The organism is Escherichia sp. MOD1-EC5990, assembly GCF_002965285.1.
Lineage (GTDB): Bacteria > Pseudomonadota > Gammaproteobacteria > Enterobacterales > Enterobacteriaceae > Escherichia > Escherichia coli_F.
The window spans coordinates 1-90174 of record NZ_PTRV01000020.1 but is presented as its reverse complement, the minus strand read 5'-3'; the positions used below and the strand labels follow the sequence as shown (position 1 = coordinate 90174).

At 52.0% G+C, this 90174-nt stretch carries 84 protein-coding genes and 1 pseudogene; 31 read left to right on the top strand and 54 right to left on the bottom strand.

Annotated elements, in window-relative coordinates:
- From BEB42_RS19910 to fkpA, 9 genes are all read right to left on the bottom strand, one after another.
- The coding region (locus tag BEB42_RS19910) for a GTP-binding protein (RefSeq protein ID WP_002444880.1) at positions 1 to 368 on the bottom strand (368 nt) is incomplete at its 3' end.
- 70 nt (positions 369 to 438) lie between these two features.
- Positions 439 to 2553: an elongation factor G gene (gene fusA / locus BEB42_RS19905; RefSeq protein WP_000124703.1), complete on the bottom strand. Its 2115-nt coding sequence runs from the start codon at positions 2551 to 2553 to the stop codon at positions 439 to 441.
- Positions 2554 to 2649: 96 nt separating this feature from the next.
- The gene (gene rpsG, locus BEB42_RS19900; RefSeq protein ID WP_001138043.1) at positions 2650 to 3120 is read right to left on the bottom strand and encodes a 30S ribosomal protein S7; all 471 of its coding nucleotides are present in this window, start codon (positions 3118 to 3120) and stop codon (positions 2650 to 2652) included.
- Positions 3121 to 3216: 96 nt separating this feature from the next.
- Entirely contained in the window at positions 3217 to 3591 is a 375-nt protein-coding gene (gene rpsL, locus BEB42_RS19895; RefSeq protein WP_000246815.1) for a 30S ribosomal protein S12, read from the bottom strand.
- 125 nt (positions 3592 to 3716) lie between these two features.
- Positions 3717 to 4004 carry a sulfurtransferase complex subunit TusB gene (gene tusB / locus BEB42_RS19890; RefSeq protein ID WP_000903377.1) on the bottom strand — a complete coding sequence of 96 codons (288 nt, stop codon included), beginning with the start codon at positions 4002 to 4004 and terminating at the stop codon, positions 3717 to 3719.
- A 7-nt stretch (positions 4005 to 4011) separates the two neighbouring features.
- Positions 4012 to 4371, bottom strand: coding sequence for a sulfurtransferase complex subunit TusC (tusC, locus tag BEB42_RS19885; RefSeq protein WP_000820714.1), 360 nt, complete (start codon positions 4369 to 4371; stop codon positions 4012 to 4014).
- A complete protein-coding gene (gene tusD, locus BEB42_RS19880) occupies positions 4371 to 4757 on the bottom strand; it encodes a sulfurtransferase complex subunit TusD (RefSeq protein ID WP_001209697.1) in 387 nt (128 codons plus the stop codon). Before tusD ends, tusC begins: the two co-directional genes overlap by 1 nt.
- On the bottom strand, positions 4757 to 5479 hold the full coding sequence (locus BEB42_RS19875; RefSeq protein ID WP_000091466.1) for a helix-turn-helix transcriptional regulator: 723 nt from the start codon (positions 5477 to 5479) through the stop codon (positions 4757 to 4759). The genes tusD and BEB42_RS19875 overlap by 1 nt, the downstream gene beginning before the upstream one ends.
- A 166-nt stretch (positions 5480 to 5645) precedes the next feature.
- Entirely contained in the window at positions 5646 to 6458 is an 813-nt protein-coding gene (gene fkpA / locus BEB42_RS19870) for an FKBP-type peptidyl-prolyl cis-trans isomerase (protein WP_000838261.1), read from the bottom strand.
- Positions 6459 to 6678: 220 nt separating this feature from the next.
- Between fkpA and BEB42_RS19865 the strand changes: the two genes are divergently transcribed.
- Complete coding sequence (locus BEB42_RS19865; RefSeq protein WP_001153617.1) at positions 6679 to 6897, top strand: protein SlyX; 219 nt, start codon at positions 6679 to 6681, stop codon at positions 6895 to 6897.
- Between the two features lie 48 nt (positions 6898 to 6945).
- Here the strand turns inward: BEB42_RS19865 and slyD are convergent, their stop codons facing one another.
- The 4 genes from slyD to kefG all read right to left on the bottom strand — a co-directional run bounded on the left by slyD (position 6946) and on the right by kefG (position 10197).
- The gene (gene slyD, locus BEB42_RS19860; protein ID WP_000861334.1) at positions 6946 to 7536 is read right to left on the bottom strand and encodes a peptidylprolyl isomerase; all 591 of its coding nucleotides are present in this window, start codon (positions 7534 to 7536) and stop codon (positions 6946 to 6948) included.
- Positions 7537 to 7630: 94 nt separating this feature from the next.
- Positions 7631 to 7831, bottom strand: a complete 201-nt coding sequence (locus tag BEB42_RS19855) for a YheV family putative zinc ribbon protein (protein ID WP_001007730.1) — start codon at positions 7829 to 7831, stop codon at positions 7631 to 7633.
- 9 nt (positions 7832 to 7840) lie between these two features.
- A complete protein-coding gene (gene kefB / locus BEB42_RS19850; RefSeq protein ID WP_000399122.1) occupies positions 7841 to 9646 on the bottom strand; it encodes a glutathione-regulated potassium-efflux system protein KefB in 1806 nt (601 codons plus the stop codon).
- Entirely contained in the window at positions 9646 to 10197 is a 552-nt protein-coding gene (gene kefG / locus BEB42_RS19845; RefSeq protein WP_123058314.1) for a glutathione-regulated potassium-efflux system ancillary protein KefG, read from the bottom strand. Before kefG ends, kefB begins: the two co-directional genes overlap by 1 nt.
- Positions 10198 to 10327: 130 nt before the next feature.
- On the opposite strand from kefG, the gene BEB42_RS19835 reads away from it, so the two are divergent.
- From BEB42_RS19835 to BEB42_RS19820, 4 genes are read left to right on the top strand one after another with little or no spacing between them, the layout of a single operon-like run.
- On the top strand, positions 10328 to 12241 hold the full coding sequence (locus tag BEB42_RS19835) for an ABC transporter ATP-binding protein (protein WP_000634783.1): 1914 nt from the start codon (positions 10328 to 10330) through the stop codon (positions 12239 to 12241).
- Positions 12241 to 13263: a hydrolase gene (locus tag BEB42_RS19830; protein WP_000057368.1), complete on the top strand. Its 1023-nt coding sequence runs from the start codon at positions 12241 to 12243 to the stop codon at positions 13261 to 13263. Before BEB42_RS19835 ends, BEB42_RS19830 begins: the two co-directional genes overlap by 1 nt.
- On the top strand, positions 13257 to 13475 hold the full coding sequence (locus BEB42_RS19825; protein WP_000907089.1) for a YheU family protein: 219 nt from the start codon (positions 13257 to 13259) through the stop codon (positions 13473 to 13475). Before BEB42_RS19830 ends, BEB42_RS19825 begins: the two co-directional genes overlap by 7 nt.
- Positions 13476 to 13528: 53 nt before the next feature.
- On the top strand, positions 13529 to 14398 hold the full coding sequence (locus BEB42_RS19820; RefSeq protein ID WP_001274672.1) for a phosphoribulokinase: 870 nt from the start codon (positions 13529 to 13531) through the stop codon (positions 14396 to 14398).
- A gap of 54 nt (positions 14399 to 14452) precedes the next feature.
- Here BEB42_RS19820 and BEB42_RS19815 read toward each other — a convergent pair whose 3' ends face one another.
- The gene (locus BEB42_RS19815) at positions 14453 to 14857 is read right to left on the bottom strand and encodes an OsmC family protein (protein ID WP_001148908.1); all 405 of its coding nucleotides are present in this window, start codon (positions 14855 to 14857) and stop codon (positions 14453 to 14455) included.
- Between the two features lie 302 nt (positions 14858 to 15159).
- Between BEB42_RS19815 and crp the strand changes: the two genes are divergently transcribed.
- The gene (gene crp, locus BEB42_RS19805) at positions 15160 to 15792 is read left to right on the top strand and encodes a cAMP-activated global transcriptional regulator CRP (protein WP_000242755.1); all 633 of its coding nucleotides are present in this window, start codon (positions 15160 to 15162) and stop codon (positions 15790 to 15792) included.
- A gap of 50 nt (positions 15793 to 15842) precedes the next feature.
- Positions 15843 to 17933 (top strand): YccS/YhfK family putative transporter, encoded by a 2091-nt coding sequence (locus tag BEB42_RS19800; RefSeq protein WP_001353634.1) that lies wholly within the window; start codon positions 15843 to 15845, stop codon positions 17931 to 17933.
- 77 nt (positions 17934 to 18010) lie between these two features.
- Here BEB42_RS19800 and argD read toward each other — a convergent pair whose 3' ends face one another.
- From argD to ppiA, 5 genes are all read right to left on the bottom strand, one after another.
- Positions 18011 to 19231 carry a bifunctional acetylornithine/succinyldiaminopimelate transaminase gene (gene argD, locus BEB42_RS19795; RefSeq protein WP_000963760.1) on the bottom strand — a complete coding sequence of 407 codons (1221 nt, stop codon included), beginning with the start codon at positions 19229 to 19231 and terminating at the stop codon, positions 18011 to 18013.
- 85 nt (positions 19232 to 19316) lie between these two features.
- Positions 19317 to 19880 carry an aminodeoxychorismate synthase component 2 gene (gene pabA, locus BEB42_RS19790; protein WP_000601871.1) on the bottom strand — a complete coding sequence of 188 codons (564 nt, stop codon included), beginning with the start codon at positions 19878 to 19880 and terminating at the stop codon, positions 19317 to 19319.
- 31 nt (positions 19881 to 19911) lie between these two features.
- Complete coding sequence (locus BEB42_RS19785) at positions 19912 to 20514, bottom strand: putative adenosine monophosphate-protein transferase Fic (protein WP_001280655.1); 603 nt, start codon at positions 20512 to 20514, stop codon at positions 19912 to 19914.
- The gene (locus BEB42_RS19780; protein WP_000736860.1) at positions 20504 to 20671 is read right to left on the bottom strand and encodes a YhfG family protein; all 168 of its coding nucleotides are present in this window, start codon (positions 20669 to 20671) and stop codon (positions 20504 to 20506) included. Before BEB42_RS19780 ends, BEB42_RS19785 begins: the two co-directional genes overlap by 11 nt.
- A 104-nt stretch (positions 20672 to 20775) precedes the next feature.
- The gene (gene ppiA / locus BEB42_RS19775) at positions 20776 to 21348 is read right to left on the bottom strand and encodes a peptidylprolyl isomerase A (RefSeq protein WP_000477225.1); all 573 of its coding nucleotides are present in this window, start codon (positions 21346 to 21348) and stop codon (positions 20776 to 20778) included.
- A 269-nt stretch (positions 21349 to 21617) separates the two neighbouring features.
- Between ppiA and tsgA the strand changes: the two genes are divergently transcribed.
- The 6 genes from tsgA (at position 21618) to BEB42_RS19740 (ending at position 28666) form a co-directional block, all read left to right on the top strand.
- On the top strand, positions 21618 to 22799 hold the full coding sequence (gene tsgA, locus BEB42_RS19765) for an MFS transporter TsgA (protein ID WP_000185225.1): 1182 nt from the start codon (positions 21618 to 21620) through the stop codon (positions 22797 to 22799).
- A gap of 261 nt (positions 22800 to 23060) precedes the next feature.
- Entirely contained in the window at positions 23061 to 25604 is a 2544-nt protein-coding gene (nirB, locus tag BEB42_RS19760; RefSeq protein ID WP_000049213.1) for an NADPH-nitrite reductase large subunit, read from the top strand.
- A complete protein-coding gene (gene nirD / locus BEB42_RS19755) occupies positions 25601 to 25927 on the top strand; it encodes a nitrite reductase small subunit NirD (protein WP_000084764.1) in 327 nt (108 codons plus the stop codon). Before nirB ends, nirD begins: the two co-directional genes overlap by 4 nt.
- A 126-nt stretch (positions 25928 to 26053) precedes the next feature.
- Positions 26054 to 26860 carry a nitrite transporter NirC gene (gene nirC, locus BEB42_RS19750; RefSeq protein ID WP_000493563.1) on the top strand — a complete coding sequence of 269 codons (807 nt, stop codon included), beginning with the start codon at positions 26054 to 26056 and terminating at the stop codon, positions 26858 to 26860.
- An 18-nt stretch (positions 26861 to 26878) separates the two neighbouring features.
- Entirely contained in the window at positions 26879 to 28252 is a 1374-nt protein-coding gene (gene cysG / locus BEB42_RS19745) for a siroheme synthase CysG (RefSeq protein WP_000349878.1), read from the top strand.
- A 246-nt stretch (positions 28253 to 28498) separates the two neighbouring features.
- Entirely contained in the window at positions 28499 to 28666 is a 168-nt protein-coding gene (locus tag BEB42_RS19740) for a YhfL family protein (protein ID WP_001031834.1), read from the top strand.
- 104 nt (positions 28667 to 28770) lie between these two features.
- Here BEB42_RS19740 and BEB42_RS19735 read toward each other — a convergent pair whose 3' ends face one another.
- The 20 genes from BEB42_RS19735 to hofM all read right to left on the bottom strand — a co-directional run bounded on the left by BEB42_RS19735 (position 28771) and on the right by hofM (position 46567).
- Positions 28771 to 29856 carry an aminotransferase class I/II-fold pyridoxal phosphate-dependent enzyme gene (locus BEB42_RS19735; RefSeq protein WP_000847171.1) on the bottom strand — a complete coding sequence of 362 codons (1086 nt, stop codon included), beginning with the start codon at positions 29854 to 29856 and terminating at the stop codon, positions 28771 to 28773.
- Positions 29857 to 29867: 11 nt separating this feature from the next.
- Positions 29868 to 31172 carry a YhfT family protein gene (locus tag BEB42_RS19730; protein ID WP_000366882.1) on the bottom strand — a complete coding sequence of 435 codons (1305 nt, stop codon included), beginning with the start codon at positions 31170 to 31172 and terminating at the stop codon, positions 29868 to 29870.
- Between the two features lie 11 nt (positions 31173 to 31183).
- The gene (locus tag BEB42_RS19725; protein WP_000719728.1) at positions 31184 to 31537 is read right to left on the bottom strand and encodes a DUF2620 domain-containing protein; all 354 of its coding nucleotides are present in this window, start codon (positions 31535 to 31537) and stop codon (positions 31184 to 31186) included.
- A gap of 10 nt (positions 31538 to 31547) precedes the next feature.
- Complete coding sequence (locus tag BEB42_RS19720) at positions 31548 to 32426, bottom strand: phosphotriesterase-related protein (protein WP_000006968.1); 879 nt, start codon at positions 32424 to 32426, stop codon at positions 31548 to 31550.
- Positions 32423 to 33649 carry a phosphopentomutase gene (locus BEB42_RS19715; RefSeq protein WP_000090572.1) on the bottom strand — a complete coding sequence of 409 codons (1227 nt, stop codon included), beginning with the start codon at positions 33647 to 33649 and terminating at the stop codon, positions 32423 to 32425. The genes BEB42_RS19720 and BEB42_RS19715 overlap by 4 nt, the downstream gene beginning before the upstream one ends.
- The gene (locus BEB42_RS19710; RefSeq protein ID WP_000497387.1) at positions 33649 to 34812 is read right to left on the bottom strand and encodes a YhfX family PLP-dependent enzyme; all 1164 of its coding nucleotides are present in this window, start codon (positions 34810 to 34812) and stop codon (positions 33649 to 33651) included. The genes BEB42_RS19715 and BEB42_RS19710 overlap by 1 nt, the downstream gene beginning before the upstream one ends.
- An 83-nt stretch (positions 34813 to 34895) precedes the next feature.
- Positions 34896 to 35258 (bottom strand): hypothetical protein, encoded by a 363-nt coding sequence (locus BEB42_RS19705; RefSeq protein WP_001353633.1) that lies wholly within the window; start codon positions 35256 to 35258, stop codon positions 34896 to 34898.
- Positions 35259 to 35274: 16 nt separating this feature from the next.
- The gene (yhfZ, locus tag BEB42_RS19700; RefSeq protein WP_001254795.1) at positions 35275 to 36180 is read right to left on the bottom strand and encodes a GntR family transcriptional regulator YhfZ; all 906 of its coding nucleotides are present in this window, start codon (positions 36178 to 36180) and stop codon (positions 35275 to 35277) included.
- A 269-nt stretch (positions 36181 to 36449) separates the two neighbouring features.
- Positions 36450 to 37454, bottom strand: a complete 1005-nt coding sequence (gene trpS, locus BEB42_RS19695; RefSeq protein WP_000165543.1) for a tryptophan--tRNA ligase — start codon at positions 37452 to 37454, stop codon at positions 36450 to 36452.
- Positions 37447 to 38205 carry a phosphoglycolate phosphatase gene (gene gph / locus BEB42_RS19690; RefSeq protein ID WP_001031719.1) on the bottom strand — a complete coding sequence of 253 codons (759 nt, stop codon included), beginning with the start codon at positions 38203 to 38205 and terminating at the stop codon, positions 37447 to 37449. The genes trpS and gph overlap by 8 nt, the downstream gene beginning before the upstream one ends.
- Positions 38198 to 38875, bottom strand: coding sequence for a ribulose-phosphate 3-epimerase (gene rpe, locus BEB42_RS19685; protein ID WP_000816280.1), 678 nt, complete (start codon positions 38873 to 38875; stop codon positions 38198 to 38200). Before rpe ends, gph begins: the two co-directional genes overlap by 8 nt.
- A 17-nt stretch (positions 38876 to 38892) precedes the next feature.
- Positions 38893 to 39729: an adenine-specific DNA-methyltransferase gene (gene dam, locus BEB42_RS19680; RefSeq protein ID WP_000742150.1), complete on the bottom strand. Its 837-nt coding sequence runs from the start codon at positions 39727 to 39729 to the stop codon at positions 38893 to 38895.
- 106 nt (positions 39730 to 39835) lie between these two features.
- On the bottom strand, positions 39836 to 41122 hold the full coding sequence (damX, locus tag BEB42_RS19675) for a cell division protein DamX (RefSeq protein ID WP_000343195.1): 1287 nt from the start codon (positions 41120 to 41122) through the stop codon (positions 39836 to 39838).
- A 91-nt stretch (positions 41123 to 41213) separates the two neighbouring features.
- Complete coding sequence (aroB, locus tag BEB42_RS19670) at positions 41214 to 42302, bottom strand: 3-dehydroquinate synthase (protein ID WP_000439850.1); 1089 nt, start codon at positions 42300 to 42302, stop codon at positions 41214 to 41216.
- 56 nt (positions 42303 to 42358) lie between these two features.
- The gene (gene aroK / locus BEB42_RS19665) at positions 42359 to 42880 is read right to left on the bottom strand and encodes a shikimate kinase AroK (RefSeq protein WP_000818618.1); all 522 of its coding nucleotides are present in this window, start codon (positions 42878 to 42880) and stop codon (positions 42359 to 42361) included.
- A 400-nt stretch (positions 42881 to 43280) separates the two neighbouring features.
- Positions 43281 to 44519: a DNA uptake porin HofQ gene (gene hofQ / locus BEB42_RS19660; protein ID WP_000816018.1), complete on the bottom strand. Its 1239-nt coding sequence runs from the start codon at positions 44517 to 44519 to the stop codon at positions 43281 to 43283.
- The gene (hofP, locus tag BEB42_RS19655; RefSeq protein WP_001353632.1) at positions 44431 to 44835 is read right to left on the bottom strand and encodes a DNA utilization protein HofP; all 405 of its coding nucleotides are present in this window, start codon (positions 44833 to 44835) and stop codon (positions 44431 to 44433) included. Before hofP ends, hofQ begins: the two co-directional genes overlap by 89 nt.
- A complete protein-coding gene (hofO, locus tag BEB42_RS19650; RefSeq protein WP_000367369.1) occupies positions 44825 to 45265 on the bottom strand; it encodes a DNA utilization protein HofO in 441 nt (146 codons plus the stop codon). Before hofO ends, hofP begins: the two co-directional genes overlap by 11 nt.
- Positions 45249 to 45788: a PilN domain-containing protein gene (locus BEB42_RS19645; protein WP_001069345.1), complete on the bottom strand. Its 540-nt coding sequence runs from the start codon at positions 45786 to 45788 to the stop codon at positions 45249 to 45251. Before BEB42_RS19645 ends, hofO begins: the two co-directional genes overlap by 17 nt.
- The gene (gene hofM, locus BEB42_RS19640) at positions 45788 to 46567 is read right to left on the bottom strand and encodes a DNA utilization protein HofM (RefSeq protein WP_001353630.1); all 780 of its coding nucleotides are present in this window, start codon (positions 46565 to 46567) and stop codon (positions 45788 to 45790) included. Before hofM ends, BEB42_RS19645 begins: the two co-directional genes overlap by 1 nt.
- 119 nt (positions 46568 to 46686) lie before the next feature.
- On the opposite strand from hofM, the gene mrcA reads away from it, so the two are divergent.
- Positions 46687 to 49239 (top strand): peptidoglycan glycosyltransferase/peptidoglycan DD-transpeptidase MrcA, encoded by a 2553-nt coding sequence (gene mrcA, locus BEB42_RS19635; RefSeq protein ID WP_001562196.1) that lies wholly within the window; start codon positions 46687 to 46689, stop codon positions 49237 to 49239.
- Between the two features lie 168 nt (positions 49240 to 49407).
- Here mrcA and nudE read toward each other — a convergent pair whose 3' ends face one another.
- Positions 49408 to 49968: an ADP compounds hydrolase NudE gene (nudE, locus tag BEB42_RS19630; RefSeq protein ID WP_000045742.1), complete on the bottom strand. Its 561-nt coding sequence runs from the start codon at positions 49966 to 49968 to the stop codon at positions 49408 to 49410.
- A gap of 319 nt (positions 49969 to 50287) precedes the next feature.
- On the opposite strand from nudE, the gene igaA reads away from it, so the two are divergent.
- The 4 genes from igaA (at position 50288) to hslO (ending at position 54471) form a co-directional block, all read left to right on the top strand.
- Positions 50288 to 52423, top strand: a complete 2136-nt coding sequence (igaA, locus tag BEB42_RS19625; RefSeq protein WP_000104515.1) for an intracellular growth attenuator protein IgaA — start codon at positions 50288 to 50290, stop codon at positions 52421 to 52423.
- A 64-nt stretch (positions 52424 to 52487) separates the two neighbouring features.
- Positions 52488 to 53156 (top strand): GMP/IMP nucleotidase, encoded by a 669-nt coding sequence (gene yrfG, locus BEB42_RS19620; RefSeq protein ID WP_001353628.1) that lies wholly within the window; start codon positions 52488 to 52490, stop codon positions 53154 to 53156.
- A gap of 10 nt (positions 53157 to 53166) precedes the next feature.
- Entirely contained in the window at positions 53167 to 53568 is a 402-nt protein-coding gene (hslR, locus tag BEB42_RS19615; RefSeq protein WP_000660487.1) for a ribosome-associated heat shock protein Hsp15, read from the top strand.
- A gap of 24 nt (positions 53569 to 53592) precedes the next feature.
- Positions 53593 to 54471 carry an Hsp33 family molecular chaperone HslO gene (gene hslO, locus BEB42_RS19610; protein ID WP_024218688.1) on the top strand — a complete coding sequence of 293 codons (879 nt, stop codon included), beginning with the start codon at positions 53593 to 53595 and terminating at the stop codon, positions 54469 to 54471.
- A 144-nt stretch (positions 54472 to 54615) separates the two neighbouring features.
- On the opposite strand, the gene BEB42_RS19605 is transcribed toward hslO, so the two are convergent.
- Positions 54616 to 56340, bottom strand: a complete 1725-nt coding sequence (locus BEB42_RS19605; RefSeq protein ID WP_000370890.1) for a DUF4153 domain-containing protein — start codon at positions 56338 to 56340, stop codon at positions 54616 to 54618.
- A gap of 378 nt (positions 56341 to 56718) precedes the next feature.
- Here BEB42_RS19605 and pckA point away from each other — a divergent pair, with 378 nt between their 5' ends.
- A complete protein-coding gene (gene pckA, locus BEB42_RS19595) occupies positions 56719 to 58341 on the top strand; it encodes a phosphoenolpyruvate carboxykinase (ATP) (protein WP_001298201.1) in 1623 nt (540 codons plus the stop codon).
- A 52-nt stretch (positions 58342 to 58393) separates the two neighbouring features.
- On the opposite strand, the gene BEB42_RS19590 is transcribed toward pckA, so the two are convergent.
- The 5 genes from BEB42_RS19590 to ompR all read right to left on the bottom strand — a co-directional run bounded on the left by BEB42_RS19590 (position 58394) and on the right by ompR (position 63100).
- Positions 58394 to 59032: a hypothetical protein gene (locus BEB42_RS19590; RefSeq protein ID WP_236942409.1), complete on the bottom strand. Its 639-nt coding sequence runs from the start codon at positions 59030 to 59032 to the stop codon at positions 58394 to 58396.
- Positions 59017 to 59547 carry a hypothetical protein gene (locus BEB42_RS19585; protein WP_000617565.1) on the bottom strand — a complete coding sequence of 177 codons (531 nt, stop codon included), beginning with the start codon at positions 59545 to 59547 and terminating at the stop codon, positions 59017 to 59019. Before BEB42_RS19585 ends, BEB42_RS19590 begins: the two co-directional genes overlap by 16 nt.
- A 37-nt stretch (positions 59548 to 59584) precedes the next feature.
- Complete coding sequence (locus BEB42_RS19580) at positions 59585 to 60868, bottom strand: SMI1/KNR4 family protein (RefSeq protein WP_001177605.1); 1284 nt, start codon at positions 60866 to 60868, stop codon at positions 59585 to 59587.
- Between the two features lie 163 nt (positions 60869 to 61031).
- Positions 61032 to 62384 (bottom strand): two-component system sensor histidine kinase EnvZ, encoded by a 1353-nt coding sequence (gene envZ, locus BEB42_RS19575; protein WP_001253705.1) that lies wholly within the window; start codon positions 62382 to 62384, stop codon positions 61032 to 61034.
- Entirely contained in the window at positions 62381 to 63100 is a 720-nt protein-coding gene (gene ompR, locus BEB42_RS19570) for an osmolarity response regulator transcription factor OmpR (RefSeq protein WP_001157751.1), read from the bottom strand. Before ompR ends, envZ begins: the two co-directional genes overlap by 4 nt.
- A 227-nt stretch (positions 63101 to 63327) precedes the next feature.
- On the opposite strand from ompR, the gene greB reads away from it, so the two are divergent.
- The 6 genes from greB to rpnA all read left to right on the top strand — a co-directional run bounded on the left by greB (position 63328) and on the right by rpnA (position 70568).
- Positions 63328 to 63804: a transcription elongation factor GreB gene (greB, locus tag BEB42_RS19560; RefSeq protein WP_000856744.1), complete on the top strand. Its 477-nt coding sequence runs from the start codon at positions 63328 to 63330 to the stop codon at positions 63802 to 63804.
- 96 nt (positions 63805 to 63900) lie between these two features.
- Entirely contained in the window at positions 63901 to 66222 is a 2322-nt protein-coding gene (locus tag BEB42_RS19555) for a Tex family protein (RefSeq protein WP_000980750.1), read from the top strand.
- A 456-nt stretch (positions 66223 to 66678) separates the two neighbouring features.
- Positions 66679 to 66906, top strand: coding sequence for a ferrous iron transporter A (feoA, locus tag BEB42_RS19545; RefSeq protein WP_001200455.1), 228 nt, complete (start codon positions 66679 to 66681; stop codon positions 66904 to 66906).
- Positions 66907 to 66922: 16 nt separating this feature from the next.
- Positions 66923 to 69244: a Fe(2+) transporter permease subunit FeoB gene (feoB, locus tag BEB42_RS19540; protein ID WP_000737014.1), complete on the top strand. Its 2322-nt coding sequence runs from the start codon at positions 66923 to 66925 to the stop codon at positions 69242 to 69244.
- 10 nt (positions 69245 to 69254) lie between these two features.
- Positions 69255 to 69491, top strand: a complete 237-nt coding sequence (gene feoC / locus BEB42_RS19535; RefSeq protein ID WP_000157586.1) for a [Fe-S]-dependent transcriptional repressor FeoC — start codon at positions 69255 to 69257, stop codon at positions 69489 to 69491.
- Between the two features lie 201 nt (positions 69492 to 69692).
- Entirely contained in the window at positions 69693 to 70568 is an 876-nt protein-coding gene (rpnA, locus tag BEB42_RS19525; RefSeq protein WP_000039088.1) for a recombination-promoting nuclease RpnA, read from the top strand.
- 31 nt (positions 70569 to 70599) lie between these two features.
- Here the strand turns inward: rpnA and bioH are convergent, their stop codons facing one another.
- Positions 70600 to 71370, bottom strand: coding sequence for a pimeloyl-ACP methyl ester esterase BioH (bioH, locus tag BEB42_RS19520; RefSeq protein ID WP_001060064.1), 771 nt, complete (start codon positions 71368 to 71370; stop codon positions 70600 to 70602).
- 37 nt (positions 71371 to 71407) lie between these two features.
- Between bioH and gntX the strand changes: the two genes are divergently transcribed.
- The 3 genes from gntX to gntT all read left to right on the top strand — a co-directional run bounded on the left by gntX (position 71408) and on the right by gntT (position 74393).
- Positions 71408 to 72091: a DNA utilization protein GntX gene (gene gntX, locus BEB42_RS19515; protein WP_001355000.1), complete on the top strand. Its 684-nt coding sequence runs from the start codon at positions 71408 to 71410 to the stop codon at positions 72089 to 72091.
- A 58-nt stretch (positions 72092 to 72149) separates the two neighbouring features.
- The gene (nfuA, locus tag BEB42_RS19510; protein WP_000619389.1) at positions 72150 to 72725 is read left to right on the top strand and encodes a Fe-S biogenesis protein NfuA; all 576 of its coding nucleotides are present in this window, start codon (positions 72150 to 72152) and stop codon (positions 72723 to 72725) included.
- A 351-nt stretch (positions 72726 to 73076) separates the two neighbouring features.
- Positions 73077 to 74393, top strand: coding sequence for a gluconate transporter (gntT, locus tag BEB42_RS19505; RefSeq protein WP_001131758.1), 1317 nt, complete (start codon positions 73077 to 73079; stop codon positions 74391 to 74393).
- Positions 74394 to 74437: 44 nt separating this feature from the next.
- Here the strand turns inward: gntT and malQ are convergent, their stop codons facing one another.
- Both malQ and malP read right to left on the bottom strand, forming a co-directional pair.
- Entirely contained in the window at positions 74438 to 76522 is a 2085-nt protein-coding gene (malQ, locus tag BEB42_RS19500; RefSeq protein WP_000444312.1) for a 4-alpha-glucanotransferase, read from the bottom strand.
- Between the two features lie 9 nt (positions 76523 to 76531).
- Positions 76532 to 78925 carry a maltodextrin phosphorylase gene (gene malP, locus BEB42_RS19495; RefSeq protein ID WP_000081879.1) on the bottom strand — a complete coding sequence of 798 codons (2394 nt, stop codon included), beginning with the start codon at positions 78923 to 78925 and terminating at the stop codon, positions 76532 to 76534.
- A 623-nt stretch (positions 78926 to 79548) separates the two neighbouring features.
- Here malP and malT point away from each other — a divergent pair.
- Positions 79549 to 82254, top strand: a complete 2706-nt coding sequence (gene malT, locus BEB42_RS19490) for an HTH-type transcriptional regulator MalT (protein WP_000907017.1) — start codon at positions 79549 to 79551, stop codon at positions 82252 to 82254.
- A gap of 42 nt (positions 82255 to 82296) precedes the next feature.
- Here the strand turns inward: malT and rtcA are convergent, their stop codons facing one another.
- Both rtcA and rtcB read right to left on the bottom strand, forming a co-directional pair.
- Positions 82297 to 83313 (bottom strand): RNA 3'-terminal phosphate cyclase, encoded by a 1017-nt coding sequence (rtcA, locus tag BEB42_RS19485; RefSeq protein ID WP_001353626.1) that lies wholly within the window; start codon positions 83311 to 83313, stop codon positions 82297 to 82299.
- A 3-nt stretch (positions 83314 to 83316) separates the two neighbouring features.
- Positions 83317 to 84543 (bottom strand): RNA-splicing ligase RtcB, encoded by a 1227-nt coding sequence (gene rtcB, locus BEB42_RS19480; protein ID WP_001105449.1) that lies wholly within the window; start codon positions 84541 to 84543, stop codon positions 83317 to 83319.
- Positions 84544 to 84730: 187 nt separating this feature from the next.
- Between rtcB and rtcR the strand changes: the two are divergent.
- Positions 84731 to 86330: pseudogene (rtcR, locus tag BEB42_RS19475) on the top strand (DNA-binding transcriptional regulator RtcR).
- On the opposite strand, the gene BEB42_RS19470 reads toward rtcR, so the two are convergent.
- From BEB42_RS19470 to glpE, 3 genes are read right to left on the bottom strand one after another with little or no spacing between them, the layout of a single operon-like run.
- A complete protein-coding gene (locus tag BEB42_RS19470) occupies positions 86312 to 87070 on the bottom strand; it encodes a DeoR/GlpR family transcriptional regulator (protein WP_000815094.1) in 759 nt (252 codons plus the stop codon). The pseudogene rtcR and the gene BEB42_RS19470 overlap by 19 nt on opposite strands.
- A gap of 16 nt (positions 87071 to 87086) precedes the next feature.
- Complete coding sequence (gene glpG / locus BEB42_RS19465; RefSeq protein ID WP_000928735.1) at positions 87087 to 87917, bottom strand: rhomboid family intramembrane serine protease GlpG; 831 nt, start codon at positions 87915 to 87917, stop codon at positions 87087 to 87089.
- A 44-nt stretch (positions 87918 to 87961) separates the two neighbouring features.
- A complete protein-coding gene (gene glpE, locus BEB42_RS19460; protein ID WP_000371928.1) occupies positions 87962 to 88288 on the bottom strand; it encodes a thiosulfate sulfurtransferase GlpE in 327 nt (108 codons plus the stop codon).
- Between the two features lie 189 nt (positions 88289 to 88477).
- On the opposite strand from glpE, the gene glpD reads away from it, so the two are divergent.
- Positions 88478 to 89983: a glycerol-3-phosphate dehydrogenase gene (glpD, locus tag BEB42_RS19455; RefSeq protein ID WP_000448118.1), complete on the top strand. Its 1506-nt coding sequence runs from the start codon at positions 88478 to 88480 to the stop codon at positions 89981 to 89983.
- The last annotated feature ends 191 nt before the right edge of the window (positions 89984 to 90174 follow it).

The following is a 90174-nucleotide window of genomic DNA, read 5'->3' as shown; positions in this document are numbered from 1 at the left end:
CCCAGCAGGATGTGCTCACGAGTCTGCGGCATCGGGCCGTCAGTCGCAGCAACTACCAGGATCGCGCCGTCCATCTGAGCAGCACCGGTGATCATGTTTTTAACATAGTCGGCGTGCCCCGGGCAGTCTACGTGTGCGTAGTGACGGGTCGGGGTGTCATATTCAACGTGAGAAGTGTTGATGGTGATACCACGAGCTTTTTCTTCCGGCGCGTTATCGATCTGGTCGAATGCACGAGCAGCACCGCCGTAGGTTTTAGCCAGTACGGTGGTGATTGCAGCGGTCAGAGTAGTTTTACCGTGGTCAACGTGGCCGATAGTACCAACGTTAACGTGCGGTTTTGTACGTTCAAATTTTTCTTTAGACACGGCTATATTCCTTACTATAGTGCTCTCCCCTTCAGGAGAGAGCACGGGACTTTGGTATTAACCCTTAGGCTTATTTACCACGGGCTTCAATTACGGCCTGAGCAACGTTACTCGGCGCTTCATCATACTTCAGGAATTCCATGGTGTATGATGCACGACCTTTGGTCAAAGAACGCAGCTGAGTTGCATATCCGAACATTTCAGACAGCGGTACTTCAGCGTGGATCTTAACGCCAGTAACTTCAGATTCCTGACCTTTGAGCATACCACGACGACGGCTCAAGTCACCGATAACGTCACCGGTGTTCTCTTCCGGAGTTTCTACTTCAACCTTCATGATCGGCTCAAGCAGAACTGGTTTCGCTTTCTTAAAGCCTTCTTTAAAGGCGATAGAAGCAGCCAGTTTAAACGCCAGTTCAGAGGAGTCAACGTCATGGTAAGAACCGAAGTGCAGACGAATACCCATGTCTACTACCGGGTAGCCTGCCAGCGGACCTGCTTTCAGCTGTTCCTGGATACCTTTATCAACGGCCGGGATGTATTCGCCAGGGATTACACCACCTTTAATGTCGTTGATGAACTCGTAGCCTTTCGGGTTTGAACCCGGCTCCAGCGGGTACATGTCGATAACAACATGACCATACTGACCACGACCACCAGACTGTTTCGCGTGTTTACCTTCAACATCGGTAACTTTCTGGCGGATAGTTTCACGGTAAGCAACCTGCGGTTTACCTACGTTCGCTTCAACGTTGAATTCACGCTTCATACGGTCAACGATGATGTCGAGGTGCAGTTCGCCCATACCCGCGATGATGGTCTGGTTAGATTCTTCGTCAGTCCATACACGGAAAGACGGGTCTTCTTTAGCCAGACGGCCCAGAGCCAGACCCATTTTTTCCTGGTCAGCTTTGGTTTTCGGTTCAACTGCGATGGAGATTACCGGCTCAGGGAATTCCATACGTTCCAGAATGATCGGCGCATCCGGGTCACACAGGGTGTCACCCGTGGTTACGTCTTTCAGACCGATAGCAGCAGCGATGTCGCCCGCGCGAACTTCTTTGATCTCTTCACGTTTGTTAGCGTGCATCTGAACGATACGACCGAAACGCTCACGTGCAGCTTTCACGGAGTTCAGTACGGTATCACCAGAGTTAACCACACCGGAGTAAACACGGAAGAAGGTCAGGTTACCAACAAACGGGTCGGTAGCGATTTTGAACGCCAGAGCAGAGAACGGCTCGTCATCACTTGCGTGACGTTCAGCCGGAGTATCTTTACCGTCGTCCAGGATACCGTTGATCGCAGGTACGTCAACCGGGGATGGCAGGTAATCAATTACCGCATCCAGCATCGCCTGAACACCTTTGTTCTTGAACGCAGAACCACAGGTTACCAGGATGATTTCGTTGTTCAGAACGCGCTGACGCAGAGCACCTTTAATCTCTTCTTCAGTCAGTTCTTCACCACCCAGGTATTTTTCCATCAGCTCTTCAGAAGCTTCAGCTGCGGATTCGATCAGGTTCTGGTGCCATTCGTTAGCCAGTTCAACCATGTCTGCCGGGATATCTTCGTATTCGAAGGTTACGCCCTGGTCAGCATCGTTCCAGTTGATAGCTTTCATTTTCACCAGGTCAACAACACCGGTGAAATGTTCTTCAGCACCAATCGCCAGCTGCAGCGGAACCGGGTTCGCGCCCAGACGGGTTTTGATCTGGTTAACAACTTTCAGGAAGTTCGCACCCATGCGGTCCATTTTGTTAACGAACGCAATGCGCGGAACTTTATATTTGTTTGCCTGACGCCATACGGTTTCAGACTGCGGCTGAACACCACCAACTGCGCAGTAAACCATTACCGCACCATCGAGAACACGCATGGAACGTTCTACTTCGATTGTGAAGTCAACGTGCCCCGGGGTGTCGATGATGTTGATGCGATGCGGCTCATACTGCTTAGCCATACCAGACCAGAATGCAGTAGTCGCAGCGGAAGTGATGGTAATACCACGTTCCTGCTCCTGCTCCATCCAGTCCATGGTTGCAGCGCCGTCATGAACTTCACCGATTTTATGGTTTACACCGGTGTAGAACAGAATACGTTCGGTAGTAGTGGTTTTACCGGCGTCGATGTGCGCACTGATACCGATGTTACGGTAGCGTGCGATGGGTGTTGTACGAGCCATTTGTTTCCTCGTTTATCTTTTAGGCGTTCAATTTAAGTAACCCAAAGCGGGCTGCTTACTGGAAGCGCCCGCCTGGTGACTAAAACTCCGAAGGGATTACCAACGGTAGTGTGCGAACGCCTTGTTGGCTTCGGCCATACGGTGAACGTCTTCACGTTTCTTAACTGCAGTACCTTTGTTTTCTGCAGCATCAGAAAGTTCGTTCGCCAGGCGCAGAGCCATGGATTTATCACCGCGTTTACGAGCAGCTTCAACGATCCAACGCATTGCCAGAGCATTACGACGAACCGGACGGACTTCAACTGGTACCTGATAAGTAGAACCACCAACGCGGCGAGACTTAACTTCTACAGTCGGGCGCACGTTTTCGAGAGCTACTTCGAATGCTTCCAGTTCAGATTTACCAGAACGCTGAGCCAGGGTCTCCAGCGCGCTGTATACGATAGATTCGGCAGTAGATTTTTTACCATCTACCATCAGGATATTTACAAATTTAGCCAGCAGTTCTGATCCGAACTTCGGATCCGGCAGAATTTTACGCTGACCAATGACGCGACGACGTGGCATGGAAATACTCCGTTGTTAATTCAGGATTGTCCAAAACTCTACGAGTTTAGTTTGACATTTAAGTTAAAACGTTTGGCCTTACTTAACGGAGAACCATTAAGCCTTAGGACGCTTCACGCCATACTTGGAACGAGCCTGCTTACGGTCTTTAACGCCGGAGCAGTCAAGCGCACCACGTACGGTGTGGTAACGAACACCCGGGAGGTCTTTAACACGACCACCACGGATCAGGATCACGGAGTGCTCCTGCAGGTTGTGACCTTCACCACCGATGTAGGAAGTCACTTCGAAACCGTTAGTCAGACGAACACGGCATACTTTACGCAGCGCGGAGTTCGGTTTTTTAGGAGTGGTAGTATATACACGAGTACATACGCCACGTTTTTGCGGGCATGCTTCCAGCGCAGGCACGTTGCTTTTCGCAACTTTGCGAGCACGTGGTTTGCGTACCAGCTGGTTAACTGTTGCCATTAAATAGCTCCTGGTTTTAGCTTTTGCTTCGTAAACACGTAATAAAACGTCCTCACACAATATGAGGACGCCGAATTTTAGGGCGATGCCGAAAAGGTGTCAAGAAATATACAACGATCCCGCCATCACCAGGCCATCTGGCTGGAGTGCTTAACCGTAAGTCTGACGAAATCAGTATAGTCAATGGGAATGATGTCGTTCGAAATTTGACCAGTCAAACCGCGGGCAATAAGGTCTTCGTTCAGGGCATAGACCTTAATGGGGGCATTACGCAGACTTTCAAGGTAGCGGTTACCGTCAACTGCGGCAGTTACACCATCTTGCAATAATAGCAGTTCGTCGCCTTCACTGAGTAGACGCAACAGCGCAGCAAAATCCGTCAGCCAGGGTGAACGATGTAATGTGTGCAGCATAAACGCCTCAAAACCTCAAAATAACATCGTAGTTGGCGAGTTCGCGGCGTAAGGCATCTGCTTCGAGCGGCGTGGCTTCGACAACAAAGGGGGTCTGCGGATCTAACCCGCGTTCGCGCAGTGAAGCCGCACAAACCCAGCACTGTTCAATGTCGTACAGACCCAACAATTTAAAAGTGGCAATGTAATCACGCGCCAGCACTGCATCGGGCTTTTGTCCTGGCAGCAGCTGAAAAACGCCATCAGCAATAAAGAAGACAGCCAGATCGTCAGTTAATGCGGAAGTTGCCAGTAAAGCATCTAAACCTTCCCGACCTGCAGCGGTACCATGAGGTGCAGTAGAAAAAACAAACGCAATTCGTTTCATCAGAACTGTACCACCCTGTCACAGGTCAGCGAGGCTTCTGCCAGCGCGCCAAGTCCACTTAAGGTAAATCCCGGCTGAAGGTTTGACGAAGCCAGCCCCAGTCTTCCGGCCTCCGTTTCATCAACAACACCACGGCGTAATGCTGCCGCTACGCAGATATTCAGCGCCACACCATGTTGCGTATTCAACTGTTGCCAGCCACGCACAAGGTCAAATTCGTCGCTTGCCGGTGAGGTCAATTGGTTAGCGTTATAGACCCCTTCCCGATAGAAAAAGACGCTGCTTAACTCATGGCCTTCAGCTATCAGCGCCTGCGCAAACTGAAAAGCACTACTCGCCTGTTGCGTACCGTATGCTGGTCCGGTCACCACGATGGCAAAACGCATTACTTATCTTGCCCCTGGAAATCACCGCTCTTGAACTGGCGGATGTAGAGATAGACAGTATGTTTGGAGATGTTCAGACGGTCAGCAACCTGGTTGATCGCATCTTTAATATCGAAGATCCCTTTCTCGTAGAGATTCAGCACGATCTGACGATTTTTGGCGTTATTAGAAACATTGCGATCGGCATTCACTTCTTCGATGGTGAACTCCAGCGTTTGGGTAACCAGATCTTCAACAGAAGAGGCAAAGTTGACGCTTGAACCGACATCCGGGGTTTCTGGCGGCACAAAAGTGCTCATAATCTGCGAGAAGGGAACATCAAGATTCATATTGATGCACAGCAGACCAATTACACGCTGTTCGCGGTTACGAATCGCGATAGTCAGGGACTTCATTAATACGCCGCTTTTGGCGCGAGTAAAGTAGCATTTAGAAACGCTGCTATCCGCTCCCGTCATATCGTGCAGCATACGTAGCGCCAGGTCGGTAATTGGCGAACCAATCTTCCGGCCTGTATGTTCACCGTTAGCAATGCGTATGGCTGAACATTTTAGATCCTGCAAAGAGTGCAAAACGATTTCACAGTGGGAGCCAATAAGCATCGCTAACCCGTCCACCACCGCTTCGTAGGATTTCAGAATATCAAAATCGGTCTGGTCGAAAGGACGTTGATCCAGTAAATCCAACTCACTGGTTTCGTTGGTTAAAAGCGACCTGGACATGAAAAAAAACACTCCTTTTCAGGAGCCTGTCGTTAACTTTTCAGGGCAGGCTCATTAATGATGCGGGTAACTAAATTAATACAGCGGAGGTTCCGCTTTCCAGCACTAATTATATCCGGCCTGTAATAAAAAAACCGCCGCCTGGTCAGGCGGCGGTTCTTAATGCTTATTTTTTAGCAGAATCTGCGGCTTTCGCATCAGCTTCCGGCTTTGCATCAGCCTTCGGCGCTGGTTTCACATCCAGCAGCTCTACGTCAAACACCAGGGTAGAATTCGGTGGGATCCCCGGAACACCCGCTTTGCCGTAAGCCAGTTCTGGTGGAATAACCAGTTTGATCTTACCGCCTTTCTTGATGTTCTTCAGACCTTCTGTCCAACCCGGAATAACACCGTCCAGACGGAAAGAGAGCGGTTCACCACGGGTGTAAGAGTTGTCGAACTCTTTACCGTCGATCAGCGTACCCTTGTAGTTCACGACAACAGTATCGCTGTCTTTCGGTGCTTCGCCTTTACCGGCTTCTACTACCTGATAAACCAGACCAGTTGAAGAGGTTTTCACACCTTTCTCTTTGGCAAATTTCTCGCGGTACTCTTTACCTTTCGCTTCGTTATCTGCCGCGTCTTTTTCCATCTTCGCCTGAGCAGAAGACTTCACGCGTGCTTCGAACGCTTGCAGAGTCTGTTCGATCTCTTGATCGGAGAGTTTGCTCTTATCAGCAAATGCATCCTGAACACCCGCGATCAGCTGATCTTTATCCAGTTTGATGCCCAGTTTTTCTTGTTCTTTTAGAGAGTTTTCCATGTAACGACCCAGCGAAGCACCCAGCGCATAAGCTGATTTCTGATCGTCATTTTTGAACGCTGCTTTGCTGTCAGCAGTTGTCGCAGGTTTTGCAGCTTCAGCAGCAAAAGTGATTGGTGCATGCAGGGCAACGGCCATTGTGGTCGCCAGCAGCGTTACTTTAAACAGTGATTTCATCCATATCTCCAGGATCGGGGCATCTCACCCCAGGGTTAACTATTATCAGAAGGGTACTATAAAGCGTTGTCGAACAAATCTACATACAGACACGCCCTATTATCATCTATTTTCAGACTCTTTTTGTTTAAATTAGTTTCGATGACCGCGAAATGAGTGCTGTCTCGGGCAGCAAAGTTAAGTAGAATCCGCGGCGACCATTCGACAAAAGAGGTGAATCATGCAGGATTTATCATTGGAAGCACGCCTGACAGAGCTGGAGAGCCGACTGGCTTTTCAGGAAATCACCATTGAAGAACTGAACGTCACGGTGACCGCTCATGAAATGGAGATGGCGAAACTGCGCGATCATCTGCGTCTGCTGACCGAGAAGCTAAAAGCCAGCCAGCCGTCGAACATCGCGTCGCAGGCTGAAGAAACGCCACCGCCACATTATTGAGGCGTAAAAAAAGCGGGGATTCCCCGCTTTTTTGTCACTTTTTCGGTATTAGTGGCAACCGCAACCGCCGTTACCTTTACCGCCGCAGCAGCCTTCGCCACCGTGTTCATGACCGTGATCGTGGCCATGACCACCGCAGCAACCGTCGTGGTCGTGATCGTGGTGATGATCGTGCGCACCGTGAACGTGGCCATGAGCCAGCTCTTCTTCAGTCGCTTCGCGAATCGCCACAACTTCAACGTTGAATTTCAGGTTCTGACCGGCCAGCATGTGGTTACCATCAACCACGACGTGATCGTCTTCAACCGCAGTGATTTCAACCGGTACCGGACCCTGGTCGGTTTCAGCCAGGAAACGCATACCAACCTGCAGTTCATCAACGCCCATAAATACGTCTTTAGGAACGCGTTGCACCAGGTTTTCGTCGTACTGACCATAAGCGTCGTTCGCACCAACAGCGACATCAAATTTGTCGCCAACTTCATGACCTTCCAGCGCCGTTTCCAGGCCAGAGATCAGGGAACCGTGACCATGCAGGTAGTCCAGCGGCGCACTCACCGGAGACTCATCAACCAACACACCGTCTTCTGTACGTACCTGATAGGCCAGGCTGACCACCAGGTCTTTTGCTACTTTCATGATATCTCCTGAGCATGGGAAGAATAGTGGCGCAGATTGTAGCGGAATTCTGCAGCCGTGTACTCACTAGCTTAAAAAATCTCGGCGCATATCGCTAGTCCGGATGAAAAATCCCGATCACTTGCTCATCTTTGCGAACGTGATCGCGGGCTTCTTTGTCTGCTTCTCGCATCTGATGTCCGCACTTAACACATTCAACAATATCAATATTATTTTCGCGCCACATCGCCATTGAATCCTGCGCCTGACAGGCCGGGCATTTTGCGCCCGCAATAAAACGTTTTCGGATTGCCATCTTTACCCTCTACTCAAATTCATCCCAGCCGTCCAGCTGGCGTCGTTCTTGTTGCATTTCACGCTGGAAAATCTCTTCCAGTTCGCGTCGGGCTTCCCTGGCGCGAGAAATTTGTACGGTATCGGCATGCATTGGTATGAGCTCCCGCAACATCCGCATATCCAGGCGGCGAAAATGCAGTTGCGCCCGCTGCGCCTGATGTGGATGCATGCCAAGCGTGACCAGCGTCTTGCGCCCCAGCTCTAACGCACTGGAGAATGTTTCACGAGAAAACTGCGTCACCCCTGCCTGTAATAACTCATGCGCCTCCACACGTCCGCGCGCTCGCGCAAGAATATGTAAATGCGGAAAGTGCTGTTGGCATATTTCCACCAGCTTCATGGTGTCTTCCGGCTCGTTACAGGTAATGACGATAGACTCAGCGGCCTCTGCACCCGCAGAACGTAAAAGATCTACCTGCGTGGCGTCGCCGTAATAAACTTTGTAGCCATATTTGCGCATCAGGTTAACGGCGCTGATATCCCGCTCCAGCACGGTAATGCGCATTTTATTTGCCATCAACAAACGACCAATCACCTGCCCAAAACGTCCGAAGCCCACGACTATGACCTGGGGTTTATCATCGTTGACCCACGGTTTTTCGTCTTCTTCTTCCGGTCCGTTAAACTGGCGGGATAGCCATTTATCCACCAGCTTCATCAGCAGCGGCGTGGTCATCATGGAAAGCGTCACCGTCACCAGCAATAGCGCCATCTGGTCGCCCTGGAATAAGCGTTGTGAAGAAGCGGTAGAAAAGAGGACAAAGGCAAACTCACCGCCCTGACTCAACACGCCAGCAAACTGCATCCGCTCAGAGCTACGCACGCCATACAATCGCGCCAGCAGATACAGCACGAGAATTTTCACCGCCACCAGCACAACCACGCTTATCACTACCCACAACAGATGGGTATAAAGCACCCCGAGATTGAGCGACATGCCGACAGAGATAAAGAACAAACCGAGCAGCAAGCCTTTGAAGGGATCGATAGCCGTTTCCAGTTCATGGCGATATTCACTTTCCGCCAGCAGCACGCCCGCAATAAACGTACCGAGCGCCATCGACAGCCCCAGCGCATCCATAAACAATGCGGAACCCAACACCAGCAGCAGCGTCGCGGCAGTGAACACTTCCCGCACGCCAGAAGCAGCAATAAAACGGAATACCGGACGCAGTAAATAGCGCCCCCCAATCAGCATGCCGACAAACGCCAGCACCTTCATGCCGATCTTCATCCAGTCGAAATGTTCGTCTGCCGAACCCGCCAGCAGCGGTACTAACGCCAGCGCGGGGATCACCGCCAGATCCTGAAAAAGCAAAACCGAAAAACCTAGCTGTCCAGATTCGCTGCGATTCATCCCTTTCTCACGCATCAGTTGCAACGCCATTGCAGTGGAAGACATCGCAAGGCCAATGCCACCGACCACCGCCGCCTGCCAGGCGAAATCCGTCAGCATCAATAATCCCGCCAGCAACGCCGCACTTAACAGCACCTGCGCCGCGCCTACGCCAAAAATCGAGCGTCGCAATTGCCAAAGCTTGGAAGGATTCAACTCCAGCCCGATGATAAACATCAGGAATACTACGCCGAGTTCCGAAAAGTGGAGGATCTCATCGACGTCGCTAATAAACCCCAGCCCCCACGGGCCAATTGCAATCCCTGCCAGCAAATATCCCAACACCGCGCCAATACCCAGCCGCGATGCCAATGGCACCGCAGCCACCGCCGCGAAGAGAAACAGCACTCCTGCGAGTAAAAAATCAGAACCTTCCATCAGCGGCCTCCCGGAGACAGCGGATTTGCCAGCCAGTCACCGTAGGCTCTGGCGTGACTTGCCAGCTCCTGTGCGCTTTGCCGTCTCGCCCAGTAAATAATGATGGGGCTTAACCAATGCATCCGGCACATCCCCGCCGCCAGTTCAAAGGGGCGCAGAACATCACTCATCGGGTAGCGATTCAACGCGTCATAACGGTAAGCACTTTCCGGCTCGCCGGTGGTAATCACGCTACGCCAGTACTTTGCCGCCAGTTGGTTTCCCCCCGGTCCGCTGGCAAAACCACGGCTTAATACCCGGTCCAGCCACTCTTTCAGTAGCGCCGGGCAGCTATAGGTATAAAGAGGGTGCTGAAAGACAATCACCTCGTGCTCGCGCAGTAATGCCTGCTCACGGGGGATATCAATAAAAAAATCGGGATAGTGCGCATAAAGGTCGTGCACGGTAACATTGCTGAGCTGCGTGGCCGGTTTAAGCAGTACCCGGTTTGCCACCGAGTCCTGAGATTCCGGATGGGCATACAGCAGCAAAACTTTCGCTGGCTGAGACATCATCCCCCTCCCGGTATGGTTTTTGTGTATAGTCGCTGTTTTGGGCTACCATTGCGCCCGGTGCGGCAGCTCGCCCATACATTACATTATCATAATGATAAGTTAACATAGTCTGAACATACGGCGCCTTATGATTGTTTTCTCCTCGTTACAAATTCGTCGCGGCGTGCGCGTCCTGCTGGATAATGCCACCGCCACCATCAACCCCGGGCAGAAAGTCGGCCTGGTGGGTAAAAACGGCTGTGGTAAATCTACCCTGCTGGCATTGCTGAAAAATGAAATCAGCGCCGACGGCGGCAGCTACACCTTTCCAGGAAGCTGGCAACTGGCGTGGGTGAATCAGGAAACACCAGCGCTACCTCAAGCGGCGCTGGAATATGTCATTGACGGCGACCGTGAATATCGTCAACTGGAAGCGCAGCTACACGACGCCAACGAACGTAACGACGGGCACGCCATTGCGACCATTCATGGCAAGCTGGATGCTATTGACGCATGGAGTATTCGCTCCCGCGCCGCCAGCCTGCTGCACGGCCTCGGTTTCAGCAATGAACAACTGGAGCGCCCGGTAAGTGATTTCTCCGGTGGCTGGCGTATGCGTCTCAACCTCGCCCAGGCGCTGATTTGCCGTTCAGACTTGCTGCTGCTCGACGAACCAACTAACCACCTCGATCTCGATGCTGTTATCTGGCTGGAAAAATGGCTGAAGAGCTATCAGGGCACGCTGATCCTGATCTCCCACGACCGCGACTTCCTCGATCCGATCGTTGATAAAATTATTCATATCGAACAGCAAAACATGTTCGAGTACACCGGCAACTACAGCTCGTTTGAAGTGCAGCGTGCTACCCGTCTGGCACAGCAACAGGCGATGTATGAAAGCCAGCAAGAGCGCGTGGCACATCTGCAAAGTTATATCGACCGTTTCCGTGCCAAAGCCACCAAAGCGAAGCAGGCTCAGAGCCGTATTAAGATGCTCGAGCGTATGGAGTTGATTGCCCCAGCGCACGTCGACAACCCGTTCCGTTTTAGCTTCCGCGCGCCGGAAAGCCTGCCTAATCCGTTGTTGAAAATGGAAAAGGTCAGCGCAGGTTATGGCGATCGCATTATTCTCGACTCGATTAAACTGAATCTGGTGCCGGGTTCGCGCATTGGTCTGTTAGGCCGCAATGGCGCGGGTAAATCGACATTAATCAAACTGTTAGCCGGCGAACTTGCGCCAGTCAGCGGTGAAATTGGTCTGGCGAAAGGGATCAAGCTCGGCTACTTCGCCCAGCATCAACTTGAATACCTGCGCGCCGACGAATCGCCTATTCAACATCTGGCACGTTTAGCACCGCAGGAACTAGAACAAAAACTGCGTGATTACCTCGGCGGCTTTGGTTTCCAGGGCGATAAAGTGACGGAAGAAACGCGCCGTTTCTCCGGTGGGGAAAAAGCCCGCCTGGTGCTGGCATTAATCGTCTGGCAGCGTCCGAATCTACTGCTGCTCGACGAACCGACTAACCACCTTGACCTCGACATGCGCCAGGCACTGACTGAAGCGTTGATCGAGTTTGAAGGCGCATTGGTTGTCGTTTCGCACGACCGCCATTTGTTGCGTTCCACCACTGACGATCTCTATCTGGTTCACGATCGTAAAGTCGAACCGTTCGACGGCGATCTGGAAGATTATCAACAGTGGTTGAGCGACGTTCAAAAGCAGGAAAACCAGACCGACGACGCGCCAAAAGAGAACGCGAACAGCGCCCAGGCACGTAAAGACCAGAAGCGTCGGGAAGCGGAGCTGCGTGCGCAAACCCAGCCACTGCGTAAAGAAATCGCCCGTCTGGAAAAAGAGATGGAGAAGCTGAACGCGCAACTGGCGCAGGCGGAAGAGAAACTCGGCGACAGCGAACTGTACGATCAAAGCCGTAAAGCGGAGTTGACCGCCTGCCTGCAACAGCAAGCCAGCGCCAAATCCGGCCTGGAAGAGTGCGAAATGGCGTGGCTGGAAGCCCAGGAGCAGCTTGAGCAGATGCTGCTGGAAGGCCAAAGCAACTGATGGCGCAGATAACGACGACCGATGCCAATGAATTCAGCAGCAGTGCTGAATTCACCCCTATGCGCGGCTTTAGCAATTGTCATCTGCAAACCATGCTGCCGCGTCTGTTTCGTCGCAAGGTGAAATTCACCCCGCACTGGCAGCGACTGGAGTTGCCCGACGGCGATTTTGTCGATCTCGCATGGAGTGAAGACCCTGCCCAGGCGAAACAGAAACCGCGTTTAGTGGTGTTTCACGGGCTGGAGGGCAGCCTCAATAGCCCTTACGCCCACGGTCTGGTCGAGGCGGCGCAAAAACGCGGCTGGCTGGGCGTGGTGATGCATTTTCGCGGATGCAGCGGTGAACCAAACCGTATGCACCGCATTTACCATTCGGGCGAAACCGAAGACGCCAGCTGGTTTTTACGCTGGCTGCAGCGCGAATTTGGACATGCGCCAACGGCTGCCGTCGGCTATTCGCTCGGCGGTAATATGCTCGCCTGTTTGCTGGCAAAAGAAGGTAATAACCTCCCGATTGATGCAGCGGTAATTGTCTCCGCGCCATTTATGCTGGAATCCTGTAGTTATCATATGGAAAAGGGCTTTTCCCGCGTTTATCAGCGTTACTTGCTGAACCTGTTAAAAGCCAATGCTGCGCGCAAACTGGCAGCCTATCCCGGTACGCTGCCGATTAATCTCGCACAGTTAAAATCGGTACGTCGCATCCGTGAATTTGACGATCTGATCACCGCCAGAATTCACGGCTACGCTGACGCTATCGACTATTATCGTCAGTGTAGCGCCATGCCGATGCTGAACCAGATCGCCAAACCGACACTGATTATTCACGCCAAAGACGATCCGTTTATGGATCATCAGGTGATCCCGAAACCGGAAAATCTCCCCCCGCAGGTGGAGTATCAACTGACTGAACATGGTGGTCATGTTGGCTTTCTTGGCGGTACATTATTTCATCCGCAAATGTGGCTGGAGTCACGCATTCCTGACTGGTTAACAACGTATCTGGAGGCGAAATCATGTTGATTCCGTGGCAAGAACTCTCCCCCGAAACGCTGGAAAATTTAATTGAAAGTTTTGTGTTACGCGAAGGCACCGATTATGGTGAACATGAGCGTACACTTGAACAGAAAGTCGCCGACGTCAAACGCCAGCTACAGTGCGGAGAAGCGGTGCTGGTATGGTCGGAGCTGCACGAAACGGTCAATATCATGCCGCGCAGTCAGTTTCGCGAATAACCTGCAGCCGTCGGCGGACGAGATAATAATGATAGCTAAGTCATGGAGTTACTATGTCTGCCAAACATCCGGTCATTGCGGTAACAGGATCCAGCGGCGCGGGGACCACCACCACCAGTCTCGCGTTTCGTAAAATATTCGCGCAGTTAAATCTGCATGCAGCTGAGGTGGAAGGCGACAGTTTTCACCGTTACACGCGCCCGGAAATGGACATGGCGATCCGCAAGGCGCGTGATGCCGGGCGGCATATCAGCTACTTTGGCCCCGAAGCGAACGACTTCGGCCTGCTGGAACAAACCTTCATTGAATACGGTCAGAGCGGCAAAGGAAAATCACGCAAATATCTGCATACGTACGACGAAGCCGTACCGTGGAATCAGGTGCCGGGGACATTCACCCCATGGCAACCTTTACCGGAACCCACTGATGTACTGTTTTATGAAGGGCTACACGGCGGCGTGGTCACACCACATCATAACGTTGCGCAACATGTGGATTTACTGGTTGGCGTGGTGCCTATCGTTAACCTGGAGTGGATTCAAAAACTGATCCGCGACACCAGCGAGCGCGGGCACTCACGAGAAGCGGTGATGGACTCAGTAGTGCGTTCAATGGAAGACTATATCAACTACATCACGCCGCAGTTTTCCCGCACCCATCTTAACTTCCAGCGCGTTCCCACTGTCGACACCTCAAACCCGTTCGCGGCAAAGGGCATTCCATCACTGGATGAAAGCTTTGTGGTGATCCATTTTCGTAATCTGGAAGGGATCGATTTCCCCTGGCTGCTGGCGATGTTACAGGGCTCATTCATTTCCCACATCAATACATTAGTGGTACCGGGCGGCAAAATGGGTCTGGCAATGGAGTTAATTATGCTGCCGCTGGTACAGCGATTGATGGAAGGGAAGAAAATCGAGTAACTCTGCTAATATGCCGGATAAACAATTATCCGGCATCGTACTCCTGACATCAAATCACGCGGCAACCACTTCATACGAGTGAGTAATATTTACCGCTTTTTCCAGCATTAACGCTACTGAGCAATATTTCTCGGCAGAGAGATCAACCGCACGCGCAACTGCTGCGTCTTTCAGGTCGCGACCGGTGACGATAAAATGCAGATTAATGTGCGTAAACAGGCGTGGTGCCTCTTCGCGGCGTTCAGAGGTCAGTTTTACTTCACAATCGACCACATCCTGACGCCCCTTTTGCAGGATAGAAACCACATCGATGGCGCTACAGCCCCCCGCCGCCATCAACACCATTTCCATCGGACTTGGCGCTTTATCGCCTGAGTTGCCGTCCATTAAAATCTGGTGACCAGAGGCAGACTCGCCCAGAAAAGTTAACCCTTCGACCCACTTCACTCGCGCTTGCATTTTTGCTACTCCACTGCGTCAATTTTCCTGACAGAGTACGCGTACTAACCAAATCGCGCAACGGAAGGCGACCTGGGTCATGCTGAAGCGAGACACCAGGAGACACAAAGCGAAAGCTATGCTAAAACAGTCAGGATGCTACAGTAATACATTGATGTACTGCATGTATGCAAAGGACGTCACATTACCGTGCAGTACAGTTGATAGCCCCTTCCCAGGTAGCGGGAAGCACAATTTCGGCAATCCAGAGACAGCGGCGTTTTCTGGCTCTGGAGAAAGCTTATAACAGAGGATAACCGCGCATGGTGCTTGGCAAACCGCAAACAGACCCGACTCTCGAATGGTTCTTGTCTCATTGCCACATTCATAAGTACCCATCCAAGAGCACGCTTATTCACCAGGGTGAAAAAGCGGAAACGCTGTACTACATCGTTAAAGGCTCTGTGGCAGTGCTGATCAAAGACGAAGAGGGTAAAGAAATGATCCTCTCCTATCTGAATCAGGGTGATTTTATTGGCGAACTGGGCCTGTTTGAAGAGGGCCAGGAACGTAGCGCATGGGTACGTGCGAAAACCGCCTGTGAAGTGGCTGAAATTTCGTACAAAAAATTTCGCCAATTGATTCAGGTAAACCCGGACATTCTGATGCGTCTGTCTGCACAGATGGCGCGTCGTCTGCAAGTCACTTCAGAGAAAGTGGGCAACCTGGCGTTCCTCGACGTGACGGGCCGCATTGCACAGACTCTGCTGAACCTGGCAAAACAACCGGATGCTATGACTCACCCGGACGGTATGCAAATCAAAATTACCCGTCAGGAAATTGGTCAGATTGTCGGCTGTTCTCGTGAAACCGTGGGACGCATTCTGAAGATGCTGGAAGATCAGAACCTGATCTCCGCACACGGTAAAACCATCGTCGTTTACGGCACTCGTTAATCCCGTCGGAGTGGCGCGTTACCTGGTAGCGCGCCATTTTGTTTCCCCCGATGTGGCGCAGACTGATTTATCACCCCGATATCAACTATGCACTACGACAAACGCTAGTGCTATGTTTGCCCGTGGCCGTTGGGTTAATGCTTGGCGAATTACGATTCGGTCTGCTCTTCTCCCTCGTTCCAGCCTGTTGCAATATTGCGGGCCTTGATACGCCTCATAAACGTTTTTTCAAACGCTTAATCATTGGTGCGTCACTGTTTGCCACCTGTAGCTTGCTGACACAGCTACTACTGGCAAAAGATGTTCCCCTGCCCTTTTTGCTGACCGGATTAACGCTGGTGCTTGGTGTCACTGCTGAGCTGGGGCCATTGCACGCAAAATTGCTTCCCGCATCGCTGCTCGCCGCCATTTTTACCCTCAGTCTGGCGGGATACATGCCAGTCTGGGAACCGTTGCTCATCTATGCGCTGGGCACTCTCTGGTACGGATTGTTTAACTGGTTTTGGTTCTGGATCTGGCGCGAACAACCGCTACGCGAGTCACTAAGTCTGCTGTACCGTGAACTGGCAGATTATTGTGAAGCCAAATACAGCCTGCTTACCCAGCACACCGCCCCTGAAAAAGCGCTGCCGCCGCTGCTGGTGCGCCAGCAAAAAGCGGTCGATTTAATTACTCAGTGCTATCAGCAAATGCATATGCTTTCCGCGCAAAATAATACCGATTACAAGCGGATGCTGCGTATTTTCCAGGAGGCGCTGGATTTGCAGGAACATATTTCGGTCAGTTTGCATCAGCCGGAAGAGGTGCAAAAGCTGGTCGAGCGTAGCCATGCGGAAGAAGTTATCCGCTGGAATGCGCAAACCGTCGCCGCTCGCCTGCGCGTGCTGGCTGATGACATTCTTTACCATCGCCTGCCGACGCGTTTTACGATGGAAAAGCAAATTGGCGCACTGGAAAAAATCGCCCGCCAGCATCCGGATAATCCTGTTGGGCAATTCTGCTATTGGCACTTCAGCCGCATCGCTCGTGTACTACGCACCCAAAAACCGCTCTATGCCCGTGATTTACTGGCCGATAAACAGCGGCGAATGCCGTTACTGCCGGCACTGAAAAGTTATCTGTCACTGAAATCTCCGGCGCTACGCAATGCTGGACGACTGAGTGTGATGTTAAGTGTTGCCAGCCTGATGGGTACCGCGCTGCATCTGCCGAAGTCGTACTGGATCCTGATGACGGTATTGCTGGTGACGCAAAATGGTTACGGCGCGACTCGCCTGCGAATTGTGAATCGTTCTGTGGGAACCGTGGTCGGGTTAATCATTGCGGGCGTTGCCCTGCACTTTAAAATTCCCGAAGGTTACACCCTGACCTTGATGCTGATTACCACCCTCGCCAGCTACCTGATATTGCGCAAAAACTACGGCTGGGCGACGGTCGGTTTTACCATTACCGCAGTATATACCCTGCAACTGTTGTGGCTGAACGGTGAGCAGTACATTCTTCCGCGTCTTATCGACACCATTATTGGTTGTTTGATTGCTTTCGGCGGAACTGTCTGGCTGTGGCCGCAGTGGCAGAGCGGGTTATTGCGTAAAAACGCCCATGATGCTTTAGAAGCCTATCAGGAAGCGATTCGTTTGATTCTGAGCGAGGATCCGCAACCAACGCCACTGGCCTGGCAGCGAATGCGGGTGAATCAGGCGCATAACACTCTGTATAACTCATTGAATCAGGCGATGCAGGAACCGGCATTCAACAGCCATTATCTGGCAGATATGAAACTGTGGGTGACGCACAGCCAGTTTATTGTTGAGCATATTAATGCCATGACCACGCTGGCGCGGGAACACCGGGCATTGCCACCTGAACTGGCACAAGAGTATTTACAGTCTTGTGAAATCGCCATTCAGCGTTGTCAGCAGCGACTGGAGTATGACGAACCAGGTAGTTCTGGCGATGCCAATATCATGGATGCGCCGGAGATGCAGCCGCACGAAGGTGCAGCAGGCACACTGGAGCAGCATTTACAGCGGGTTATTGGTCATCTGAACACCATGCACACCATTTCGTCGATGGCATGGCGTCAGCGACCGCATCATGGGATTTGGCTGAGTCGCAAGTTGCGGGATTCGAAGGCGTAATACAGGCTAAACCATCGGATAAGGCGTTCACGCCGCATCCGACATCTTTTGCCTGATGCGACGCTGACGCGTCTTATTTACGCCCCAATCACCTTCGCCACCGCGTGGGCGAAACGATGCATCCCTTCATCGATATCCGCATCTTCCACCACCAGCGACGGCGCAAAACGCATCACATCAGGCCCGGCATTCAGCACCATTACGCCTGCCTCGGCACCCGCATACAGGAAATCACGCGCCCGACCTTTGTACTGTGGTTTCAGCTCTGCGCCAATCAACAGCCCCATACCGCGAATATCGCTAAACACATCGTACTGCTGATCGATCTTCTGCAAATGGTCCACAAAACGCTGGCGTTTCGCGTGAATGCCTTCCAGCACTTCAGGGGTATTGATGATATCAAACGCCGCGCCAGCTACTGCACAGGCCAGTGGATTACCGCCGTAGGTGGAACCGTGAGAACCAGGATGAAACGCAGAAGCAATCTCCGCCGTAGTCAGCATGGCGCTAATCGGGAAGCCGCCACCTAACGCTTTGGCGGAGGTCAGAATATCCGGCGTCACGCCGTAATGCATGTAAGCAAACAGATCGCCGGTCCGCCCCATCCCGCACTGCACTTCATCAAACACCAATAATGCCTGATGCTCATCACAGAGTTCGCGCAAGCCCTGCAAAAACTCTGGCGTCGCAGCCGTCACGCCGCCCTCGCCCTGAATCGGTTCAACCACCACCGCACAGGTATGATCATCCATCACCGCTTTCACTGCGTGGAGATCATTAAAGGGAACGTGGATGATGTCTGCCGGTTTTGGCCCAAAGCCGTCGGAATATTTTGGCTGCCCGCCCACCGAGACGGTAAACAGCGAACGACCATGAAAAGCGTTATGGAAGGCGATAATTTTGGTTTTGAACGGGCTATGACGCACACAGGCGTAATGGCGTGCCAGTTTAAAGGCTGTTTCGTTAGCTTCCGTGCCGGAGTTCATAAACACCACGCGTTCGGCAAACGTTGCCTCAATCAGTTTACGACCAAGACGCAGCGCCGGTTCATTGGTAAAAACGTTACTGATATGCCACAGAGTTTCGCCCTGGGTTTTTAACGCGTTCACCAGCGCAGGATGGCAATGGCCCAACGCCGTAACTGCAATGCCACCCGCGAAATCGACATACTCCTTGCCTTGCTGATCCCAGATTCTGCTGCCCAGACCTTTTACCGGAATAAACTCTGCCGGAGCATAAATCGGCAGGATCACTTCATCGAAAGTCGCGCGTGTAATTGCTGTTTGTTCAATTGCCATCTCATGATCACCCTGTTACGCATAACTCAATGTGAAATTATAATCACAAAATATGCATAAAAAATCACTGAATAGCAATCAGAAATCAGCGTTCCAGGAAATTAGCCAGCAGTTGATGTCCTTGTTCGCTGAGAATACTTTCTGGATGGAACTGCACGCCTTCCAGATCCCACTGGCGATGGCGAATCCCCATAATCTCGCGGGTTTCGCTCCAGGCCGTCACTTCAAAGCACTCCGGTAATGAGTCAGGCTCCACCACCAGCGAATGGTAGCGTGTCACGGTGAGTGGATTTGCCAGCCCCTTAAATACGCCCTCACCGTTATGTGTGATCGGCGAGGTTTTGCCGTGCATGACCTTTGCTGCGCGCACAACTTTGCCGCCAAATGCCTGCGCCATTGCCTGATGACCGAGGCAGACACCAAGAATCGGCAAACTCCCGGCGTAGTGGCGAATAACGTCAAGGGAGATCCCTGCGTCGTCCGGCGTACAGGGTCCAGGTGAGATAACAATTTTCTGCGGTTTGAGTGTGTCGATATCCGCCAGCGTTAACGCATCGTTGCGCTTAACCAACACGTCGGCCCCCAGTTCACAAAAGTACTGGTAGAGGTTCCAGGTGAAAGAATCGTAGTTATCAATAAGCAGGATCATGGCGGCTCCGGTACGAAAGAACCGCGCTATTTTACTCAGATTCCCCGGCTTCGCTTACCACTTTGCTAAATATCGTCTGCAGCGCAGTGAGATCCCCCATTGCCCCACTCTGATTTGCCTGATTCCAGGCCTCTTTTTCGATACCCTGCCAGCTCAGTTGATATCCGGCATGAATCGCCAGTTGCTCGAAGAAGATCCGCTGTGCCAGACCACTTCCCGCTCGGAAGGGATGCAGGACGTTGATTTCACAATAGTAGTGCGCCAGCCGCTCGACGAACTTCGTTTTCCCCAGGCCAACCAGATACCCTTCTTCCTCCAGATCCTGCATCAGGGCATTGCCCTCTTTTTCGATATAAGCAAAGTGGCAGAACGGCGTATCGCCCTGATAAATATCAACTTCACGCAGTTGCCCCGCCCAGTCGAAAATATCCTGATACAGCTGGCGATGGAGAGTGCGCAAATGCGGTAAACCGCGCACCAGCGGACCAAGCTCAATGGTCGCAGCACGCAGCGCCGTCATTTCGTAAGCGGCCTGTTCCAGCCGCTGTTGCTGGCGGATGTTCAGCCGGTTACGCATGATATCAAGGCCAGGATAAAGATACGGATCGCGCCCTTCGCCGAATTTATCGCTCATAGTGCCTCCTCAGCTCTTCAAGGCGCGCTAAAGCCTCTGCGGCAGTAAGAGTAACTAAAGGCATCTCGACGCCTTCAAGACGGCGACTGGCCTGGAAATTACGATTACGCTGAAGCTCCCAGAGACGGGACTTTTGCTTATCGGTGAGTTTCTTCACTTGATGCCTCCCTGAACGTGTCCATTTGCCACAAGTATAAGCGGCAAATCCGGGTTACGCCGGGAGAGCAGAAGCGCGGGCAAGATTGCCCGCGCGAGAAATCATTACGGCAGGACTTTAGCGGAGAGGATAACTACCGGTTTTGACGGCACATTCTGGTACGGACCGACATCATGAGTCGGCACCTGGGAAATCTTATCGGCAACGTCCATGCCTTTCACCACTTTACCAAATACCGCGTAACCGAAATCACGCTGACCATGGTCAAGGAAGGCGTTATCGGCAACGTTGATAAAGAACTGGCTGGTGGCGCTGTCTTTGTCAGCGGTACGCGCCATCGCGATGGTGCCACGCGTGTTGCGCAGGCCGTTATCGGCTTCATTTTTGATTGGCGGGTTTGGTTTTTTCTGCTGCATCTGCTCGGTGAAACCGCCGCCCTGAATCATAAAGCCAGGAATGACGCGGTGAAAGGTGGTGTTGTTATAAAAACCGCTGTTCACATAATCGACAAAGTTTTGCACAGATACTGGCGCTTTTTGTTTATCCAGCTCCAGTTCGATGTTACCAGCTGAGGTTGTCAACAATACGTGCGGGTCCCCTTTCGCTGCCATTGCTGCGGGAGAAAGAGCAGAAAGAGCGAAAACAGCAGCCATCGCCGCCAGGGTCGATTTGAACATGAGATTTCCTTAACAAACAGAGCAGAAAAAAAGCAAGTGAAGAGATTCTAAATAGCCTTCAAGAACAAGGCCATCCCTTTACCTAATTTTACGTATCTGAAATATATGTAACCTGACGATCACTTTTTATTCCGTGATCAAAATCACCCTTAAAATGCAATTTAGCAACCGATTGCAATAAAACATTTAAACAGATCACAAAATCACCTAAAATCGCCCGCTCGCGGCATATCCCGCTATGCCATTTTATTTTTGAACGCAGGCCAATCATGACTAACAGCAATCGCATCAAGCTCACATGGATTAGCTTTCTCTCCTACGCACTGACGGGTGCGTTGGTTATTGTCACCGGGATGGTGATGGGAAATATCGCCGATTATTTCAATCTGCCTGTTTCCAGTATGAGTAACACCTTCACCTTCCTCAATGCTGGCATTTTAATCTCTATCTTCCTCAATGCCTGGCTGATGGAAATCGTCCCGTTGAAAACGCAGTTACGTTTTGGCTTTCTCCTGATGGTGCTGGCGGTTGCCGGTTTGATGTTCAGCCATAGCCTGGCGCTTTTCTCGGCAGCGATGTTCATTCTCGGGGTGGTCAGCGGCATCACCATGTCGATTGGTACATTCCTGATAACACAAATGTATGAAGGGCGTCAGCGCGGTTCTCGCCTGTTATTTACCGACTCCTTCTTCAGTATGGCAGGGATGATTTTCCCAATGATCGCCGCGTTTCTGCTGGCGCGCAGCATTGAGTGGTACTGGGTTTATGCCTGCATCGGGCTGGTTTACGTCGCTATTTTTATTCTGACCTTCGGCTGTGAGTTTCCGGCACTGGGCAAACATGCGCCAAAAACGGATGCTCCAGTAGCGAAAGAAAAATGGGGCATCGGCGTACTGTTTCTCTCAATTGCAGCGCTGTGCTACATCCTCGGTCAGTTAGGTTTTATCTCCTGGGTACCAGAGTATGCCAAAGGCCTGGGCATGAGCCTGAACGACGCAGGTACGCTGGTGAGTAACTTCTGGATGTCATATATGGTCGGCATGTGGGCGTTCAGCTTTATTCTTCGCTTCTTTGATTTGCAACGTATTCTGACCGTACTGGCCGGTCTGGCTGCGATTCTGATGTACGTCTTTAACACCGGAACACCGGCACATATGGCGTGGTCAATTCTCGCCCTGGGCTTCTTCTCCAGCGCGATCTATACCACCATCATCACCCTGGGTTCACAGCAAACCAAAGTACCGTCACCAAAACTGGTTAACTTTGTCCTGACCTGCGGGACCATCGGTACCATGCTGACCTTTGTCGTTACCGGCCCGATTGTTGAACATAGCGGTCCAAAGGCGGCGCTGCTGACGGCAAACGGTCTGTACGCTGTCGTCTTTGTGATGTGCTTCCTGTTAGGTTTCGTCAGCCGTCACCGTCAGCATAACACCCTGACCTCTCATTAATTGCTCATGCCGGGCGGCGCTATCGTCGTCCGGCCTTTTCCTCACTTACCCCGCTACGTACGTCTATTTCTATAAACCCTTTCATTTTGTCTATTTTTTGCACACGAATGAAATGTCAGACAATTCCGTGACTTAAGAAAATTTATACAAATCAGCAATATACCCCTTAAGGAGTATATAAAGGTGAATTTGATTTACATCAATAAGCGGGGTTGCTGAATCGTTAAGGTAAGCGGTAATAGAAAAGAAATCGAGGCAAAAATGAGCAAAGTCAGACTCGCAATTATCGGTAACGGTATGGTCGGCCATCGCTTTATCGAAGATCTTCTTGATAAATCTGATGCGGCCAACTTTGATATTACCGTTTTCTGTGAAGAACCGCGCATCGCTTATGACCGCGTACACCTCTCGTCTTACTTCTCTCACCACACCGCCGAAGAGCTGTCGCTGGTGCGCGAAGGCTTCTACGAGAAACACGGTATTAAAGTTCTGGTCGGCGAACGCGCTATCACCATCAACCGTCAGGAGAAGGTGATTCACTCCAGCGCCGGACGTACCGTTTTTTATGACAAGCTGATCATGGCGACCGGTTCCTATCCGTGGATCCCGCCAATCAAAGGTTCTGATACTCAGGACTGCTTTGTCTATCGCACCATTGAAGACCTCAACGCCATTGAATCCTGCGCCCGTCGCAGTAAGCGCGGTGCCGTTGTTGGCGGCGGCCTGTTAGGTCTGGAAGCCGCTGGCGCGCTGAAAAACTTAGGCATTGAAACCCACGTTATCGAATTTGCCCCTATGCTGATGGCGGAACAGCTTGATCAGATGGGTGGCGAGCAGCTGCGTCGCAAAATCGAAAGTATGGGCGTGCGCGTTCACACCAGCAAAAACACCCTTGAGATTGTGCAGGAAGGTGTTGAAGCGCGTAAAACCATGCGTTTTGCCGACGGCAGCGAACTGGAAGTCGACTTTATCGTCTTCTCTACCGGTATCCGTCCGCGCGATAAGCTGGCAACTCAGTGTGGTCTGGACGTTGCTCCGCGTGGGGGTATCGTCATTAATGATTCCTGCCAGACTTCCGATCCAGATATCTACGCCATCGGCGAATGCGCAAGCTGGAACAACCGTGTATTTGGTCTGGTAGCACCTGGCTACAAAATGGCGCAGGTCGCCGTTGACCATATTCTCGGTAGCGAAAACGCCTTTGAAGGTGCTGACCTTAGCGCCAAGCTGAAATTGCTGGGCGTAGACGTAGGCGGTATTGGCGATGCTCACGGTCGCACGCCTGGCGCACGTAGCTACGTTTACCTCGACGAAAGTAAAGAGATCTACAAACGCCTGATTGTCAGCGAAGACAACAAAACCCTGCTCGGTGCAGTACTGGTGGGTGATACCAGCGACTACGGTAACCTGCTGCAACTGGTGCTGAACGCAATCGAACTGCCGGAAAACCCGGATTCCCTGATCCTGCCGGCGCACTCAGGTAGCGGCAAGCCGTCTATCGGTGTTGATAAACTGCCGGACAGCGCGCAAATCTGCTCCTGCTTCGACGTCACCAAAGGCGATCTGATTGCTGCCATCAACAAAGGCTGCCACACCGTTGCGGCGCTGAAAGCCGAAACCAAAGCGGGTACTGGCTGCGGTGGCTGTATCCCGCTGGTCACTCAGGTACTGAACGCGGAACTGGCAAAACAGGGTATCGAAGTTAACAATAACCTGTGCGAACACTTTGCTTATTCGCGTCAGGAACTGTTCCATTTGATCCGCGTTGAAGGCATTAAAACCTTCGAAGAACTGCTGGCGAAACACGGTAAAGGCTACGGTTGTGAGGTTTGTAAACCGACCGTCGGTTCGCTGCTGGCCTCCTGCTGGAACGAATACATTCTGAAGCCGGAACATACTCCGCTGCAGGATTCTAACGACAACTTCCTCGCTAACATCCAGAAAGACGGCACCTACTCGGTGATCCCGCGTTCTCCGGGTGGTGAAATCACCCCAGAAGGGCTGATGGCAGTGGGTCGTATCGCGCGTGAATTTAATCTCTACACCAAAATCACCGGCTCCCAGCGTCTGGCGATGTTTGGCGCACAGAAAGACGATCTGCCGGAGATCTGGCGTCAGCTGATTGAAGCAGGTTTCGAAACCGGTCATGCGTATGCGAAAGCACTGCGTATGGCGAAAACCTGCGTGGGTAGCACCTGGTGCCGCTACGGCGTTGGCGACAGCGTCGGCCTCGGCGTGGAACTGGAAAACCGCTACAAAGGCATCCGTACGCCGCACAAAATGAAGTTCGGTGTCTCCGGCTGTACCCGTGAATGTTCAGAAGCTCAGGGTAAAGATGTGGGTATTATCGCCACTGAAAAAGGCTGGAACCTGTATGTGTGCGGTAACGGCGGCATGAAACCGCGTCATGCGGATCTGCTGGCAGCGGATATCGATCGCGAAACGCTGATCAAATATCTTGACCGCTTCATGATGTTCTACATCCGTACTGCCGACAAACTGACGCGTACCGCACCGTGGTTAGAAAACCTCGAAGGCGGCATCGATTACCTGAAAGCGGTGATCATTGACGACAAGCTGGGGCTGAACGCACATCTGGAAGAAGAGATGGCGCGCCTGCGTGAAGCGGTAGTGTGTGAGTGGACTGAAACGGTCAATACGCCGTCTGCGCAGACTCGCTTCAAACACTTCATCAACAGCGATAAGCGTGACCCGAACGTGCAGATGGTGCCAGAGCGCGAACAGCACCGTCCGGCAACGCCGTATGAACGTATCCCGGTAACTCTGGTGGAGGACAACGCATGAGCCAGTGGAAAGACATCTGCAAAATTGATGACATCCTGCCTGAAACCGGCGTCTGCGCGCTGTTAGGTGACGAGCAGGTAGCGATTTTCCGCCCGTATCACAGCGACCAGGTGTTTGCGATCAGCAACATCGATCCGTTCTTCGAATCCAGCGTGCTGTCACGCGGGCTGATTGCGGAACACCAGGGCGAGCTGTGGGTCGCCAGTCCGCTGAAAAAACAGCGTTTTCGCTTAAGCGACGGTTTATGCATGGAAGATGAACAGTTTTCCGTCAAGCATTACGAGGCACGAGTGAAAGACGGCGTGGTACAGCTACGCGGTTAATTGTTTTAACGGGAGGCGCAATGCCTCCCCTTTTTGCATTGTCCTGTAATGACCTTAAGTATATTGCAGGACATTTTTTAAACTTTTTGTTTTATTTTTTGTTTTTATTTTTTAAAGGATAATCAAATGTTTACAGACACTATTAATAAGTGTGCGGCTAACGCTGCGCGCATTGCACGCCTGTCGGCAAATAACCCGCTCGGCTTCTGGGTAAGCTCCGCGATGGCGGGCGCGTATGTGGGGCTGGGGATCATCCTGATTTTCACGCTCGGTAATTTGCTCGATCCGTCCGTACGTCCTCTGGTGATGGGCGCGACCTTCGGTATCGCCTTAACGCTGGTCATTATCGCCGGTTCTGAACTGTTCACCGGACACACCATGTTCCTCACCTTTGGGGTGAAAGCGGGCACCATTAGCCACGGGCAAATGTGGGCAATCCTGCCGCAAACCTGGCTGGGTAACCTGGTCGGTTCCGTCTTTGTTGCCATGCTTTATAGCTGGGGCGGTGGTAGCCTTTTGCCAGTAGATACCAGTATTGTTCACTCCGTCGCGCTGGCTAAAACCACCGCACCGGCAATGGTACTGTTCTTCAAAGGCGCATTGTGTAACTGGCTGGTTTGTCTGGCAATCTGGATGGCACTGCGTACTGAAGGCGCGGCGAAATTTATCGCAATCTGGTGGTGTCTGCTGGCGTTTATTGCGTCCGGTTACGAGCACTCCATCGCTAACATGACGCTGTTCGCGCTCTCATGGTTCGGCAACCACAGCGAAGCCTACACGCTGGCGGGTATTGGTCATAACCTGCTGTGGGTGACGCTGGGTAATACTTTATCGGGTGCCGTATTCATGGGATTGGGTTATTGGTATGCTACGCCGAAAGCTAATCGTCCGGTTGCGGACAAATTTAATCAAACTGAAACGGCTGCCGGTTAATTATTAAGGGGTTTTTACGTGGATCATTTGCCTATATTTTGCCAATTACGCGACCGCGACTGTTTGATTGTCGGCGGTGGTGATGTCGCGGAACGCAAAGCAAGGTTGCTGTTAGACGCAGGTGCTCGCTTAACGGTGAATGCATTAGCGTTTATTCCACAGTTCACCGCATGGGCAGATGCAGGCATGTTAACCCTCGTCGAAGGGCCATTTGATGAAAGCCTTCTCGACACCTGCTGGCTGGCAATTGCGGCGACGGATGATGACGCGCTTAACCAGCGTGTCAGCGAAGCCGCCGAATCTCGTCGTATCTTCTGTAACGTGGTCGATGCGCCGAAAGCCGCCAGCTTTATTATGCCGTCGATTATTGACCGCTCCCCTCTCATGGTAGCGGTCTCCTCTGGCGGCACCTCTCCGGTTCTGGCGCGACTGTTGCGCGAAAAACTTGAATCACTGCTGCCGCTGCATCTCGGCCAGGTAGCAAAATATGCGGGGCAGTTACGCGGTCGGGTCAAACGACAGTTCGCCACGATGGGTGAACGTCGCCGTTTCTGGGAAAAACTGTTCGTTAATGATCGCCTGGCGCAGTCGCTGGCGAACAACGATCAGAAAGCCATTACCGAAACGACCGAACAGTTAATCAATGAACCGCTCGATCATCGCGGTGAAGTGGTGCTGGTTGGCGCAGGTCCGGGCGATGCCGGTCTGCTGACACTAAAAGGTCTGCAACAAATTCAGCAGGCAGATGTGGTGGTCTACGACCGTCTGGTTTCAGACGATATTATGAATCTGGTACGGCGCGATGCGGATCGTGTCTTCGTCGGTAAACGCGCGGGGTATCACTGCGTACCGCAGGAAGAGATTAACCAGATCCTGCTGCGGGAAGCGCAAAAAGGTAAACGCGTGGTGCGGCTGAAAGGCGGCGATCCGTTTATTTTTGGCCGTGGTGGCGAAGAGCTTGAAACACTGTGCAATGCGGGTATTCCGTTCTCAGTAGTTCCGGGTATTACCGCAGCGTCTGGTTGCTCTGCCTATTCGGGCATTCCCCTCACGCATCGCGATTATGCTCAGAGCGTGCGCTTAATCACCGGACACTTAAAAACCGGTGGCGAGCTGGACTGGGAAAACCTGGCAGCCGAAAAACAGACGCTAGTGTTCTATATGGGGCTGAATCAGGCCGCGACCATTCAGCAAAAACTGATTGAACACGGAATGCCTGGCGAAATGCCGGTGGCGATTGTCGAAAACGGTACGGCGGTAACGCAACGCGTGATTGACGGTACGCTCTCGCAACTGGGCGAGCTGGCGCAGCAAATGAACAGCCCCTCATTAATTATTATTGGTCGGGTCGTTAGCCTGCGCGATAAATTGAACTGGTTCTCTAACCATTAATTTTACCCGGGCCAGATAATTCTGGCCCTCTTTATCACTCTTTTTATATATTCAGTAAATAAATCATAACCTCTTAGTAAATATCATTTGCTAATGGGTTATTTTCACCGTTACAGCGACTTACAAAATTAAGTCATTCACTCACTGACGCCAATTAAATATTCCTGTATCGTTCTTAATGAGCAGTCTGCTTATATTCATATAATAAATGAATATTAATTAATATATAATACATAGGGAATGTAAATGAACAAATTTATTAAAGTTGCACTGGTTGGTGCGGTACTGGCTACGTTAACTGCATGTACTGGTCATATTGAAAACCGTGATAAGAACTGCTCTTACGACTACCTGCTGCACCCAGCAATTTCTATTTCTAAAATCATTGGCGGTTGCGGTCCTACTGCACAGTAAGTCTCTGACAGAAATCGGCTAACACCGATTTAATGAGCTAACGCCCTCTGAATTTTCCGAGGGCGTATTTTTCTCCATACTCTGCGAAAACATCGTTCCCAGAATTAAACGCTGGCAATACTCTCGCGCAAAATCCGCAATACCGTCTCATCACCGCTGCGATTCGGGTTAATACGAATCGCACAATGTTCTAATTGCGGATTCGCCTGGCGAAACGTTCCGGAAAGGCGATAAAAAAGCGGCGGGATCTCATATTTCGACTCTGCACCAACCGGGTAAGGCAACGCGCCGCGCTTTTGCGCCTCTTTAAGCACTCTGGCGGCAATCGGTTGATGAAACTCCACAATCAACACCTTCGACTGCGCATTGGCAATCACCGCGCTTTTCACTTCCGCCACTGCGCCACCGTTAAGTAAAGCCAGCAACCGTTCAGATACCCCCGCCTGCACCGCGTGCATCACTGGCGCAAACACCAAACCACGCAAGACTTCCAGCGCCTGTGAGCCCTGAATCTGGCTGCCGCCAGAGTAAAGCGTAGCGCGAATACGGTTGATAACATCGGCATCGCCTACCACCGCGCCAACACCCTCTGGTCCAAACAGCTTGAAACAGGAGAATGTCGAAACATTCGCGCCGCATTCACAGCCAATGCGCGCCACCTTCATCACCGCATAGTTGTCATCGGTTAAGGCTGGAACACCTGCTGCGCGCAGCGTTGCCAGCACATCTGCCAGTACATAGCTGTCCTGCGGCTGCTGGCGCGTATGCTGCACCAGCGCGGCATCAGGTTGTTGCTCTTCAATGGCCTCTTTAAGCGCCGACAGGTCGTTGAAATCAGCTGTAATAAGCGTCAGCCCCATCTGCTCAATAATGACCTGAGTCGTCGGGTAAACAGGCGCGTCATGCACCAGAAGACGCTGCCCCGATTTGAGCAAAGCTGCCAGCCCGACGCGAATTGCTCCAGTACCCGCGCCCTGCACCAGCGCCGCCGCTGGCGCATGAAACGCATCAGCCAGCACCTGCTCCACACGCTGAGTAATGCGCGGTTGATTCAGCCCCGGCGTTAAGCCTAAATCCCCGCGGGTAAGAAACTCCGCGCCGGGAAAATGGCGGCAAATCGTATCCACCAACGCAAACTGCTTTTGCTGCGCTTCAATAAGCGTCAGGCTTTGCAAAGGAAACGTCTTCATAGGTGCCTTCTTTAAGCCGGAACGAACAGACCAAGCCAGTAAAGAACATTCAGCAGGATGCCAGTGATCATTACTGCCACGACCGGTGCCGCCATTTTCTGTACCGGACGGCCCAGAGATTCGTTGAGGAAGTAAATGGCAACCGCGATAGAGAATCCGGTATAGCCCGCCATCTTAATTGCTGCGAAAATCGAACCGACCAGCAGAGCCACTTCCATCAGCATATTCATGGCGTTACGGATGTTATCCGACGCATTACGTACCGATGGGTAGCGTCCCAGCCATTTGCCGATCGAACGAAGTAACAGGACTTCTGCCGAAATAACCACTGCGCCTAATACCGCCGCAACCATCGGATTCGGCGAGAGATAGCCCACCGCATAAACAAAGGTAAAGCCCGCAACTGCATACACACCTGTTGCTAACGCGGTGGTGGCAATCAACGGCACAAAACCCAGCCCGCGCATAAATTCCGCCAGCGCCGCCTGGTTGATCAGCGTTTGTGATTGTTCCGGCGTTACACCTGCGGAATATGCTTTCTCCAGGGTGAAGATCGACACTTCACTACCAGCAAAAATCTTCATGCTGGCAACGGCGGCAATCAGCGCCCCTACGATGGCGATATAGGGTAAATTTTTGATAATCCTCGACGTACGTTCTTCAAACACCGACATACCGCTGGCATCGATGTCATTTTCATCACGATGACGCAGGTCGTGAGTTATCGCGATCCCCAGCAGCATCACCATGCCAATAAAGATTTCGATGGATTCCGGATTGAGATGCGGGAAATAGCGCACTACCACCACACGGGTCATCAACACTACCACGGCGGCGATCAGACTTTGCTTCCAGCCAAACTGGTAGAAAATCGCCACCAACGGGAACAGTGCAAAAGCTGAAACCACTGGCGAGCTTAATTCCCCCAGACTACCTAATACATCCACCGGTAGCGCGGTCAGCAGCTGGTTTACCGGCAGCAGACAGGTGAGGATCAGTACGCCCCAGAGTGCACCAAGGCCAAACGCCATCAGGCTGTTTATCGCCAGGACACCGAGGATATCGGTAGGAAGAAAGAGTAACCATGCGTTGAGCAACCCGGTTTTCAGGGTAAAAGAGATCCCCACCGAGGCCACAAAACCAATGCTCAGACCAAAAGCGATACTCCCCGCCTCACGACGGTTCATATAGCCTTCAATCAGTTGCGGCAGGATCGGGCGGATACCGTCATGAAAAACGGCTGCCGAGCGATGCGCCAGAAGCGATGTCATACCCGTCAGGCACGCCACCACGATAATCTGAATATACAGATCCATAGTCGTGCCTTTTATTTCAGATGGTTAATCAGCATCGGAATCGCGTGTTCGACATGCTCAACGGAAAGCCCAAACGCCACTTTCCCTTCGGCGATCATTTTGGCGATATGCTCGTCTTTCGCTTTAATGCCCGGCTTGGCAATGGTGCAACTTTTGTTATAGCCAATCACCGCGATGGCAATCGACAATGCCGCGCCCGCACCGGTATTACACGCGCCGATGTAGTAATCCAGTTGCCCGGATTTCACCTTCATCGCCGCTTCCATGTCGTTGTGAATGAAAACTTCAAAACAGCCAGGAGCCGTCGCTTCAATGGTTTTTTTAATCTGCTCACGCTGTAAGCCTGCAACACCAATCTTTTTCATGAGTCTGTCCTTATTGGAAAAATTGAGAGGGATTTTCACGTAACATCACATCCACATCGGCCTGACTGAATCCTGACTGGCGCAATTGCGGAATAAAGGTGGTCAATAAATAGTCATAGCCATAACCACCGTTGGCTTTTAAATGGGAGCGGCGCGTAATATCCATCGACAGCATGACGCGGTTCAGCAAACCACGGTCACGTAGCGCGTGGAGCATCGCAATGCGCTTTTCGTCCGGGTAGTAACTGTTCTTGCCGATGGTGTCGAACTGCACATACGCGCCGAGATCGATCATCTTCAAAATGTTGTCGAGGTTGTCTTTCAGATCGCAGTGCCCGACGGTGACGCGCGAAAGATCAACTCCGTGGGCTTGCAACAGAGCCAATTGCTCCAGCCCCATAGTGCTGAACGACGTATGCGTGGAGATGGGGCATCCGGTCTGGTTATGCGCCAACGCGGCGGCAATAAACACCTTCTCTTCCAGCGGCGTAATCTTTCCTTCGCTGGAGCCGATCTCCGCGATGATCCCGGCTTTCAGCTCCGTGCCATCGATACCCTGTTCAATTTCATCGACCATCTCCTGCGCCAGTTCCTGCACGCTGCGGGTCGCCACATGTTGCGGGAAAAACGCGTCCTGGTAATAACCGGTGCAGGCCACCACGTTGATCCCCGTCTCGTGCATTACATCGAGCATAAATTGTGCATTGCGCCCCATGTAACGGTTGGTCATCTCAATCACATTACGCACACCCAGTGCCATCAGGTCGTTCATCTCCTGGCAAATGAACGCATACTGATCAAGGCGGCAGTCCACGTTGTTTTTAAAGCCGGAGAGATCAATATGCAGATGCTCATGGGCGAGGGTGAAGCCCGTCGGATCAAAACTCATAGGGTGTCTCCTGCAAACCGGAGGGAGGAAAGAAAAGAGCGACCATTTTGTGGCGGTGGCGCACGGAAAAATTCACACACGGTAGCCCCCACATCAGAAAGCGTGGTGCGCACACCGAGTTGCGTGTGGACCAGCCCTTGCTGATAAACCAGCACTGGCACTACTTCACGGGTATGGTGGCTGTGACCAATGGTCGGATCGTTACCGTGATCCGCCATCACGACCAGGCAATCATCTGGCTGCATCGCCTCAACAAGCCGGGCAAGGTTACGGTCAACCACCTGCAAACGTTCGGCATAGCGTGCGACGTCTTCTGCGTGACCAGCGAGGTCAGTTTCCTGAATGTTGGTGCAAATAAACGCCGTCGGATGCGTGTTAAATTCGTCGAGGGTGATATCCATAATCCGCTGGCTATCCACCAGGTTTTGCCAGCTCACGCCATAAGGATTGCTGACGATATCTGCCACCTTACCCACCAGCACGGTTGGCACGCCTGCTTCATACAGTTTTTGTGGCACCTGCACTTTTTCATCGACGCCATAGCCCATATGCACGACCTGGAAACCGTTGTCATAAGCGCCAGAACGCGGCGCGTTGATGCCAATAAAGCGCCCTTCTTTGCTTTCTGCGGCATCGAGAATACGCTGACTGTCGGTTAACAGGCCGCCAAATGTAATGACCCGACCGACCTGTACCTGGTCACGCACGATACGACCAATTTTGATTGCGTCGTCAAAAGAGATCACAGAGAGATTGGCGGTAATGTTATAGACTTGGCCTAAATCCGCCTCGAGATTATCGCCAATCGCAACCGCCTGATTGACCCACAGAAATTGCAGATCATCGCCACGGCGCTCAACCCACCAGCCAGCGGTGACTAATGCCTGTTCAACACGGTCAATCGCATCGCGAAAGGGCATCCGCAGCGGCGGTAACGGGCGCGTGCCTAAAATTTCCTGATGCCCCATAAAGGTGTCGCCACCTTCATGTTGCAACTCTGCCACGCCCCAGGTTGCGGAGTCTGACGGCTGCATATCGCCTGGCGCATAACCTAATGCGTTGATTAGCCCCATTTTCTCCAGCGTTGGTAGCTGCAAATGCGGCAACTGGCTCAGGATGTGACCACAGGTATTCGCCCCGGCATCCTGTGGGCGCACCAACATGACATCTTTCATTGCGCCTACGCCAAAGCTATCAATCACTAACACCACAAATCGCGCCATTACGCCTCCAGAGGGTTACCGAGGCTGTCATAACGCCCCACAATTTCTGCCGCGCCGCGCTGAATACCCGATACCAGCACCACATCGCTACGGCTGACAAAAATCTGCGTGCGAAAGCAGAGCACCACAGCACTGCTTACCGAATGCTCGCCTGCCAGCGGCAGGGTGTAGTCGATACTGCTGTCATCTACGGCTTTGAGATATGTTTCAGTAATGCTTTGATTTTCTGGCGTAAATACCAGTGCGTTATGCGCATGCCCACGACGGTAATAGCCACCGCCATAGCAATAACTGTCGCCACGGAAGTGATGGGAAATTTCACTTAACCAAAGCATGGCGATACGTTCAGGTTGGTCGCCCTGCTGGTTTGCCGGAATCGTCCCCGTCAGTGCATGGCCGGGTTCGGCATGAGTCACACCGTATTCCGCCAGTAATGGCAGCGAAGTGCAGCTGGTCGCTGAAGGCGCGTTTAATTGCTCAAGTACAACTCCAGACTTCAGAAGTTGGTTACGAGCATTGACCAGCGTCTGGAGGTTCGGTGTTGGCAAAACTTTCCCGGCAGCCTCATCCCATAGCAGGCAAGGGAAATGGGTTAATCCGGCTAAATGTAACCCCGGTAGTTTCTGGATTTCAGCAACCACCTCATGCAGCGAATGCTGTGCAAAACCGCTCTCCTGCCCCGGATAAAGAAAATCATCGTCGCTATAAACTTTGAGCAGCACAGGCTGGACCCGCCCGGCCGTCACCGCTGCGGCAGAAACTTCCCGCGCTTTATCGAGGGTAAACACGGTGATGACGTCGGTGCCCTGTTCAACGGCGTCAGCAACCTGATGACAAGGGATTTGTACCAGATGCCCCTGATGCGCCACCGATAAACCTGCGCGGCGCATGATTCGTGCCTCTTTGTAATCCACCGCCACAATGCCGCTGTAACCCAGCGCCAGCAGTTTTTCTGCCAGCCACGGATTACGACCGAACTGTTTGGTCATCAGATACAGTTCAATACCGTAAAGCCGTGCCGTCTCAATCAGCCGCTTACCGTTTTCCAGTACCTGATCGACGTCGATTACCCAACTGTCCGGGGCGATTTTGCCCTGTTGCCACAAACTGAGTGCGACGGAAATCAGTGCCGGGTTCTGGCGTTTCAATGCTTCTACAAACATCTTGTTGCCTCGTTTCTGTTCCTTGAATTAAATATTCATTTTTTTGAATATTTAAGATGCGCGACGTGGATTTGCCGGGAGATTCAGACCTCTTCGTTAGCGGCCATCCATAATCCATAAAGATTGGCCAGCAAATAGCCTTCTTCACACGGGTTAACTTCCAGTGCGAATTCCTTCAACAACACCTGATGCAATTGTAAAATGGCTGGCCAGTGGCTGGATTGCGCCAGCTCTGCCAGCAATTCGTCATCCAACGGCTCTATTTCTTCACCACGGCGACTGCGCATCAGTGCGCTCGCCATATGTGTCATCGCCATCATTCCTTGCTCGCTGCGTACCGGTAGATGACACTCTGTTTCCAGTACGTTGACGACCTGCATCATGCCTTTGCAGATGTCCTTATCAATAACGCCTGCCTCACAAAGCAGGTTGAGTCTGGTTTCCATTTCAGATGCCTTTCGTTTAATAACTGGGTTCCTGTTCCCCACTGACTACTCGCTGTTGATGAGCAAGCAGGGCATGTTTATCTACAACCGTACGTAGTAGTTGTTGCATTGGGTAATCATCGGCACGCGTTAGTATCACGGCTTCAGTAGCCTGTAAAAATCGCGGATCGTTCGTCAGTGGCATCGCTTCTAATCCCAGCATGGCCAGTTCGCTCTCCGCTACCACATTCCAGATCACCGCATCGACATCGCCTTTAACAATGCGTTGTAAACTCTCGTGATAAGAGAGATCGGCTCGTTCCACATCACTATCGCCAAAAAAGACATCGGTCATGATTTTCTGATCCGCCGAACGGTTATCCAACCCCACGCGTTTCACCTTTGCAGCCTCTCCTTTACGGCAAATCAACTGATGCTCACCAACGTAGGTATGCGGCCCCAACTCCAGCGCGAGGCATAAGCCTTTTTGCGTGAGATAACTTTCTGCCGCCAGTCGGGAAACCACCGCCATGTCATACACGCCGTTAAGTAAACACTCCACACGAATATCCGCGCCGCGCATATGCGCATAATAAAAAGGAGTGCCATCAAACTGAGCTTTCAGTCCACTCGCTAAACCTTCGTACAAGCGGGTATAGGGCAAGGGCATGGCACACACAACGTTGTTGATATCCACATGACTCAGCAGTGCTTTGTTATCCATTTCCACCAGATAACTGCCATTGCGCCCGCGGCGTTTAATTCGTATCGCACCGCTTGATTCCAGCGTTTTCAACGCGGCCTGCGTCAGGCCAACGGATGAATGGCATTCAGTTGCCAGTTCATCTATGGTTTTCAGTCGATTACCGCATTTTTCACCCAACAAATAACGGGCCAGTGTCGTGATGACGACGCCTTCTTTTTTGATAAACGTTCGACGCATAGTAAATTTTCATTAAATTGAATATTTATATATTCAGGAATTCGAAGATAAGGCGCAACAGCGAGATGTGGAAACGGCGAGGCGCTTCACATTTTTTCGGATTATTGCAAATAGGAGGATAAAAAACCGGGTTTCCCCGGTTTCAGAGTGATGACGAATTGATTTATTCGACAATGCGAGCAGAGGGTAATTCGCACTGGCGCTTGCCTGCTCCCCTCACCCTAACCCTCTCCCCAAAGGGGCGAGGGGACTGTCCGAGCGTTTTGATATTACGGCTTCGCCACAAATCCAATCGCTTCGTACACCGCTTTTAGCGTACGGGAAGCGTGTGCGCTGGCTTTTTCTGCGCCATCTTTCATCACCTGTTGCAGGAAGGCTTCGTCATTGCGGAAACGGTGATAGCGTTCCTGCAATTCAGTCAGCATACCGGAAACGGCATCAGCCACTTCGCCTTTCAGATGACCATACATCTTGCCTTCGAACTGTTTTTCCAGTTCCGGGATACTCTGGCCAGTTACCGCAGAAAGAATATCCAGCAGGTTGGAAACGCCCGCTTTATTCTGCACATCGTAGCGAACTACCGGCGGCTCGTCGGAGTCAGTGACCGCGCGTTTGATTTTCTTCACTACCGATTTCGGATCTTCCAGCAGGCCGATAACGTTATTGCGGTTATCGTCAGACTTGGACATCTTCTTGGTCGGCTCCAGCAGCGACATTACGCGCGCGCCAGATTTTGGAATAAACGGTTCCGGCACTTTAAAAATGTCGCCGTACAGCGCATTAAAACGCTGAGCGATATCGCGGCTCAGTTCCAGGTGCTGTTTCTGGTCTTCACCCACCGGCACCAGATTGGTTTGATACAGTAGGATATCCGCCGCCATCAGCACCGGATAGTCAAACAGACCAGCGTTGATGTTCTCGGCATAACGCGCAGATTTATCTTTAAACTGCGTCATGCGGCTCAGTTCGCCGAAGTAGGTATAGCAGTTCAGTGCCCAGCCTAACTGCGCATGTTCCGGCACGTGGGACTGAACAAAAATGGTGCTTTTCTCAGGATCGATACCACAAGCCAGATACAAGGCCAGCGTATCCAGCGTCGCTTTACGCAGCTTCTGTGCATCCTGGCGCACGGTGATCGCGTGTTGGTCAACGATACAGTAAATGCAATGGTAGTCATCCTGCATGTTTACCCACTGACGCAGCGCACCCATGTAGTTACCAATGGTCAATTCACCTGAGGGCTGTGCGCCACTAAAAACGATGGGCTTAGTCATTTTTCGATTCCTGATTTTCGCTATGCGGAAGCCCTAATGCGGGCAGAAGGTCATTGATAGACTGATAAATTACATCAGGCTGGCTAAGATCGATAGCCTCGCCGTAGTTATATCCGTAGGTTAAGCCAACTGAAGGGCAACCGGCTGCTTTTGCTGCCTGAATATCATTGCGGGAGTCGCCAACAAACAGCATCTGTTGTGGGGCAATGCCCATCCGCTCAGCCACCAGTAACAGTGGGTCCGGGTGCGGCTTTTTGTTTTTCACATCATCGCCACCGATCACCACGCTGAAATATTTGGCGATATCTAAGGCTTCGAGCAGTGGCGCGACGAACGGCGTCGGTTTGTTGGTGACCAGACCTAGCGGCAGGCCTTTTGCCTGCAATGCGCCCAGCGTATCGGCAACGTGCGGGAACAAAAACGTCCCCTCTTCGGCAACCTCGCCATAGTAGCGATCGAACAGTTTACGCAGAATACGTACCTGTTCTTCTGCCGGAATGTCGTCATCAACGGGCGGTTTACCCATTGTTTTACGCAGAGTCGCACGTTCCTGACGCGCCCAAGTCAATGCACGCTCCATCAGAACATCTGCGCCATTACCAATCCAGGTAATAACACGCTCTTCACCTGCGACGGGCAACTCCAGCGCATACAGCGCCATATCTACCGCAGCAGCCAGACCAGGAGCACTGTCCACCAGCGTACCATCGAGATCAAAAGCGACGCCGCGAATATCTTCAAACTTATTCATGACTTACCTTTGCCAGTTCACTGCGCATTTCATCAATGACCTTTTTGTAGTCTGGCTGATCGAAAATGGCCGAACCAGCGACGAACATATCGGCACCTGCCGCAGCGATTTCGCCAATGTTGTTCACCTTCACGCCGCCGTCCACTTCCAGTCGAATGTCGAAGCCAGACTCGTCGATACGACGACGTACTTCGCGCAGTTTATCCAGTGTTTGAGGAATGAAAGACTGACCGCCGAAACCAGGGTTGACGGACATCAGCAGGATCACATCCAGCTTATCCATCACGTAATCCAGATAGCTCAGCGGTGTCGCCGGGTTAAATACCAGCCCCGCTTTACAGCCATTTTCTTTAATCAGTTGCAGCGTGCGGTCAACATGCTCGGAGGCTTCTGGATGAAAGGTTATGATGCTGGCACCAGCGGCAGCGAAATCTGGCACAATGCGATCGACCGGTTTCACCATCAGATGCACATCAATAGGGGCAGTAATGCCATAATTACGCAGAGATTTCAGCACCATCGGCCCAATCGTCAGATTGGGAACATAGTGGTTATCCATGACGTCAAAATGCACGACATCAGCGCCAGCTGCCAGGGCTTTTGCGGTATCTTCACCCAGGCGGGCAAAATCAGCCGACAGAATTGAGGGGGCAATCAAATACTGTTTCATCCGCTTCTCCTTGAGAATTATTTTTTCGCGGGTGAAACGACTCCTGGTTTGTACAAAGCCAGCAGTTCGTCCACCTTTTTACGTGTGCCGCCGTTGCTGCTTATACTGCGTCGAACTTTGACGACATGCAATTTTGCGCGCTGATACCACTCACGCGTTAACATCGTATCGTGATTGGAGATCAGCACTGGAATATGGCGCTCAACCAGACCTTCGGCGATCTCCGCCAGATGCGCTTGTTGTTCAAGCGTAAAACTGTTTGTGTGATACGCCGTAAAGTTGGCGGTCGCAGACAGCGGCGCATAAGGCGGATCGCAATAGACGACGGATGCCTCATCTGCGCGCGCCATGCTATCGGCGTAAGACTCACAATAGAAAAAGGCATTCTGCGCTTTTTCAGCGAAGTGATACAACTCTGCTTCCGGGAAATAGGGTTTTTTGTAGCGGCCAAACGGCACGTTAAACTCACCGCGCAGATTGTAACGACACAGGCCGTTGTAACCGTAGCGGTTCAAATATAAAAACAGTACCGCCCGACGGAACGGATCCTGGCTTTTGTTGAACTCTTCGCGGAACTGATAGTAAACCTCGGCGCAATTTGTTTCGGGAACAAACAGCTCGCGTGCGGCCTGTACGTACTCATCAGTACGCATCTTCACAATGTTATAGAGACTGATCAGGTCGCTATTGATATCGGCAAGGATATAACGAGAAAAGTCGGTGTTGAGAAACACCGACCCGGCACCTACAAAAGGCTCAACCAGACATTCGCCCTTGGGCAAATGCCGTTTAATATCATCAAGCAGGGGATACTTGCCCCCTGCCCACTTCAAAAAAGCGCGATTTTTCTTCATGCTGACTAACTAATTACACCTTCTCCGGCTGTGGAGAAAGCTCCGACAGCATCCAGCGCTTCAGGCAACTCCCGCGATGATAAACCATTGCGGGAGATAACCTTGATTACTTCAGATCGGCCTGTACCTGACGCAGCGGTTTCGCCCACGGGTTTTTGGCCTGGACATCTGCTGGCAATGTAGATACCGCTTTTTTCGCCTCTTCTTTCGAAGCGTACACGCCAGAAACCAGGACATACCACGGCTGACCATTACGCGTCGTTTCATAGACAACGTAGTTTTTCAGATTCTCTTTCTTCGCCCAACCGTTCAGGTTGTCGTAGTTAGAGGAACTGCTCAGCTGCAGAGTGTAATGGCTGGACGGTGCCGATTTCAACGAACCAACATTACCTGCGGTCTTCCCTCCAGCGGCTGGTGTTGCCGTGGTTTGCGCCGGGGATGCCGTCTGTACTGGAGCCGTAGTTGCGGTCTCTTTTGGTGCTGGCGTAGAGGTCGCAGCCGGTGCCTTCGTGCTCGCCACAGGAGCAGCTGGTTCAGTACGCTTCGGTGTCTGTGCTACCGGCTTCGGTTCCGTTTTCACGGTTGCTTGCGGTTTTTTCGGTTCAATCACCGCCTGCTGGCGAGCTGGACGCGTAGTGGCCGGACGTTCAGCGGTTTGCGTTTTCGCCGTGTCACGCGATGCATTGCCATTGCGAACAGGCGCGACCGTCGCGGGTTCAGTCGGCAACGTGGAATTGACCGCCACATTATTCAACTGTTGCTGATTTTGTGGCTGGGTCAGCGCATTGTTCAGGTCACCCTGCACTTCAACACGTTGTTGACCATCCGTTGCCGCCGGGGTTTGCCCTTGAGTCGGCGTAGAAGAGATCGGCGGCAGAGAAACATCCTGCTGAGTATTTTCCGCAGACGTGGTTCCCGGCGCTGGCTGCACGCCATTCGCCTGATCGGTCGCATTGCCAGCAAGATCAATACTCTTCTCGCCAGACGCGGTTTGATCGCTGGAAGAGGTCGAGGGGGCTTTTAGCGCAGAACCGATACCGATGATCAACAGCAGGAGAACCAGAATGCCGACGCCCATCATCATATACTGACGAGAAGCGGGTTTACTGGCTGCTTTTTTGCGCTTACGCGGACGACGCTCTACGCGCTCTTCATCCACGGTTTCATCTTCGGATTCGTCAATTTCTTCTTCGATTTCCGGTTCCTCATTGCGCTCTTTTTGCGCACGAGTCGGACGGCGATCGTCAGTGTCATCAAGTTCAATATCATCAAAATTGATCTGCGGTTCGCCACGTTCAGTACGCTCAGAACGTTCAGAAGATTGACGAGAACGACCAGTACGACGATCGCTGGGATCGGGTTTCAGCTCGTCTTCTGGTTTGAATTCATCCATTTAACACCCCACTAAAAGGTTAATGCTTACCACGTTGCAATTAACCTGAAGCTAATAGACCGCTTGATAAGCGGCCTGACCTTTCTTGTTGTTACGCTGATTGACAATCGGCAATGGCGTTAAGAACAAGCTCGTGCGAAACGCCGCTGCGAACTTCACTCTTACCAATTGCCAACGGAAGAATTAAGCGCATCTCTCCCGCAAGGACTTTCTTGTCACGCAGCATATGCGGTAAATACGCCTGCGCGGACATTTCGCGCGGCCCATTGACCGGTAACCCAGCCCGCGTGAGCAGGGTTATAATACGCTGCGTTTCGGCAGAACTAAACTGCCCGAGACGTTCCGACGTCCGCGCCGCCATCACCATACCCGCAGCAACCGCTTCACCGTGTAACCAATTGCCATACCCCATTTCAGCTTCAATGGCATGACCAAAGGTGTGTCCCAGATTCAGTAAAGCACGTAACCCGGTTTCGCGCTCGTCGGCGGCGACAACTTCTGCCTTCAGTTCACAACAACGGCGAATACAGTACGCCATTGCCGGACCATCCAGACGCAATAACGCATCCAGATTCTCTTCCAGCCAGTTGAAAAACGCACCGTCAAGAATAATGCCGTATTTGATGACTTCTGCCAGCCCCGACGCTAACTCACGCGGGGGAAGCGTTTTCAGACAGTCGAGATCCACCACCACTGAAGCAGGCTGGTAGAACGCGCCAATCATGTTTTTACCGAGGGGATGGTTGACCGCGGTTTTGCCGCCAACGGAGGAATCGACCTGCGACAGTAACGTCGTCGGGACTTGAATGAAACGTACACCACGCTGATAACTCGCCGCCGCGAAGCCGGTCAGATCGCCCACTACGCCGCCGCCAAGCGCCACCAGCGTAGTATCGCGACCATGCGGCTTTTGTAACAACGCCGTAAAAACGGTATCGAGTACAGCCAGGCTTTTATACTGCTCGCCGTCAGGGAGGATAACGCTATCGACGTTAACACCCGCCTGTTCAAGTACGCCGCGGACCTTATCGAGATACAGAGGAGCCAGGGTTTCGTTGGTAACCAACATGACCTGCTCGCCCGATTTCAGCGGTAAGAATGAAGCTGGTTCATTAAACAAACCAGATGCGATGGTAATTGGGTAACTACGTTCCCCGAGAGTAACGACAATCCTCTCCATAACGCGACATCCACCTTAATTACTGTACCCGCAGACGAGTGTATATAAAGCCAGAATTAGTTGCTTTCCAGCATGTGAATAATCTGGTTTGCGACCACTTTAGCGCTTTGATCATCAGTACGAATGGTCACGTCGGCAATCTCTTCATACAGCGGATTGCGTTCATTGGCCAACGCTTCCAGAACTTCACGCGGCGGTGTTTCAACGTGCAGCAACGGGCGTTTTTTATCACGCTGCGTGCGTGCAAGTTGCTTTTCGATGGTCGTTTCAAGATAAACGACAACGCCACGTGCGGAAAGACGGTTACGCGTTTCGCGGGATTTCACAGAGCCGCCGCCAGTAGCCAGCACAATACCCTGTTTCTCGGTCAACTCATTGATGACCTTTTCTTCGCGATCGCGGAAGCCTTCTTCGCCTTCTAAATCGAAAACCCAGCCCACATCAGCTCCGGTTCGTTTCTCAATCTCTTGATCGGAATCGTAAAATTCCATATTGAGTTGTTGAGCTAACTGGCGCCCAATAGTGCTTTTTCCGGCACCCATAGGCCCAACCAGAAAGATATTGCGTTTCTCTGCCATTTTTTCGGTACTACTAAGACTATTCGTTAATGATAAACCCGCTTCGCTCAGAGAGCGCCGCAGGACATGAACTGAAACCTCATAAGATATTGCGAGAGTCAGACTGAAAATTATCTCAATACTCCAGCGGGTTTGGCAACTGAATAAATCACCCATCCCTCTGCATATCTGGTCGCTGCAAGCGCGCTGCCTTGCTACCACCGCTCTGGCGATAAATCACCGGGTAAGATTAGCGTAAAAAAGACAGCAAAATGCCGCCTGAATGATAAATCATCATCATGGAACGCAGGCAGCGAAGAGCACCAACTCTCAAATCGGTACTCCTTGTATGCTAAATACCTGCGCGCGTCAAATAGATGAAACACGTTCAGCGTAAAAACATTACCGCTTTTACGGCTGTTTACTCACTGGAAACCAGTCGTGGCGTGATAAACACCACTAACTCGCGTCGTTCATCTTCTTTTCCGTCATGACGAAATAATTGCCCGAACCAGGGAATGTCACCAAGCAACGGTACGCTATCCTGACCCGATTTATTTTTACGGGTAAAAATACCACCCAGCGCCAACGTTTCTCCGCTTTTGACCTCGACCTGCGTTTCGATCTCCTGCTTATCAATCGCCAGCACTTCGCCATCGGCCTGCTGTAGCACCTGCCCCGGAACGTTCTGGCTGATGTGTAATTTCAGCCGGATGCGACCTTTTTGTAACACCGTGGGCGTAACTTCCATCCCCAGGACGGCCTCTTTAAATTCCACCGACGTCGCGCCACTTTCCCCGCTGGAAACCTGATATGGAATTTCGCTCCCCTGTTTAATGCTGGCAGGCTGAAGATGTGAGGCCAGCAGACGCGGACTGGCGATAATATCCAGCTGCTGTTTTTGTTCGAGCGCGGAAAGCTCAAGATCCAGTAAACGTCCGTTGATGCGTCCAATGTTAAAACCGACATGCGTTGTCGCCGTCGCTACGGAGAGGTCGCTGCCAAGCGTGGTGACTTGCCCAACGCCACCAGCTTGTTGCGCATCAGCCAACGTCCATTTCACGCCTAACTCACGCAAACTTTTTTCATTAATGGTGACAATATGCGCCGACAGCTCAACCTGCCCGACCGGCAGATCCATTTGCGCTACCCACTGTTCAAGCGCGCTTAACGCCGCTTTGTTATCTCGCAGCAAAAGGCGATTGGTACGTTTATCAACGGTCATACTCCCTTTAGCACTCAGTAGTTTCTCCCCTGCTTTCGCCAGTTCTCCCGCGTCGGCGTATTGCAGGGTTATACTACGATTTTCCAGCGGCAGACTTGCCTGCACCCGCGCCTGTTCAGCCTCCTGACGGGCGATATTGTCATTCTGCCAGGCAACGGAATGCACCGAGAGAATGTTGCCCTCCTGACGCGTTATTAGCCCGGCGCTTTTCACTACAGTTTGTAGCGCCTGCTTCCAGGGAACATCTGTTAGATGTAATGACACCGTACCGCTGACGTCTGGCGACACCACCAGGTTCAACTTCTCCTGTTCAGCCAGCGCCTGCAACACCTGAGCTACCGGAACGTCATCCACCATCAGCGTCACTTTTTGCGGCTTTGCCGCCTGTACGCTGGGTATCAGCATCAACAGTAGTGCGGCTATCCATTGCTTCATTTGTATCTCCTTGCCGTTGCCACAACCATTGTGGCGGTTCGCAGTTTGTCCCGGTTCCCAGCGTTAGTGCGTCTGGCGTTAGCTGTAAGATCGTCCAGCCGTTTTCCAACACATCGTTTTGCTGCACCCGTCGCCATTTTTTTTGCCCATCTTTTATTACACCGATGATGTGCTCGCCTCGCCCTACCATCCCCTGATAGCGCCACTGGCTAAGTTCGCTAATCCGACATAGATCTTCCGGCGGTTTAAAAGGGTCACGCATACCGGTTAAAAGGCACAATGCAATGCCTGCTAACAACCAGCGTTTAACCCTCATGCGGCGTCTCCAGTTGTAGCGTGAACAAAAGGTCATCACCTTCCACGCTTAACGAAAAACGGCTCACGCTGACGTTGCGCTCTGCCAGCCGTGTAAATGCCGACGGCACTGCTTCCCACAGCGTTTTCAACGCCAACTCACCTCCCTGCGCGGATGGATGCCAGTAAACCAGTTGCGCGCCGGATAACTGAAAATCCAGTGGCGAAAAGGGCTGCGTTTTTTCCTCACTGAAGGGAGTGGTGTTTACCAGGCGATACAGTGCGGCCCACTGCTGGTAATGACTTGCCCGTAGTCGAATTAATGCGTCGCTCTCTTCCTGGTGTGTCGATGACAGAAAAATGAGCGTAACTAACATCATCAACCAGAATGCCCAGCAAAGCTGGCGGAGGCGGGGTGATGTGGCGAACCACCAGTCAAAGAGCATGTCCATCGCTAACCTTCCTTGTTAACAGATACTCAAATTGCCAGCGTCCCTGCGCATCCTGCTGCGTGGCCCCCCGCTGATTGAGATGAAAAGAAGCATCCTGGCGGAGTGACGTTTCCAGCGCGTTTAACGCGGTAATGCTTGTTGTTAGCCCCTTGATCTCCAGCGTTCCCTGCTGCCAGCTTATCGTTGTCAGCCAGGCGTGCTCGGGTAAAAGCGCCGCCAGTGCTTCCAGCGCAGATTGCCAGTCACGGGTAAATTGTCGCTGGCGCTGCCTTTGCAAACGCTGCTCACGAATTTGTTGGCGCTCCAGCAAACGTGGTTTCGTTATTTGTAAGCTGTGGGCGAGTTGTTGTTCCGCCTGAAGCAAAACGGCATCTACGCGAGCTTCGGCGTTGCTTGTCAGACGCAATATTAGCGTTATCCCGACGGTCAGCAGCAGAGGCGCAACGAACATCAGCAACCAGAAACGAAGAAAAGCGGTCCGGCGTTGCTGTCGCCAGGGCAAAAAATTAATTGGCGGGTTCATCAGTACGCCTTCCCTAGCGCCAGCCCCAGCGCGATGGCAAAGTCTCCACCTGGCGGCGGTAGCGGCGGCTGACGAACAGAAACCGCCTCCCACGGGTCAAATCCGCCTTCGCCACATAGCGCGACGCTTTCGGGATCAACGGATAACGCTGCCGCCAGCTCCTTCGCGCTAGTCATCCCCACCGCCAGTTTGCGCCCCCAGCTATAGCGCGTCGCCCACAGCCACTGTTCGTTATCACGCCAGGCCAGACATTGCTGATGAGAAGGTAAAAAAGGCAGGAATCGCTGTAATGCACTGGCATCCGGGGTGATCGCACTAACATGAACACGCAACCTTTCTGCCAAAGTAAGCAGCGTTGCCAGCTCTTTGCTTTGCGCGGCAGTCACGTTATAGGCGGGACTGAGTGAGTCTTCGCTGTAATCGAAGCGCAGGGAGTCCGGATCCATATCCAGCTCGCGGGCCATCGTCCCGGACAGCCAGGCCGTTTGCTCCCGCTCACCAAGGGACATCGACGGGCGCGGAAATGACCGCTGTAATGTGCGACTGGCGGGAAACGCCAACATAATGTGATGACGCTGCGGCAGTTCGCGACTCCACGGTAACAACGTTTTAGCCAGCCGCTGTGCATCGACAATCCGCCCATCTTTGATTATGTCGTTCTCCAGCGGCAACCGCCACCAGCGTTGCAAAAAGCATTCTTTTGCGCCCCGCACGATCGCAACCGCTACCGCTTCTTGCTGTTGTAAATGCAAACCAATTTGCCAGATCTTAAATGCCATTGTGATGATCTCCTTATCACCCGTCACTCTGACGGGTATATCAATGCGTCTGGCTTGCCTTTATACTACCGCGCGTTTGTTTATAAACTGCCCAAATGAAACTAAATGGGAAATTTCCAGTGAAGTTCGTAAAGTATTTTTTGATCCTTGCAGTCTGTTGCATTCTGCTGGGAGCAGGCTCGATTTATGGCCTATACCGCTACATCGAGCCACAACTGCCGGATGTGGCGACATTAAAAGATGTTCGCCTGCAAATTCCGATGCAGATTTACAGCGCCGATGGCGAGCTGATTGCTCAATACGGTGAGAAACGTCGTATTCCGGTTACGTTGGATCAAATCCCGCCGGAGATGGTGAAAGCCTTTATCGCGACGGAAGACAGCCGCTTCTACGAGCATCACGGCGTTGACCCGGTGGGGATCTTCCGTGCGGCAAGTGTGGCGCTGTTCTCCGGCCACGCGTCACAAGGGGCGAGTACCATTACCCAGCAGCTGGCGAGAAACTTCTTCCTCAGTCCAGAACGCACGCTGATGCGTAAGATTAAGGAAGTCTTCCTCGCGATTCGCATTGAACAGTTGCTGACGAAAGACGAGATCCTCGAGCTTTATCTGAACAAGATTTACCTCGGTTACCGCGCCTATGGTGTCGGTGCTGCGGCACAAGTCTATTTCGGTAAAACGGTCGACCAACTGACGCTGAACGAAATGGCGGTGATAGCCGGGCTGCCGAAAGCGCCTTCCACCTTTAATCCGCTCTACTCAATGGATCGTGCCGTCGCGCGGCGTAACGTCGTACTGTCGCGGATGCTGGATGAAGGGTATATCACCCAACAACAGTTCGATCAGACACGCACTGAGGCGATTAACGCTAACTATCACGCGCCGGAGATTGCTTTCTCTGCGCCGTACCTGAGCGAAATGGTGCGCCAGGAGATGTATAACCGTTATGGCGAAAGTGCCTATGAAGACGGTTATCGCATTTACACCACCATCACCCGCAAAGTACAGCAGGCCGCACAGCAGGCAGTACGTAATAACGTGCTGGACTACGACATGCGCCACGGCTATCGCGGCCCGGCAAATGTGCTGTGGAAAGTGGGCGAATCGGCGTGGGATAACAACAAGATTACCGATACGCTGAAGGCGCTGCCGACCTATGGTCCGCTGCTGCCTGCCGCAGTCACCAGCGCCAATCCTCAGGAAGCGACGGCGATGCTGGCGGACGGGTCGACCGTCGCATTGAGTATGGAAGGCGTTCGCTGGGCGCGTCCTTACCGTTCGGATACTCAGCAGGGACCGACGCCGCGTAAAGTGACCGATGTTCTGCAAACGGGTCAGCAAATCTGGGTTCGTCAGGTTGGCGATGCATGGTGGCTTGCACAAGTGCCGGAAGTGAACTCGGCGCTGGTGTCGATCAATCCGCAAAACGGTGCCGTTATGGCGCTGGTCGGTGGCTTTGATTTCAATCAGAGCAAGTTTAACCGCGCCACCCAGGCACTGCGTCAGGTAGGTTCCAACATCAAACCGTTCCTCTACACCGCGGCGATGGATAAAGGTCTGACGCTGGCAAGTATGTTGAACGATGTGCCAATTTCCCGCTGGGATGCAGGTGCCGGTTCTGACTGGCAGCCGAAGAACTCACCACCACAGTATGCCGGTCCAATTCGCTTACGTCAGGGACTGGGCCAGTCGAAAAACGTGGTGATGGTACGCGCAATGCGGGCGATGGGCGTCGACTACGCTGCAGAATATCTGCAACGCTTCGGCTTCCCGGCGCAAAACATTGTCCACACCGAATCGCTGGCGCTGGGTTCAGCGTCCTTCACCCCAATGCAGGTGGCGCGCGGCTACGCGGTAATGGCGAACGGCGGCTTCCTGGTGGACCCGTGGTTTATCAGCAAAATTGAAAACGATCAGGGCGGCGTGATTTTCGAAGCGAAACCGAAAGTAGCCTGCCCGGAATGCGATATTCCGGTGATTTACGGTGATACGCAGAAATCGAACGTGCTGGAAAATAACGATGTTGAAGATGTCGCTATCTCCCGCGAGCAGCAGAATGTTTCTGTACCAATGCCGCAGCTGGAGCAGGCGAATCAGGCGTTAGTCGCGAAGACTGGCGCGCAGGAGTACGCACCGCACGTCATCAACACTCCGCTGGCATTCCTGATTAAGAGCGCCCTGAACACCAATATTTTTGGTGAGCCAGGCTGGCAGGGTACCGGCTGGCGAGCAGGTCGTGATTTACAACGGCATGATATCGGCGGAAAAACGGGTACCACTAACAGTTCGAAAGATGCGTGGTTCTCGGGTTACGGTCCGGGCGTTGTGACCTCGGTTTGGATTGGCTTTGATGATCACCGCCGTAATCTCGGTCATACAACGGCTTCCGGAGCGATTAAAGATCAGATCTCAGGTTACGAAGGCGGTGCCAAGAGTGCCCAGCCTGCATGGGACGCTTATATGAAAGCCGTTCTTGAAGGCGTGCCGGAACAGCCGCTGACGCCGCCGCCGGGTATTGTGACGGTGAATATCGATCGCAGCACCGGGCAGTTAGCTAATGGTGGCAACAGCCGCGAAGAGTATTTCATCGAAGGTACACAGCCGACACAACAGGCGGTGCACGAGGTGGGAACGACCATTATCGATAATGGCGAGGCACAGGAATTGTTCTGATTAAAAAGGCGCTTCGGCGCCTTTTTCAGTTTGCTGACAAAGTGTCACTTTATTTATACCGGATACGGCGTGAACACGTTATCCGTCTGGCAACATCGAGAAAAATCAATATATTGCAGGAGCCGCGCAGGCCTGATAAGCATTGTGCATCAGGCAAACTTCACGCATTTACACTCGCCCCTGCTCCTTCAACCACTCGCGCACGAGGAACAGTGCGCTGACATTACGTGCTTCGTTGAAGTCAGGATCTTCCAGCAAATCCATCATATGCGCCAGCGGCCAGCGCACCTGTGGTAGCGGCTCTGGCTCATCGCCTTCCAGCGATTCCGGGTAGAGATCTTGCGCTACCACGATATTCATTTTGCTGGAAAAGTAAGACGGTGCCATGCTGAGCTTCTTCAAAAAAGTCAGATCGTTCGCACCAAATCCCACTTCTTCTTTTAGCTCGCGGTTAGCGGCTTCGTAGACGCTTTCACCCGGATCAATTAATCCTTTCGAAAAACCTAATTCGTAGGATTCCGTTCCCACTGCGTATTCGCGGATCAGGATCAGGTGATCGTCCACAATCGGCACAATCATCACCGCTTCCCGGTTGGTTGGACGCATTCGTTCATAAACACGCCGCACGCCATTGCTGAACTCCAGATCCACGCTTTCGACGGTAAACAGTCGTGAACGGGCTACAGTTTCAACATTCAGAATGGTGGGTTTTTGTAATGATTTGCTCATCGTGGGATCTATGCTGTGAAATCAGCGGTTATTGTGCGATATCGGACACGCTTTCGGCAATGTGAATTGCATGTTATTTACATTTATGTAACTTATTAAATAATCATCCTCAAATCAAATTAAAAGTCAATAGGTTGAAATAACTCCAGGAATTTGCTGATATTCCGCCTTCAGAGGGTTTGCTATGATCAGCGGTTACTGTGATGTGCTTAATGATGCTCAAGTTAAACTCCACGCTTGCCGATAGCCAACCGCAGAATCATGTATTGTGTCCGGTGCGACTGACCACGCCTGACAGACTAAGTAAGATGGGGAAAGCATGAGCACCATTGTGATTTTTTTAGCTGCTTTGCTGGCCTGCTCACTACTTGCGGGATGGCTGATAAAAGTGCGATCCAGACGGCGTCAGCTGCCCTGGACCAACGCCTTCGCGGATGCGCAAACGCGTAAACTCACACCTGAAGAACGTAGCGCCGTTGAAAATTATCTTGAGAGCCTGACGCAGGTATTACAGGCGCCGGGCCCAACGGGAGCCAGCGCGGCACCGATCTCTCTGGCGCTGAATGCCGAAAGCAACAACGTCATGATGCTGACACACGCTATCACGCGTTACGGCATCTCTACCGACGATCCGAATAAATGGCGTTACTACCTCGATTCGGTAGAAGTCCACCTGCCCCCTTTCTGGGAGCAGTACATCAACGATGAGAATAGCGTTGAACTGATTCATACCGATTCGCTGCCGCTGGTTATTTCACTCAACGGTCATACGCTGCAGGAGTACATGCAGGAAACTCGCGGCTATGCCTTGCAACCTGTTCCGTCAACACAGGCGTCTATTCGCGGGGAAGAGAGTGAGCAAATCGAGCTACTCAATATTCGCAAAGAAACGCACGAAGAGTATGCGCTAAGTCGTCCGCGCGGGCTGCGCGAAGCGTTGCTGATTGTCGCCTCCTTCCTGATGTTCTTTTTCTGCCTGATTACCCCGGATGTATTTGTTCCGTGGCTGGCAGGCGGCGCGTTACTGCTGCTGGGCGCAGGACTGTGGGGACTATTCGCGCCCCCGGCAAAATCCTCCCTGCGGGAAATTCATTGTCTGCGCGGTACACCGCGTCGTTGGGGATTGTTTGGCGAAAACGATCAGGAACAGATCAACAATATTTCACTCGGTATTATCGACCTGGTCTATCCCGCACACTGGCAGCCCTACATTGCTCAGGATCTCGGCCAACAAACCGATATCGATATCTATCTCGACCGCCACGTAGTGCGTCAGGGGCGATATCTTTCGCTGCATGATGAAGTAAAAAACTTTCCGTTACAGCACTGGCTGCGCAGTACGATTATCGCTGCGGGCTCGCTACTGGTGCTGTTTATGCTGTTATTCTGGATCCCGCTGGATATGCCGCTGAAATTCACCCTCTCGTGGATGAAAGGCGCGCAGACCATTGAAGCCACCAGCGTGAAACAACTGGCTGACGCTGGCGTGCGGGTTGGCGATACATTGCGTATTAGCGGTACGGGAATGTGTAATATTCGCACTTCCGGTACCTGGAGCGCGAAAACCAATTCACCTTTTTTACCGTTTGACTGCTCGCAGATCATCTGGAATGACGCCCGTTCATTACCATTACCAGAATCTGAACTGGTCAACAAAGCGACGGCATTGACCGAAGCAGTTAATCGCCAGCTGCACCCTAAACCGGAAGATGAATCTCGCGTCAGCGCCTCATTACGTTCAGCAATTCAAAAATCCGGCATGGTATTGCTTGATGATTTTGGCGATATCGTACTGAAGACAGCGGATCTTTGTTCTGCCAAAGATGACTGTGTGCGACTGAAAAATGCGCTGGTCAATCTCGGCAACAGTAAAGACTGGGACGCGCTGGTTAAACGCGCTAACGCCGGGAAACTCGATGGCGTGAATGTGTTATTACGCCCAGTGAGTGCGGAATCGCTGGATAACCTGGTGGCGACCTCCACCGCACCGTTCATCACGCATGAAACAGCGCGAGCGGCACAGTCACTTAACAGTCCGGCCCCCGGCGGATTCCTGATTGTCAGCGACGAAGGCAGCGATTTTGTTGATCAACCCTGGCCTTCAACATCACTTTACGACTACCCGCCGCAAGAACAGTGGAACGCTTTCCAGAAACTGGCACAAATGCTGATGCATACGCCGTTTAACGCCGAGGGTATCGTCACAAAAATCTTCACTGACGCCAATGGTACGCAGCATATTGGCCTTCATCCGATCCCGGATCGTTCCGGTCTGTGGCGCTATCTCAGCACCACACTGCTGCTACTGACGATGCTGGGTAGCGCCATTTACAATGGCGTACAGGCCTGGCGTCGTTACCAGCGTCATCGCACTCGCATGATGGAGATTCAGGCCTATTATGAAAGCTGCCTGAACCCGCAACTGATCACCCCTTCAGAAAGCCTTATCGAATAACACGTTTGCGCGGCAGGTTATGCTACCCTGTCGCGCAAATTGCTTCACTCTGGAGATTTCCCTCATGCATATCAACATTGCCTGGCAGGACGTAGATACCGTTCTGCTGGATATGGACGGCACGTTGCTCGACCTCGCCTTCGATAACTATTTCTGGCAAAAGCTGGTGCCTGAAACATGGGGGGCGAAAAACGGGGTCACACCACAGGAAGCGATGGACTATATGCGCCAGCAATATCACGACGTGCAGCATACGCTAAACTGGTACTGTCTTGATTACTGGAGTGAGCAACTGGGTCTGGATATCTGTGCGATGACCACCGAGATGGGACCGCGTGCCGTACTGCGTGAAGATACCATTCCGTTTCTTGAGGCACTGAAAGCCAGTGGTAAGCAGCGAATTTTGCTCACCAATGCTCATCCGCATAACCTGGCGGTAAAACTTGAGCATACCGGTCTGGACGCACACCTTGATTTATTACTTTCCACCCACACATTTGGTTATCCGAAAGAGGATCAGCGGTTATGGCATGCGGTGGCCGAAGCTACGGGTCTGAAAGCTGAAAGAACGCTGTTTATTGATGACAGCGAAGCGATTCTCGATGCTGCCGCACAATTTGGTATTCGTTACTGCCTCGGCGTGACTAATCCTGACTCCGGGATTGCCGAGAAACAGTATCAGCACCATCCGTCACTGAATGACTACCGCCGCCTGATCCCCTCGCTAATGTGAAGGAGACGCCATGAAAGAAAAACCTGCTGTTGAGGTTCGACTGGATAAATGGCTATGGGCCGCCCGTTTTTATAAAACCCGCGCGCTGGCCCGCGAAATGATCGAAGGCGGTAAGGTGCACTACAACGGGCAGCGCAGCAAGCCAAGCAAAATCGTCGAGCTGAATGCCACGCTCACTCTGCGCCAGGGAAATGACGAACGAACGGTGATTGTAAAGGCGATTACTGAACAGCGTCGCCCCGCCAGCGAGGCAGTCTTGCTGTATGAAGAGACTGCAGAAAGTGTAGAGAAACGCGAAAAAATGGCGCTGGCACGTAAACTTAATGCCTTAACCATGCCGCACCCGGACCGACGCCCGGACAAAAAAGAGCGCCGCGACCTGTTACGATTTAAACATGGCGACAGTGAATAACTGTCACCTGCAAGAGAGATGATTATGCCGCAACATGACCAATTACATCGCTATCTGTTTGAAAACTTTGCCGTACGCGGCGAACTGGTAACCGTTTCGGAAACCCTGCAACAGATCCTTGAGAATCACGATTATCCGCAGCCCGTTAAAAACGTGCTGGCAGAACTGCTGGTTGCGACCAGCCTGTTAACCGCTACGCTAAAATTTGATGGTGATATCACCGTACAGCTGCAAGGCGACGGCCCGATGAGTCTGGCGGTCATCAACGGAAACAACAAACAGCAGATGCGTGGCGTCGCGCGCGTACAGGGCGAAATTCCGGAAAATGCCGACCTGAAAACGCTAGTGGGCAATGGTTACGTGGTGATCACCATCACCCCGAGCGAAGGTGAACGCTATCAGGGCGTGGTGGGTCTGGAAGGTGATACCCTGGCGGCCTGCCTGGAAGATTACTTTATGCGTTCTGAACAGCTGCCGACGCGCCTGTTTATTCGCACCGGCGACGTAGACGGCAAACCGGCTGCAGGCGGTATGTTGTTGCAGGTAATGCCTGCGCAAAATGCCCAGCAGGACGACTTTGACCACCTGGCAACGCTAACCGAAACCATCAAAACCGAAGAACTGCTGACCTTACCGGCAAACGAAGTGTTGTGGCGTTTGTATCACGAAGAAGAGGTGACGGTTTACGATCCGCAGGATGTGGAGTTCAAATGCACCTGTTCGCGTGAACGTTGCGCCGACGCGCTAAAAACACTGCCGGATGAAGAAGTGGATAGCATTCTGGCGGAAGAAGGCGAAATTGACATGCATTGTGATTACTGCGGTAACCACTATCTGTTCAATGCGATGGATATTGCTGAAATCCGCAACAACGCGTCTCCGGCAGATCCGCAAGTTCATTAATGAGTATGTCCGGCAGAGAGTGCTCTGCCGGATTTTACGACGTAATGGCCTGATGCGCTGCGCTTACCAGGCCTACGCAATAATTCGCAAGTTATTGTTGGTAAGATAAAGCGTCGTATCCGATAAAAAATCAAATACGCATTGTCACTTACTTAGGTTTATTTCCAGCGTTTCACCATCTACCGTCAGATCACACCATGCTTTAGGCTTCGTCCCCAGTTTTCCATCCTTCGCAGCAGCGAGTAATTTTTCTTTCGTTATTTGGCGCGGAAGTAAACTCATATCAAGCGCGTCCCATTCTTTTCTGGCCGGGTCAAAGCCATAGACAATGACTCTGTCATCATTAAAAGCAAACAGGATCCGCTCCACCTGACCATCACTATTCAGATCTTGCTCGACCAGTACGCAGGCGTCTTTTTCAATACAGGTCATCACGTTATAGCGATCCTGGATTAAGGCCGACCAGAATGCCGTATCCGGTTTGCCAGAGCCTGGGGCAATTAACACATTTTCGGCTAATACTTTTTCCGATACCTGTTCCTGAAGATGTTGCTCTCCATCTAACGTCATCAGCAGATCCCGTGCGCGTTTCGGGTCTTTCATATACTCGGCATCGCTTTTCAGCGACTCAAGCGCCGCACGTCCATAGCGACCGTTCTGTTCGAGCATGTAGAGACTTACCTGATCTGGCGTGTTCTTGCCGCTCTGATAACGTGCCATATGACTGTTCACACTAATGCGCATACTATCCAGCACCGGCGAATTAAGAAGCACCAGTATTACCAACACCAATAACGAAACCGCAAGGTTCACTTTGCCCTGAAGAACAAGAGGGTTTTGCCCTTTACGCCAGACGATACTGACAAAATACCCCAGCGACCATATCAGTAACACCAGCACCGCCAGCGCGCCCTGCAAGCGGTCGACAGTCCAGCCGTACTGAGCGACCCGCAGCCATAACGCCCAGGCGGCGACGAACACATACAGCGGAGCAGCCAGCAGAGCGGTTTTAATCAGGCAACGCAACGGCCCCGTCCAGGGAAGTGACGCTTTTTGCGGATTGCGGACAATAGCCATTAAAATCAATTGCAAAAAGGCCAGCGTCAACAGCAACCCGGCGGCGGAGATGTGGCGAGAAATCGCGCTCAGGCCCGTAAACGGCAGGGTGATGATAAACATCAGGGTTAGCAATGATACTAACGGCAGCAACCCCGTGGCGATTAACGTGAACAACTTTTGAATAGAGTCGATTAAACGTGACTGTGTACGCGCGAGGATCACCGCCAGTGCGGTAACCAGACCTAACGTGAGATAAATAAACCAGTCGGTTGCAAAAAAGAGCGTTTTGAAAAACGTGATGCCAACAAGTTTAAACAACTCGCCCCACAGTAAAAGTACCAGCCACGTCAGGCCATTGGCGAGAAAAATCACCAGTAATATAAGTACGTTATGCCATACTGACTGGTAAAAATAGCGATAGCGGCTACTGTCATTGCGGATGCGAAGGCTTTGTTGTATCCACGGTAGCAACAACATTGCCATCAGCAGCAGATAGCAACCAAAATCCCAAAGCGCCTTTTCAGCTCTCCAGGGGTTCATGCCATCAGTTTGCCACTTCAGCCAGCCGCTCATTCCCAGCGTGGCAATAAACACCAGCGCCAGCCATCCCCAAAGGCGCTTCTGTTTAAAGGAGATCACGGAGAAGAGTAAAACGGATGAAAACGCGACGGTCGCAGGCACGCCATAAACAATCCAACTGTGATTTTTTCCGGAAAGCCAGGCGATCAGTAGGTAGCAAACTAGACCCTGAAGTAATCCGGTAACAATCATCCCCCAGCGTGTTGCGGGTGAAAGTTCAACGTTATCCATGTTAGTTATCCAGAATCAAAAAGTGGGTTAATTATCGCATCCGGGCCGTAGTATTTTGCTTTTTTCAGAAAATAATCAAAAAAAGTTAGCGTGGTGAATCGATACTTTACCGATTGAATTTGCATCAATTTCATTCAGGAATGCGATTCCACTCACAATATTCCCGCCATATAAACCAAGATTTAACCTTTTAAGAACATTTTCCACACCTAAAATGCTATTTCTGCGATAATAGCAACCGTTTCGTGACAGGAATCACGGAGTTTTTTGTCAAATATGAATTTCTCCAGATACGTAAATCTATGAGCCTTGTCGCGGTTAACACCCCCAAAAAGACTTTACTATTCAGGCAATACATATTGGCTAAGGAGCAGTGAAATGCGCGTTAACAATGGTTTGACCCCGCAAGAACTCGAGGCTTATGGTATCAGTGACGTACATGATATCGTTTACAACCCAAGCTACGACCTGCTGTATCAGGAAGAGCTCGATCCGAGCCTGACAGGTTATGAGCGCGGGGTGTTAACTAATCTGGGTGCCGTTGCCGTCGATACCGGTATATTCACCGGTCGCTCACCAAAAGATAAGTATATCGTCCGTGACGATACCACTCGCGATACCTTCTGGTGGGCTGATAAAGGCAAAGGTAAGAACGACAACAAACCTCTCTCTCCGGAAACCTGGCAGCATCTGAAGGGCCTGGTGACCAAACAGCTTTCTGGCAAACGTCTGTTCGTTGTCGACGCTTTCTGTGGTGCGAACCCAGACACGCGTCTTTCCGTCCGTTTCATCACCGAAGTGGCCTGGCAGGCGCATTTTGTCAAAAACATGTTTATTCGCCCGAGCGATGAAGAGCTGGCTGGTTTTAAACCTGACTTTATCGTTATGAACGGCGCAAAATGCACTAACCCCCAGTGGAAAGAGCAGGGGCTGAACTCTGAAAACTTCGTGGCGTTTAACCTGACCGAGCGTATGCAGTTGATTGGCGGTACCTGGTACGGCGGCGAAATGAAGAAAGGGATGTTCTCGATGATGAACTACCTGCTGCCGCTGAAAGGCATCGCTTCTATGCACTGCTCCGCCAACGTTGGCGAGAAAGGCGATGTTGCGGTGTTCTTTGGCCTTTCCGGCACCGGTAAAACCACCCTTTCCACCGACCCGAAACGTCGCCTGATTGGCGATGACGAGCACGGCTGGGATGACGACGGCGTGTTTAACTTCGAAGGCGGCTGCTACGCGAAAACCATCAAGCTGTCGAAAGAAGCGGAACCTGAAATCTACAACGCTATCCGTCGCGATGCGCTGCTGGAAAACGTCACCGTACGTGAAGATGGCACTATCGATTTTGACGATGGTTCAAAAACCGAGAACACCCGCGTTTCTTATCCGATCTATCACATCGATAACATCGTTAAACCGGTTTCCAAAGCGGGCCACGCAACTAAAGTTATCTTCCTGACCGCAGACGCCTTTGGTGTGCTGCCGCCGGTTTCTCGCCTGACTGCCGATCAAACTCAGTACCACTTCCTCTCTGGCTTCACCGCCAAACTGGCCGGTACTGAACGTGGCATCACCGAACCGACGCCAACCTTCTCCGCTTGCTTCGGCGCGGCGTTCCTGTCGCTGCACCCAACTCAGTACGCAGAAGTGCTGGTGAAACGTATGCAAGCGGCGGGTGCGCAGGCATATCTGGTTAACACTGGCTGGAACGGTACTGGCAAACGTATCTCCATTAAAGATACCCGCGCCATTATCGACGCCATCCTCAACGGTTCGCTGGATAACGCAGAAACCTTCACTTTGCCGATGTTTAACCTGGCAATCCCGACTGAACTGCCGGGCGTAGACACTAAGATCCTCGATCCGCGTAACACCTACGCTTCTCCTGAACAGTGGCAGGAAAAAGCCGAAACTCTGGCGAAACTGTTTATCGACAACTTCGATAAATACACCGACACCCCAGCGGGTGCCGCGCTGGTAGCGGCTGGTCCAAAACTGTAATCCGATAAGTTAAGCGACGAAATCCCCCGTTTCACCAGATACGGGGGATATGTTATTTTCTGTCAGAATTAAACGGGACAAACAGATAATCCAGCGAGTGGCGTGTTTCACGAAAAAACGTATCCAGTTCAGGCTGCGCTTTTATCGCACTGGTGGGAATGAAAATATCGCAAAACGCTTTCGTCGCTTCTCTGGGAAAACTCTTCGGTAAATGCAGAAAAAGCCACAAATAATCTTCTTCATACTCAATGCCATAAAAATCTTCCCAGCGAAGTATGCCCTGCTGATGAGATTCATAAAAAACAATCCCCTCGAAATAAAACGCATAACGCACGGGTTTCGTAAAAGTAACTTGCTTTGTTTTTGACTTAAAATCGTTAATTCTTCTGCTGATTAACAGGAACATTGATAAGAGGAGTGGCAACATTAATAGAAGAATTAACGTACTGATTGCGTTGAGTTTAAAGTCATGAGAAGGTTTCAACCATTGTGGGATCATGGGCAATATAGCCAATAAGCCAGCGGTACCAATTCCCCATTTAACCCCTTTAAAACGCTTTTTAATGTGATAGGTATAATGCTTAACGGCAGCGTTGAAGGTGGTTGAGGTGTAGTGGATTTGCACTGTGCCGAGGTAATGTGCGGTTTGTGGATCAAAGGGGCAAGGGGGGCTATTCATTCTACTCGCCAAGAGCGCTCACAGGCGCTTACGTCATCATTAATATATGCATTCAGGTAATCATTAAGATCTTTATAACGTGATTCCCCATTGCAGTCATAAACCCAGACCTCTGGCTCAACGGTACTATCTAGCCAAAGGAGAAAAACCATTTCATAACTGTAATCACTACCGGCAAAAAGTGACAGGCGATGAGAACGAAATAGTCCCAAGGCATGGTTATCCCAATTATCACTTGAAGCTACAGCATTCATTTTGATTTCATCAAGAAACGTATCTTCTATGTGTTCCTGCCAAAGCGTTTCCATGTCACTTATACTTAGCCAGCTTCCATGTGTAGCGCTTAACCAACGTCCACAATGTGCAAAACGCGCCTGCAACATAGGGCTGGCCTTCTGCCAGACACCGTTTTTCAATGTCGGGATCCGGCTATCAAACGCAGTGCTTGCAGGTTCAGGAACAACATTGAATGGGCCATCAAATGCTAACCTATTATTTATCGCTTGCTGAATATGTTCCCTGATCATATTTTTCTCCGCGTTAGATCATTTCTGAACCATTAATTTATGGCTTATGTCCCCACGTCCTGAGATAGTAGTTTTCTCGTAAAATGGTCAGTTCAGGGAAACGAGTTGCAGCTTCATCAACCAATGGTGGAATACGATTATCTTTAACTTCAATGAGCAACAAAATAGCCTTCCTTACATTCTCCATCTTTGATGATGCAAAAAGCGGTAATACCAACTCAACGAATCCTCGGCTTTCATTGAAATCAGGCGCCTTACTCATCGCCCACAATAATGTTTGCTGACGGTCATCAGTGATACGTTCGAGAAGCGGCAGAAAAGTATCATATTTATTATACTCTGTTTCTCGTATAGCAAAGACAGCTGAGGATAGAGTGTCATCGTCAAGTTCAGGCATTATTATTAACAGTGAATGAATATAATCCTCAATATTAACCACACTATCTCTACAGGCAAAACGGAGATCTTTAATAGCAATATCACGTAATTCATCTGACATTGCAAAATAGAGTCGAAAAATATCTGCAGCACAAGAAACTTTTTTTTGGCGTAATCTTATGAATGCCTCTTCACACAATTCTTTATCATTCTCTGTACGGCAAACATGTTCCCAAAGGGCAAAAGTTTCGGGTTCTATCTGTGGAAAACGGCATAGCGAGAATAAAATGGATCTACGTAAATCCGGGATTTTCTCAGTTAAAAACCACTCACGCAGTTGAATTTGCGTTCCTGGCAAACTTCTATCGAAACCCTTCATACTCATGCCAGCAATAAAATCGTCCAGCCAGCGTTCATACCAGTTGAGGAAATTTTTATCATATATAAAATCAAACGGATAATCTTCATCACCATCAGTCAGCATTAACCTTCCGCGATACTGCCCCGTCACCACCAGGCAAATATCATAAGTACATCCCAGGGTGAGAATGGTCAATGCGCCGTCAAAAAAACTATATTCTTCATCATCTTCTGTACGGCCAGCATTCAACACATCAACATCCTGCTGCGTCATATAAAGCGGTACAGGGCTTTCTTTTGTTATATCGCCATAAATATCTGTACCGCCTAAAGATTCAAGACCGTAGGCATGTGCCGGACCGCCATTAGCGATATAGCGAAGAAAAATTCGATATTCCCGTGGCAAAGTGACGCTATGTTTTTTCTCCCAGGAAGCTATTTCCGCCTCGCTGGCAGGCTTCGGCCATTGATATTTCCAACCTTCAGAACCGAATAACTTACATTCAGGATCCAGTGCGGCAATGCGTGGGATTTTTTCTTTTATACGAGCAATCTGTACTTGTTCTTCGTTGGTAAGTTGCATCAAGCTATTCCTTTAGTGTGCTTTTACTAATCAGGATACGCTAGCCTGCAATCAGCTTACAGTACACTTTACTTCGTATGGTGCCGATGTCTGAGACCGTATTCATTCAGTAGATACTGAGTGCACAAAATAAAACAGGAGGCTCCTTCTCCTCCCGTTTTATTTACCCTTCTTTTGTCGTGCCCTGCGCCCGCGTTACCGGCATTGGCAGCCAGGCGCGAATGGAAAGCCCACCCCGTTCGCTGGTGCCAAGCTCCAGCATGCCGTTATGGTTATCCACGATACGCTGCACAATCGCCAGGCCTAGCCCAGTGCCGCTAATGGTGCGCGCACTGTCGCCGCGGACAAACGGCTGGAACAGGTGCTTACGCTGTTCCGGCGCAATTCCCGGACCGTCGTCTTCCACCTGGAACCAGGCGCGATTCGGCTCCGTGCCGCTGCTGACTTTGATCCAGCCATTGCCGTAACGAGCAGCGTTCACCACCATATTCGCCACTGCACGTTTGATCGACAGCGGATGCATTTTCACTTCAATGCTGCCGGGGTAAAGCGCAGTTTCAATTTCCCGCTCATAGCCACTTTCGGCAGCAATCACCTCACCGAGCACTGCGTTGAGATCCGCCATTTCCATCGGCATCTCCTGCCCGGTGCGCAGGTAGTCGATAAACTGTTCAATGATGGCATTGCACTCTTCGATATCTTTATTGATCGATTCTGCCAGGTAGCCATCCTGCTCGCTCATCATCTCGGTCGCCAGACGAATACGTGTCAGCGGCGTGCGCAAGTCGTGGCTTACCCCTGCCATCAGCAACGTGCGGTCATCCGCCAGTTGCTTAACACCAGCCGCCATATGGTTAAAGGCGCGGGTAACGGAACGCACCTCCGAAGCGCCATACTCACGCAGCGGCGGCGGAATAATCCCCTTACCCACCTGCAAGGCAGCGTGTTCGAGATCGACCAACGGTCGGTTCTGGATACGAATAAATAGCCACGCCCCACCTATCGCCAATAGCATAATCGCCAACGTATAGCGGAACAGCGGGGAGAAATCGCCCTGATGAATTTCGGTCAGCGGCACGCGTACCCAGATATTGGGCGACAGCCAGGTTTTCAGCCAGACGACAGGCGAACTTTTGTTGACCTCAACGCGTACTTCCGTCGGGCCGCCCAGTTGCTGCGCCATCTGATGGCTTAAGAATTCATAGTGTTGTGCCCAACGCAGGCCTGCCTCTTCGGCAGCTTCGTTGGAGTAGAGAGAGATCCCCAGCTCACGGTAGATCTCCCGACGGAAAGCGGGAGGCACAACCAACTGCGTGCCGTCCTCCAGTTGCAGTTTGTCGGTCATCAACATACGCACTTCGTATGCCAGGACTTTATTAAACTGCTGGAGGCTCGGCAAAATCGCGAAGTTCAGCACCACCAGATAAGTCGTCACCAGGCTGACGAACAGCAAGGTGACGATGAGCAATAACGTACGGGCAAATGAACTTCGTGGCGAGAAGCGCAATCGCCTCATGCTTTAGAACCGTCCGGCACGAAAACGTAGCCCAGACCCCAAACGGTCTGAATGTAACGCGGATGCGCCGGATCTTCTTCCACCATGCGGCGCAGACGCGAGATCTGCACGTCGATGGAACGTTCCATTGCGGAATATTCACGGCCACGGGCAAGGTTCATCAGCTTATCGCGGGAGAGCGGCTCACGCGGATGGCTGACCAGTGCCTTCAGTACCGCAAACTCACCGCTGGTGAGCGGCATCGGCTCATCTTCGCGGAACATTTCACGCGTACCGAGGTTAAGTTTGAACTTACCGAAAGCAATTACCGCCTCTTCCTGTGACGGCGCGCCCGGCAGTTCGTTCGCCTGACGACGCAGCACCGCACGAATGCGGGCCAGCAGTTCACGCGGGTTAAACGGTTTTGGAATGTAGTCGTCAGCGCCAATCTCCAGACCAACGATACGGTCCACTTCTTCCCCTTTCGCCGTCACCATAATGATCGGCATCGGGTTGCTCTGGCTACGAAGACGTCGGCAAATCGACAAGCCATCTTCACCAGGTAACATCAAATCCAGTACCATAAGATGGAAAGATTCACGAGTCAGCAGGCGATCCATCTGTTCTGCATTAGCGACGCTTCGAACCTGGAAGCCTTGTTCGGTGAGATAACGTTCCAGCAGCGCACGCAGGCGCATGTCGTCATCGACCACCAGAATCTTGTAGTTCTCTTGCATTCTTTGTACTCCCAAAGGTTCGCAACAATTTGTAAGCGTGTATTCTTAAAAAAGCTTACGTTCGTCACCAGCTAAATCTGGTATGAATTTCAGCCTAAATTGTTACAAAGCATATTAAACAGCAGCTTAAGTATACAATTTATTCGGCGAAACATTATTGATTCTGTTGATATGATCACGTTATACCCAATGTGCGCATTATCAAACAGACAAAGGGAATCAACGAGATGAAAACGCCCCTGGTTACCCGGGAAGGGTATGAAAAACTCAAACAAGAGCTAAATTATCTCTGGCGTGAAGAGCGCCCGGAGGTCACAAAAAAAGTGACCTGGGCTGCAAGTCTGGGCGACCGCAGCGAAAATGCTGACTATCAGTATAATAAAAAGCGTCTGCGTGAAATCGACCGTCGCGTGCGCTATCTCACTAAATGCATGGAAAATCTCAAAATCGTCGATTACTCCCCGCAACAGGAAGGCAAAGTCTTTTTTGGCGCATGGGTGGAGATTGAAAACGACGATGGCGTGACTCACCGTTTTCGCATTGTCGGCTACGATGAAATTTTTGGCCGTAAAGATTACATCTCTATCGATTCCCCAATGGCCCGCGCATTGCTGAAAAAAGAAGTGGGCGATCTGGCAGTGGTCAATACCCCTGCCGGGGAAGCGAGCTGGTATGTTAATGCTATCGAGTACGTGAAACCGTAAGGAAGAGTCTTAACCTCCTGCCGATGGCTGGCATTTTTGCCAGCCAGTCCGTATAACTATCCCCTGATTTTTGATCCGAAAAGATGAACTCAAACCATGATGAATGATTCGTTCTGCCGCATTATTGCGGGTGAAATTCAGGCGCGCCCGGAACAGGTTGACGCTGCCGTTCGCCTGCTTGACGAAGGGAATACCGTGCCGTTTATCGCACGTTATCGTAAGGAAATCACCGGCGGTCTGGATGACACGCAACTGCGTAATCTGGAAACGCGTCTGAGCTATTTGCGCGAGCTGGAAGAGAGACGTCAGGCAATCCTCAAGTCCATTTCCGAGCAAGGCAAACTGACCGACGAGCTGGCGAATGCTATCAACGCCACCTTAAGCAAAACCGAACTCGAAGACCTCTACCTGCCCTACAAACCTAAACGCCGCACCCGCGGGCAAATTGCTATTGAAGCAGGACTTGAGCCACTGGCCGACCTACTGTGGAACGATCCGTCGCACACGCCAGAAGTCGCCGCTGCACAATATGTTGATGCCGATAAAGGCGTAGCAGATACCAAAGCCGCGCTGGACGGCGCGCGCTATATCCTGATGGAACGGTTTGCCGAAGATGCCGCGCTGCTGGCGAAAGTGCGTGATTATCTGTGGAAGAACGCGCATTTGGTTTCTACGGTGGTGAACGGTAAAGAAGAGGAAGGGGCGAAATTCCGCGACTATTTCGATCATCACGAACCGCTGTCAACGGTGCCTTCTCACCGCGCGCTGGCGATGTTCCGTGGGCGTAACGAAGGCGTACTCCAGCTTTCGCTAAATGCCGATCCGCAGTTCGACGAACCGCCAAAAGAGAGCTATTGCGAGCAAATCATCATGGATCACCTCGGTCTGCGCCTGAACAATGCCCCGGCGGATAGCTGGCGCAAAGGCGTGGTGAGCTGGACCTGGCGCATCAAGGTGCTGATGCACCTGGAAACCGAACTGATGGGTACAGTGCGCGAACGTGCAGAAGATGAAGCAATCAACGTCTTTGCCCGTAACCTGCACGATCTGCTGATGGCGGCCCCAGCCGGACTGCGTGCGACGATGGGCCTCGATCCGGGTCTGCGTACCGGGGTAAAAGTGGCGGTAGTCGATGCGACGGGTAAACTGGTGGCGACCGACACCATTTATCCGCACACCGGACAAGCCGCAAAAGCAGCGATGACCGTTGCTGCCTTGTGTGAAAAACATAACGTTGAACTGGTGGCAATCGGTAACGGTACGGCTTCCCGCGAAACTGAGCGTTTCTATCTCGACGTTCAGAAGCAGTTTCCGAAAGTGACCGCACAGAAAGTGATCGTCAGCGAAGCAGGCGCGTCGGTTTACTCGGCTTCCGAGCTGGCAGCGCAGGAGTTCCCGGATCTCGATGTTTCGCTGCGTGGCGCGGTGTCTATCGCCCGTCGTTTGCAGGATCCGCTGGCGGAGCTGGTGAAAATCGATCCGAAATCTATCGGCGTAGGTCAGTATCAGCATGACGTCAGCCAGACGCAGCTGGCCCGCAAACTGGATGCAGTAGTAGAAGACTGCGTAAACGCCGTTGGCGTCGATCTCAACACCGCTTCCGTTCCGCTGTTAACCCGCGTGGCGGGCCTGACGCGCATGATGGCGCAAAACATTGTGGCCTGGCGCGATGAGAACGGCCAGTTCCAGAACCGCCAGCAACTGTTAAAAGTCAGCCGCCTGGGGCCAAAAGCCTTCGAGCAGTGCGCAGGCTTCTTGCGCATTAACCACGGTGACAACCCGCTGGACGCCTCTACTGTTCACCCGGAAGCCTATCCGGTGGTGGAACGCATTCTGGCAGCAACACAGCAGGCACTGAAAGATCTGATGGGTAACAGCAGCGAACTGCGTAACCTGAAAGCGTCTGACTTTACTGATGAGAAATTCGGTGTGCCGACGGTAACCGACATCATCAAAGAGCTGGAAAAACCGGGTCGCGATCCGCGTCCGGAATTTAAAACCGCCCAGTTTGCCGATGGCGTCGAGACAATGAACGACCTGCAACCGGGTATGATCCTCGAAGGTGCGGTGACCAACGTCACCAACTTTGGCGCGTTTGTCGATATTGGCGTACATCAGGACGGCCTGGTTCACATCTCTTCATTGTCGAACAAGTTTGTGGAAGATCCGCATACCGTGGTGAAAGCGGGCGACATTGTGAAGGTGAAAGTGCTGGAAGTGGATCTTCAGCGTAAACGTATCGCCCTGACTATGCGTCTGGACGAGCAGCCTGGCGAAACCAACGCCCGTCGCGGGGGCGGTAATGAACGCCCGCAAAACAACCGCCCGGCAGCCAAACCACGCGGTCGTGAAGCGCAGCCTGCCGGTAACAGCGCGATGATGGATGCGCTGGCGGCGGCAATGGGCAAAAAACGTTAAACCTCCTGATTGGCCTACGGTTCGAATTTGCACAAGATCGTAGGCCAGATCAGGCGTTCACGCCGCATCTGGCAATAAACGCCATGCCTGACATAAAAATGCCGGAGAATATCTCCGGCATTTTTATTCCACAACGAAACTCACACTATATTTCGTCAATATTTATCACTTAATTAACAAATGAAACCTTAATTAAACATTAACCCGCCCTGATAATTCGCCATTCGAATTATATTTTCGCTGCGATATAACCTTGAGCCACATCAACATTCACGCAGATTATTATCTAAACCAACATTCGCACACATTTTAAGTATTGCTGATAGAAACCATTCTCATTATCATTGTGTTGTTGATTATTTAATCTCTCCTTTGTTGGCAAATCATCTGGTCTCATGTCGCTGTCAAACGCCCCATGAGGTAGTTATCCAGTTAATGAGAAACAAGTAGGCACCTATGCAATACACTCCAGATACTGCGTGGAAAATCACTGGCTTTTCCCGTGAAATCAGCCCGGCATATCGCCAAAAACTGCTTTCTCTTGGCATGTTACCTGGCTCCTCTTTTAATGTGGTGCGCGTCGCTCCACTTGGCGACCCCATTCATATCGAAACCCGTCGTGTGAGCCTGGTATTACGCAAAAAAGATCTGGCCTTATTAGAAGTGGAAGCGGTTTCCTGTTAATACGGTGATAACAACAATGAAAAAATTAACCATTGGCTTAATTGGTAATCCAAATTCTGGCAAGACAACCTTATTTAACCAGCTCACCGGCGCGCGCCAGCGTGTAGGTAACTGGGCTGGCGTTACCGTCGAACGTAAAGAAGGGCAATTCTCCACCACCGATCATCAGGTCACGCTGGTGGACCTCCCCGGCACCTATTCTCTGACCACCATCTCATCGCAGACCTCGCTCGATGAGCAAATCGCCTGTCACTACATTTTGAGTGGCGACGCTGACCTGCTGATTAACGTGGTGGATGCGTCTAACCTTGAGCGTAACCTGTACCTGACGCTACAACTGCTGGAACTCGGCATTCCCTGCATCGTGGCGCTGAACATGCTCGACATTGCCGAGAAGCAAAATATTCGCATTGAAATTGATGCTCTGTCGGCACGTCTTGGCTGCCCGGTGATCCCGCTGGTTTCAACTCGTGGTCGCGGTATTGAAGCGCTCAAGCTGGCGATTGATCGCTATAAAGCTAACGAGAATGTGGAACTGGTGCATTACGCACAGCCGCTGCTCAACGAAGCAGATTCACTGGCAAAAGTGATGCCTTCCGACATCCCGCTCAAACAACGTCGCTGGCTGGGCCTGCAAATGCTGGAAGGCGATATCTACAGCCGCGCCTACGCCGGTGAAGCGTCGCAGCATCTTGATGCCGCCCTCGCCCGTCTGCGTAATGAGATGGACGATCCGGCGCTGCACATTGCCGATGCGCGTTACCAGTGCATTGCTGCCATCTGTGATGTGGTAAGCAACACCCTGACGGCAGAACCCAGCCGTTTCACCACTGCGGTAGATAAAATCGTGCTCAACCGTTTCCTCGGTCTGCCGATTTTCCTCTTTGTGATGTACCTGATGTTCCTGTTGGCTATCAACATCGGCGGGGCGTTACAGCCACTGTTTGACGTCGGCTCCGTGGCGCTATTTGTGCATGGTATTCAGTGGATTGGCTACACGCTCCACTTCCCGGACTGGCTGACTATCTTCCTCGCCCAGGGCCTGGGGGGCGGTATTAACACCGTTCTGCCACTGGTGCCACAGATCGGCATGATGTACCTGTTCCTCTCCTTCCTCGAGGACTCCGGCTATATGGCGCGTGCGGCGTTTGTGATGGACCGTCTGATGCAGGCGCTGGGCTTGCCCGGGAAATCCTTTGTACCGCTGATCGTTGGTTTCGGTTGTAACGTACCGTCGGTAATGGGCGCACGTACGCTTGATGCACCGCGTGAACGTCTGATGACCATCATGATGGCACCGTTTATGTCCTGCGGCGCGCGTCTGGCTATCTTCGCCGTATTCGCGGCTGCCTTCTTCGGGCAGAACGGTGCGCTGGCGGTCTTCTCGCTGTATATGCTCGGTATTGTGATGGCGGTGCTGACTGGCCTGATGCTCAAGTACACCATCATGCGCGGTGAAGCGACGCCGTTTGTCATGGAGCTACCGGTCTACCATGTACCACACGTTAAAAGCCTGATTATCCAGACCTGGCAGCGTCTGAAAGGTTTCGTTCTGCGTGCTGGTAAAGTGATTATCATCGTCAGCATTTTCCTGAGCGCTTTCAACAGCTTCTCTCTGAGCGGGAAAATCGTCGATAACATCAACGACTCCGCATTGGCTTCCGTTAGTCGGGTGATCACCCCGGTCTTCAAGCCGATTGGTGTACATGAAGATAACTGGCAGGCAACAGTTGGCCTGTTCACGGGCGCAATGGCGAAAGAAGTGGTAGTGGGTACGCTCAACACTCTCTACACCGCAGAAAATATTCAGGATGAAGAGTTCAATCCGGCGGAATTTAACCTCGGTGAAGAGCTATTCAGCGCGGTAGATGAAACCTGGCAGAGTCTGAAAGACACCTTCAGTCTTAGCGTACTGATGAACCCCATTGAAGCGAGCAAAGGCGACGGTGAAATGGGTACCGGAGCGATGGGCGTGATGGATCAGAAATTTGGAAGCGCAGCAGCTGCTTACAGCTACCTGATTTTCGTTCTGCTGTATGTACCGTGTATCTCGGTGATGGGGGCCATCGCCCGTGAATCAAGCCGTGGCTGGATGGGCTTCTCCATCCTGTGGGGGCTGAATATTGCTTACTCACTGGCAACATTGTTCTACCAGGTCGCCAGCTACAGCCAGCACCCAACTTACAGCCTGGTGTGCATTCTGGCGGTTATCCTGTTTAACATCGTGGTTATCGGTTTGCTGCGTCGCGCACGTAGCCGGGTCGATATCGAACTGCTGGCAACACGCAAATCGGTAAGCAGTTGCTGTGCAGCCAGCACCACTGGCGATTGCCACTAAGGATACAGCAATGGCTTCGCTCATTCAGGTGCGTGATTTGCTGGCATTACGGGGCCGTATGGAAGCGGCCCAGATAAGCCAGACATTGAACACTCCGCAACCCATGATTAACGCCATGCTGCAACAGCTGGAAAGTATGGGCAAAGCCGTGCGAATTCAGGAAGAACCTGACGGCTGCCTCTCCGGGAGTTGTAAAAGCTGCCCGGAAGGCAAAGCCTGTCTGCGTGAGTGGTGGGCGTTACGTTAACCTTGTTTTACTACCTGTTTTGAAAGCCCGGTATGCGTTTGCAACCGGGCTTTTTTGCGTGCGGCTTTCCATAAAAATGCAACTCTTGCAGTACAACGTAAGTTCCTCTGAAAGCGTCTCGCAGGGATGAAAACTCGCTAATGCACAGGTGTGGAGTGGCGCGTAGAGTCGCGGCATTCAAACAACAGGTGAAGGAACGCCATGAGCAAAAAGCAGAGTTCCACCCCACACGATGCGCTGTTCAAACTCTTTTTACGCCAACCGGAGACGGCGCGCGATTTTCTTGCGTTCCATTTACCGGCACCTATTCACGCGCTCTGTGATATGAAAACCCTCAAGCTGGAGTCGAGCAGCTTTATTGATGACGATCTGCGTGAAAGCTATTCCGACGTGCTGTGGTCGGTGAAAACGGAACAAGGACCGGGATATATCTATTGTCTGATTGAACATCAAAGCACCTCAAACAAACTGATCGCATTTCGCATGATGCGTTACGCCATTGCCGCAATGCAAAATCACCTGGATGCCGGATACAAAACGTTGCCGATGGTGGTGCCATTGTTGTTTTACCACGGCATTGAAAGCCCCTATCCCTATTCACTGTGTTGGCTGGATTGTTTCGCCGATCCCAAACTGGCAAGGCAGCTTTATGCCTCTGCATTTCCGCTGATTGATGTCACTGTCATGCCTGATGATGAAATCATGCAGCACCGGCGCATGGCGCTGCTGGAGCTAATTCAAAAACATATACGTCAACGCGACCTGATGGGGCTAGTAGAGCAAATGGCCTGCTTATTAAGTAGTGGATACGCTAATGACAGACAAATCAAAGGGCTGTTTAATTACATACTACAAACCGGCGATGCGGTACGTTTTAACGATTTTATCGACGGCGTTGCCGAACGTTCACCGAAACACAAGGAGAGTTTAATGACTATTGCGGAAAGATTGCGGCAAGAGGGGGAACAATCCAAAGCCTTGCATATAGCAAAAATAATGCTTGAATCCGGAGTCCCTCTTGCAGACATCATGCGATTTACCGGGGTGTCAGAAGAGGAGTTGGCTGCGGCGAGCTAGTAAAGTTCTGTCTCGCCATTTCAACAGCTGTCTACACCCTCTGCTTCAACGCCACCAGCAGGTGACAAAACTCGTCCGGATGCGAAATAAACGGCGCATGGGCCGCTTTGGCGAAGATGTACGACTCGCTGTGTGGCCAGAGTTTATCCAGCATCGGCACCACTTTGCGCGGCACCAGACCATCGAGATAGCCATACAATCGCAAAAACGGCATGGACACGTTTTGCAGCGGCTGACGGAGATCGACCGTTTTCAGGATTTCCAGCCCGCCATTAAGCACGTCGACCTCCGGCATCGGTAACGCCAGAACGGTTTTCTTCAGCGCTCGCGCATCCTGGCGTGCCGTTTCTGTACCCATGGTTTGTAACGCAAGGAACCGTTCTACCGTGCGCTGAAAATCGTCACTGAGTTGCTGCTGGAAACCTGCCAGCACGTCCGGTTTGATCCCCGGCCAATCGTCACGAGCACTAAAACATGGCGACGACGCCACGGTGACCAGCGCCTGAACCCGCTCGGGATGGGTTAACACAATCTGGCTTGCCACCAGTCCGCCCAAACTCCAGCCTAACCAGATAGCTTTGTCCGGAGCTTGTCGCAGCACGACTTCAGCCATATCAGCAAGTGACATCGCACCAAATCCCTGGCTGCGCCCGAAGCCGGGCAGATCAACGAGATGCAGCGTAAAATGCGAGCTAAGTTCCTCATCAATGCAACGCCACACTTCGGCATTCAGTCCCCATCCGTGCAGCAGCACAAGATGAACATTCCCCTGACCTTTGGTCTGCCACCAGATGTTATTCATCCGCTATTGTTCTCTTTTTACTTACAAGGATGAACATATGCTAACAGTACCGGGATTATGCTGGCTATGCCGAATGCCCCTGGCGTTAGGTCATTGGGGGATTTGTTCGGTATGCTCTCGCGCCACCCGTACAGATAAAACGTTATGCCCACAATGTGGATTACCCGCAACACACTCCCATCTTCCCTGCGGTCGCTGCCTGCAAAAACCACCGCCGTGGCAAAGACTGGTCACGGTTGCCGACTATGCACCGCCGTTAAGTCCGCTCATCCACCAGCTTAAGTTTTCCCGGCGTTGCGAAATCGCCAGCGCCCTGTCACGTCTGTTACTATTGGAAGTCTTACACGCTCGTCGCGCCACCGGTTTGCAATTGCCGGACCGCATCATCAGCGTGCCGTTATGGCAGCGGCGTCACTGGCGTCGGGGATTTAATCAGAGCGATTTGCTGTGTCAGCCGTTATCACGCTGGTTGCACTGCCAATGGGATAGCGAAGCCGTCACACGTACACGGGCCACTGCGACCCAGCATTTTCTTAGCGCCCGGCTGCGCAAACGCAACCTGAAAAATGCCTTTCGCCTTGAATTGCCGGTGCAAGGTCGCCATATGGTGATAGTGGATGATGTCGTTACCACCGGAAGTACCGTCGCAGAGATTGCGCAGTTGCTTTTACGCAATGGTGCGGCGACTGTCCAGGTCTGGTGCCTTTGTCGAACCTTGTAGAGCCTCGATGATGGGCGTATTATAACCAACTAAAATAGTCAACTATTAGGCCATTACTATGATCCGTATTTCCGATGCTGCACAAGCGCACTTTGCCAAACTGCTGGCAAATCAGGAAGAAGGGACACAAATCCGCGTATTTGTGATTAACCCTGGCACGCCTAACGCTGAATGTGGCGTTTCTTATTGTCCGCCGGACGCTGTGGAAGCCACCGACACTGCCCTGAAATTTGACCTGCTGACCGCGTATGTTGATGAGTTAAGCGCGCCTTACCTGGAAGATGCAGAGATCGACTTTGTTACCGACCAGTTGGGTTCTCAGCTGACGCTGAAAGCCCCAAACGCCAAAATGCGCAAAGTAGCTGACGATGCGCCGCTGATGGAGCGCGTGGAGTATATGCTGCAGTCGCAGATCAACCCACAGCTTGCCGGTCACGGTGGTCGCGTTTCGCTGATGGAAATCACCGAAGACGGTTACGCCATTCTGCAATTTGGCGGCGGTTGTAACGGTTGTTCAATGGTCGATGTGACGCTGAAAGAAGGGATCGAAAAGCAGCTGCTGAACGAATTCCCGGAGCTGAAAGGTGTACGCGATCTCACCGAACACCAGCGCGGCGAACACTCTTACTACTAAGTTATCCTCTCTTTTATAGATTGCCCGATGCGACGCTAAAGCGTCTTATCGGGCCGTCTGCCAGGCGTTGGCGCTACATTGCCTCGGCAAATCCAGTCCCTACGTTTCCCCGCGATAATATGACCAACCTCTCATAATTTAAATTTACCCCGCTCTGGTGATTCTCAAACGCCAGATGTTACCCGTATCATTCACGTGGGTACCAAACATACTCCTGACATCTGACTACAATAATTAGTTTTAGTGGGTATCAGTCGTGGTGCCGCAATATCTCTGTTCCCGATTGGGATAATTAGAGTTTGTCGTCAGAAAATTGACGTTACCCATAACAAATGAAAGGCCAGGTAAATCATGCCATTAGTCATTGTTGCTATCGGTGTAATCTTGTTGTTGCTCCTGATGATCCGCTTCAAAATGAACGGATTCATCGCTCTCGTCCTCGTGGCGCTTGCTGTTGGATTAATGCAGGGAATGCCGCTGGATAAAGTTATTGGCTCCATCAAAGCTGGTGTCGGCGGGACGCTCGGTAGCCTTGCCCTGATCATGGGTTTTGGCGCGATGCTGGGCAAAATGCTGGCAGACTGCGGTGGTGCACAGCGTATCGCCACCACGCTGATTGCCAAATTTGGTAAAAAACACATCCAATGGGCGGTAGTGTTAACCGGTTTTACTGTCGGTTTTGCCCTGTTCTATGAAGTGGGCTTCGTGCTAATGCTGCCGCTGGTGTTTACCATCGCGGCTTCCGCGAATATTCCGCTGCTGTATGTTGGTGTACCAATGGCGGCTGCGCTGTCTGTGACCCACGGCTTCCTGCCGCCACATCCGGGCCCAACTGCGATTGCCACCATTTTCAATGCCGATATGGGTAAGACCCTGCTGTACGGAACTATTCTGGCAATCCCAACCGTTATTCTCGCCGGTCCGGTTTACGCTCGCGTGCTGAAAGGTATCGATAAGCCAATCCCGGAAGGTCTGTACAGCGCGAAAACCTTCAGCGAAGAAGAGATGCCAAGCTTTGGCGTCAGCGTCTGGACTTCTCTGGTGCCGGTTGTGCTGATGGCGATGCGTGCAATTGCCGAAATGATCCTGCCGAAAGGTCACGCTTTCCTGCCAGTGGCGGAGTTCCTCGGTGACCCGGTAATGGCAACGCTGATTGCCGTGTTGATTGCGATGTTCACCTTTGGTCTGAACCGTGGTCGTTCAATGGATCAGATTAACGACACGCTGGTTTCTTCCATCAAAATCATCGCGATGATGCTGTTGATCATCGGTGGTGGCGGTGCGTTCAAGCAGGTGCTGGTAGACAGCGGCGTGGACAAATACATTGCTTCCATGATGCACGAAACCAACATTTCTCCGCTGCTGATGGCCTGGTCGATTGCCGCCGTACTGCGTATCGCGCTGGGTTCCGCAACCGTTGCGGCAATCACTGCGGGGGGTATCGCGGCACCACTAATTGCAACGACGGGTGTTAGCCCGGAACTGATGGTTATTGCGGTTGGTTCCGGTAGTGTGATTTTCTCTCACGTGAACGATCCGGGCTTCTGGCTATTCAAAGAGTACTTTAACCTGACTATCGGCGAGACCATCAAGTCCTGGTCGATGCTGGAAACCATTATCTCGGTGTGCGGTCTGGTAGGCTGTCTGCTGCTGAATATGGTGATTTGATAACACTGACTGCCGGATGCATCGCATCCGGCATCAACCGCTCTCTACTGCTTCTTCGCAGCCGCTCTGCGCCGTCTGTCCAAATCCTTCAGCAACTTGTTCACGCCATCATCAGCAAACATCGTCTCAAGCGTTGCGGAAAGCTTGCGCCGCCAGTTTTTATACTGGTAACTGGTTCCGGGAATATTTACCGGTTCGGCCATATCCAGCCAGTCTTCTGGCTGAAGCCCTAACAGAGCACTGTTACTATCAGCGATATAACGTTGCAAACCACGATTAAGCATCGGCGTCATCGACATTAACGATGCCTTATGCCCCGCACGTTTTGGCAGGCAACCATGTTTATGCAGTGCATCCAGTAACCCTTGCTTCGCCAGTTCGCGATCCTGATACAGACCGCGCAATACCACTTCATCCGGGTACAGCCCCAGCGTTTTGCCCAGTGTTAAATCCCCGCTCTCCCAGTAGCCACGCAGTGTAGGCAGGTCGTGTGTCGCCGCAACCGCCATCGACTGCTCCGGATACGCTTTCGGCGCGCGGAATGTCTTCTCGTGGTCGCTTTCGAAATAGAGCACTTTGTAGGAGTACACACCGCTGCTGCGCAGTTTACCGACAATCTCTACCGGTACAGTGCCGAGGTCTTCACCAATCACCATGCAGCGATGGCGCTTACTTTCGAGTGCCAGAATCGAGAGCAGATCATCTACCGGATAGTGAACATACGCGCCCTGATCTGCCGTCTCGCCATACGGTATCCACCACAAACGCAGCATCGACATCACATGGTCAATTCGCAACGCGCCGCAGTTTTGCATATTGGCACGCAACAGCTCGATAAACGGTTCATAGGCACGCGCGGTGATGATATGCGGATCCATCGGCGGCAATCCCCAGTTCTGCCCCAACGGGCCGAGGATATCCGGCGGCGCGCCCACCGACGCTTTCAGGCAATACAACTCCCGGTCGCACCAGGTTTCTGCTCCACCCTCTGCTACGCCAACCGCCAGATCACGGTACAAGCCAATCGGCATTTCATGGCCCTGGCTTATCTCCCAGCAGGCGGCAAACTGGCTGTAAGCCAGCCACTGCAACCAGAGATAAAAATCGACGTCATCACGATGTTCTTCGCAGAACTGACGCACTTCTGGTGAATCCACGTTCTGATACATCTCTGGCCATGCAGGCCAGCCCCAGCGCATTTCGTCTTCTTTCACTTGCTGGGCATGTAACGCGTCAAACGCCGCCTGCCAGAACAGGCTGTCGCCCTGCTCTGCAACAAACTGGCGAAACGCGGCCATCTGCTCATCATCACGTTGCGCAAAACCTTTCCACGCCATCCGCAATGCTGTCATTTTCAGCGCAGTGACGGTGGAGTAATCGACCCAGTCGGCATCCCGTGCCTGTTGCAGCGTCTGTTGCGTGGTCGGTAACTGCCACCAGGCCTGAGCCTCTTCGCTAAGATGGAAATCTTCGACGGCGTTAACGTCGATATAAACCACATTTAGCCAGCGACGAGAAGACGGGCTATACGGACTGGCACTTTCCGGATTTGCCGGATAGAGCGCATGAATCGGGTTCAGACCGATGAAAGCCCCGCCACGTTTTGCCACATCCACCAGCATCACTTTGAGATCGCCAAAATCCCCAATACCCCAGTTTTTTTCCGATCGCAGCGTATAAAGCTGGACGCAGGCGCCCCACAGCTTTTGTTTATTCAGCAACGCCTGCGGTTCGTAACAGCGTTTCGGGGCGACAATCACCCGGCAATGCGCGCGCTGGTCGTCCTGGGTGAGTGTCAACGTGTGATAACCTTCCGGCAACTTCGTCGGTAAATTGAACGCTTTGCCCCCCGTTACATGGCCTTTGTACTGCGTTCCTTCTTCGGTGGTCAGCAGCCAGCTATATTCGCCGCTGCCCTCCACCGCCATCGGCATTTTTTTGCCGCTGGTATAGACCATGACATTCGGGACTGGCGTTACCGCCACTTTCGTGGCGGTACGTTGATGCATCGCGTCAAGCAAACGCCGTTTGGTTTCGGCGCTAATCGACTGCGGTTTACCGTGGGCATTGATGTAATTGGGGCTGATCCCCGCCGCCAGCGCGGCATTATCCAGACGTTTGCTTTCCATCGAGCTTCCTTAGCGTTTTGCCTGCCAGATACGAGCCTGATAATCGCGAATAGAGCGATCCGAGCTAAACATACCGCAGCGGGCGGTATTGAGGATCGCCGCGCGAGTCCAGGCCTCCTGGTCGCGGTACAGCACATCCACCTGCTTTTGTGCCTCTACATAGGCTGCGAAATCCGCCATCACCAGATACGGATCGCCGCCCTGTTTGCCGATACTGTGCAGCATCTGGTCGAAGGCATGCTTATCGCCGTCGCTGTATTTGCCACTTTCCAGCTCTTTCAATACTGCGTCCAGCACCTTATCTTTCTTCCGCCATTTCACCGGGTCGTAGCCTTTGGCCAGAATTGCCTTCACTTGTTCCACGGTATGACCAAAAATAAAGATATTTTCTTCACCAACTTTCTCGGCGATTTCAACGTTCGCACCATCCAGCGTACCGACAGTAAGCGCACCATTGAGCGCCAGTTTCATATTGCCGGTACCGGAAGCTTCTTTACCTGCAGTCGAAATTTGTTCGGAGATATCCGCCGCCGGGATCAGTTTTTCCGCCGCCGAAACGCAATAATCCGGCAGGAACACCACCTTCAATTTGTTGCCAACCTGCGGATCGTTGTTGATCACGTCAGCCACTTTGTTGATCGCAAAGATAATATTCTTCGCTAGGTAGTAGCCCGGTGCCGCTTTCGCGCCGAAGAGGAAGACGCGCGGTACGCGATCAGCCTGCGGGTTTTCACGAATCTCTTTGTACAACGCCAGAATATGCAGCAGATTCAGGTGCTGACGTTTGTACTCATGCAAGCGTTTGATCTGAATATCGAAAATCGCCTGAGGATTGATTTCAATACCGGTACGAACTTTCACAAACTCCGCCAGACGGACTTTATTCGCCTGCTTGATCTCGCGATATTGCTGACGGAATTTCGCGTCATCAGCGAATTTTTCCAGATTGATCAGCTGATCGAGATCGTTAGCCCACTCTTTTTTCAGTGATTTATCCAACAGAGCCGCCAGTGCCGGGTTGCATTGTTTGATCCAGCGACGAGGGGTAATACCATTGGTGACGTTATGGAATTTGTTCGGCCACAGCTGGTGATATTCCGGGAACAGATCTTTCACCACCAGATCTGAATGCAGCGCCGCTACACCGTTCACCGCGAAACCGCCAACTACACACAGGTTCGCCATATGCACCTGTTTGTCGTGTACCACCGCCAGTTTGGCCCACACTTTTTCATCGCCCGGCCAGTTTTTTTCCACCAGCGTTTTAAAGCGAGTATTGATTTCGTTAATAATCTGCATGTGGCGCGGCAGTAAGCCTTTCACTAGCTTCACATCCCAGCGTTCCAGCGCTTCTGGCATCAGGGTATGGTTGGTGTAAGCAAAAGTTTTGCTGGTGATGGCCCAGGCGTCATCCCAGCTCATCTGATGCTCATCAATCAGCACGCGCAGCAGCTCTGGAATCGCGATAGTCGGGTGGGTATCGTTCAGTTGAATAACTTCGTAATCTGCCAGCTCGTGCAGTTTACGCCCCGCCAAATGATGGCGACGCAGAATATCCGCTACCGAACAAGCACATTGGAAGTATTGCTGCATCAGGCGCAGCTTTTTACCGGCAGTATGGTTGTCGTTTGGATAGAGAACTTTGGTCAGTTTTTCCGCGTTGATGCCCTGTTGTTCGGCACGCAGGAAATCACCGTCGTTAAATTTTGTCAGATCAAACGGATGCGCATGCGTCGCCTGCCACAGACGCAGCGGCTGCGCCACGCCATTACGATAACCGACAACGGGAAGATCCCACGCTTGACCGGTAATGGTAAATTCTGGCTCCCAGCGTCCGTCTTTCGTCACTTTACCGCCAATTCCTACCTGCACATCCAGTGCTTCGTTGTGGCGGAACCACGGGTAGTTACCGCGATGCCAGTCATCCGGCGCTTCAACCTGTTTGCCATCGACAAAAGACTGGCGGAACAAGCCATATTGATAGTTAAGACCATAACCCGTCGCAGACTGACCGACAGTTGCCATTGAGTCGAGGAAGCACGCAGCCAGACGTCCCAGACCACCGTTACCCAGCGCCGGGTCGATCTCTTCTTCCAGCAGGTCAGTCAGGTTGATGTCATAAGCCTTCAACGAATCCTGTACATCCTGATACCAGCCAAGATTCAACAGGTTGTTACCCGTCAGGCGTCCAATCAAAAACTCCATTGAGATATAGTTAACATGTCGCTGATTGGCCACCGGTTTAGCGAATGGCTGGGCACGTAGCATTTCCGCCAGGGCTTCACTCACTGCCAGCCACCACTGGCGAGGGGTCATTTCAGCCGCAGAATTTAAGCCATAACGCTGCCACTGACGTGAAAGCGCTTCCTGAAATTGCTTATCGTTAAAAATAGGTTGTGACATAGGAGTTCCACTTTTCTTAGATTTTCAACACAACGTTATCGCTAGTTTGCCAGGCTCGATGTTGACCTTCCTCATCCTGCGGGGGATTAGGCAGGGAGGAGTTGCGGGGATGAGCAAGGAAATGTGATCTCGACCACTTAAACCTAGTGCAATCCACAGGATTAGCAGCAAATCAATGCCATACAGCGCAGAAAATCTGTATCTAGGTGCAAAAAATGGCCGTTGTGTATTTTCAAAAGGCGGAAGGTAACTCTATAAATTAAGTAAAGGAGTGAAACAGTTTCATAAGTAAAACATCCAGTTTGTTCCATCTCATTCTTAATAGGTTTATTAAGATCCTCTTTTTAGATGGCTCTTTCATCAGGAATTGAGAAGACTCCCTTGCTTAAATGAAACTGATGAACATGAGGAAAATACCGTAAAACCCAGTATTCACGCTGCATCAGCGTCGTTATTAGGTGAGTTGTTAATAAACATTTGGAATTGTGACACAGTGCAAATTCAGACACATAAAAAAACGTCATCGCTTGCATTAGAAGGGTTTCTGGCCGACCTTATAACCATTAATTACGAAGCGCAAAAAAAATAATATTTCCTCATTTTCCACAGTGAAGTGATTAACTATGCTGATTCCGTCAAAATTAAGTCGTCCGGTTCGACTCGACCATACCGTGGTTCGTGAGCGCCTGCTGGCTAAACTTTCCGGCGCGAACAACTTCCGGCTGGCGCTGATCACGAGTCCTGCGGGCTACGGAAAAACCACGCTCATTTCTCAATGGGCGGCAGGCAAAAACGATTTGGGCTGGTACTCGCTGGATGAGGGCGATAACCAGCAAGAGCGTTTCGCCAGCTATTTCATTGCCGCCGTGCAACAGGCAACCAACGGTCACTGTGCGATTTGTGAGACGATGGCGCAAAAACGGCAATATGCCAGCCTGACGTCACTCTTCGCCCAGCTTTTCATTGAGCTGGCGGAATGGCATAGCCCACTTTATCTGGTCATCGATGACTACCATCTGATCACTAATCCGGTGATCCACGAGTCAATGCGCTTCTTTATTCGCCATCAACCAGAAAATCTCACCCTGGTGGTGCTGTCACGCAATCTTCCGCAACTGGGCATTGCCAATCTGCGTGTTCGCGACCAACTGCTGGAAATTGGCAGTCAGCAACTGGCGTTTACCCACCAGGAAGCGAAGCAGTTTTTTGATTGCCGCCTGTCATCGCCGATTGAAGCCGCAGAAAGCAGTCGGATTTGCGATGACGTTTCCGGTTGGGCGACTGCGCTACAGTTAATTGCCCTCTCCGCCCGGCAGAATACCCACTCAGCCCATAAGTCGGCACGTCGCCTGGCGGGAATCAATGCCAGTCATCTTTCGGATTATCTGGTCGATGAGGTTTTGGACAACGTCGATCTCGCAACGCGCCATTTTCTGTTGAAAAGCGCCATTTTGCGCTCAATGAACGATGCACTCATCACTCGTGTGACCGGCGAAGAAAACGGGCAAATGCGCCTCGAAGAGATTGAGCGTCAGGGGCTGTTTTTACAGCGGATGGATGATAGCGGCGAGTGGTTCTGCTATCACCCGCTGTTTGGCAACTTCCTGCGCCAGCGCTGCCAGTGGGAACTGGCGGCTGAGCTGCCGAAAATCCACAGTGCCGCCGCAGAAAGCTGGATGGCCCAGGGATTCCCCAGCGAAGCGATTCATCATGCGCTGGCGGCAGGCGATGCGCTGATGCTGCGCGATATTCTGCTTAATCACGCCTGGAGTTTGTTCAACCACAGCGAACTTTCGCTACTTGAAGAGTCACTTAAAGCCCTGCCATGGGAGAGTTTGCTGGAAAATCCGCAGTTGGTGTTATTACAAGCGTGGCTGATGCAAAGCCAGCATCGCTACGGCGAAGTAAACACCCTGCTGGCTCGTGCTGAACATGAAATCAAAGACATCAGAGAAGGCACCATGCACGCAGAATTTAATGCTCTGCGCGCCCAGGTGGCAATTAACGATGGTAACCCGGATGAAGCTGAACGGCTGGCAAAACTGGCACTGGAAGAACTGCCTCCCGGCTGGTTCTACAGCCGCATTGTAGCAACTTCGGTGTTGGGTGAAGTATTGCACTGCAAAGGGGAACTGACCCGCTCACTGGCGTTAATGCAGCAAACCGAACAGATGGCACGCCAGCACGATGTCTGGCACTACGCTTTGTGGAGTTTAATCCAGCAAAGCGAAATTCTGTTTGCTCAGGGTTTTCTGCAAACCGCGTGGGAAACGCAGGAAAAAGCGTTCCAGCTGATCAACGAGCAGCATCTGGAACAGCTGCCAATGCATGAATTTCTGGTACGTATCCGAGCACAACTGTTATGGGCCTGGGCACGGCTGGACGAAGCCGAAGCATCGGCACGCAGCGGGATTGAAGTTTTGTCGTCTTATCAGCCACAGCAACAGCTCCAGTGCCTGGCAATGTTGATTCAATGCTCGCTGGCCCGAGGTGATTTGGATAACGCCCGTAGCCAACTGAATCGTCTGGAAAACCTGCTGGGAAATGGCAAATATCACAGCGACTGGATCTCTAACGCCAACAAAGTCCGGGTCATTTACTGGCAAATGACCGGCGACAAAGCTGCCGCCGCCAACTGGTTGCGTCACACAGCCAAACCGGAGTTTGCGAATAACCACTTCCTGCAAGGTCAATGGCGCAACATCGCCCGTGCACAAATATTGCTGGGCGAGTTTGAACCGGCAGAAATTGTTCTTGAAGAACTCAATGAAAACGCCCGCAGTCTGCGGTTAATGAGCGATCTCAACCGTAACCTGTTGCTGCTTAATCAACTATACTGGCAGGCCGGTCGCAAAAATGATGCCCAGCGTGTGTTGCTGGAGGCATTAAAACTGGCGAATCGTACCGGATTTATCAGTCACTTTGTCATCGAAGGCGAAGCGATGGCGCAACAGTTACGCCAACTGATTCAACTCAATACGTTGCCTGAGCTGGAACAGCATCGTGCACAGCGTATTCTGCGGGAAATAAATCAACATCATCGGCATAAATTCGCCCATTTTGATGAGAATTTCGTTGAACGTCTGCTAAATCATCCGGAAGTACCAGAATTGATCCGTACCAGCCCGCTGACCCAACGCGAATGGCAGGTATTGGGGCTGATTTACTCCGGTTACAGCAATGAACAAATTGCAGGCGAGCTGGAAGTGGCGGCAACCACCATCAAAACGCATATCCGCAATCTGTACCAAAAACTCGGTGTCGCCCACCGTCAGGCCGCGGTACAACACGCGCAGAAACTGCTGAAGATGATGGGATATGGGGTGTGAGTTTAGCCGGATAATACGTCGGTTCCGGCTTACATCTTTATATCATTCAATGCTCACCCGCGTTACGCCATCCGCCTCCACCAGACTAAACCGCACTGGCAAGAAACGCTCCACCACCGCGATATTGGTCAGCAGATGGCATGAGGGATGGGCGACCGTAAATTCTCCCGCGCCCGCCAGCGCCATCGGTAGCACCAACTGGTCGGCGAGATATTCCCCCACCGCCGCCGGGCTCGCCAGGTAACGTTTCACCTCTTGCACTAACTGCGCAGCCACCACTTCGGCACTGACGCGCTTTTCACCGACGACAAAAAAGCGTTCAGTGATATTTTCACTTTCAACTTCCAGCGAGACGGTATTACCCGGCCCCTGGTCGCGCGGCAGGTTATGAATATTCTGCTCATGCAGGGAAAAACTACCCGCCAACGTAGCGATTTCACGCTCAGCGACATGGCGTGGCACACCAGCCAGTAGCACCTCTCCACGTATCTGCACAATGTTCCCGCGCTCGCCAAGTTGCAAGGTGTTAAACGATGCCACGGGCGAGACTTCCGTCGCCACCACGCCGCCTCCGGCAGGATAAAAACCGTGACGTAACAGCGTGGTTTGCTGATGAATTCCTATTTTTGCCAGCAGCGGCTCCAGCACCCGGCGGATAAAATCCGCAGGCGGGGCCGACGGGTTATCGGTACCTCCGCTCACTTCAACACGCGAAGGCCCGTCAGCAAACCACAGCGCGGGCAGCACCGTTTGCAGCACCAGCGTGCTGCTTCCGGCGCTACCGATAGCAAAGCGGTAGTCGCCACCGCGCACGGTACCGGGTCGGAAGACCAGACGCTGCGCCCCCAGCTCCGCACCCTCCACCGTTGCTCCGCAAATTTCCGTCGCTGCCTTTACAGCCGTCAGATGCTGGCGCAACAGCCCCGGTTTCGCCCGCCCGGCGCGAATGCCGGTGATGGTAAATGGCTGGCCGGTTATCATCGACAGACTCAGCGCCGAGCGCAGGATCTGCCCGCCGCCTTCGCCCTGTGCGCCATCCAGCGCAATCATCCTTTTCATCATTTATCCTTTTACACACACCACCTGACGCAGGGTGTAGATAACTTCCACCAGATCGCTTTGTGCCGCCATCACCGCGTCGATATCTTTATACGCCATCGGGATTTCGTCGATCACTTCGGCATCTTTACGGCATTCCACATGCGCGGTGGCACGAATTTGATCTTCCACGCTGAACAGTTTTTTCGCTTTAGTACGGCTCATTACCCGCCCGGCACCGTGGCTGCACGAACAGAACGACTCTTCATTTCCCAGCCCACGGACAATAAAGCTTTTCGCCCCCATCGAACCGGGAATAATTCCATATTGACCAGCACGCGCAGACACCGCGCCTTTACGCGTCACATAGATCTCTTCGCCAAAGTGCTGTTCTTTTTGCACATAGTTGTGGTGACAGTTGATCTCTTCCATCGCCAGCGTTTGTGGCTGTCTTACCGTTTTCTGCGTAACGCTCTGCAACGCCGTTACCACATTTTCCATCATCGCATCGCGGTTAAGGCTGGCAAAAAGCTGCGCCCAGGCCACCGCTTTCAGGTAATCATCAAAGTATTCCGTACCTTCCATAAAGTACGCCAGGTCACGCGATGGCAACGTTTCAAGCGTTTCCTGCATCTCTTTTTGTGCCAGATCGATAAAGTAAGTCCCGATGGCATTACCAATTCCGCGTGAACCGGAGTGCAGCATAATCCACACCTGGTCCGACTCATCAAGGCAGATTTCAATAAAGTGGTTACCCGTTCCCAGCGTTCCCAGATGTTTATAGTTATTAGTGTTAAGGAAACGCGGATATTTTTGCGTTAACCACTGATAACCAGCTTCCAGCTCGGCCCATTTAGCATCGACGTTAACAGGCGGATGCTCCCATGCGCCTTTATCACGACGGCTACGATTATTGGAACGTCCGTGCGGCACGGCAGTTTCAATCGCCTGACGCAGCTCCGCCAGGTTTTCAGGCAGGTCAGCCGCCGTTAACGCAGTTCGCAGTGCGTTCATTCCACAACCGATATCTACCCCCACCGCCGCCGGAATAATCGCTCCTTTGGTTGGGATCACGCTACCAATGGTGGAACCTTTACCCAGGTGTACATCCGGCATTACCGCAATATGTTTGAAAATAAACGGCATCTTCGCCGTATTAATAAGTTGCTGACGCGCATCGGCCTCTACCGGCACGCCTTTGGTCCACATTTTTACCGGGGCATTTTCAGTGGTCAGTAATTCGTAATTCATTTTGTTTTTCTCTTTTCGTTGTTTGCTGTCCTGATAATTGCAACCGTCGTGCCAGAAAATTAAATAAGCAGCTTAATTTTTTAATTCATTGTTTTTAATAGATTAAATCTTTACGTCCGTAAGCGGAGATTTCCCGCAAAGCCAATTCGCCGATAATGAAATATCGTCTTTTATAAGGATATCTAAGATGCGTAAAACAGTGGCTTTTGGCTTTGTCGGCACCGTACTGGATTATGCCGGGCGCGGCAGTCAGCGATGGTCGAAATGGCGTCCGTCACTCTGTCTATGCCAGCAAGAATCGTTAGTCATCAATCGACTGGAATTGTTGCACGACGCCCGCTCACGCTCGCTGTTTGAAACGCTTAAACGCGATATCGCCAATGTTTCGCCAGAAACAGAAGTGGTGAGCGTTGAGATTGAACTGCATAACCCGTGGGATTTCGAGGAGGTTTACGCCTGCCTGCATGATTTCGCCCGTGGTTACGCGTTCGAACCTGATAAAGAAGACTATTTAATTCACATCACCACCGGTACCCACGTCGCGCAGATTTGCTGGTTTCTGCTGGCAGAAGCGCGTTACTTGCCCGCCCGGTTGATACAATCTTCACCACCGCGCAAAAAAGAACAACCGCGCGGCGCAGGTGAAGTGACGATTATCGATCTCGATTTAAGCCGTTATAACGCCATCGCCAGCCGCTTTGCCGAAGAACGCCAGCAAACCCTCGATTTCCTCAAATCCGGCATTGCCACGCGTAACGCCCACTTCAACCGCATGATTGAGCAGATCGAAAAAGTGGCGATCAAATCCCGCGCACCGATCCTGCTTAACGGCCCGACCGGTGCGGGAAAGTCGTTTCTGGCACGACGCATCTTCGAGTTAAAACAGGCGCGGCATCAGTTTAGCGGCGCGTTTGTGGAAGTGAACTGCGCCACCCTGCGCGGTGATACCGCCATGTCGACGCTGTTTGGTCATGTAAAAGGCGCGTTTACCGGGGCGCGGGAATCTCGTGAAGGATTATTACGCAGTGCCAACGGCGGCATGTTGTTTCTTGATGAGATTGGCGAACTGGGCGCAGACGAACAGGCAATGTTGCTAAAAGCCATTGAAGAGAAAACCTTTTACCCGTTTGGTAGCGATCGCCAGGTGAGCAGTGATTTTCAGCTGATCGCCGGAACGGTGCGCGATTTGCGTCAGCTGGTTGCCGAAGGCAAATTTCGCGAAGACCTGTACGCGCGGATCAATCTCTGGACCTTCACCCTGCCGGGTCTACGCCAGCGCCAGGAAGATATTGAACCGAACCTGGATTATGAAGTGGAGCGCTGTCGCCTCACTCACCGGCGACAGCGTACGTTTTAACACCGAAGCGAGGCGCGCCTGGCTGGCCTTTGCGACATCTCCCCAGGCAACATGGCGCGGTAACTTTCGCGAGCTTTCTGCCAGCGTCACGCGAATGGCAACCTTTGCCACTAGCGGACGCATCACTCTGGAAGTGGTTGAAGATGAGATAAACCGTCTGCGCTATAACTGGCAGGAAAGCCGCCCTTCCGTGCTTACACCGCTACTGGGCGCTGAAGCGGAAAACATCGATCTCTTTGACCGCATGCAACTGGAAAACGTTATCGTCGTTTGCCGTCAGGCAAAATCGCTTTCCGCTGCCGGGCGTGAACTCTTTGATGTTTCGCGCCAGGGCAAAGCCAGCGTCAACGACGCGGATCGGCTACGCAAATACCTGGCGCGTTTTGGTCTGACGTGGGAAGCCGTGCAGGATCAGCACAGCTCCAGCTGAATATGATGGTCTGTCAGCACCTGCATCACGCTCGCTGGTGGCGGGGCGTCGGTGTAGACGGCATCGACCATGCTGATGCTGCCCATATTGACCATCGCATTACGGCCAAATTTCGAGTGATCGACAACCAGCATAACGTGGCGCGAGTTCTCAATAATAGCGCGTTTGGTGCGAACTTCGTGGTAATCGAACTCCAGCAGCGAGCCGTCGCTATCGATGCCGCTGATCCCCAGAATCCCGAAGTCGAGGCGGAACTGGGAGATAAAATCGAGCGTCGCTTCGCCAATGATCCCACCATCGCGGCTGCGTAATTCGCCACCGGCGAGGATAATGCGGAAATCGTCTTTCACCATCAGCGTGTTAGCGACGTTGAGATTGTTGGTCACAATGCGCAAATTGCTGTGATTAAGCAGCGCGTGCGCCACCGCTTCCGGCGTGGTGCCGATATCAATAAATAGCGTCGAGCCGTTAGGAATTTGCTCCGCCACTTTGCGGGCAATACGCTCTTTTTCTTCGGTCTGGGTGGCCTTACGATCGTGCCACGGCGTGTTAACCGAACTGGAAGGCAGTGCCGCGCCGCCATGGTGACGCAGGATCAGGTTTTGCTCCGCCAGCTCGTTGAGGTCACGACGAATAGTCTGCGGACTGACGGAGAAGTGTTCCACCAGTTCTTCGGTGCTGACATAACCCTGCTGTTTAACCAGTTCAATAATACCGTTGTGACGTTGTGTTTGTTTCATTTATAAATCCCTGGAATTATTTTCGTTTTCGCGCATTAAGCGAATCAACAAAAGCCATCGCTAAACCCACGGCTAACCCGGCGATGTGTGCTCCGTTCGCCATCGACATCCCAAACAAATCAAACCATCCGGCGACAATCCAGATCAGTGCAAAGATGATTAACCCACGTTGCAGGTAAATGCCACTTTGCGGATCGCGTTCGCCGCGTAGCCAGACGTACCCCATCAGTGCATACACCACGCCAGAAAGCCCGCCAAACCACGGCCCGCTGAATTTTTGCTGCACATAGCCGCTTAACAGGGCGCTAATCAGAGTAATAACAATTAGCTTACCGCTACCGAGACGTTTTTCCACCGCGCCGCCGAGATACCACCACCAGAGCAGGTTAAAAAGGATATGCATCAGCGAGAAGTGCATTAATGCATGAGTGAAGTAACGCCAGAACTCAAATTTCAGTGTCGGATCGAATGGCCAGGCCAGCCATAACATCACTTCCTGATCACCGAGAATTTGCATGGCGATAAACACCACCACGCAGGCGATCATCATCACCCAGGTCACCGGACCTGCGCGTTCACGCAAGGCAGCAAAGAAGGGATAACGGCGATAATGCAGGCCGCTGCCGGTATGGCCCGACTGCCAGCTGGCCGCCAGATAACGCGGATCTGCCGGGTTTTCGAGAAAACGCGCCAGCTCCGCCCGCACGCGTTCGGCCTGGGATTCATCCGCCAGCCAGACATCGCTTTGGTTATGTTGTTGAATCGTGAGGATAACACCCTGCGTCGCCATGTAATCAACAAACGCCTGCGCCACGCGGGGGTTAGCAAAAGAGGTAATCATCAACATCGTTGCTGTCGCTTATTCCACACAAAAGGGGACAGTATAAAGCGTTACGCGCCGTACGCCACCTCTGCAGGAAACTGACGCTGCCAGGCTTCAAAGCCGCCATCAATGCTGTAGACCACATCGTAGCCCTGTTGTAGCAGATACTGCGCCGCGCCTTTGCTGCTATTACCGTGGTAACACATCACCATAACTGGCGTATCGAAGTCGTTATCACGCATAAACGCGCCCAATGTGTCGTTGGTTAAATGGAAAGCCTGCACCGCATGCCCCATTGCGAAACTCTGTGGATCGCGAATATCGACCAGCACCGCCTCTTTTTCCTGCAACTTCTGGTGCGCGTCGGCAACGTTAATACATTCGAACTGATCCATACGTCTCTCTTTCTTTACAAACAAGTGGGCAAATTTACCGCACAGTTTACGTCGAAGCGGCAGATAAACGCCATAATGTTATACATATCACTCTAAAATGTTTTTTCAATGTTACCCAAAGCGCGATTCTTTGCTAATATGTTCGATAACGAACATTTATGAGCTTTAACGAAAGTGAATGAGGGCAGCATGGAAACCAAAGATCTGATTGTGATAGGTGGCGGCATCAATGGTGCTGGTATCGCGGCAGACGCCGCTGGACGCGGTTTATCCGTGCTGATGCTGGAGGCGCAGGATCTCGCTTGTGCGACCTCTTCCGCCAGTTCAAAACTCATTCATGGTGGCCTGCGCTACCTTGAGCACTATGAATTCCGCCTGGTCAGCGAGGCGCTGGCTGAACGTGAAGTGTTGCTGAAAATGGCTCCCCATATCGCTTTCCCGATGCGTTTTCGCCTGCCGCATCGCCCGCATCTGCGTCCGGCGTGGATGATCCGTATTGGTCTGTTTATGTACGATCATCTGGGTAAACGCACCAGCCTGCCGGGATCAACCGGTTTGCGTTTTGGCGCAAATTCAGTGTTAAAACCGGAAATTAAGCGCGGATTCGAATATTCCGACTGTTGGGTAGACGACGCCCGTCTGGTACTCGCCAACGCCCAGATGGTGGTGCGTAAAGGCGGTGAAGTGCTTACCCGTACTCGTGCCACTTCTGCTCGCCGCGAAAACGGCCTGTGGATTGTGGAAGCGGAAGATATCGATACCGGCAAAAAATATAGCTGGCAAGCGCGCGGCCTCGTGAACGCCACCGGCCCGTGGGTGAAGCAGTTCTTCGACGACGGTATGCATCTACCCTCACCTTATGGCATTCGCCTGATCAAAGGCAGCCATATTGTCGTGCCGCGTGTGCATACCCAGAAGCAAGCCTACATTCTGCAAAACGAAGATAAACGTATTGTCTTCGTGATCCCGTGGATGGACGAGTTTTCCATTATCGGCACCACCGATGTGGAGTATAAAGGCGATCCGAAAGCGGTGAAGATTGAAGAGAGTGAAATCAATTACCTGCTGAAAGTGTATAACGCGCACTTTAAAAAGCCGCTAAGCCGGGATGATATCGTCTGGACCTACTCCGGCGTGCGTCCACTGTGTGATGATGAATCTGATTCGCCGCAGGCCATTACCCGTGATTACACCCTTGATATCCATGATGAAAACGGCAAAGCTCCGCTGTTATCGGTATTCGGCGGTAAGCTGACCACCTACCGCAAACTGGCGGAACACGCGCTGGAAAAACTGACGCCATATTATCAGGGCATTGGCCCAGCGTGGACGAAAGAGAGCGTGCTGCCGGGCGGAGCCATTGAAGGCGACCGCGACGATTACGCCGCCCGCCTGCGCCGCCGTTACCCGTTCCTGACTGAATCGCTGGCACGTCACTACGCGCGCACTTACGGCAGCAATAGCGAGCTGCTGCTCGGCAATGCGGGGGCGGTAAGCGATCTTGGGGAGGATTTCGGGCATGAGTTTTACGAAGCAGAGCTGAAATATCTGGTCGACCACGAATGGGTCCGCCGCGCCGACGATGCCCTGTGGCGTCGCACAAAACAAGGCATGTGGCTGAATGCGCAGCAACAATCCCGTGTGAGTCAGTGGCTAGGGGAATATACGCAGCAGAGGTTGTCGCTGGCGTCGTAAATTAACGTAAGGTGGCCAGGTCAGATTTCAATCTGACCTGAGACTGATGATAAACAAAAAACTGCCTGATGCGCTACGCTTATCAGGCCTACGTGGCTTATGCAATATATTGAATTTGTAGTGGCACAGTAAATTTGGCCACCTGATTAAAGGTGATATTCTCACCTCAACACAAAACAGGTGACTTAATG

Coding starts and splice junctions, on each gene's coding strand:
- fusA (WP_000124703.1), bottom strand. CDS start 2,553: ATGGCTCGTACAACACCCATCGCACGCTACCGTAACATCGGTATCAGT.
- rpsG (WP_001138043.1), bottom strand. CDS start 3,120: ATGCCACGTCGTCGCGTCATTGGTCAGCGTAAAATTCTGCCGGATCCG.
- rpsL (WP_000246815.1), bottom strand. CDS start 3,591: ATGGCAACAGTTAACCAGCTGGTACGCAAACCACGTGCTCGCAAAGTT.
- tusB (WP_000903377.1), bottom strand. CDS start 4,004: ATGCTGCACACATTACATCGTTCACCCTGGCTGACGGATTTTGCTGCG.
- tusC (WP_000820714.1), bottom strand. CDS start 4,371: ATGAAACGAATTGCGTTTGTTTTTTCTACTGCACCTCATGGTACCGCT.
- tusD (WP_001209697.1), bottom strand. CDS start 4,757: ATGCGTTTTGCCATCGTGGTGACCGGACCAGCATACGGTACGCAACAG.
- BEB42_RS19875 (WP_000091466.1), bottom strand. CDS start 5,479: ATGTCCAGGTCGCTTTTAACCAACGAAACCAGTGAGTTGGATTTACTG.
- fkpA (WP_000838261.1), bottom strand. CDS start 6,458: ATGAAATCACTGTTTAAAGTAACGCTGCTGGCGACCACAATGGCCGTT.
- BEB42_RS19865 (WP_001153617.1), top strand. CDS start 6,679: ATGCAGGATTTATCATTGGAAGCACGCCTGACAGAGCTGGAGAGCCGA.
- slyD (WP_000861334.1), bottom strand. CDS start 7,536: ATGAAAGTAGCAAAAGACCTGGTGGTCAGCCTGGCCTATCAGGTACGT.
- BEB42_RS19855 (WP_001007730.1), bottom strand. CDS start 7,831: ATGGCAATCCGAAAACGTTTTATTGCGGGCGCAAAATGCCCGGCCTGT.
- kefB (WP_000399122.1), bottom strand. CDS start 9,646: ATGGAAGGTTCTGATTTTTTACTCGCAGGAGTGCTGTTTCTCTTCGCG.
- kefG (WP_123058314.1), bottom strand. CDS start 10,197: ATGTCTCAGCCAGCGAAAGTTTTGCTGCTGTATGCCCATCCGGAATCT.
- BEB42_RS19835 (WP_000634783.1), top strand. CDS start 10,328: ATGATTGTTTTCTCCTCGTTACAAATTCGTCGCGGCGTGCGCGTCCTG.
- BEB42_RS19830 (WP_000057368.1), top strand. CDS start 12,241: ATGGCGCAGATAACGACGACCGATGCCAATGAATTCAGCAGCAGTGCT.
- BEB42_RS19825 (WP_000907089.1), top strand. CDS start 13,257: ATGTTGATTCCGTGGCAAGAACTCTCCCCCGAAACGCTGGAAAATTTA.
- BEB42_RS19820 (WP_001274672.1), top strand. CDS start 13,529: ATGTCTGCCAAACATCCGGTCATTGCGGTAACAGGATCCAGCGGCGCG.
- BEB42_RS19815 (WP_001148908.1), bottom strand. CDS start 14,857: ATGCAAGCGCGAGTGAAGTGGGTCGAAGGGTTAACTTTTCTGGGCGAG.
- crp (WP_000242755.1), top strand. CDS start 15,160: ATGGTGCTTGGCAAACCGCAAACAGACCCGACTCTCGAATGGTTCTTG.
- BEB42_RS19800 (WP_001353634.1), top strand. CDS start 15,843: ATGTGGCGCAGACTGATTTATCACCCCGATATCAACTATGCACTACGA.
- argD (WP_000963760.1), bottom strand. CDS start 19,231: ATGGCAATTGAACAAACAGCAATTACACGCGCGACTTTCGATGAAGTG.
- pabA (WP_000601871.1), bottom strand. CDS start 19,880: ATGATCCTGCTTATTGATAACTACGATTCTTTCACCTGGAACCTCTAC.
- BEB42_RS19785 (WP_001280655.1), bottom strand. CDS start 20,514: ATGAGCGATAAATTCGGCGAAGGGCGCGATCCGTATCTTTATCCTGGC.
- ppiA (WP_000477225.1), bottom strand. CDS start 21,348: ATGTTCAAATCGACCCTGGCGGCGATGGCTGCTGTTTTCGCTCTTTCT.
- tsgA (WP_000185225.1), top strand. CDS start 21,618: ATGACTAACAGCAATCGCATCAAGCTCACATGGATTAGCTTTCTCTCC.
- nirB (WP_000049213.1), top strand. CDS start 23,061: ATGAGCAAAGTCAGACTCGCAATTATCGGTAACGGTATGGTCGGCCAT.
- nirD (WP_000084764.1), top strand. CDS start 25,601: ATGAGCCAGTGGAAAGACATCTGCAAAATTGATGACATCCTGCCTGAA.
- nirC (WP_000493563.1), top strand. CDS start 26,054: ATGTTTACAGACACTATTAATAAGTGTGCGGCTAACGCTGCGCGCATT.
- BEB42_RS19740 (WP_001031834.1), top strand. CDS start 28,499: ATGAACAAATTTATTAAAGTTGCACTGGTTGGTGCGGTACTGGCTACG.
- BEB42_RS19735 (WP_000847171.1), bottom strand. CDS start 29,856: ATGAAGACGTTTCCTTTGCAAAGCCTGACGCTTATTGAAGCGCAGCAA.
- BEB42_RS19730 (WP_000366882.1), bottom strand. CDS start 31,172: ATGGATCTGTATATTCAGATTATCGTGGTGGCGTGCCTGACGGGTATG.
- BEB42_RS19725 (WP_000719728.1), bottom strand. CDS start 31,537: ATGAAAAAGATTGGTGTTGCAGGCTTACAGCGTGAGCAGATTAAAAAA.
- BEB42_RS19720 (WP_000006968.1), bottom strand. CDS start 32,426: ATGAGTTTTGATCCGACGGGCTTCACCCTCGCCCATGAGCATCTGCAT.
- BEB42_RS19715 (WP_000090572.1), bottom strand. CDS start 33,649: ATGGCGCGATTTGTGGTGTTAGTGATTGATAGCTTTGGCGTAGGCGCA.
- BEB42_RS19710 (WP_000497387.1), bottom strand. CDS start 34,812: ATGTTTGTAGAAGCATTGAAACGCCAGAACCCGGCACTGATTTCCGTC.
- BEB42_RS19705 (WP_001353633.1), bottom strand. CDS start 35,258: ATGGAAACCAGACTCAACCTGCTTTGTGAGGCAGGCGTTATTGATAAG.
- yhfZ (WP_001254795.1), bottom strand. CDS start 36,180: ATGCGTCGAACGTTTATCAAAAAAGAAGGCGTCGTCATCACGACACTG.
- trpS (WP_000165543.1), bottom strand. CDS start 37,454: ATGACTAAGCCCATCGTTTTTAGTGGCGCACAGCCCTCAGGTGAATTG.
- gph (WP_001031719.1), bottom strand. CDS start 38,205: ATGAATAAGTTTGAAGATATTCGCGGCGTCGCTTTTGATCTCGATGGT.
- rpe (WP_000816280.1), bottom strand. CDS start 38,875: ATGAAACAGTATTTGATTGCCCCCTCAATTCTGTCGGCTGATTTTGCC.
- dam (WP_000742150.1), bottom strand. CDS start 39,729: ATGAAGAAAAATCGCGCTTTTTTGAAGTGGGCAGGGGGCAAGTATCCC.
- damX (WP_000343195.1), bottom strand. CDS start 41,122: ATGGATGAATTCAAACCAGAAGACGAGCTGAAACCCGATCCCAGCGAT.
- aroB (WP_000439850.1), bottom strand. CDS start 42,302: ATGGAGAGGATTGTCGTTACTCTCGGGGAACGTAGTTACCCAATTACC.
- aroK (WP_000818618.1), bottom strand. CDS start 42,880: ATGGCAGAGAAACGCAATATCTTTCTGGTTGGGCCTATGGGTGCCGGA.
- hofQ (WP_000816018.1), bottom strand. CDS start 44,519: ATGAAGCAATGGATAGCCGCACTACTGTTGATGCTGATACCCAGCGTA.
- hofP (WP_001353632.1), bottom strand. CDS start 44,835: ATGAGGGTTAAACGCTGGTTGTTAGCAGGCATTGCATTGTGCCTTTTA.
- hofO (WP_000367369.1), bottom strand. CDS start 45,265: ATGGACATGCTCTTTGACTGGTGGTTCGCCACATCACCCCGCCTCCGC.
- BEB42_RS19645 (WP_001069345.1), bottom strand. CDS start 45,788: ATGAACCCGCCAATTAATTTTTTGCCCTGGCGACAGCAACGCCGGACC.
- hofM (WP_001353630.1), bottom strand. CDS start 46,567: ATGGCATTTAAGATCTGGCAAATTGGTTTGCATTTACAACAGCAAGAA.
- nudE (WP_000045742.1), bottom strand. CDS start 49,968: ATGAGCAAATCATTACAAAAACCCACCATTCTGAATGTTGAAACTGTA.
- igaA (WP_000104515.1), top strand. CDS start 50,288: ATGAGCACCATTGTGATTTTTTTAGCTGCTTTGCTGGCCTGCTCACTA.
- yrfG (WP_001353628.1), top strand. CDS start 52,488: ATGCATATCAACATTGCCTGGCAGGACGTAGATACCGTTCTGCTGGAT.
- hslR (WP_000660487.1), top strand. CDS start 53,167: ATGAAAGAAAAACCTGCTGTTGAGGTTCGACTGGATAAATGGCTATGG.
- hslO (WP_024218688.1), top strand. CDS start 53,593: ATGCCGCAACATGACCAATTACATCGCTATCTGTTTGAAAACTTTGCC.
- BEB42_RS19605 (WP_000370890.1), bottom strand. CDS start 56,340: ATGGATAACGTTGAACTTTCACCCGCAACACGCTGGGGGATGATTGTT.
- pckA (WP_001298201.1), top strand. CDS start 56,719: ATGCGCGTTAACAATGGTTTGACCCCGCAAGAACTCGAGGCTTATGGT.
- BEB42_RS19585 (WP_000617565.1), bottom strand. CDS start 59,547: ATGATCAGGGAACATATTCAGCAAGCGATAAATAATAGGTTAGCATTT.
- BEB42_RS19580 (WP_001177605.1), bottom strand. CDS start 60,868: ATGCAACTTACCAACGAAGAACAAGTACAGATTGCTCGTATAAAAGAA.
- envZ (WP_001253705.1), bottom strand. CDS start 62,384: ATGAGGCGATTGCGCTTCTCGCCACGAAGTTCATTTGCCCGTACGTTA.
- ompR (WP_001157751.1), bottom strand. CDS start 63,100: ATGCAAGAGAACTACAAGATTCTGGTGGTCGATGACGACATGCGCCTG.
- greB (WP_000856744.1), top strand. CDS start 63,328: ATGAAAACGCCCCTGGTTACCCGGGAAGGGTATGAAAAACTCAAACAA.
- BEB42_RS19555 (WP_000980750.1), top strand. CDS start 63,901: ATGATGAATGATTCGTTCTGCCGCATTATTGCGGGTGAAATTCAGGCG.
- feoA (WP_001200455.1), top strand. CDS start 66,679: ATGCAATACACTCCAGATACTGCGTGGAAAATCACTGGCTTTTCCCGT.
- feoB (WP_000737014.1), top strand. CDS start 66,923: ATGAAAAAATTAACCATTGGCTTAATTGGTAATCCAAATTCTGGCAAG.
- feoC (WP_000157586.1), top strand. CDS start 69,255: ATGGCTTCGCTCATTCAGGTGCGTGATTTGCTGGCATTACGGGGCCGT.
- rpnA (WP_000039088.1), top strand. CDS start 69,693: ATGAGCAAAAAGCAGAGTTCCACCCCACACGATGCGCTGTTCAAACTC.
- bioH (WP_001060064.1), bottom strand. CDS start 71,370: ATGAATAACATCTGGTGGCAGACCAAAGGTCAGGGGAATGTTCATCTT.
- gntX (WP_001355000.1), top strand. CDS start 71,408: ATGCTAACAGTACCGGGATTATGCTGGCTATGCCGAATGCCCCTGGCG.
- nfuA (WP_000619389.1), top strand. CDS start 72,150: ATGATCCGTATTTCCGATGCTGCACAAGCGCACTTTGCCAAACTGCTG.
- gntT (WP_001131758.1), top strand. CDS start 73,077: ATGCCATTAGTCATTGTTGCTATCGGTGTAATCTTGTTGTTGCTCCTG.
- malQ (WP_000444312.1), bottom strand. CDS start 76,522: ATGGAAAGCAAACGTCTGGATAATGCCGCGCTGGCGGCGGGGATCAGC.
- malP (WP_000081879.1), bottom strand. CDS start 78,925: ATGTCACAACCTATTTTTAACGATAAGCAATTTCAGGAAGCGCTTTCA.
- malT (WP_000907017.1), top strand. CDS start 79,549: ATGCTGATTCCGTCAAAATTAAGTCGTCCGGTTCGACTCGACCATACC.
- rtcA (WP_001353626.1), bottom strand. CDS start 83,313: ATGAAAAGGATGATTGCGCTGGATGGCGCACAGGGCGAAGGCGGCGGG.
- rtcB (WP_001105449.1), bottom strand. CDS start 84,543: ATGAATTACGAATTACTGACCACTGAAAATGCCCCGGTAAAAATGTGG.
- BEB42_RS19470 (WP_000815094.1), bottom strand. CDS start 87,070: ATGAAACAAACACAACGTCACAACGGTATTATTGAACTGGTTAAACAG.
- glpG (WP_000928735.1), bottom strand. CDS start 87,917: ATGTTGATGATTACCTCTTTTGCTAACCCCCGCGTGGCGCAGGCGTTT.
- glpE (WP_000371928.1), bottom strand. CDS start 88,288: ATGGATCAGTTCGAATGTATTAACGTTGCCGACGCGCACCAGAAGTTG.
- glpD (WP_000448118.1), top strand. CDS start 88,478: ATGGAAACCAAAGATCTGATTGTGATAGGTGGCGGCATCAATGGTGCT.